The sequence below is a fragment of the Pseudomonas sp. NPDC089734 genome (assembly GCF_044748865.1).
In the GTDB taxonomy this organism is placed as follows: Bacteria; Pseudomonadota; Gammaproteobacteria; order Pseudomonadales; family Pseudomonadaceae; genus Aquipseudomonas.
The window spans coordinates 500599-593765 of the sequence record NZ_JBIVGV010000001.1 but is presented as its reverse complement, the minus strand read 5'-3'; the positions used below and the strand labels follow the sequence as shown (position 1 = coordinate 593765).

Genomic DNA, 93167 nt, shown 5'->3' with positions numbered 1-93167 from the left:
GCCCTGAAAAACAAAACGCCCGATGCGGTGCATCGGGCGTTTTGAGGTCTGTCGGTCTACCTGAACAGGTGTAAACCTATTTCAGGACTAGACAGTCCTCTGGATCAAAAGCGCGCCCAGCCCACCTCTCACCCTTGCGTCCCCTCCCCGATCGCCACTGCCGCCGCTAATGAAACTGGTACTGGTGTGATCTCGAGATATCCCCCCCATTACGACGGCAGCTCTGGACGCCCTCCTGCGCTGTGCCTGTCCCCCTTTGTAGCCACGTGGACAATCTGAAAGCGCTGAGCAGCACACCTCAGGTTTACAAAAGATCGGCTGGTTTTGTGGAGGGTTATAATTGCTTAAGCCACGGGTCGTCGGTCCACATCCCGCCTGGACGACTTCCGCGCATACTGGCTAGATGACCAGGCTTTGTCGGAGTTCGCCATGGCTCGCACCGGAATAAACAAAGCATTAGTACAGCAAGCTCGCGATGCCCTCCTTGCCCGCCAGGAGCGGCCCAGCATTGAAGCGGTCCGTGCAGAGCTCGGGCACACCGGCTCGAAAAGTACGATCCAGCGCTACCTAAAGGAATTGGCTGAACAACAACCGATCCCGCCAGCGATCAATATCAGCGACGAGCTACAAGCGTACATCGCCAGTCTTGCACAGAGGCTCACGCTCGAAGCCCAGCAAAGCGTGGCGTCGGACCGCGCGCGGCTTCAGCGGCAACAGGCCGGTTATGAGCATCAGCGTGAGGTCGAAGCGGCACGTCAGGACGAACTGACCAAAAATCACAAAAGGCTTTTAGAGCAGCATCAGAGCGCCCAGGAACACAACCGGCATCTCGCCGAGCGGTTACAGACCATCGATGGCGAACGGCAGCGTTTGCTGGCCAGCACGAGCCATCAAGAGGCCTTGCTGAACGAGCGTGCCCAGCAAATTGGGTCGCTTGAGGAAAAACACCAGCATGCGCGAGAGGCTCTGCGCCATTATCGCGAGCATGCACAACAGCAGCGCATGGAAGAAACGCAACGGTTTGAAACGCAGCTGCAAAGTCTGCAGCATGAACTGCGTGAATGCAGGCAGCAGCTGTTGTCGAAGCAGGAACAGTTGGGCCAGCTCTATCGAGACCTGGAAAGACTTACGCTTGATCAGCAAAATTGTGGCAAGGACCGCCGCAGGCAAGCTCACGAGATTGAACAATGGTCCCGCCGTTATCAAAACCTGCAAAGCGACCTGCAGCAGGCCCAAGCGCACTCTGCCAACCAGGACCAGCTACTGTCCACGCTGCATGAACGCGCTCGGCACTATTTGCTGGACCGTCGTCAGGACCAGCGCAACCTGCGACAGATGATGCGTCAAATCGGCCAGCTACAGTCGCTTCTTTCAGGTCCTTCGCGGAACCAAACGTCTTCTACTGGATCGGTTGGCGAAACTACCTCGACATGAGACAGCGCGGGGGCTAATGGGGGGTTATCCCCAATAACAGCTCCAGGGAGGCGGCATTCCTTGCCGTTCAGACTCACTGGATTATCGACCCAGAAAGTCCGTACGCACCGCCAGTGTTTTTCAGCAGCCTTCGGCATCGGGAGGAGCTGTGCCTCCATGCTTTGATCCAAACAAGATTCAAAACAAGCATGTTCTTTGATCGGCAAATTCCACAAGAGCAACGCCCCGGCACCTCCATCGCCATTGAGCCAACCCAATCTATCAACCTCCTCCAGTTGATCGAAATATAAATCTCGGAATAGATGCCAACTGCTCCAGTTTTGAGGCAGAGGCTTCCCGACGCCATGCATATACAGCTGGATCTGTGAATACAACGGCCTGCTCGCATAGCAAAAAGGAAACTGCGCGCTATACCAGGCATACATGCAGGCAAAATTTTTCCGTAGGAGGGCGCGATAAAGCCCATAGCTTGAATGACCGCTGAACATAAGAGCCAAATTTATTGGTAGACAGGCCAAGTCAACACGGTCTACCAGCAATTTGCTGAATTTTCCGATGTCACTGTCCAGCCGTTTGCTTCCGACCTTGACGGTATCGAGAAGCTCATCGCAAGCCCGCGCCGATGGAAGCTGAGCCACGGCAGTCCACAACTGACTCTCATAGAGGTCTGCCAGCTCGGGACTCAGGCTGCAAAGGTCTGCAAGGACCGCCTTATCAATCGTCGCACCCGCCCTCAGACGCTCCAGTTGCGAGCGTTTATTCCAAGGGCAGCGCGGATGGTGATGTTGCCACCACTTAGCAATGCCACCGGGCGAATGGCAACATCCGATGCATTCGGCTACAGCATGAGTGAATGTCAAGCCGCGAAGCCTGCGGGCGAATGCATCGAGCGATTTGCTGAACATACTGGTTGCCTTCCTATTCAAAGCCCCAGCTGCGCGAATGATATAGCGGGTACATCCAACGAAACCAGCATCCTAGAGCCTTGCGCGGTATGTAGTAAAACTCCAAACGCGGCTGATAATCGCACAAAGACTTTTACAGCAGGAGAAAGAATAATAGGAGCACACCCACCACATAGGGCACATAATCTTTTACAGCACAAAAAAATCTATGCAGGTAAGCCCTAACAACAAGCAGCTATATCAGCGTCAGAGTCGCTGTTTGCAGCAGAAGCCACTGATACCCGCTCAAGCACTAAATGATGACAGCTGTACTACGTAACAGCGGGATGACGCTTCAACAGTGCGCAACTATCGAGTTTCGTCCTTGGATTGAAGGTAAAAAACCCATGAAAAATACGACCCTTGTTTGGAAAGTGGGTGTTAACAGAGACCAAATCGACATAGATTTAGACTGCGGCCAAATGGACGCACTGCTGGTGAGAGAAAACATCTCCAAGGCTGCATATACGGTTGATAGACGACCTTATCTGGTGGCAATGGCATTTCGGCAATCAAGAACAGTTTTCTGCTTTGCCATCACCATTGAGCCTCCCACCATCCGCAACCCGATTAAAGAACTAGTGTTTCTGAAGCCTATTTTCTTTCGAGGGCTCGATCTGATTATTCATGCTGAGCGTGGCCTGTTTAGCCAAGACCTTGTCGATAGGTACTTTAGTAGGGCTACGTTCGCGCCAAAATATCCGCCATCTCTGCAGAGCATTTACCTAGAGCGAACCTTGTCAAAAGTCATCGACGCTACGAGCGGCCACTCGCATTACGACGCCCCCTACACGAATGCTTTTCACCATGCAGAGCGTCCTGCTAAGACTACTCTGAATGATCTGACGTCCCGGAGCAGGGAATTAATTCGTGGGTTGAACGCTGAAAATCGTTGAACCGCATGGATGCGTCATCGAAGCGAAGACGCTCGAGACTACGGTGGTTAAATCATGACGCCCAGTGCAAGTAGAATGATCGATCAACTTCAAGAGGCTGCCGCTGCGACCGAGAACGCCACTCCAAGGCATGGTCGCATGGGCAGCCTGGTCACCATGTTTTCCTCCCGTAAAAACGCTTCAGTAATCGTCTGTGAATCTTTGCTGGAAGCGGCCTTTTGTTTGGAACTGGAACGGCGCATTGACGTGATACATTACGAGACGCACCCGTGCACCCTCAATTTTTTAGGCACTAATTATCGCTACACACCTGACTTTCTGATCTGTTTTTCTGATGGTTCGCAACGGTTTGTGGAAGTCAAGAACGATCAAAGCTATAACGACAAAGCAACCAGCGCCCGCATTACGCGTTATTCTGAGATATTAGCCGAACATGGATGTATGCTCGAGTACTTAGCCGCGTCACAGTTTTTTCGTAGAACTCGCAGCCACAACCTGGCCTTTCTTTATCAGCAGGCCTTTCCATGCAACGGAGAAAGCACTGAAAAAATTCGAGCATTAGTAGCCACTCGGCAACTTCCCACTAGCATTGGTCAACTACTGGATTTAAATTTTTTGCCCAGCCATATCGCCCACACGATATTCTACGGTACGCTCGACGTTGATCTGTTGCAAAAAATCACCTGCGCCACCCGAGTACAGATAACCCAACCAAAGCATAGGAGCGGCAGAGCTCAGAAGCTTTAGACAAATAGAAAACTTTCATCACATCATCGCATTACTGCAATATATTTGGTGACCGACATCATGGTTACTTTTCCGACCTTGATAATGCAAGTAGGTGAGCACTGGCGACTTCGTACCGAAATTTATCAGGTGACCTCGGTGCATCCTGATCGTGTCCAATTACGCAGCCTTAGTAGAACAGGACACATTCTAATCCATCATAAGGAACAGCTCCACCAGGCCCAGCGCAAAGGCAACCTTGTAAAAGTTCAGGAAGCCCCATTCCCTGACGGATCACAGCGTATCATTAGCGGCCTGGACGAGGCGACTGCGTACGAGTTGGAAAAGCGCTTGTTTTACGTCAGGAACATCGAGAAAGAATTGTGTGGACAGCTCCCACGTTTATTGACAGATGCATTGATTAAACGTCTGTCAATTGAAATCCATGACTCATCACCTCCATGTTATACCACACTATACGAATGGTCCCGATCTTATCGCCTGGCCGGCGGCAACCCTATTGCATTAATCCCGGCGAGACGGCGAACTCGACAATTGCGTGTGCTGCGTCAGCCCGCAGCCATTCAAGAGCTAATCGATTATTGGGCCGAAAATTTATTTCAACAAGACACACCCATTACAATTACTGAACTGACCGACGTTATTATATCCAGCATTGAGGACCTGAATGACCGCCGCCCGATTACTGACCAACTGCATGTTCCGGGCAAAACAACCTTATGGCGAATCATTCGAGAAATGGATGCTTATGAAGTTCAACTTCACCAGAAAGGTAAACGCCGCGCTTTAAAGAATCAACATTGGAGCCAGAAAACCATCTGTCCACATCGACTTCTTGAGCGTGTAGAAGGAGATACTCAGGTTATGGATGTATTCTTGCGATCAGAATCCGGAGACATATTAGGCCGCCCCTATTTGACTATCCTTTTGGACGTCCGTTCTCGATGCATTATCGGATACGACATTTCGCTGAATCCACCCTGCATGGAGAAAACATTGCGCGCGCTGAAAAACTCGTTGATCTCTGGAGGGCTGTATGGAGGATTGGCTCAGTACTACATTCTCGACAACGGTAACGAATTCGCGGGTAAAAAGATTTCCGAAGTAATGGACCTATTAGGCGCTCACATCATTTTTTGTGAACCTTACACACCGAATCAAAAACCGCATGTCGAACGATGGTTCAAAACGTTGAACGTCCAATTCAGTCATCATTTGAGTGGGACTACGTTCTCCAACCTTGGCGAACGGGGAGATTATAATCCGGCTGAACATACGATTTACACCTTGGACGAGATCATTGAAAGATTTGAGGATTTCCTTCAGGTCTATCACAATAATTTTCACAGGTCGCTCAATGACTCGCCTCATAACACTTGGATGCAAAACCTCGACCGATTTTCGCCCCCTAGGTTATTTGATGTGAGCGACATCCGACGCATGATGATGAGCAAACGCTACTCAGCGACTATTGGCGATAGCATCGGGTTTGAAAAACTCCGCTGGACGGCCCCTGGCATTCCCAGCCTTGCCCAGCGCTCCGTTAAAAGGAAGAAGCTGTGCATTTACTACGACATAAGCGATCTTGGTAATGTATCTGTTTGTCATCCTGACTGGCCCGATGATCTCATCTCAGCTCAAGCAGTAGATGTGCAGTACCAGTCTAATCTCACGCTAGAAATGCATCACCTGATCCAACAAGAAATCAGACAACAGGCCGCTAACTTCGATTTTACCACCGCACGCCAGGCACGTGTTCAACTCATCCTGAAACTGCAGGCAGACAAGAGTAAAAGAGGGCGTCGCCGCGAAGCGCGATTGGCAGAAAATCGATCGCTTTCACAACCTGCTCCGAAGGTGTCCATCCCGTCAAAGTCGCCAAGTTCGCAACCAAACTTCTCCACTGAGGTGACGCTGACCGACTTCAATCCACCCAAACCTGCAACCACATTACAGGTGCGCCATGAGTAACTCCGACTCGTTGCTTTTAAAAGAATTCTCATCCCAGATTGTGTTATTCCCTGCCTACCATCATGCTTATATGCTACTACAAAAAAGCGCAGAAACTACCCGACAGCGCAACGTGCCAAGTTCAGCGATGGTAGTTGGACCATCAGGCTCAGGAAAGTCGACACTCTGTGAAATTTTCAGGGATTCTTTCGGAGATACTCATGAGGAAAGCCGTCCCGATGGCGAGTACACCATCCGTCCTGCGTTCTTATGTAGGACCCCTTCACCTGTAACCGTCAAATCCTTCGCCAAGACAGTGGTAAAAAAGCTCTCACCCATTGGGAAGGAGGCTGACCTTCGCGGAGACACGACAGAATTGACCTTCCGAATGTTGGAGCTATTCAAGACGTGCCGTATTGAAGTTTGTGAGTTTGATGAATTTCACTTCTTGGTCAAGCCCCAAGCTGCAAAGGTCAAGGAAACGGTAATTGACTGGCTGATATCGGTTATCAACGAAAGTGTTCGAACTTTTGTTCTGGCTGGGACTGATAGTTGTTTATCACTTCTAGAAGGGTCTACAGCGCTTGCCCGGCGCTTCCCCTACGTTATTAACTTACAATATCTTTCATACAGCGAGGACAAGTCATCAGATTATATGATTTTGTTATCTAAACTTGACGATCATATTGAAAGCATTACGCATATTTCCGGAGGTTCACGACTCACGGACCCAGATATAGCAGCGCGCCTATACATCGCCTCATCTGGAAACCTCGAATATATCCGTCTGATAATCCATGGCGCACTGCAAAACGCACTTCCTCATCGAAGCCTAGGGCTTAGCATTAACGATTTCAAAAGATCCTGTGCGCTCATTGATCTTAAATTCAGCAAAGTCTCTGACCCCTTTGATAAAACGCTTGTAACCTGCTACCAAAAAATATGGGGGGCTCAGCATGAAAACGCTTAATTTCATCCCCACACCTTTACCCAACGAAAGTCCGACGAGCGTGATCAAGCGGCTCTGCCTCCGCAACGGCTATTCTAAGGTCAGCAAGTTCGAGGCATTTCATTTCGTTTCTGACCAAGCTAAGGTTTGCCCACTTCTTCAAGGAAGTCGGTTCGAGCGCTTTCTTGTCGCGAACTCAACTGACCTTCTGCAAGAACAGGTGAGGAAAGGTTTCTACAACACAGTTGGAAGCTCTTGGGGAGACATCAGTATTGGGAAATTAACCTTGAGCCGCAGGCTTTTGCGACCTCTCGATGCCGCGTTGTGCACGGAATGTTTGACCGATGGCTGGGAACATATACTGAAAGACAACTACCTGACCTCGCATTGCCCGATCCATAATCGCCATTATTTGTTCAGTTGTCCAAAGTGTAAAAGGTATCTGTCTTGGAAGAATCAAATAATCAGTTATTGCGACTGCGGAGAGCTCCTCGTCTCTCCTCCATGCTCTTGGACGGAGGCCCTTCCAGAAGCACGGCTAATGGAACTATTCGAAACTGGGGATCAGACTCGATTCGATCAAGTTATTTCCATTATTCGCCACCTGGGCATCGATCTTAAAACCGTCAGCACGGTTCCAGTTTACGATGTCTTTGCTGCGGCTATAGCGCTGGTTTTCGATGATGTCGAGCACGCAGCCATTTCTCTTTATAACGTTTATAACATCCCGGAACCGTTGGAAACTGAAGTACTACTCACTATGCTACAACCGGTTATTCCGCGCTCCACTCTCGAACATCTTCACCAGCAATTCAGCAAGCTGCCGGCCCGGGAACTTCCCAGCACCTCAAAGATACTGATTCCACCAAGAGTTATGCCACAACTACTTCACCTCAGCATCGACCAATGGCACAGATTGAAATATTATAGCAACATAAAAAAACTTCGCTCGACTCGGGACGGTCGTGGCAGATATACGGTAGAAGAGTTCGAGCAAATCGCCTGTGAAATACGCTCCTCGAATAGCCCTGTTGATCAGAGGAAAAGTTTAGAAACAGCTATCCGTGGCGGCTTTTACTATGAACTTCAGGAAGCCAGGGACAAACTCTCAGTCTGCGAACGGCATCTCTCCTACCTCATACAGCAAAACGCCCTTGGAAAAAAACAGGTACTAAATTCTAAAGTTTATCTACCCAAACATGTTGTTGACGACTTTACCAATAACCACATTCGCTCCATGATCCTAGCTCGCAAATTCAAAGTATCGACATCTACAATTCACCATGCACTTCAAAAGCTTACGATTAATTACTCAATTTTCGCTAATTGGTACGGCCCACCCTTTTTTGTCCGTCGCGAAGACATACCAGCTATTGAGGAGACAATACGAACTACTTCTAAGACTAAATACGGCCTAGCTTGTGCATCACGCCGCGTTTCCCCATCTCCATCAATATCAGTAATCACGTTAACCAAAGCTGCCTCCATTCTTCACGTGTCGACCCAGACGATTCAGTATTACCGTGATATTGGAACCCTCTCACATCACCCCGAGAGCCTGAGCCTAATAAGCCACGAAGATGTGCTGAAATTCCATCAAAACTTTGCGACACCTTCCGACCTGGGGCAAGAACTCAACATCAGTTCCAAGGTAGTAACTCGTGTGCTGCAACGACTAGGAATATCACCGGTGGCAGGACCATCTATAACAGGGACAAGAAGCCAAATATTTGCTCGATCAACATTGCCAGCAGATCTTAAGTATCGAGTCAACCCTTATAACGATGACTTTGGTATATATTGGTTAAGAAATGAGATATCAACTATTGCGCAGACAGCCAAAGAGCTAGGGCTTAGCCTACCAGACACATCACGCCTAATTAAGCTTTTCATAAAACCTACACGTGCGCCTTGCTACCGACATTATCCCGGCATTTCACCTAAAGACAAAGCTAAATTGCAGGCCTTATTGGGCACACTAGTACCACTGACAGAGATCTTGTCAACGCACAGTATGTCCCATCATAATTTTTCACGCCGCTTCACGAACCCTAGATTTGTTAGAAAGGTTAAAGTTCGGAAAGTAGAATACCTTACTCAAGATGACGCAGAAAAGATCACATCACTATTGGCCGAGTATTGCACCACAATGGAAGCGGACAAGATCCTAGGAACTCCGAAAGGCGGAGGGATAAAGCTGATCAAGAGGCATAAAATCCCCCAACACTTTCTGCCTCACTACAACTACAAACACCCCTTATACAAAATTAACGAAATTCTAGCATTTAAAAAGCAGTGAATAACTGAAACAAAGACCGATCTCAGAACTTTCGTTCCTACCCAAGTAAAAATCATGGGTAGCACGCCCCAATTAATTTATGATTTTTATCTTGCGCCCACTTTACCCTCCAACTAAATACCACAGTGAATTTCGCTGGTTCTCTTCTCATGGTTAGGAGCTCTCACCGATTTCGTCAAAACTGAAAAACTCCTGAGAAAATTCGGACTTCATGAAATCTAAATTCATTATTTGTGAAATCCCGAATGGGCGAGTCTCCCGTACCAAGGCAATGCGTTTCAGATTGTGGTGAAAACCTACGGGGGCTATGTAGCTCTGATTTGAAATGAGAAAGCCAGGGGGCGAAAGCTTCCTGGCTTTTTTGTGGGTGCGAACTGGGCAGTCACCTTGGAATGGTCATACGCTCAATGCTTGATCTACATAAGCATTCATGAACCAATCCGGAATTTCATCGTGGCGGAACTCCAGAGTTGTTCCTTCGGTAACTTCTGCCATAAAAATCGACTGCTCGCCGGAGTTGTCGAAAATAAAGGCACGACTTGATGCAGCTATAGCCTCAGGTAAGAGCTCAAGCGAACGATAGTAACGTTCGATGATCTTTTTCTGCGGCACATTATGCCCGCCATCGCCAACACGGTTAGCAACCCGGTTGATGTTGATATCTGGAGACTCCGTGGCCACAAAATACAAATAGGTTCGGTAACCTTCAGCCTGAGCACGCCGAAGAAACTCCACCTTGTCGCTTGATGACATGACAGTTTCAAATGTGAAACTGGTTTTGTTTGTCAGCAGCTTGTGCCTTATGAAGTCAGCAATGACCGAGGCGTAGTAGGAGTTCATCTCGATAGCGCGAAAATCGACGCATTGACCATCCAACGCAATACTGCATGCTTGCTCCTGAAGATCGAATTTCAGAAGCAGAGAATGGCTGGCGAAAAAAGCATGTAATTCGTCAGATGTTGCGTAAATGCCAAACGAGCTCAAATCCAGAAAACCGGCAGCTTTTGCCGCTTTCTCAATCTCATCGGCATTTACATAAATGCCAATCAAATTAGGCGGTATCTGCTCTTTGATCGTGCTTTTCCCGGAGCCATTGGGACCGCCAAACATCCTCAACCTGGGCCTAGGCACTCGGGCTGGCATCCATACGACGGACTTTCAAGCTGGCACCAACCGTTACCTTACGGCGTGGTTTTGCATCACCTACTACGCGAGTTGAGCCATCGGCTTGCGAAGCCACGATGTAGGTTCCTTCGACCTTGAGCACTGTATGGCCAGCCGCAAGGGCTCGAACATAAGCGGCTCGAGTAGCGCCCTCCGCGACACTAGGGATCTGATCCTCCAGACGGATGATCGCTTTTTCAGAAAGTGGGGCTTTGACAGATGCAGTCATGATTGCCTCCCGTACCTGATTGTGTACGTACATTGCTGACGATTCTAGCTGCCGGCTGGGCCTTTCAAAAGAACAAATTTAAGTAAATCTCACCCTAGCAATCCCTGGCAGTAATACGAGCTTGCGATTCTCAAGTCACTACTCAGGGGGTTATCCAAAACGAGAAAAACTCAAATAAGTTGTAACAAGCACCACCACTACCTCATCATCCTTTTCCTACACGAAAAATGGAAAAGGATGATCTGGTGAGCAAAAAAGTATCACAGCAAGCGCTCACGGGGGCACTGGCATCCCAGCAGTTGAAAACAGGCAACATCTACACCCGTGCTGACCTGCGTGATCTGTTTCACATCACAGCTTCCAGCATCAAAAACGGTATTTTCAAACCCGCAACCTTTGACTCTGTGTGGATTTTCGTTACGGAGCACAAAACGGCAGACCGAACGCAATACAACGATATCCTCACTGAAGATGTGCTTCACATGGAAGGCCAGCTCAAAGGCGGTACCGACTACCTCCTCAAAGAGCACACCGAACGTGGTCTGGAATTGCTGCTGTTCTACCGAAAAAAGAAATACGAGCACCCCGGCGCAGGCTTCACCTACGAGGGTCGTTTCCTCTACCAAAACCACGAAGGTTCACGCCCTACAAAATTCACGCTTCACCGAGAAACCGGCACTACGCTGGCAATCGCTGAAATCGAATCGGAGCTAGAGACACAAGGGGCATTTGATCCTACCGACGTAATCGATGCCCGTAAGCGCACGCTTTCCAGCATCGTGCGTCGCCAAGGGCAAAAGTCTTTTCGTAAGAGGCTGCTCAAAGCGTACGAAGGTCAATGCGCAGTAACCGGCTGTAGCATCGAAGCCTTGCTGGAGGCCGCTCATATCGTGCCGTATCAGGGTGCAGAGACGAATGTGGTGAGCAACGGTTTGTTGCTTCGTGCCGACATTCATACCCTGTTTGACTTGGGTCTGCTGTGGGTCAACCCCGATAGCCTGTTGGTAGAGCTAGCTGACGGACTAAAGCAAAGTGAATACAGCGCACTGGATCAAAAGCCTTTATCGCTTCCTTTGGCCTCGTCAGACAGGCCTAGCGCTAAAGCTCTCCAGTCGCATCTCGATTCATTGCTATAGACAGACCTGGACTCACAAGCCGGGCATTCAGCCCGGCGCCCTCTGAACTTTCAGAATCGCCCTACAGCCTTGCACCTTGCTGGCCCAGTCGTCGCCCCCTACCCTTGCTGCGCGCCTAAGAAACGCACAGAAATCTACAGCAGCGGCCTGACCGCCCCGATAAAATGCGGCTTTTTGTACCTGCGGCCTTCCGCTGCGCGTCCTAAAATTTCTGCTATGTCGGGAGTGGACTAATACAAGACCCGTAAGGGAAATACGTCCGGCCTTTCTGCTGTGGGTTTCTTAACTCCCGACGCCTTTAACAGCAGAGATCACATAAATGCCTATGCCCAGCTATCAGTCCTCAGACAGGGACAGTAAAAGTACCGCTTTCCACCCCACCACCTTCCTCCGCCACAACCGCCAACTCCGCGCCCTGCTCCTCGAAACCCAACCCTGGTTCTCAGCCCGTGACCTGAGCAAGCTCATTGCCTGGCCGCTCAACGAGCGCACCACCAGCAAGCTCGATCCGGATCAGCGCCGTACGCTCTGGCTGGAAAGCCATGGGCGGACTGAGGAGGCGCTGATGATCAGTGAATCGGGGGTATATGCGTTGCTGGTGCATCATTACCATCCCGAGCATCGCAGTTTGCGGCACTGGATTACCAATGAGGTGGTCGCGGCGTTGAGGGATGCGCAGGAGCCGCCGGTGGAGAGCATGCCGAGTCTGAGCCTGCTGCAATGGCCGGGCCTGTCGTTGAGCATGTTGCATTGGCAGAGCGAGCCGTGGATTCGGTTACGGGATGTGCCGCAGGTGTTGCCGGTGTCCGGGCAGGGTTTTGAGGGGCGGACGGATCGCTCGGATGGGTCGTGGTGGCAGGGGGCGGCGAGGTTTTTTCAGGTTGGTTGAGGGATTGTGTTGGGTGGCAGTTCAGACGGTAGGAGCGAATTTATTCGCGAATGAATTCGCTCCTACCGATGTGCTGTTAACGGTTGAAACGCTCCGCAAGGCTGTGCAGGTATTCGGCCATGTCTTCCAGTTCCTTGCTGATGGTCGAGCCTTGTTCGGCCTGGTCGGCGCTCTGGTCGCAGAGTTGGGCGATACGGGTGATTTGTTGGCTGATGCTTTCCGCGACGTGGGTCTGTTCTTCCGAGGCGGAGGCCATTTGCTGGCTCATGCCGGTGATGCGGGTCACGGACTGGCTGATGCCGTCGAGGGCCTTTTGGACGGCTTCGACGCTGGCGACGCTTTCCTGGGAGATCTGTTCGCCCTTGCTGGCGGTCAGTACGGCGCGGTCTGCGCCGTCCCGCAGGGAGGTGATGATTTGCTGGATCTGTTCGGTCGAGGACTGGGTGCGCGAGGCCAGTGAGCGGACTTCGTCGGCAACCACAGCAAAGCCACGCCCCTGTTCGCCCGCCCGGGCCGCTTCGATGGCGGCGTTGAGGGCCAGCAGATTGGTTTGTTGCGCGATGGAGGTGATCACGTCCACGACACTGCCGATCGACTGGGTGGCCGTGGCCAGTTCACCCACCGCGGTGCCGATTTCGGTGACCGAGTTGGCCATGTGACGAATCGCCAGCAGGCTGTCATCGGCCAGGTTACGGCCTTGCTGGGCGAGCTTGTCAGCTTCTTCGGCAGCATGGGCGGTGCTCTGGACGTTGTGGGTGACTTCCTGAATGGTCGCAGTCATCTGGTTGATCGCGGTGGCCGACTGGTCGGTTTCGCTGCGCTGCTGATCGAGGGAGCGTGCTTGCTGGTGCGACAACTGTGCCGACTGCCCGGCGTGTTTCCTGACGCTTTCGCCGGTATCGACCAGACGGGTCAGCGCGGTTTGCAGGCGCGCCTCTTCGCTGAGCAAGGCCAGGTCCAGTTGTGCCTGCGGCCCTCGGTTGTCGCTGTAGGTCAGGGCCACCAGTGCGCTGGTGAACGCCTTGGGATGATCGTCCAGGGTTTTCTGGATCGTGCGCCGCTGGCGTATTTCCAGGTAAGCCCCCAACGCGACCAGCACCGCCAGGATCAAGGCGAAGGAACCCAGATCGCCCAGCAGGTGCACGCCCATCATCATGACGATTGCACTGACGATCATGGGGAGTTGGCGCATCAGGTGATACACCGCTGCCCCTGTCTTGGAAACCGCCGACTTGCCTTCACGCAGCCGGGCATAGAGCGCTTCGGCGCGGCGAACCTGTTCGCGGGTAGGAACCGAACGCACCGATTCATAGCCGACAATGCGGCCGTTTTCGTACACGGCGGTGACGTAGGCGCTGACCCAGTAGAAATCACCCTGCTTGGAGCGGTTCTTGACCACGCCCATCCAGGGTTTGCCCTGCTTGATGGTTTCCCACATGTGGGCAAAGACCGAAGGCGGCATGTCGGGGTGACGGACCAGATTGTGTGGCTGGCCAATCAGCTCTTCGCGGGTAAAGCCGCTGAGCGACACGAAGGCGTCGTTGCAGTAGGTGATGTGGCTGTTCAGGTCCGTGGTAGAGATCAAACGCTCAGACGCGGGAAAGGTTCTCTCGTTCTGAGTCACAGGCATGTTCACACGCATCTAAAAGACCTCTCCCTGAAACCTACGAATATCCCGGGGGTACGCTTTGAAGGTGTAGCACAGTCTTTCAAAGTGACAACCGGAATCGCAATGGCACCTATATCGACCCGTTTAAAAAGGTCTTTAACGTGTCCTACAATCCATTTGTTTGGCCTGGAACGACATTGTTTCTACTCTATTGTCGTTCTTGAAAAGGGTAGAAGCCCGACGGCTTCAAAGAGTCACTAGTTGTTCTGTTTCCACGACAAATCCTTTGCTTCACGGCCTCGACATCTGCACCATGAGCGCCCGTCAACAGCACACCCAAGCGCTCTAACACAGGCATCGGCCATGTCACGTAAACACTCTTCAACCCTGCATATTCTCATTCAGGCAGCCAGTAAATTGCCTTGGTGGTTGAGCGTTGTCCTGGCCATTTTCATCGGCGGTTACCTGCATTCGGTCGCCACGGCTGAATTACCGATCCATACAGATGCGCGTCAATTTGACACGCTGCTCATTCGCTCCGCCTTCAGAGGTTTTGCAACGCTGGGGCAGTACCTCCTGCCCATCGTCCTGCTGGGCGGTGCTCTGGCTTCATTTCTCGCCAAACGCAGGCGTCACAAGGCTTTCAAACCTGTGGCGATGCCTCGGCCCGAACCTCGACCTCAGCCGGTTGCCCCGGTGGTGAAGAAACCGGCGGTTCCCGGCATCAAGACGCCGAAAGCCCCCAAAGCGCCCCCGCCAGAACCGGCCAGACACTCCGAAGCCCCGTCTTGCCCGCACTGTAAAAAGAGCATGGTAATGAAAGTGGCACGAACAGGACGTAATGCAGGAGGAAACTTCTGGGGGTGTTCGGCATACCCCAAATGTCGAGGTATCCGGGGCATCTTTTGATCGTGACGTGTAATAACTTAACGCCTGCTTTTAAACAGTCGATAAACCTGCCGTTGAACGTATTGAGGCTCGATAAAGTCAGCAATACATCAAGACACTCTCTGGCAGTCTTTGATCAATAAGGAAGTTCAATGCAAATCTTCAGTTTCAAGGCAATGGTGATGTGTGTCGCATTGTTCGGATGCCAGGGCCTCATAAGTGCTCAGGCAGCGTCCAAGGCTGACACCGAAAAAAAGGCCGTTGCCATTCAAAAAGCATCCCTGCTCGATGGCAAGCTGGCGTTTACCCTGCCCGCCGGCTACGTCCGCAGCGAAATGCCTGAAATTGATGAAAAGGCGATCGCTCAGGGTGTCAGCGGCGCGCTGTACAGCAATCAGGCCGAAAAGCGGGTGCTGATTGTCACTGAAATGCCGATCCCGATGGATGTGCAGGCCAGTGACAACGATGCGCTGGTCCTGGATGGGCTGGTCACCGGAACGTTGGCCCAGCAGCGCCCCCATGCGGTGGACTTCAAGGAGCTGGGCGAGAAGAAGATCGTCAAGAAAAACGGCCTGGGCCTCCGTCAGGTCGATACGTCGTCCACCCTGAGCGGCACGCCGGTATTGAGTACGACCCTTGTGGCCGCCTCGGGCACACGCTCGGCGGTTCTGAATGTAGTGTCCAGCGCCAAGGACCCGGCCGGACATGCCGAGCTGGTGAAGGCCATCATTGGTCAGTAACCGTTGACCCGCCTTCTCGCCCTGTTCATTCGTGAAGAGAAGGCAGGCGCAAGGCTTCGGAGAGCCGTTCGATCAGCACCTGCACCTTGGGCAGTGATTCCCGGCTGCGTGACCAGGCCAGGTGCAACGCCAGGCCATCGGTACTCAGGTGAGGAAGGATTTCCACCAGTTCGCCACGTTGCAGTTGGTCCCTGATCAGCCAGGTGGCCAGTTGTGCAATCCCGCAAGCCGAGGTCACAGCGGCCACCACAGCTTCAGCATTGCCGACGACGATCCGGCCGTCCATGGCGCGGGTTTCGCGCTGGCCCTGGGCATCGGTAAACAGCCATGGGCTGATGCTGCCATCGCCCCTGCCGAACAGAATGCAGTCATGGTCGGTCAGCTCTTCGGCGGTGACGGGCACGCCGCGCCGTTTCAGGTAGGCCGGTGCCGCACAAAAGGTGACCCGCTCGGTGCCCAGATAACGATGCCCAATGCCCGCCGGCCAGACCTGCGGGCCACCAATGCGCACCGCCAGATCAATGCCTTCTTCCAGCAGGTCGACAAAGCGGTCCGTAAAGGTGATCCGGGGGCGCAGCCCGGGATATTGCTCCGTCAATGCCAGGATCAAGGGCAGTACGTTCAGACGCCCAAAAGTGGCAGGCAGGTCGATTCGCAGTTGCCCCGCCGGTTCGGAGCGCTGATCCACCAATGCGGTTTCAGCCTCTTCCAGCTCTGCGAGAAGGCGCACGCACACGCCATGGTACGCCGCCCCCTCCTCCGTCAGGGACAGCCTGCGCGTAGTGCGCTCGAAAAGCCGCATGCCCAGGCGGCTCTCCAGACGCGCCACGCTTTTGCTGACTGCGGAGTTGGTGAGGTTCAGGCGTTCAGCCGCGGCGACAAAGCTACCCGCATTGGCCACGGCAACAAAGGTTGTGATGCCTTTAAGACGATCGGAGGAAAACACAACTTCAAATCCGATTAGTGAAATTATTTCCTTAGTGTGCCGAAAAACCGCCAAAGATAAGAAAGCTTTTCTGCAATAGGCTGACGGCCTTCTTTTAATCCGGGTTGTTGTGTCATGCCGTCTCTAGAAAATATCTCCTCCACCACCGCCAGCGGTGAACGCTCGACAGGGGCTAGTCTGCCCATCGCGATCCTCGCGCTGGCGGGCTTTCTGATTGTCACGACCGAGTTCCTGATTATCGGCCTGCTGCCTGCGCTGGCACGAGATCTGGGAATGTCGATCTCCGATGCCGGTTTGCTGGTCACGCTGTTTGCCTTCACGGTGATGCTGTTCGGCCCGCCCCTGACAGCCCTGTTTTCGCACCTGGACCGCAAACGTACGTTCATCGTTATCCTGCTGATCTTTGCTGCCTCCAATGCCCTGGCGGCGCTATCGACCTCTGTCTGGGTCCTGGCAATCGCCCGCTTCATCCCGGCCCTGGCGTTGCCGGTGTTCTGGGGCACGGCCAGTGAAACCGCGAGTCTGCTGGCAGGTCCCAGACACGCTGGTAAAGCGGTGGCGCAGGTTTACCTGGGCATTTCGGCCGCCATGCTACTCGGTATCCCGCTGGGCACGGTGTTTGCCGATGCGGTGGGCTGGCGCGGCGCTTTCTGGGCGCTGGCGGCACTGTCTGCGTGCATGGCCGCATTGCTGGCCCTGTCGATGCCACGCCTGGCACCGACCCCGAAAGTCGCTCTCGCTCAGCAAGCCCGGATATTGCGCGATCCGTTGTTCATCATGAACCTGCTGCTGTCGATCCTGCTGTTCACGGCGATGTTCGCAGCCTATACCTACCTGGCCGACATGCTTGAGCGTATCGCTCACATCGAGTCGGCCCGAGTGGGATGGTGGCTGATGGGCTTTGGTGCGGTCGGCCTGATCGGTAATGCCCTGGGGGGCCGCTATGTTGACCGCAGCCCGCTGGGCTCGACCCTGATCTTTACCGCGCTGCTGGCGCTGGGCATGAGTGCCTGCGTTCCTCTGGCCGGCTCATTGTCCGGCCTGATCGCGATGCTGGCCGTGTGGGGCATCGCGCATACGGCGCTGTTCCCCATTTGCCAGATTCGTGTGATGAAAGCCGCCCCGCAGGCCCAGGCGCTGGCAGGCACCTTGAATGTGTCGGCGGCCAACGCCGGCATAGGCCTGGGCTCGATTATCGGCGGTGCCACCATTGAGCATCTGGGTCTGGAAGCGATCGGGTATGTCGCGGCGGCACTGGCAGCCGTCGCTATTGTTATCGCATGGCAGTTATGGAGAGGTCATTTAAAAACCTGATTTGACCCTGATGGTTTCTGGCTTTATAAAACGGCCGAACAGTGTGGTCACACTGTTCGGCCGTTCATATCAATTGATCCGCCATGTTTTTGAACCGTTCAGGCATCATGGAATGACGTTATTTTGACCATGGACAATGTATATAGCGCGAAATTTTTATATTTTATGATTGTTGTCAAAAGGCTCTTCCCATTGACACGAGCTACAGGCGAAACTGCCGCCTTTCGGTCAAGCGTAAGGGTTTTCTGGCCGGCTAGTACAATCGTCCGGTAAGCACCATGAATACACCACGCGGCAAAGGTCTTTCATTTGCCAGAAGAATTTATGCTCCCCGTACTCTCGGCGTGAGCATGGGTTTTTTCACTGTCGCCGTGTCGTTGTATCAGGTGAATGCTCCACTCTGGTTATGGCCGCTGGTGCTCTTCAATGCGATTGCCTGGCCTCATCTGGCCTATCAACTCGCCAAACGCTCCGCTTATCCCTACAAGGCCGAATGGCGCAATCTGCTCACGGACTCCCTTTCGGGTGGTTTCTGGGTGGGTGCGATGGGTTTCAGCATGCTCCCCAGCGTGACCGTGCTGGCGATGATGGCCATGCACAACATCGCGGCCGGTGGCACGCGGCTGATGCTTCAGGGCTTCGTGGCCCAGGCAGCAGGAGCTGCGATCTCGATTCTGGCCCTGTCGCCGGTCATCAACCTCGACAATAACGCCATCCAGATCTATGCCTGCCTGCCCGTGCTGGTGGTCTATCCCATCTTCATTGGCTGGATGAGCCATCAACTGGCCCTCAAACTGTGGGAACACCGGAATATCCTGAGCGAGCTCAGCCGCACCGACAGCCTGACAGGCCTTATCAATCATGGCTCGTGGAAGGATCTGCTCGAAGCCGAGTTCGTGAAGAGCCAGGAACAGCAGCACCATTGCACCATCGCGTTGATCGACATCGATCACTTCAAGTCCATCAACGACACCCATGGCCACATCATGGGCGACACGGTGCTCAAGAATATGAGCGAAGCCCTGTCCGAAAACCTGCGCGATACCGATCTGGCGGGCCGCTACGGGGGCGATGAGTTCTGCATCATCCTGCCCAATACGTCCGCCGGGCAGGCCAGCGAAATACTCGAGCGCCTGCGTCTGAGGGTCAAGGAAAACACTGATGCCTTGCTGCCGGACCTCAATGTCAGCCTGAGCATCGGCATTGCCCCCTACCAGCCACATATCACCGATTCGGCCATGTGGCTGAACGAGGCGGACAAGGCGCTCTATATCGCCAAAACCAGTGGCCGCAATCAGGTAGTCAGCATTGAGGACCATTCGCCAGAGCGCCTGCGCCTCTCGGTCCAGAACTGAGGTCGGCACTTCAGCGAGTGCTCTGTGCCAGCGTCGAAAGGTTTTTCAGCAGCCACTCCGGCGTGTGGCTTTCCAGAATCACACTCACCGGCTGTGGCAGTTTCAGCTTGCCGTACATGGCTTCTTCACGGTCGAGATGAGCTTGCTGAACGGCCCGGTAGTTGAGCGGGTAGATACTCTGCTCGACCGGCAGCAAGACGTCGAAATGCTCCAGCAGGCCATGAAACACGATACGGCGCTCGACGGTGTCACGGGTCGTCGCAATCAGCTTGATGAAGTATTCACTGTCTCGCCTGCGCAACGCTTCACCGGCAGCATAACGTTCAGCCAGGGTATAAGGCGCGACCTCGTCGTAGACGACGCAGCACAGAAACTCCCGTGACATCTCCGTGAACGGGTTTTCGCATGCCTCCCGCCGGTTGTACCGTCCCAGGATGAACCGGACCGCTTTCTCGGCCCGCAGTTGATGCTCCCGGTCCTGAACCTCGTAGAGGTCCTCGAAGACCGATGCCTGTCGTCCCTGCTGCGGGACCTCCTGGGAGAACCTGACGAATAACCCACGGGGCCCCAGCATGCTGGCCTGCAGTTCACACAACTGGGCCATGGACAGCGCAGACTGCCTGGCAGCCAGATGACGAAAGTTCATCATGGCATTGACGTCTGGCGCGCAAGAGCCCGGTTGCATGGATTGACAGGGCTGATCCTCGCTCTGTGTTAAACAGACAGCCATGAAATAACTCCTTTTATTGTTTGTTGTTTCGTTGTGCAGATATGTTCACGTCCAGCCGCGTCCCCCTCCCCACAAAGCAAGTAACGCGGCATTCATCCGGACACTCGTGCCGACTTCAGGGCCACCCGTTACCGGCTCGACTTATAACCTCCACCCGAACGTCATTTTTATCGAGCCTGCACAAAGTAGCCGGCGGCCCGTTAATGCACTAATGAACCCCACTCTGAATAAAGGGCATTATGTTTGGTTTGTCTCGACACACAACCCGACAGATGTAGGGGGTTGCATGTTCTTTCTGGACACCAGTCGAGTGACGTAACGGGCGATAAGTTCGGTACGCGTCTTCACCTGACACTTTCTGAGCAACGAGGACACATGATCGCGTACGGTATAGCCACTGATGCACAGCCGCTGTGCTATTTCCTTGTTCGTGAAGCCTTGCAGCAGCAGGCACAAGACTTCCTGCTCCCTGATTGTCACCCACATGTTGTCTCTCCTTGTGATGAGCATGCCCACAGACAAGCGTGTAGGATGCTTCTTACATTTGCCGTCCTTGACTTGAATAATAAATCGGCACACCTGTACCTTTATTTAGCGTTGTTTTTATATCGACCGATAAAGAGCACAGTCATACATCACAAACACCACTGCTCGCCCAACCAACAAGGAAAACTCCTACACTACTACCGGAACATCCCTAACTTAATGATTTAAAGCCCTCATAAAAGCGTCATCCCCTGCTAAAAAGCGGACAGGCTTATTGAGAAACATGGGAGGGCGTCGCATATAAGAAGACGCAAGATAAACTTGCCCAATGAGAATTACAATCAGTTGTTACAATTGGATCCCGACACTGACATATATTCAAACACGTGTCACAACAATGTATGTCATTGTCCGTCAACCCGCCTGTCATGACAGACGGGTTGATGTGTTGACAGGGCTTCGGGGTCAGGGCTGAAGGTCGAACAAGGCCTTGCCGCTGCCCATGTCGAAGGGAGCCGAAAAATGCTCATGCACGGCTTTCCATCCTTCAGCGGTCAGACGATAGCCCGCACTGGCCCGCATCCATGAGCCTTTGCTTTCCCCTGTCTCATCGACCATGCCGCAATGGTTCAGCCAATGGGCAAAAGCCACATCGCCATCCACCTGGATGACCAGATCACGCTGCTCGAACAGCATGCCTCCTTCGCACAGGCCCAGGCAGTATTGCCAGTGCTTGCGATAGGCCTCAAGGCCCTTGAACTGCAACTGGATGATCGCATCGAAGGCGATCACGTCAGGGTGGTAATAAGCGGTGATGGCCTCCAGATCCTTGTTGCGGACAGCCACGCTCCATCTTTCCAGTGAGGCCTGGATCTGCTCTCTGGCGCTGGTGTTGTCGGTGGTGGTGCTCATGAAAAGCTCCTGGCCGTTGTCGGCTCGGTTGCATGGACTGCGGCATGAGCGGGCTGTTACGAGGCAGGAACGTTCACCACAGCGACGCATGCGGCAGGAACAGAAGGCGCGACCTGCAAGGCATTGTTCAAATGCCGGTTGGCTTCAGGTAACGCCCACGCCAGTTGCCCGCCGGGCGACGGGCTCGGGAGCAACTAGTGAGCAAGAGTAGCTCCCTGGCGTTGAAATGTATGCTCACGCCCGACAGGACAAACCGTCATCGAGCCGCATCCCCTTGTGCAGCCCGAAGACTGCAGCGGTCAGCAGGCCGACGCTGCCCATGACCACGCCATAGACAACGCACACCCAGGGGCTCCAGGGCATCAGGGCGATCAGCATCAACGGCGTGGTGCTGGCCCAGAGGGCATAGGCAATGTTGTACGTGAAGGAAATGCCCGAGACCCGGATGCCGGGCGGGAACAAGCCCACCATCACGGACGGCACAACGCCAACAATGCCGCAGGCCAGCCCGGCAATGGCATAGGCAGCAGCCGGTGACAGCCATTGCAGGATCAGACTGGCATACAGCACGCCAATACCCAGCGGCAGCAACAGGCTGTAGACAATGACGCCACGCCACGCGCCGATACGGTCGACCAGCATGCCAGCCAGTACACAACCGATGTTGAGAAAGACAATGCCCACGGCACTCAAGGCAAAGGTGTCGCTTGCACTGATGCCGAAACGTTTTTGCATGACCGTGGGCGTGATCACGACCAGCACCACCACCGCAGAAGTCAGCACACAGGTGAGCAAGGCCGCGGGCAGCAATGACTGGCGATGCTCACGCAGGACCTGCCCCAGCGGCAGGCCCTGCATGTTCTCGCGCTGCTTCTGCAAGGCAACGAAGACGGGCGTCTCACTCAACCAGCGACGCAACCAGACCCCGACCACACCAAATACCCCGCCCAGCAGGAATGGAATGCGCCATGCGTAATCAAGGATTTCAGCCGGGCTGAATACCCGGGCCAGCCAGGTGGCGGTCAACGCACCCAGCAGGTAACCGAAAGTCAGACCGGCCTGCAGGACGCCCAAGGCATAGCCGCGATGCCCCTTGGGTGCATGCTCGGCCACGAACACCCAGGCGCTCGGGACTTCACCGCCCACGGCAGCCCCTTGCAGAACGCGAAGAGCCAGCAGAACCAGCGGTGCCCAGTAACCGATCTGGGCATAGGTGGGCATGATGCCGATCAGCAGGCAGGGCAACGCCATCATCAGAATGCTCAGGCTGAACATCCGTTTGCGCCCCAGCCGGTCGGCAAAATGCGCCATCAGAATCCCGCCCAGCGGACGCGCCAGATAGCCGGTGACGAAGATGCCGAAACTTTGCAGCAAACGCAGCCATTCGGGCATTTCCGGCGGGAAGAACAACTGGCTGAGGGTCAGGGCGAAAAAGACGAAGATGATGAAATCGTAGATTTCCAGAGCGCCGCCCAGGGCTGCAAGGCTCAAGGTCTTGTAGTCGGCCCTGGTGAATGGCTGAGGGCGAGGTTTAACAATGGCTGTCATGAAGCCCCCGTAAACATGGCTGAAGGAAACGTCTGCGCTCGCAGGGCGCGAAGGATAGCAAAGCTGGTGGTTTTATGGGATTTGCCCCACGGTAGGAGCGAATTCATTCGCGAAGGGGCGGTACATCCGACACGGATCTGTCGTTTGAAATACCGTCTTCGCGAATGAATTCGCTCCTACTGGTGCTGCGCTAGAAGTTGACCGAGGCCGACAGGGTTGCGGTTCTTGGCGCGCCCATGAACAGGTAGTCATCGCCCATGTATTCCCCGGCATCGCGCCAGTAGCGCTTGTCGAACAGGTTGTCCACGGTCAGACGGAAAACTGTGTCGTAATCCCCCAAACGCGTGCTGTATCGACTGCCGATATTGAACAGCGTGTAGTCGTTGACCTTCACGGTGCCTTCGCGGTTGGCGTATTTGCTCGCGCTGTATTGCATGCCCCCCAGCAGCGCCAGGCCACGGATCGGCAGGCTGTAGTCGGCCTGAAGGCTGCCGCGATACTTGGGCACATTCAGCGCCTGATGGTCTTCATAGGCCTGCGTACCACTGCCATCGACCTGGGCACGAATCGCGGCAGCACTGGCGGAGATTTGCAGGCGCTCCGTCACCCAGCCATTGGCACCCAGCTCCAGGCCTGTGTTCTTTTGTTCGCCCTGCTGCACGTAGGTGAAAGAGCCGTCATCGTTGGGCCTGGAATACTGATAGGCCTGACGGGTCTGGAACAGCGCCGCCGTGAAGCTCATGCGCTGCCAGTCGTACTTGATGCCGGTTTCCAGTTGACGCGAGACAGTCGGGGCCAGAATCTCAGACGCATTGTTGGTAAACCAGGGTGCCGTGCCGCCCAGCGACAGGCCTTTGCTGTAACTGGTGTAGAGGGAGATATTCTCCAGCGGCTTGTAGATCAGGGCCGCCTGGGGCAGGAAGATCGAACGCTGGGTATGACGTTGGTCGCTGCCGGTTTCCGTATAGGCCTGCTCGTCGAGACGCACCTGACGTCCGCCCAATACAGTCTGCCAGTGTTCGTTGAAGCTGATCCGGTCGGTCATGAACAGCCCGTATTGGCGGCTGTCCAGTCGGCGCTCGGTGTGCGGGAGCGGCAGGTCCGACTGCGATACGGATTCAGGGTCTGTATTGATGTTGCTCGACCCCACCATCTCGTTGAAGGTGCCACGGGTGTCCACGGTGCGCCGGAAGGCGCTGGTGCCGAAGGTCAGCTCGTGCTTGAGCGAACCGGTGTCGAAGTTACCGGTCATGGCCGCTTCGACCTCGTCATTGCGACGGGTGTCGTCAGGGCTGCGGAAGTCATAGATGTCGTAACCGCCTTCGGCACTGAAGTGATTGGGCACAGACTCGGCGGCGCAACTGGCCGAACCGTAGCAGCCCCAGGCAAAGGCGCTGTAGTCGTCGATCACCACGCGGCTGCGAGAGGCGCTGAGGCTGCCCTTCCAGGTGTCGTTGAAGCGATACTCGAAACGTCCACTCATGTTCAGCGAGTCGATACCCACCGGGTTCGACCAGCTCTGATAACCCAGCAACTTGCGTGGCGAGGCGTTATGGGGCAAGGCCGTGCCGCCCAGCAATTGATAGCCCGGCACCGAACGTTGCTCCTTGGTCTGGTATTCGACGTCCAGTTGCAGCAAGGCGCGCTCGCTGATGTTCCAGTCGAAGGCCAGGGACGCGAAATCGCGCTGCCCGTCGGCATGCTCGACGTAGGAACGGATGTCTTCATGGGCCAGGTTGGCGCGCAGGCCGAATTGATTGTCGCTGCCGAACCAGCCGCCGACGTCCGTCGCCAGATAGCGCCCGCCATGCTCGGTGGTCGAGACAGTGACCGAGCGGACATCCTGAGCGCGCTTGGTTTCATAGTTGATCAGGCCGCCCGGCGCAGAGGCTCCGTTCTGCAACCCCGACAGCCCCTTGAGCAGTTCCACCTGCTGCTTGTTTTCCAGCGCCACGTTCTGCTCGCCGGTGATCGTGCGCCCGTTGATGCGGTAGCTGCTGGCGGCATTGAGCGAAAACCCGCGGACCACGAAATTCTCGTAATAGCCCACCGGCGCATAGGCGTCCCCCACCGAGGCATCATTGCGCAGGACATCACTGAGCAGCCGGGCCTGGCGGTCCTTGATCAGAGCCTCGGTGAAGACCGACACCGACGCCGGCGTGTCGATCAGCTCCGTTTCGCCAAAGCCGCCGACCGATGCCTGACGGGCCTGATAATCGGGCGTGGACTCCTCGGCGGTTCCCGTCACTTTCACGGCGTCCAGGTTCACCGGCTCGGCAGCCAGCAAGGGTGAAGTGACAGCCATGCCAAAAGGCAACAGACACGAAGCCAGACGCGCAGCAGGTCGGCGTGACGAACTCATCGATGGGACTCCTGGGGAAACGGGGCAAGCACAAGGGCAAAGCAGCATTCGGCTGGGGGCCACCTTTTACGTTCCCCGCCGTTTTTTTACAACCTTTGCATGCTCAACGAAAAGCAGTCGGAAACTTTACCGGCGGGATGAAAAAAAACAGACCACGGTACCCAAACAGCCTCCGTCGAATATTTAAGGATGAATTAAGTAAGGCGCTTTAATCTGGCTTCAACCAAACAGTTGAACGAATCAACTGGTAAAGCCTCCCTTAATGCAGTCCCATCAGAAGGAATACCCCATGAAACTTATGCCTGCTCTTTTCGCCGCGCTTGCCCTGACCACCGCTGCCGGTGTTGTACACGCCGATGTCGGCCCGGACGAAGCCATCCGTTTGCAGAAGTCCGGTGCCGTCGGTGACTTTGAACAGTTCAACAAACAGGCGCTGGCCAAACACCCTGGCTTCCAGATTCACGATACCGAACTTGAACGACAGGCTGGCCGTTACGTCTACCAGATCGAGCTGAAGGACGCCAAGGGCGTGGAGTGGGACTACGAAGTCGATGCCAAGACCGGTGAAGTCCTGCGTGATGCACAGGATCGTTGATCCCGCCTTGTCCATCATTCCCGCATGATTCGCTCATGCGGGAATAATCACAATAAAAGGCCGTTATTATTCCAGGCCTACTTTCAATACTTTCCCTTTTTCGTCATCGGTCAATACATAGAGATAACCATCCGGCCCTTGGCGAACATCACGAATACGCTGTTTCATATCGCCCAACAGGCGTTCTTCATGAACAATGCGGTCGCCCTCGAATTGCAACCGAATCAACTCTTCGCTGGCCAGTGCGCCAATAAACAAGTTGTGGTCCCACGCCTTGAAACGGCCGTCGCTATAAAATGCCATTCCGCTGATGCCCGGTGACTTTTCCCATACATGGAAAGGGGCTTTCGTGCCGTCGACAAACTTGCCCTTGGCTTCCGGAATCGGTTGGCCGGAATAGTTGATGCCGTGGGTTGCCAACGGCCAGCCATAGTTCTGACCACGTTCGATGATATTGATCTCGTCACCGCCACGAGGGCCATGCTCGTTGGTCCAGAGGGTTCCGCTCCAGGGGCTCAGGGCCGCACCTTGCTGGTTACGATGGCCATAGGACCAGATTTCGGGGCGCACATTGTTCTGCCCGACAAAGGGGTTGTCTTTCGGAACACTGCCATCCGGGTAGATGCGCACGATCTTGCCTTGCAGCTTGTCCAGGTCCTGGGACGTCGGGCGATCGTTGTTTTCCCCCAGGGCAATGAACAGGTAGCCGTCACGGTCGAAGACCATGCGTGAACCGAAGTGGTTGCCCACTGACAACTTCGGTTGCTGGCGGAAGATCACGGTGAAGTTTTCCAGCCGGGTCATGTCGGCCGACAACCGGCCGCGCCCGGCGGCCGTCCCGGCGTTATCGCCTTCCGCAGCACTGGCCCCGCTGCCTTCGGAATAGGTCAGGTAGACCATGCGGTCCTTGGCAAAGTCAGGGGACAGCACCACGTCCAGCAAGCCGCCCTGCCCTCTGGCCCAGACTTGCGGCACACCGGAAATCGGACCGGACATTTCACCCTCCGGCGAAATGAAGCGCAGGTCGCCGGAGCGCTCGGTGACCAGCATGCCTTTCTTGTCTGGCAGGAAAGCCAGCCCCCACGGATGATTCAACCCGCCCACCACTTCACTGACACTGACGCTGCCCAGCTCGCTTTTATAGTGCTCGGCAGCCGCTGTGGCGGCGCTTGCCGTCAAGGGTGACAGGCTCAGAAAGGCCGTGGCACAGAGTGTCGCGATCAGGGATTTTCTAAACATGAGCGATTCCTTATGCATTGATTAGAGCGGGAAACGAGTCAGGGGCGCTTGGGGTCCGTCACCTGGCTCGAGGGAGTTTGGGGTGTCTGGCGGACAGGATAGCCATTGCCGATCCCGCCGTTTTCCAGCGTGGGCTGACGAGGGGTTGGTGTGGGCATCGTCCCGGGCGCTGGTGGTGTACTGGGTTGAGTGCCCTGGCGGCTGTTGGGGTTGGCGCGGTGGATCGGGCTGTTGTAAGGGTTACTGCTGGCAGCGTTGCTACCCGGCAGGTCCTGCGCATGGGCAGCGCCCAGACCTGACAGGGTACCGAGCATCATCATGGAAAGGTGTCGCGCAAAACTGTTCATCACTTACCCTCAAGGGAAATGGCAAAGACCAGACTTTGATGACGATCAGGCTGTCAGGTTCGCCGTTGAAGGGCAGATGAGCAAACTTATAACGTTTGACTTTGTAACAAGGATGGTCGACCGGGGCGCCCGATCGATTCCAGGCGTTTGAATTCAAAGGCATTTATATGAATGCCCCCGAGCCCATGCCGTCTCGGTCACGGGATCGGCGAGGTTTGCGGAATCGTCGCCGTAAAGGTCGTGCCTTGTTCTGGCGTGGAAACAACGCTTACGTCCCCCAGATGCGCACGCACAATCTCACGGACAATGAACAACCCCAGCCCGACGCTGCGATTGTCGTCGGTGTCGCTGACACCCCGGACAACAGGCTCGAACAGGCTTTCAATCATCTCGGGCGGCACAGGCTCTCCGAAGTTATGCACGGACAGGACAATCCGGTTCGGCTCGATCCTTGAAAGCACACTGATTTCACCGTCTGCCGCCCCGTAGTGGATGGCATTGGCCACCAGATTGCTGATGATCTGCCCCAGTCGATCGGAATCGGCCAGGCAATTACCCTGGCCTTCACAGCGATGCGTGATGAGATGCCCCACGAATGCCTGGCGCAATTCATCGACACAACGATCAATCACGGCATGCAGGTCGATGCTTTGGGGAGACACCGAAATCCCGTGCCCGACCCGTGCGTGGGTGAAATCCAGCAGGTCGACGATCATGCGCTGGGCACGGTCGGTCGCATTGTTGATATGACCCAGCATGCGTTCCTGCCGGGAATCCAGCGCACTGCGCCCCAGCAGGCCCGCGGCCATCTTGATCGCCGCCAATGGATTACGCAGGTCATGGCTGACAATCCCGATCATCTGTTCGGCAAAGATCGCACGAATCTCGGCCTCGACGTGGGCCAGACGCAAGCGGTTGCGAGCCGATGTCAGTTCTGTCTGGACACTCATCTGTTGCAGCAGAAGCTCTTCGGCCAGTTTCTGCGCCGACAGCAGCTCACGCTCGTACTTGTTGCGCTCTTCAGCGACAAACACGGCCAGCTCATGGAAAAAGCCATGGGCGTGCTCACGGCGAACCGCATTCAGCATCATGGGCACGAGACGGCCATCGACATGCCGCAATTCAAGCTTGACCTCCGACACCGATCCTCTCGCCTGCAACAGGGGAGCCCAATGGGTCTGGTGAAAGATCTTGCCGGCCATGTTCAGCAGGTCTTGAAAGCGCGTTCCCGGCAACGCTTCGTGCTCCAGCCCCAGCCACAGGCAGAAGGTGCGGTTGGCCCGCTCGATGGTGCCATCCTCCCGGGTCACCAACAGACCACAGGCCGCGCCATCAAAAAGGTTATCCGCATCTGGCGCACCGTGTGAATCAAGCGACATGGGCGACACACCCGAAAGGTTGCAGGAACTCGCTCATCGCGTTGACACAGTCATTGGGGGCACTCATGTGCGGGTAGTGCCCGACATTTTCGATCATGCGCAAGGTGCTGTCGGCAATGATGCGATTCAGGTAGTGGCCGACCTGGACCGGAACGACCATGTCATCGCTGCATTGCAGAATCAGGGTTTTAGCCGAAAAGTTCGCGACCTCCCGGCGGTGGTCCGACATGAAGGTCACGCGGGCAAACTGCTTGGCAATCTCGGCATTGGTGCGGCAGAAACTGTTGGCCAGTTCCTCACCCAGTTCAGGCCGGTCGGCGGCCCCCATGAGCGTGGGAGCCATGGTGCTGGACCAGCCCAGGTAATTGCTTTCCAGGGTGTGGAGTAACGAATCGATATCCGTCTGGCTGAAGCCGCCAACGTAGTCGTCATCGTTGATGTAACGGGGCGAAGGACCCACCATGACATGCGCAGCAAAGCGGCCGGGCTGCTGAAGCTCGGCCAGCACCGCGATCATGGCGCTGACCGAGTGCCCGATATGGATGACCGGGCCGCTACCGGCGAACTCTTCGACGATCTCCAGCAGATCGTCGGCATAACCACGCAAGGACGCGTATTTATGCGGGATGTAGGCCGAGAGCTCGGATTGTCCACTGCCCACCAGGTCAAACAGCACAACCTTGAAGGAACTGGCGAAGACCGGCGCGATGAAGCGCCACATCTGTTGGTTGCAGCCAAAACCATGAGCAAAAATCAACGTGGCCGGTCCATCGCCCATCACGTTCACATTGTTACGCAGTTGAACCGGCATTGCTGACCCCGTGCGCCATGAAGAGACTGAGCCTAGGCTTTGTACGAAAAGTGCCTGCGCGACGATCATGCTGCGTTGAAAGCAGGCTCGGAATGCTCATTTACACCCCGTAAACTCCGCTTCCTCGCCTGCTTTCGCCTTGCCTGATCGCCGCTCGGCAACTTTTCGTACAAACCCTAGCACCGTTCAGAAAGCACGGTAGCCCGAAAAACCCCAACAGAGGCCATCAATTTAACTCTATCCGGGGCTTTAGGGGAGAGGCCTGTCCGTGACCGGTTTCACTCTCCGATATCTTCATTCCACAGCTCGGGGTGGCTGTCGATGAAACCCTGCATCATGTGCTGGCATGTCGCGTCATGCAGCACGTCGACCTGCACCCCTCGCGAGCGCAGCAGTTCCTCTTCGCCCATGAATGTCCCGTTTTCGCCCACGATGACCTTGCCGATCCCGTAGAGCAGAATCGCACCGCTGCACATCGCACAGGGTGACAAGGTGGTATAGAGCACGGCCTCGCGATAGACGCTGGCGGGCTGGCGGCCGGCATTCTCCAGAGCATCCATTTCGCCATGCTTGATCGCACTGCCCTCCTGCACGCGACGATTGTGTCCACGCCCGATGATCTTGCCGTCATGAACGATGACCGAGCCGATGGGGATACCGCCCTCGGCCAGTCCCTGCCGGGCTTCATCGATGGCGGCCTGCATGAATGGGTCCATGGTGCTGTCCTCGTTTTCGTGGAGATGAGCCTCAGTGGGCGAGCGATGTCTGGGCATTGCCCAGAGCCTGGGCAACAAAGGTTTTCAGGAGCTCGGACGATCGTGCCTTCATTTCTGCGCCGACCTCGTTGTTCCTGGCCCTGAACTTGTTCATCAGCGACGATGAACCACGCCCTTCATTGAGTGACTGCAATTCTTGCGCCGTAAAGGCATGGGCATAGGCCGCCGCCAGGTTGCGGTCCCATTGCACCTGAAAGGCAGGCTGTAGACGCTGCAACTCTTTCTGCACCAGATCCTGAGCCTGTGTCTTGCCGATCGCCTCGACAAGGCTGGCAAAAGTGACGGTCCGGGAAGCGACCTGATACCCGAGCCAGCCCAGACTGTCGCCCAGATGGCGCTCCTGGACGAATGCCAGCGCCGTGTCCTCCACCTCGTCGGCCCGCACATCCTGTGCCAGCTCGAACAACAGGCAACACCCCACCAGCGTCAGGCTTTTCCTGAGCGCCGCGGGCAGCCCCTTGTAGGCCTTCATGATCTCCTCCTGAGAACGAATGCAACCCCATGAACTTACCAGCTGACAGGCGCTTTACCACACATCAGGTCGCATCCCGGCGACATATGCCGTTATCAGGAACATCCGGCCAGCCATTGTTCCAGTTTCATGCGATAAATCCGTACACCCAGGCGGTGGTACTGGCTATGAATGAAGCCACTGAATCCGGCCTTGCGCAGAACATTCACCGAGGCCACGTTCTCGGGCTGAACAATCGCAATGATCGAGGGCAGGCGTAACGTGCCGAACCCGTGCTGCAATATGGCTTGCACGGCTTCGCTGGCCAGTCCCTGCCCCCAGAACGAGGTGCCCAGCCGATAACCGATCTCGACCTCCCTCGCACCGTCCACCCGTTCGGCATTGAGCCCGCAAAAACCGACAAGCCGCGAGGAAGCCTTTTCGATGACGGCCATCGGGCCAAAGCCATCGGTGTCATAGCAATGAATGCTGCCTTGCACGAACTCGCCCGTGGACTGTTCGCTGAGCACGCCCCTGACCGAGTAACGCATGACCTGCTCATCACCGAGGATTGCAGCCAGGGCAGAGGTATCGGCGGCGCTCAGCTCACGGATCAGCAACCGGGCCGTGTGTAACTCAACAGATTTTCGGTTCATGGATAGATTCTGATCACGGTTTACATGCCCTAATCGTATGATTGTCCGCCCCCGAGCATTAGAGCCCGACCATGACTGACATCCGGTTCAGCCTCCTGTCCGATACCTGCCGCCCGTTGCTGGACAAATTCTATCGAGAGCACAGGTCGCCCATGCGCGCGGTCAGCCAGGGGCAACGCTGGGTGGCGAAGCAGTCACAGATCGTCGGCGCGCTTTGCCTGACGCCCGTTGCCCACGGGCATTGGTTGACCGGGTTGTTCGTGGCACCGCCCATGCGAGGCCAGGCCATTGCCCGGCGTCTGATAAGTCATGCCCTGGAGCCCTTGGCCGGACCGGTCTGGCTGTTCTGTCATCCGGACCTGCTGACGTTCTATCAACAGAGCGGATTTGAGCCTGCCACAGACCTGCCCTCCCCGCTGGCCGACAAATTCATGCGCTATAGCCGCAGCAAACCGCTGATTGCGCTTATCAAACTGTAGGAGCGAATAACTACCTGTCAGGCGATACATTTCGGCCTTCGCGAATGAATTCGCTCCTACAGGCAGCTCAGTCGTCGGCGTTGGGGTCCATGTCCGGAAACATGACTTCGATAAAGCCGAACTTGCTGAAATCGGTAATCCGCGACGGGTACAGACGGCCGATCAGGTGATCGCATTCATGCTGCACGACACGCGCATGAAACCCATGGGCGATACGCTGGATCGGCTGGCCGTCCGGGTCGAAGCCTTCGTAGCGAATGCCTTCGTAACGATCGACCATGCCCCGAAGCCCCGGTACTGAAAGGCAGCCTTCCCAGCCGGACTCAAGGGTCGGGGCCAGTGGGGTGATCAGCGGGTTGAGCAGAATGGTCTGCGGCACCGCTTCGGCATGCGGATAACGTTCGCTGCGCTCGAAACCGAAGATCACCAGTTGCAGATCGACACCGATCTGCGGAGCGGCCAGACCGACGCCACCGACACTTTTCATGGTTTCGAACATGTCATCGATGAGTGTCTTGAGTTCGGAACTGCCGAACATCTCACGGGGAACAGGCGGCGCAATACGCAGCAGTCGCTCGTCGCCCATTTTCAGAATGGTGCGGATCATGATGAGGCCGGTCTCTTGAACGAAAAGGCGATTCTGGCACCCTCTCTCAGGGCTCGTCAGCTTTTAATGCATGTACCGAATGGTCGCGCCCCAGCCCCGACACATGCTGCTTGCCCGTTGACTCCACGCCCTGGTCGCCCGGCTCCTTCTCGCCGGCCTCCTTGCCTTCGCGGGACATGTGCTCGATCACGGCATTCATCTCCGCGCCCAGCAACAGGACCGCCGCCGAAATGTAGAAATACAGCAACAGCACAATGATCGCACCGATGCTGCCGTACATGGCGTTGTAGTCGGCGAACGTCTTGACGTAGAAGCCAAAGCCCAGCGAAGCGATGATCCACACCACCACGGCCAGCACAGAACCCGGGGTAATGAAACGAAACTCCTGTTTGACGTCCGGCATGACGTAATAGATCAAGGCCACGGCAACCATCAGCAGGATGATGATCATCGGCCAGCGCAGCACGGTCCAGAGCGTGACGATGAACTCTTCCATCCCGATCTGCGAAGCGAACCAGCTCATGACCTGCGGGCCGACCACCATGAACGCCGCAGCCGCCAGCAGCATGCCGGCAATGCCCACCGTGTAGAGAATCGACAGCGGGAGACGCTTCCAGATCGGCCGCCCCTCAACCACGTCGTAGGCGGCGTTCATGGCGCTCATCATCAGGCGCACACCCGCCGAAGCAGTCCATAACGCGACAACGATACCGATCGACAGCAAGCCGCCCTTGGATTGCTGCAACTGGTCGATCACCGGGTTGACCTGCTCCAGCGCCTGCGGCGGCAGGACCAGCTCCGACTGCAGGCGCAGCCAGGAGAAGAAATCCGGCAGGTGCAGGAAACCGATCAGGGCAATCAGAAACAGCAGAAACGGAAACAGCGAAAACAGCATCTGGTAAGCCAGTGCCGATGCGTAGGTAGACATCTCGTCATCGAGAAACTCGCTGACGGTACGAACCATCACTTTGCCCAGTGGCAACTGACGCATGTGAGGAAAGATCATGGCGTCTCCTTGCGCTAAAAACCCGATTACATGGCATCGCCCGACCGACAAACGTTGCGATTATGCGGTTGCCCATATGCCAGCAGTGCAGGGCCGGCGTCAAATGGACTGGGCGAGTTGTAAAAGGTTTCAGGGCCATGATGGATAAAGGCCATCTCTACGATGACCTTTATCCGCTTTCCCTGACGGACTAAGCCTTGTCCGCACCCTTTTTCAGGGTTTCCTTGGTTTTACCCTTGATCTGCTGGGCCTCGCCCTTGATTTCCTGGGCCTTGCCTTCGGCTTTCAACCGGGTGTTGCCCGTTGCCTTGCCAATGCCTTGTTTGACGTTACCAGCAGCCTCATTGGCCATGCCTTTGACTTTATCGCTAGTACTGCTCATGGAATATCTCCCAGGTCCTCAAGACCGTTCTGGAATCGAATGTCGTAACCTCGACACAAGGATGGACCCGGGGCCGTTGCACAGAGTTTCAATTATTTGCCCGGCGGAGATTTCCGTTCGTCAGCTCATGGACCAGCCTGTCTGCCCGGAGTTTGTGCGAGAATGCGCGTCGCAGTCAGTCTGTGCCCGGCACGCTGATCAAACCGATTCACAGGAACATTATGAAACTCGATAAAAAGCAGGCCATCGCACGCAGGAACCAGGATCTGGGCGGTGCAGTGCTGGGCGTCAACAACACCCATTTCGCCATTCTGGACACCAAACGCAACATCTGGTGGTTCGATCTGCCCGTGACACGCCTGCAAGTGGGCCAGTACGAGTGGCTGCACCTGCTGATGCACACGCCTGCGACCGATGAACTGCTGCACCTGAAGGTGACCACCGCCTTCATGCGTGACCACATCGAAGGTCTGGAAGTGCGCAACGCCGGCAAACGCAAATCCACCGTGAGCCTGGAGCTGAGCGCCGACAAGGACGCGTTCCTCAAGGACATGCGTCCAAAAGGCAGCAACCTGAGCTTTGCGGGTTTTCTACAGAAGTAAGCCATCAGCCGGAGCGACGGGGCAGTGGCTACTCCGTCGCTTCAGCCGGCCTGGCAATCAGGTCAATTCGATACGGTCAGGGTGAATCACGATCTGACCTTGCTTGTACAAGGCCCCGATAGCCTTCTTGAAATTCCCCTTGCTGACCCCGAACAAGCCGCTGATGACCTGCGGGTCGCTCTTGTCGCACACCGGAAGCACACCATTGTTTTCGCGCAGTCTGGCCAGGATCTTGGCGTTAAGGCTGCCCGCCGCCTCGGCACCCACCGGTTGCAGGCTCAGGCTGATGTTGCCATCGGCGCGGATTTCCTTGATGAAACCCTTTTCCTGTTTGCCGGGGCGCAGGAACTTGAACACTTCGTTCTTGTGGATCAGGCCCCAGTGCTTGTTGTTGATGATCGCCTTGAAGCCCATGTCGGTGGCTTCGGCCACCAGCAGGTCGACTTCCTGACCGACGCTGTAATTGGCCGGTGTCTTGTCCAGATAGCGATCCAGGCGCGCCGTGGCGGTGATGCGGCGGGAGTGCTTGTCCAGATAGACATGCACCACGCAATAATCCCCGGCCTGCAAGGTGCGTTTCTCTTCGGAGTACGGCAGCAGCAGATCCTTGGGCAGCCCCCAGTCCAGGAACACACCGATGCTGTTGACCTCGACCACCTTCAGGCTGGCGAACTCACCGACCTGAACCTTGGGTTTTTCAGTGGTGGCGATCAGCTTGTCTTCGCTGTCCAGATAGACGAAAACGTTGATCCAGTCTTCGTCTTCGGTAGGAATATCCTTGGGGATATAACGGTTGGGCAACAGGATTTCGCCGTCCTGAGCACCGTCCAGATACAGACCGAAATTGGTGTGCTTGACCACTTGCAAGCTGTTGTAACGCCCGATTAACGCCATGTGCGGATACCCTCATTAATGGGCGGCATTCTACCCGACTTTCCATCCGGTTTTATGCCGGCTTTCACCTTGCCGCCGAAGCGACGAAGGCCCCGTTCGTCAGTTGTCCGGGCCGTAGCCACGCGGTGATGAAAACGATGACTTCCCATTCAAAACAGTCGGTTACGGCCTGATCGGCAATGGGCAGAACGCTTGAAAACCGAACCGTCATGGACATCTCTGCCCTGTTAACCGGGCAGAGACCCGCCATTTCCTGTACGATGGCTGGCCGTATACAGTTTTATGAAGGTTCATGGCAGTCATGCGTATCAAGGCATCCCACACCAAAGCAAAACCCGCTCCAGCCGTAGAAACGAGCGAGTCGATCAATGCCCAGATCGCGGCATTCCTCAAGTCCGGCGGTGAAATCCAGCAGATCGACAAAGGCGTAAGCGGCCAGTCCTTTACCCCATCCAAGCACATCAACCTCGGCAAGAAGTAATTTCTCCGATTGAGCACCGATCTCTATGCGCCTTGATAAACAGGGCGCCAGGCTCTGTACGAAATGTTTTCGAGCGAAGGTGAGGCAAGGCGAAAACAGGCGAGGAAGCGCAGTTTACTGGTTGTAAATGAGCATTCCGAGCCTGTTTTCAACGCGGCATCACCGAGCGCAGATACATTTCGTACACAGCCTAGAGGTAGCGACTTCTGCTATCACACTGCTACTCTCTCCTCCAGTATCAATCACCACGGGCAGGACAACGCCCTGGCAGCAGGCCCCTTTTGCTTTGCGGAATGCTTGAATGAAGAACTGGATGCTTTTCGGCGCTCTGATGTACTTGGGCGGTTGTGCATCGCAACACTGCGAAAACGGCCCCAATGAAAGCCCCCTCACCGACAGCCCTTGCCGGGCCGGGCACTTGCTGTATCAACACGACATGCTTCAGGCCAAGCTGCTGATCAGCGAAGCCGATCGCGAAAACTATGAACTGGCTGAAGCCATGTTGCGACGCTCCGCCATCGACGACGCTTCCGGCGAAGCCGAGTTCTATCAGGCCGTGCTGCTGATTCGCGAGCAGGCGGATCCCAAGGTCATCATCGATCTGTTGCAGACCGCAGCCAAGTACAGGCACCCTCTGGCCATCGCCCTGCTCTCTCAGCAACTGAGCATCAGCGACCCGGAAAAATCCGAACGCTATCGGGCCGAATATGCCGAGCTGGATGTGGCCAAGAGTGGCTACCCTTCGTTCGAGCAGGCACTGGTCGTCATTCGCGGGCTGATCATTGCGCCCACGCAGACAACCGTCAGCCACTGACATTCCCGCGGGTCGACGAACGGTCTGCTTATTCATTATTTCGCGGGTATGCTTGCGAAGCTCTAGCTCGCGGCTTGTGTCGGGCCTTTCAGCCGTTTTCGATACGCCATTGTGACCACACTCCTCGGGACATAAGGAGTGAGCCATGCTCAGTTTTCGATTACCCACGCTGACACTCAGCGCCCTGTTCATCTGCCAACACGTTTCTGCTCAGGTCATGGAGCGGGATCTGGGCGATTTCGACCTCAAACTGGCCACGACGCCTACGCGCAGCATGGCCCAGGGCCTGGTCACACCCGGCAGCGACTCGGGATCGTTCCACGGCGGCATGGACCTGACTCATGAAAGCGGCTTCTACTTCGGCCAATGGTCGCCGAACATGGGGTTTGCAGAGGACACCAACCTTGAAGTCGACTCCTACATGGGCTTCAAGAAACCTTTCGACAACACCCTGGGTTATGAACTGGGGGTGATTCGCTACAGCTACCCCGACACCAGCCAGATCGACAGCCATGAGTTCTATGCCGGGCTGCGCGTGCGCAACAGCCGGGTCGGAGCCGCCTTCAGCGACGATGTCGGCACTCGCAACAGCACCCTGTTCATCGACCTGGGCGGCATCGAGCAACTGGGGCTGGGTGTGCGCATGCAATACGCCAATCACCAGTTCGACACGCCGCAAACCGGCGGCGACGGTGCCTTGATCAGCGGGTTCAACGATTGGTCACTGAACCTGTCACGCCCTTGGCTGGGCATCGACATGAACCTGATCTACAGCGATTCAAGCCTCAACGGCAGCGATTGCAGCGTCTACAGTGGGCACAACTCTCGCTGCGAAGGCACCTTCACCCTCAAGGCCGTGCGTTCGTTCTTTTAGATAAGTTGAACTGCCAGCCTCTACACTCCTCTACAGTCGGTCAGTGCATCGAGGAGTTGTCATGCATTGCTTCAAAGCCCTCATTACGTTGTTGATGGCCCTGCCGCTGTTGATGTCCTGCAGTCAGGTGGGGCTGGCCTACCGCAATCTGGACGTGATCATTCCCTGGACGCTCGGCGACTACCTGGACATGAACCGGCCACAAAAGAACTGGCTGGACGAACGTCTCAAACAGCATTTGAGCTGGCATTGCAGCACCCAGTTGCCTGATTACCTGAGCTGGCTCGACCGGCTTGAGCAGATGGTGAAAACCGATCAGGTCACTTACGCGGAGCTTGAAGCGCGTACCGAAGAAGCCAAGGACGCCATCGCCAGAATCTCCCGTCAGATAACACCGTCAGCCGTCGAGTTGCTGGCCCGTTTCGATGACAAGCAGGTTCAGGAGATGCAGAACGCCTTCGCCAAGGACCAGCGCAAACAGGAGAAGAAACTCCTCGATGAACCGCTGGACAAGCAGATCGCCGAACGGGCCGAACGCATGGAGCAGCGTCTGACACCCTGGATCGGCAAGCTGAACACCTCTCAGAAGGCTCGGGTACAGGAATGGTCGGTGTCACTGGGCGAGCAGAACCGGGCCTGGATAGACAACCGCACCCGCTGGCAGAACCTGTTCCTGACCACCGTGCAGCAGCGCCAGTCCAGCGACTTCCCGCAACGCATCGCGGCCTTGTTGCAGGATCGGCAAACCTTCTGGACCCCGGAATACCGTCAACGCTACCAAAAGACCGAACAGGCCGCGATCTCGCTCATCGTGGACGTCATCGCCCAAAGCACACCCGAGCAGCGAAAACGCCTGCTGAGCAGGATCGCGGACATGCACGAGGACTTCTCGAACCTGGACTGCCTGAAGGCCTCGCAACAAAAGACATGACGGCTCAGGCCACCTGGGCCTTGGACGCCACCTCATCGAAGGTCGAAGGGTCGAGCGCATCGGCCTGTTCATCCAGCACCTGGCGCGGATGATCATTGCCCGGAATGCTGCTGTCGATCATCGCCAGCAGGCTCGATCCACGGGCCGTCAGGACAAAGTTGGAGCCTGTGCCCCCCTCTTCTTCCGGTCGCGGCTCGATGTAGGCGTGCTTGAGCAGTAGCGCTTCCAGATCGGCGGCCTCGGTCTTCAGGTGATCCAGATCACCCACAGCCTCGCCTTCTGCCGCCTTGGCGACCGCATGATCTTCGGCATACTTGCGCGGGGCAAAGGACTCGCCAGCGCTGTTCTGAACTTCATGGAGCAGACGTTCGATAAGGTCCCAGTTGTAAGCCATTTTGTAAAACCTCCGTCCAGCATGGATGAATGGCCCATGACGTCCCGCCACAGGCTTGCTGTTCAGAGGTTGTGACCTGCCGGGGTGGCAGCCGTTCAGCCTGTGCGCCCGGCGGTAGAGAGAGGGGAGGTAACAAGAGCTTCGCGGATGAATCCGCTCCTACAGGTGGGAGCGGATTCATTTGCGAAAAGGCGTCACTCGGCAACAGGTGGCCGTACTGTGCGCTTTTTCAGCGGCGCCATGCCATCCTGGCTCACCAGCGAATCCGACTTCGGACGGTTGACCGTCTTGCGCTTGGTCGGGCCCTTGGCGGCGACTTTTTTCTTGTCGCCCTTGGTATCGGTCTTTTTCTTCTTGGTGCCCGCAGCCTTGCCGGAAGCCTTGACCTTCTTCGGACCGGCGTAGGTGCCTTTGACTTCCTTGATCGTGCGACGCTCGAAGCTCTGCTTGAGGTAGCGCTCGATGCTGGACATCAGGTTCCAGTCACCGTGGCAGATCAGCGAGATCGCCAGACCTTCGCTGCCCGCACGGCCGGTACGTCCGACACGGTGAACGTAATCGTCGCCGCTGCGTGGCATGTCGAAGTTGACGACCAGATCCAGGCCATCCACATCCAGCCCGCGCGCCGCCACGTCGGTGGCCACCAGCACCTTGGCACCGCCCTGCTTCAGACGCTCGATGGCGGCCTTGCGGTCTTTCTGATCCTTGTCGCCGTGCAGCACGAACGCCTTGTATTCCTGAGCGACCAGACGCCCGTACAGACGGTCGGCCATCGCCTTGGTGTTGGTGAACACAATGGCTTTCTGGTAAGTCTCGTTGGCCAGCAGCCAGTAGAGAATCTGCTCTTTATGGATGTTGTGGTCAGCCGTGATGATCTGCTGACGGGTGCCCGCAGCCAGCTCGCTGACGTTGTTGAGCAGCAGGTGTTGCGGATCTTTCAGCACCTTCTGGATCATGTCACGCAGACCGGCACCGCCGGTGGTGGCCGAGAACAGCATGGTCTGCTGACGCGCCGCACACTCGCCCGCCAGACGCTCGACGTCTTCGGAGAAACCCATGTCCAGCATGCGATCGGCTTCGTCGAGCACCAGCACTTCCACCAGCTTGAGGTCCAGGTTACCGGCGTTGAGGTGTTCCAGCAGACGGCCCGGCGTACCGATCAGGATATCCGGCACCTTGCGCAGCATCGCAGCCTGGACCTTGAAGTCCTCGCCGCCGGTAATCAGGCCAGCCTTGATGAAAGTGAACTGCGAGAAACGCTCGACTTCCTTGAGGGTCTGCTGCGCCAGTTCGCGAGTCGGCAGCAGGATCACGGCACGAATATCGACACGCACCTTGGCCGGGCCGATCAGGCGATTGAGAATCGGTAATACAAAAGCGGCAGTCTTGCCGCTACCGGTCTGTGCCGTCACCCGCAGGTCACGCCCTTGCAATGCCAGCGGAATAGCGGCGGCCTGCACAGGCGTAGGCTCGACAAATTTAAGCTCGGCCACGGCTTTAAGCAGGCGTTCGTGCAGGGCGAATTCGGAAAACACGGGGTACTACCTCGACGAAATACAAAAATACAGCTGCATAGCGTAACGGTTTCGAGCGCCGGGGCCGAGTTTCTTTACCACTATGGGCCGATTTTGTTGCTTGATTTGACCAGGGCTGCCCTGCAGGCAGCAGGAATGCTCTAATCGCGGCCCCCATTTTCTTTACGGGATTGTTCTGTTTTATGGCTATTCAATCGTTCTGGCTGCGTGTTCAGGAACTCTGGAACATGCTCGATCAGCATCCCTGGATCCACACCGGCCTGGCCCTGATCGTATTGCTGACCTCCGCCTGGCTGCTGGGCCGACTGGCCCGCTTCCTGATTCTGCACGGCATGAGAATCCTCGGTCGCCAGCCGGCCCTGCACTGGTTCAATGATCTGCGCCACAACAGGGTTTTTCATCGACTGGCGCAAATAATGCCCTCGCTGGTGATCCAGTTCGGCCTGAACCTGGTGCCGGGGTTGAGTGCCACGGGCAAGACCGTCATCGGCAACATGGCCCTGGCCGTCACCATACTGTTCATGACCCTGGCCGTATCGGCCCTGCTCAATGCCCTGCTGGATATCTACGCCCGCACCGAACATGCCCGCACCCGCTCGATCAAGGGGTACGTGCAACTGGCCAAGATGATTCTGTATATCTTCGCCGCGATCATCATCGTCGCCACCCTCATCGACCGCTCACCGCTGCTACTGCTTTCGGGTCTGGGTGCGATGTCGGCGGTGATCCTGCTGGTCTACAAGGACACCCTCCTGTCGTTCGTCGCCAGCGTGCAACTGACCAGCAACGACATGCTGCGCGTCGGCGACTGGATCGAGATGCCCCAGGTCGGGGCTGACGGGGATGTGGTGGACATCACTCTGCATACGGTCAAGGTGCAGAACTTCGACAAGACCATCGTCTCCATCCCCACCTGGCGGCTGATGTCCGAATCGTTCCGCAACTGGCGCGGCATGCAGCAATCGGGCGGACGGCGGATCAAGCGCAGCCTGTTCATCGACGCCAGCGGCGTGCGTTTCGTGCGTGACGACGAGGAGCATCGACTGGCCCAGGTTCGCCTGCTGACCGACTACATGGGCCGCAAGCAGGCCGAGCTGCTGGCCTGGAACAAGGCTCAGGGCAATGTCGCCGAACTCTCGGCCAACCGCAGGCGCATGACCAACATCGGCACCTTCCGCGCCTACGCATTGGCGTACCTGAAGAGCCATCCCGACATTCACCCGGACATGACCTGCATGGTCCGCCAGATGGAAGCCACCGCCCAGGGCATTCCGCTGGAAATCTACTGCTTTACCCGCACCACCGTCTGGGCCGAGTACGAGCGGATTCAGGGGGATGTGTTCGATTACCTGCTGGCGGTGCTGCCGGAGTTTGGGTTGGGCCTGTATCAACAGCCGAGTGGAACGGACATGCGCACAGGGCTGGCGGCCAGTGTGGCCAACAAGTCTGTGCGAACGCCTGCGTGACTGGCTGCAGATTTATGACCGGGCCAATGCCGGTCTGATGCCCATACGGCTAATCCACAGCGACACCAGAATCAGCGAGCCGCCAATGAACAGGCGGCTTAGCGACTCATGCTGATTCCAGATCAACAGATTGACCAGCAGCCCGACGGGCACATGCAAGACGTTGAATACCGCCAGGGTCGAGCCGGATACAAGGCATGCGCCCTTGTTCCACCAATACATCCCCAATGCCGTCGAACACAGGCCCAGAAACAGCAGCACGCTCCATTGCTGGGTGTCGCTCGGGACATTCTGCGGGTTGCCGAACATCAAGAAAGCGGGCAAGACCACCGCCAGTGCGCCGAGGTAGAAGTAGCCGAAGCGCCGGTAATGCGGCAGGTCGCTGGGGTGGCGTGCCACCAGGTGTTTGTACAGCACTTGCCCGGCGGCGTAGGTGAAGTTGGCCAGTTGCAGCAGCAGGAAACCGCCGAGGAAATCGCCGTCCAGTCCGTCGTAGCGGATCACGCCCGCGCCCAGGACCGCGACCGCCGCTGCCAGCAAGGCCCATGGGTTGAAGCGCCGGTTGAGGGCATCTTCGATCAGGGTCACGTGCAACGGGGTGAGGATGGTGAACAACAGCACTTCCGGCACCGTCAGCACGCGGAAGCTCAGGTACAGGCAGACGTAGGTGATGCCGAATTGAAGTGCGCCAATCAGCAGCATGCCGCGCATGAAACGCGGTTCGACCTGACGCCAGCGTGTCAGCGGGATGAACACCAGCCCGGCCAGCACCACGCGAATCAACACCGCCAGATAGCTGTCGACATGGCCTGCCAGATAGACACCGATCAGGCTGAAGGAAAACGCCTGGATCAGCGTCACGATAAGTAGATAGCCCATGAGCGCCCCTTTTTTGAAGGTCGCGAACATAGCGGGTTGGTGGTTTGGGTGTCTAGCAGCAATCTGTGGGTCAATCATCCTATGGGACCGGATTTATCCGGGAAGAGGCCCGCACATTCACAACATCTTCGTCGGTAGAAAGAATGCCTTCCCGGATAAATCCGGTCCCACAACGTCAATTCAAAGCACAAGAAAAAGCCCGATCCCCTCACGACAAGAGGAATCGGGCCATGCACCCAGGAGCGGGAGGTGCCAAGGGGATATCTACAAGGGGAATCAGGCGACCTGAGCCAGTCTGGCGATGGCCTGGTTCATGCCTTTTTCACTGAAGTCGCTGCCCATGTTCAGGCCTTCAGCGTGAATGAAGCTGACATCGTGAATACCGACAAAGCCCAGCACCTGACGCAGATAGGGTTCCTGATGATCCAGGCTGCTGCCGGCATAGATGCCGCCACGGGCGGTCAGCACAAAGGCACGCTTGTTGAGCAGCAGACCTTGAGGGCCGGTTTCACCGTACTTGAAGGTCACACCGGCACGCAGCACGTGGTCGAACCATGCCTTGAGGGTGCTGGGGATCGCGAAGTTGTACATCGGTGCGGCGAGGACCAGAACGTCGGCGGCCACCAACTCATCGGTCAACAGATTTGAGCGTTCCAGCGCGGCCTGTTCAATGGCGTTGCGCTGTTCGGCAGGTTTCATCCAGCCACCCAGCAGGGTCGAATCCAGATGCGGTACAGGGTCGGTGCCCAGGTCACGAACGGTGATTTCGTCACCGGGGTGCGATGTCTTCCACTGACTGATGAACTGTTGAGTCAGTTGACGTGAAACCGAATCCTGCTGACGAGCGCTGCTTTCGATAATCAGTACGCGGGACATGACCTGTGATCTCCATCCAAGAATGACTTGAGCCGATGGAGCACAGGCTAAACATGAACCTATCGATAAAAAAGCGCAAAAAATGGCTTATATACATCTAATAATTTGTTTTATCGGGCAAGAGGCTCTACGCTCAGGCCTATGAAGGCTCGCAACTGAGCGTAATGCGCAGCTTGATGATGCTCCGGTTGAACTTGGAGGAAACATCGACGCTTTTACCGGCCGCGACCTGGACACGACGGGTCCGTGGCGCTTCGGGGCCATTGCGAAACACCACGGAACACTTGGCATCGACACGGCCATAGTTGTTCACGGTGATCGAACCGGTGTCGTGGTAAGTGTCGTGGCTGTTGTAATCGATCTGCACACCCTCGTAGTGCTTTTCCACCTCGATGGGATAGGCCAGGGCGCTCACGGGCAACATGGCCAGCAACACACAGCACAATCTGTTCATCCGACAGTCTCCAGAGAAAGGACTGTCAGAGTAGGACAATCGAGATGAAAAGAGGAATAACCGAATGAAAGCCCCCCGCGTGACGCTCGACCAATGGCGCACCTTGCAGGCCGTTGTCGATCACGGTGGTTTTGCTCAGGCCGCCGAGGCCCTGCACCGTTCGCAGTCTTCGGTGAGTTACACCGTGGCGCGAATGCAGGATCAGCTCGGCGTACCGCTGTTGCGGATCGACGGGCGCAAGGCTGTACTGACCGAGGCAGGCAGTGTTTTGTTGCGCCGCTCACGGCAACTGGTCAAGCAGGCCAGCCAGCTGGAAGACCTGGCGCATCACATGGAGCAAGGCTGGGAGGCCGAGGTACGTCTGGTGGTCGACGCGGCCTACCCCACAGCCCGTCTGGTCCGGGCCCTGGCGGCCTTCATGCCGCAAAGCCGTGGCTGCCGGGTGCGGTTGCGGGAAGAGGTATTGTCCGGTGTCGAAGAGGTGCTGCTCGAAGGTGTGGCCGACCTTGCCATCAGCGGCTTCAACATTCCCGGCTACCTGGGCACGGAAATGAGCACCGTGGAGTTCATCGCCGTGGCTCACCCCGAGCATCCTTTGCACCAGGCCAACCGCGAGCTGACCTTTCAGGACCTGGAAAGCCAGTTGCAAGTGGTGATTCGCGACTCCGGCAGGCAGCAGCCGCGGGATGTGGGCTGGCTCGGCGCGGAGCAGCGCTGGACTGTCGGCAGCCTTGGCACCGCGACCACTTTTGTCAGCAGTGGTCTGGGCTTCGCGTGGCTGCCCCGGCACATCATCGAACGTGAACTCAGAGAAGGCGTGCTCAAGATTCTGCCGCTGGACAAGGGTGGCAGTCGCAATCCGTCGTTCTATCTTTACTCCAGCAAAGACAAACCGCTCGGGCCGGCGACCCAGATCCTGATCGAACTGATCCGCACGTTCGATACGGCTCCGCTGACAGCCGCCTTCGCAGCGCCTCAACAAGCCTGACGGAGAAAACCTTCATGCCTTTTTTCGAGCATGACGACTGTTCGCTGCACTATGAGGAATACGGTCAGGGCGAACCGGTATTGCTGCTGCATGGCCTGGGTTCCAGTTGCCTGGACTGGGAATACCAGATCCCGATACTGGCCGAACGGTATCGGGTCATCGTCATGGATGCCCGTGGGCATGGCCGCTCGGACAAGCCCCGTGAACGCTACAGCATCAAGGGGTTCAGCGCCGATGTCGAAGCCCTGATCGAGCATCTGCACCTGGGGCCGGTGCATGTGGTCGGGCTGTCCATGGGCGGCATGATCGGCTTTCAACTGGCAGTCGATCAGCCTCATCTGCTCAAGAGCCTGTGTGTCGTCAACAGTGCGCCTGAGGTCAAGGTCAGAAGCCTCGGGGATGCCATGCAATTACTCCGGCGCTGGACCCTGTCGCGGCTGGTGAGCATGGAAACCCTGGGCAAGGCGCTGGGCAAACTGCTCCTCCCCAAACCGGAACAGGCCGAGCTGCGCCAGAGAATAGCAGACCGCTGGAGCCGCAACGACAAGCGGGCCTATCTGGCCAGTTTCGATGCGATTGTCGGCTGGGGCGTTCAGGAAAAGCTGTCGCGCATCACCTGCCCGACCCTGATCATCAGCGCCGACCACGACTACACGCCGGTCTCCCTCAAGGAGGCTTACGTCAAACGGCTCCCCAATGCCCGGCTGGTGGTCATCAAGGACTCACGCCACGCCACACCACTGGATCAACCCGAGACATTCAATCGGACCGTACTGGAATTCATGGCCTCGAGCGGGGTCTGAAAACCGCAGGCTGTTCACATTCGGTTTCAAGCCATGATCACGCTGGGCAAAAAAAGCCAAACGTGGTTACCTTGCCAGCCATCACCCTTGAAGGACTCTCTGCCCCATGCTGAAAAAAATCGCCCTCGCCGCCTGCTCCGTGCTGTTCGCCGCCAATCTGATGGCTGCCCAGCCTCCCGCCAAGGCCACTCATGTGCTGCTCAACACCAGCTTCGGCGAGATTGAAATCGAGCTAGCGGACGACAAGGCTCCGATCAGCACCCAGAACTTTCTGGGCTATGTCGACAGCGGTTTCTACAACAACACCATTTTTCACCGCGTGATTCCGGGCTTCATGGTTCAGGGCGGTGGCTTCACCCAGTACCTGGTGCAGAAAAACACCAAGGACCCGATCAAGAACGAAGCCCAGAACGGCCTGCACAACGTGCGCGGCACCATCGCCATGGCCCGGACGTCCAGTGTGAACTCGGCCACCAGCCAGTTCTTCATCAACACCAATGACAATGCCATGCTCGACAACGGCGTCCGTGACTACGGTTACGCGGTGTTCGGCAAGGTGGTCAAGGGGATGGACGTGGTGGACCAGATCGTCAATGCGCAGACCACGACCCAGAAAGGCATGCAGAACGTGCCTGTCGACCCGATCCTGATCAAGTCGGCCAAGCGCGTCGAGTAACGGGAACCCAGGCGTATGCAGCCCTGTATTCAGGCAGGGCTCATACGTTCTGTACGGGAGCGCTTCCAATCATCGAGGAGAACCCACCTCGCGTGGGTGTCATAGCCAATGCTTTATCGTCGTTTTGAAAAGCTGATCGATACCTTCCGAGACGCCCCCACCGCCTCCCCGCCCAATACCGTCCTGGCGTTCTACATCTACTACCTGCGTCAGGTATGGCCCGTTTTCACTGCACTGCTGGTGATCGGATTAATTGGTGCACTGATCGAAGTCGCCCTGTTCAGTTACCTGAGCCGTATCATCGACCTGGCACAGAACACTCCCGCCAAGGACTTCTTCACGGTCCATGGCAGCGAGCTGGTCTGGATGGTGATCGTGACCCTGCTGCTGCGCCCGGTGTTCGTCGGCCTGCATGATCTGCTGGTGCATCAGACCATCAGCCCCGGCATGACCAACATGATCCGCTGGCAGAACCACAGTTACGTGCTCAAGCAGAGCCTCAATTTCTTCCAGAACGATTTCGCCGGACGCATCGCCCAGCGCATCATGCAGACCGGCAACTCCCTGCGTGACTCGGCCGTGCAGGCCGTGGATGCCCTGTGGCATGTGCTGATCTACGCCATCAGTTCGCTGGTGCTGTTCGCCGAAGCGGACTGGCGCCTGATGATTCCACTGGTGCTCTGGATCGCGGCGTACATCCTGTCTCTGATGTACTTCGTGCCCAGGGTCAAGGAGCGCTCGGTGATTTCCTCCGATGCACGTTCCAAACTCATGGGACGCATCGTCGATGGCTACACCAACATCACCACCCTCAAGCTGTTCGCCCACACCAACTTCGAGCAACAGTACGCCCGCGAAGCCATCAGTGAGCACACCCACAAGACCCAGATGGCCGCCCGGATGGTCACTGCCATGGACACGGTCATCACGTCCATGAACGGCCTGCTGATCGTGTCCACCACCGGTCTGGCCCTGTGGCTCTGGAGCCAGTCGCTGATCTCGGTGGGTGCCATCGCCCTGGCGACTGGCCTGGTGATCCGTATCGTCAACATGTCCGGCTGGATCATGTGGGTGGTCAACGGCATTTTCGAGAACATCGGCACCGTGCAGGACGGCCTGGAAAGCATTTCGCAACCCGTGACAGTCACCGACAAGCCGGATGCACAGCCGCTGAGAATCGGCCAGGGCGGGGTGAAATTCGACGGTGTCGATTTCCACTACGGCAATGGCAACGGCATCATTCACAACCTCAATCTGGATATCCGGCCGGGCGAGAAAATCGGCCTGATCGGCCCTTCCGGTGCGGGCAAGTCGACTCTGGTCAACCTGCTGCTACGCATGTACGACGTACAGGGCGGGAAGATTCTGATCGATGATCAGGACATCTCCGAAGTCACTCAGGAAAGCCTACGGGCGCAGATCGGCATGATCACTCAGGACACGTCGTTGCTGCACCGCTCGATCCGCGACAATCTGCTGTACGGCAACCCTGGCGCAACGGATGAACAGCTCTGGGAAGCTGTGCGCAAGGCCCGCGCCGATGAGTTCATTCCCCTGCTGTCCGACGCCGAAGGCCGTACCGGTTTCGAGGCCCATGTAGGGGAGCGCGGCGTCAAGCTGTCCGGTGGACAGCGCCAGCGTATCGCGATTACCCGAGTCCTGCTCAAGGACGCGCCGATTCTGATCATGGACGAAGCCACTTCGGCCCTGGACTCGGAGGTCGAGGCCGCGATTCAGGAAAGTCTGGAAACCCTGATGCAGGGCAAGACCGTCATCGCCATCGCCCACCGCCTCTCCACCATTGCCCGGATGGACCGTCTGGTGGTACTGGAAAAAGGCCAGATCGCGGAAACCGGCACCCACGCCGAACTACTGGCCCATGGCGGTCTGTATGCACGGCTATGGCAGCACCAGACCGGCGGGTTCGTTGGCGTGGACTAACCCGTAGGAGCGAATTCATTCGCGAAGGCAGCATTCCAGGCAATGCATGCCGACTTGTTCGCGGATGAATCCGCTCCTACGGGGTGGTGTTGCGGTAGGGCAAGGCGCTGCGGGCATCTTCGGCATACGCCAGAATGCCCGTTCGTTCCTGATCGAGAAAATCACTCACGGCATCCTTCAATCCCGGATGCAGCAAGTAGTGCCATGAACGGGTGACCTGTGGCTCGAAACCACGAATCAGCTTGTGCTCGCCCTGGGCGCCCGCATCGAAACGTTGCAGCCCTTTTTCGATGGCGTAATCCATGCCCTGATAGAAACAGGTCTCGAAGTGCAGGCGGTCGAACTCGGCCAGGCAGCCCCAGTAACGGCCATAGAAACTGTCGCCTCCCGTCAGGCTGAATGCCATGGCCACCGGACGATGGCCCTGGCGCGCCAGCACTACACGGATCGCTTCGGGCATGCGTTCGGCCAACAGGCTGAAGAATTCACGCGTCAGGTAAGGTGCCTGCCCACGCACCTCATAGGTATTGGAATAGCAGGCGTAAACGAAGTCCCACAGCACTTCGCTCATCTGCCGGCCTTCAAGCCACTCGAACTCGATCCCCTGCCCCGCGACCTGCTCACGCTCCTTGCGCATCTGCTTGCGTTTGCGCGAACTCAAGGCGTCGAGAAAATCCTGAAAATCCCGATAGCCGCGATTGTGCCAATGGAACTGGCAGCCATAGCGCTGCAACCAGCCCGGCTGCCCGGCCAGCAAGGCATCGGCTGCCGGATCAGTGAAGTTCACATGTGCACTGGACAAGCCTTCGCCTTGTAAATATTCAGGTAAGCCAGCCAGCAATTGCATGCCGGCCTCTGGCGTTTTCGCCAGAACACGCGCACCGCTGACCGGGCTGAAAGGCACTGCCACCAAAAGCTTGGGGTAGTAGGCGATACCGGCTCGACGGCAGGCGTCGGCCCAGCCGTGATCGAACACGTATTCGCCATAGGAATGCCATTTACGGTAGGCGGGCAATGCCGCCTGCAGCTCTCCGCCTTCGTAATTCAGCAGGTGCCCGGCCTGCCAGCCGGAACGCGGACCAAGACTGCCACTGTCTTCCAGTGCACTGAGAAAGGCGTGACGAACGAAAGGCTGCCCATCGGGAATCAAAGCATCCCACTGCGCGGGCAAAACATCGCTCAGGCTGGCGATCATGACGGACATGCGGGCTTTTCCAGAGAAATCGGAAGACGCAGCAGTATTACTCATCGCCGCCCAATGTTCACGGCCTGTTAGAGCGGGAGGCTCTAGACCGCGCCTTACAGGAAAAGTTGCATTGTCATCGACACGCCATCGTATTGCCACCTTTCTGAAATAACCAGCCGTAATACTGGCGCCTGTTTTTAGAACAGGGGGTGCTAGGTTCTGTACGAAAAGTCGGCGAACGAAGGCCAGGCAAGGCAAAAAACGGCGAAGAAGCGGAGTTGACGGGTTGTCAATGAGCATTCTGAGCCGGTTTTTAACGCCGCATGACCGAGTGCAGCCACTTTGCGTGCACAACCTGAAGCCCTCACCGCGCCCTGCCTGTGGGGTCGTATTCAAGGATGACGTCCGTCATCCGCTATTCAGTTATGGAGATTGACATGCGTCTTGTTTCTACACGTACTGCAGCCGCCCTTTCCGGCAGCCTGGCACTGGCCTTGAGTGTTTCCGCCAATGCCGCAGTCGACGCTAAACTGCTGGACATGCTCCGGGCCAATGGCTCGATCAACCAGGCTCAATACGCTGAGTTGCAGACCGAACTGGCAAAAGACCAGCAGGCTCAGAAACAAGCCCTGGCCGACATCCAGCAAAGCAAATCGGCTTCACAGGCCGAGTTCGAGAAAAAGATCGCCTGGGCCACCAAGACCCAGTTCAAGGGTGACGTGCGCGTCCGTCAGGAAACCGTCAACATCGACGGCCAGACCAACGCTCAGGACAAGGACCGCCAGCGTATCCGTGCCCGCCTGGGTGCCTACACTGAAATCAACCCGCAAGTAAGCACGGGCATCCGTATCGCCAGCGGCGGTACCACCGGTGATGCACGCTCCACCAACGTGGATCTGGACGGCTACTTCGCCAAGAAAGACCTGTGGCTGGACCTGGGCTACATCGACTACGCGCCAACCGCCGTCAAGAACCTGCACATCATCGGCGGCAAGATGCTGCAGCCATGGGTCAGCATGGGCGACGTCATCTGGGACGGCGATATCAACCCGGAAGGTCTGGCAGCCACCTACAGCCTTCCGCTGGGCGGCAAGACCGAGCTGTTCGGTAGCCTCGGTAACTACACGCTCAAGGACAACATCGACGGCGACGGTACCCAGTTCCGTCATGACCTGAGCATGTACGCTGGCCAGTTGGGCGCACGCTTCGCACCGACCGAAGACCTGAAAGTCACTCTCGGCGGTAGTATCTACGGCTTCCGTAACGACAAGGACAGTGCTGCCCTGCGCGTCAACGGCAACACCACCGACCAGTTCCGTCTGTATGAAGGTTTCGGCCAGGTGGATATCGGCGGTCTGGGCCTGCCTCTGGCCCTGTACGGTCAGTACATCGTCAACAATGACAGCACTGACGACCAGGACACTGCCTGGCTGACCGGTGTGAAAACCAAGGTGTTCGGCTTCAACCTGGACTACAACTACCGCGACACTCAGCGTAACGCTGTCGTGGGTGCCTTCACCGACTCGGACTTCGCCAACGGCACCACCGGTTCGCGCGGTCACAAGCTCAAAGTTGGTTACGAAATCGACAAGAACTTTTCTGTCGGCGCCACTTACTTCCTGACCAAAGCCGACTACGCTACTTCCACCAGCCCGCTTGATGCAGACGTGAAAACCCTGCAACTGGACATGGAAGCCAAGTTCTAAGCTACTCGCTATACGCTCTCGTTTTTTACAGGCTGTCATTGGCATACCGATCCCCATCATCCTCGGAATGCCAATGTTCAGCCTGTATTTCTTTTTCTACCCCGATACCGCCGTGATCAGCGCTTGCGCAGAATCACGCTACCGATCGAATACCCCGCCCCGAACGAACTGAGCACACCCAGCGCGCCCTTGGGCAAATCGTCCTGATAGGTGTGAAAGGCAATCACCGAACCGGCCGAACTGGTATTGGCGTAGGTGTCGAGAATCACCGGAGCCTCTTCGACCGTGGCTTCACGCCCCAGCAGTTTCCTGACGATCAAATGGTTCATGCTCAGGTTGGCCTGATGCAGCCAGAAGCGCTGTACATCGCTGGCATTCAACCCGTTTTCATACAAGTGGTTGCCCACCAGCTCTGCCACCATCGGGCAGACATCGCGGAATACCTTGCGGCCTTCCTGAACGAACAGCTTGTCCGGCGCGCCCTCGCCCACATCCGAGGTGCGGTTGAGAAAACCGAAGTTGTTACGGATGTTGTTGGAGAAGGAGGTCAACAATCGGGTGCTGACGATATCGAACTGATACGGGGAAGTGGCCAGATCGGCACGCTCCACCACCACGGCCGTGGCGCCATCACCGAAGATGAAATGGCTGTCGCGATCACGGAAATTCAAATGGGCGGTGCAGATTTCCGGGCTGATGACCAGCAATGCACGGGCCTGTCCCAACTGCACACTGTTGCAGGCCGCCTGAATACCGAAGGTGGCCGACGAGCACGCGACGTTCATGTCGAAGCCATAACCCTGGATACCGAGCGCCGACTGGATTTCAATGGAGATCGCCGGGTAGGCACGCTGCAGGTTGGAGCAGGCGACAATGACGCCATCGATATCGGCAGCCGTCTTGCCTGCGCGCTGCAAGGCCTGTTCGGCAGCTGCGACACCCATCTGGCACAGAATCGACCACTCATCGTTGGAGCGTTCCGGCAGGTTCGGCTTCATGCGCTGCGGATCGAGAATGCCCTCCTTGTCCATCACGAAACGGCTTTTGATACCTGAGGCCTTTTCAATGAATGCTGCGCTGGATTCACTCAACGCTTGTACTTCACCACGCTCGATGGCGGCAGCGTTCTCGCCATTGAACCGGGCGACATAGGTATTGAAAGACTGCACCAGCTCTTCGTTTGAGATGCTGTTGGCCGGGGTGTACAGGCCTGTGCCGCTGATGACGACGTTATGCACGGTCGTTCCTCTCTTATTGAACGTTGCTGGTAGTGATCTGCTCAAGCAAGGTACGTGGCGACCCACACGTTATTGGAACCAACGTACCAAAAAGCATGTGAAAGCAGCCCGTCAAGGCAAGAAAAACCCTGTGACAGACTTCAAGGCAAGAGTTGGAGTGTGCCATAACGGCTGGCATTTGGCGCTATCAAGGCGACCGGGAACGCCATTGAATGATCAGGACGGGTCGCTCAATCGTCTACGCCACGACCGCTCAACAAACGACCGATCATGTCCAGTGGATACCCTCGATAGCTCAGGAAACGGCCCTGTTGGGCACGCTCACGTGCATCGGCAGGCAGTCTGCCGGCAAACTTGCGCTGCCAGACTTCTTCCAGGCGGGCTTGCCAATCGACATCGCACTCCCGGAGTGCTTCCTCGATATCACCTCTTTGCAAACCACGCTGGCCCAGCTCTTCACGAATACGTAAAGGACCGTAGCCTGAACGCGCTCGAGAAGAGACAAAGCTTTCAAGGTATCGGGATTCGGAAAGCAGCCCTTCTTCGACCAGACGATCAAGGGCGGATTCGATCAGTTCGGGGGAGGCGCCGCGCTGACGCAGCTTACGCGTCAGCTCGACTCGACCATGCTCGCGTCGCGCGAGCAGGTCCATTGCAGTTCGCCGTACGGCGACAGGGGTATCGAGCACGGCAGACATGGGGGCTATCAGATATCTGCGTCAACTTCAGCCATGTCATCGGCATCGGCTGGCTCACGGGAACCGGCAGCCTTAGTGTCGCCACCGGCGGCCAACAGCTTGTCGCGAATCTGCTTCTCGAGCGCTGCGCCGATTTCCGGATTATCTGCCAGGAACTTGGCCGAGTTGGCTTTACCCTGACCGATCTTGCTGCCCTGATAGCTGTACCAGGCACCGGACTTCTCGACAAAACCGTGCAGCACAGCGAGGTCGATGATTTCACCGTTGAGGTAGATACCCTTGCCGTAAAGAATCTGGAACTCGGCCTGACGGAACGGCGGAGCCACCTTGTTCTTCACGATCTTGACGCGGGTTTCGCTGCCCACCACTTCGTCGCCTTCCTTCACCGCGCCGGTACGGCGGATGTCCAGACGCACCGAGGCGTAGAACTTCAGAGCGTTACCACCAGTCGTGGTTTCAGGGCTGCCGAACATCACACCGATCTTCATGCGGATCTGGTTGATGAAGATGACGAGGCAGTTGGCGTTCTTGATGTTACCGGTGATCTTGCGCAGCGCCTGGGACATCAGGCGAGCCTGCAGGCCCACGTGCATGTCACCCATCTCGCCTTCGATCTCGGCCTTGGGCACCAGGGCCGCCACGGAGTCGACGACGATGACGTCGATGGCATTGGAACGCACCAGCATGTCGGTGATTTCCAGCGCCTGCTCACCGGTATCCGGCTGCGAGACCAGCAGGTCGTCGACATTGACGCCCAGCTTGCCGGCGTACTCAGGATCCAGCGCATGCTCGGCATCGACGAACGCACAGGTTGCACCCATTTTCTGAGCCTGGGCGATGACCGACAGTGTCAGCGTCGTTTTACCGGAAGACTCCGGGCCGTAGATTTCAACGATCCGGCCCTTTGGCAGACCGCCGATACCCAGTGCGATGTCCAGGCCCAGCGAACCGGTGGAGATGGAAGGAATAGCCTGGCGATCATGGTCGCCCATGCGCATGACGGCGCCTTTACCGAATTGACGCTCGATCTGACCCAAGGCCGCAGCCAAGGCTTTTTTCTTGTTGTCGTCCATTGAAGTCCTCACGTAATCAAATTCAATTTGGGGCCTGGCTGGCCACAACACCTGTATAAGTAGACAGTATTATTCCACAGGGATGAGCGCTCGCCTACCCCTGTTTTGGCATTTCTCCGTCGGCAAGCCGTATCAGCCCCTCTAATGCGGCCTTCACCGTTTGTCGGCGCACCTCGTCGCGATCGCCGTCGAATTGCCGACGCTGCGCAATGAGCTGCTCGTCCGCCCCCCAGCACAGCCATACCGTACCCACCGGCTTTTCGGGCGAACCACCGCCCGGCCCGGCCACACCGCTGACCGCCACGGCGAAGCGAGCACCACTTTTGTTCCGGGCACCACGAACCATGGCCTCCACGACAGGCTGGCTGACGGCACCGACCGTCGCGAACAACTCGGCCGGCACATCGAGTTGCCGGGTCTTCTGATCATTGGAATAGGTCACATAGCCGGCTTCGAACCAGGCAGAGCTGCCGCCGATGCGGGTAATCGCCTCAGCAATCCCACCACCGGTGCAGGACTCGGCGGTGCTGACCTGAGCATCGATGGCTTGCAGGCACCTGCCGAGCGAAGCGGCAAGCCGGGTAATTTCATCCACGGTCTTTTCCTGTCGAACTGTAAAAAGGCTACAGAAGCATCAAAGCGGCCGCCTGGGCAACCGCTCGCCAAAAGGCAACTATGACTCTTTTTTCTTCGGACAGGGTTTTCTGATCGTCTCAATGGTTGTCTCTTTGGGGCGACGCCTGGCTTCTTCCACAGGAATGAAGCGTCCGCTGCCCGAATCCCTTGCTCGTTTGTTTGCCATATAAAAGTCCTTTTTTATAGCCACCGCCCGTGATTGAGCGGCAACGCTGGAAGTCTATATGGCAAATTCCCGCTCAGGCCCTTCTGGAAATCTTCGCTCATGAAACAGTCAATGGCAGCCATGCCTGCGTTGTCGGGGATGCCCGTGTTAACCTTGCGCCCATCGCAAAAACACGGCGCCCGCCCTCACACCACGAGGGCGAAAGGCCATATGCCGAATCTTGCCCACTCTTTCCACGAATTCAACGAACTTGCCCAGCCGACTGATGAATAAAGCAATTTCCGATCTCTCCTCGCACACCCCGATGATGCAGCAATACTGGAAGCTGAAGAACCAGCACCTCGACCAGTTGATGTTCTATCGCATGGGCGACTTCTATGAAATCTTCTACGAGGACGCCAAGAAAGCCGCCAAGCTGCTGGATATCACCCTGACAGCACGCGGTCAGTCGGCAGGGCAAAGCATTCCCATGTGCGGCATTCCCTACCACGCCGCCGAAGGGTATCTGGCCAAGCTGGTCAAGCTGGGGGAATCCGTCGTGATCTGCGAACAGATCGGCGACCCGGCCACCAGTAAAGGGCCTGTCGAACGTCAGGTCGTGCGCATCATCACCCCGGGCACCATCAGCGACGAAGCCTTGCTCGATGAGCGTCGGGACAACCTGATCGCGGCCGTTCTGGGCGACGAACGGTTGTTTGGCCTTGCGGTGCTGGACATCACCAGCGGCAACTTCAGCGTGCTCGAGATCAAGGGCTGGGAAAACCTGCTGGCCGAGCTTGAGCGCATCAACCCTGTGGAACTGCTGATTCCCGATGACTGGCCACAGGGTCTGCCGGCCGAGAAGCGCCGTGGTTCTCGCCGCCGTGCGCCCTGGGATTTCGAGCGTGACTCTGCGCATAAGAGCCTGTGCCAGCAGTTCGCGACCCAGGACCTCAAGGGCTTTGGCTGTGAAAACCTGACACTGGCCATCGGTGCCGCAGGCTGCCTGCTGGGCTACGCCAAGGAAACCCAGCGTACAGCGTTGCCGCACTTGCGCAGCCTGCGTCATGAACGTCTCGACGACACCGTGGTGCTGGACGGCGCAAGCCGCCGCAACCTGGAACTGGACACCAACCTGGCCGGCGGTCGCGACAACACCCTGCAATCGGTCATGGACCGTTGCCAGACTGCCATGGGGACACGCCTGCTGACCCGCTGGCTCAATCGCCCCCTGCGTGATCTGACGATCCTGCAAGCCCGTCAGACTTCCATCGGATGCTTTCTGGAACGCTACCGCTTCGAGAACCTGCAGCCACAGCTCAAGGAAATCGGCGACATCGAGCGCATCCTGGCGCGGATCGGCTTGCGCAATGCCCGCCCACGCGACCTTGCACGCCTGCGTGACGCGCTGAGCGCCCTGCCGGAGCTGCAACGCGCCATGGCAGATCTGGAAGCCCCTCATATTCAGCAACTGGCTCAGACCACCAGCACTTACCCTGAGCTGGCCGACCTGCTGCAAAGGGCAATCATCGATAACCCGCCTGCTGTGATTCGCGACGGCGGCGTACTGAAGACCGGTTACGATGCCGAGCTCGACGAGTTGCAGTCACTCAGTGAAAACGCCGGCCAGTTCCTCATCGATCTGGAAGCCCGCGAAAAGGCCCGTACCGGACTGGCCAACCTGAAAGTCGGTTACAACCGTGTTCACGGCTATTTCATCGAGCTGCCCAGCAAACAGGCCGAACAGGCACCTGCCGACTACATCCGTCGCCAGACCCTCAAGGGGGCCGAGCGCTTCATTACGCCCGAGCTCAAAGAGTTCGAGGACAAGGCGCTGTCAGCCAAGAGCCGCGCCCTGGCCCGGGAAAAGATGCTCTACGAAGCCTTGCTCGAAGACCTGATTGGTCATCTGGCACCGCTGCAGGACACCGCTGCCGCTCTGGCCGAACTGGACGTCCTGAGCAACCTGGCCGAACGGGCATTGAATCTGGACCTGAACTGCCCACGCTTCGTCAGCGAACCGTGCATGCGCATCGATCAGGGCCGCCACCCCGTGGTCGAGCAGGTTCTCTCGACGCCCTTCGTGGCCAACGACCTGTCGCTGGATGACAGCACCCGCATGCTGGTCATTACCGGCCCGAACATGGGCGGTAAATCGACCTATATGCGCCAGACAGCGTTGATCGTGTTGCTGGCCCATATTGGCAGCTTCGTGCCGGCTGCCAGTTGCGAGCTTTCTCTGGTCGACAGGATCTTCACCCGTATCGGTTCCAGCGACGATCTGGCGGGCGGACGCTCGACCTTCATGGTGGAAATGAGCGAAACCGCGAACATCCTGCACAACGCCACCGATCGCAGCCTCGTGCTGATGGACGAAGTCGGACGCGGCACCAGTACATTCGATGGCCTGTCGCTGGCCTGGGCTGCGGCAGAATGCCTCGCCCAGTTGCGCGCCTATACCTTGTTCGCCACGCACTATTTCGAGCTGACGGTATTGCCCGAGAGCGAACCGCTGGTCACCAACGTGCACCTGAACGCCACCGAGCACAATGAGCGAATCGTGTTCCTGCACCGGGTCCTTCCCGGCCCGGCAAGCCAGAGCTATGGACTGGCGGTTGCCCAGCTGGCGGGGGTTCCAGGCAAAGTGATCACTCGCGCCAAGGAGCATCTGCTGCGCCTGGAAACCACCAGCCTGCCCCATGAGCAACCTCGTCCCAAGCCAGGAAAACCGGCTGCGCCCATGCAGAGCGACCTGTTTGCAAGCCTGCCTCACCCGGTACTTGAAGAGCTGTCGAAGGCAAAAATCGACGATATGACCCCTCGACAGGCTCTGGAATTGTTGTACTCATTGCAAACTCGGATCTGACGCGAAGCGCTACAAGCTGTTAGAATCCCGCGCGGTTTGGGATGCTCTCAGCTTTTAGCCTGGTTGGGCAGCTAGTCGAGCCGCGTGAAAACGCAGCGAACCAAGGGTCGGGCTGCAGAGACACACCGTAAGGTTGCCTCGGGAACGCCCACCACAAGCACGTGTTTTCATAAGGCCGGGAAACTCCCCGAATCTGGCAACCCTGTCTGGAAGGGCTCTGCTGCAGCCGCCTGAGGAGAAAATTAGAAATGACCTTCGTCGTCACCGACAACTGCATCAAGTGCAAGTACACCGACTGCGTAGAAGTCTGTCCGGTGGACTGCTTCTACGAAGGGCCGAACTTCCTGGTGATTCACCCGGATGAGTGCATCGATTGCGCACTGTGTGAGCCTGAATGCCCTGCGCAAGCCATCTTCTCCGAAGATGAGGTTCCCAGCGGCATGGAAAACTTTATCGAGCTTAACGCCGAACTCGCCGAAATATGGCCCAGCATCACTGAAAGAAAAGATGCCCTGCCCGACGCAGAAGAATGGGACGGCAAGACAGGCAAGATCGCAGATCTGGAACGCTGAGTTCCCGGATCGTCAAAAAGGCCCTACCGGGCCTTTTTTGTGCCTGCAAGACCCGTTTCGACAGGCAAAAAAAAGGGGCGGTATGACCCGCCCACATTTTTTCCCTAATCCCTTTGATCCCTTTCATCATCCTGATGAATCGCTTCTTGCGATGTCCCTGACGGTCTTCCTTGACTGCCTGTGCCTGTCCGTTTGCACAGTTTTGATATTAGTGATTTTCAGGCCGGGGGCAACTCCCGAGAATGCAGCCGGATATTTCTTACCTGGCCGGGTGAAAAATAAAACTTCCCTTAATTCAATCAATTAAAACCTGGCCAATACGAAAAAATCTTTTATCCCGCTCATCAAGCCTTCGATCACTTACGAAACAGGTAAGTAAAGGCTTACGCATCGCGCGCATGTTTCTGCGAAAACCATTGCTTCCCTTTCGCCCGAAAGCTTCGGACAAGGTTTATAGGATAAGGATCATGTAAAAGGCCGATGTAAACATTTGCTGTTTACATCGGCCTTTATCACGCAGGGGAGGTTTTTATTGGAAAAGGGACTCGCTCGAAAGACCATTCTTTTCGAGGATTTCACGCAGACGCTTCAGACCTTCAACCTGTATCTGCCGGACACGCTCACGGGTAAGGCCAATTTCAAGCCCTACATCCTCAAGCGTACTGCTTTCATGCCCACGCAGGCCGAAGCGGCGAATCACCACCTCACGCTGCTTGTCAGTCAGCTCCGACAGCCACTGGTCGATACTCTGGGAAAGATCATCATCCTGCAGAAGCTCGCAAGGATCCGTGGGACGATCATCCGTCAGGGTATCAAGCAGAGTCTTGTCCGAATCAGGCCCCAGAGAGACATCCACGGAAGACACACGTTCGTTGAGCCCGAGCATGCGCTTGACCTCCCCGACCGGTTTTTCCAGCAGGCTGGCAATCTCTTCGGGAGACGGTTCGTGATCGAGCTTTTGCGTCAGTTCGCGAGCGGCACGCAGGTAGACGTTCAACTCCTTGACGACATGAATCGGCAACCGGATGGTCCGGGTCTGATTCATGATGGCCCGCTCGATGGTCTGACGAATCCACCATGTCGCGTAGGTCGAGAAACGAAAACCACGTTCCGGATCGAACTTTTCGACAGCCCGGATCAACCCCAGATTGCCCTCTTCGATCAAGTCAAGCAATGACAACCCACGATTGACATAGCGCCTGGCAATTTTGACCACCAGCCGCAGATTGCTTTCAATCATGCGCTTGCGTCCAGCCGGATCGCCACTTTGCGACAATCTCGCAAAATGGACCTCCTCTTCCGGGGACAGCAGGGGAGAGAACCCTATTTCATTGAGATACAACTGGGTAGCATCAAGCGCCCGGGTGTAATCAATATATTTGTGCTGTTTGAGCGATGAGGCGTGCTTGGCCTTGCTTCGATCCGAGGCGGCAGTAGACGGCTGCTTCTCGGTCGAGATGTCCTCCAGGACAATGCCGGTTTCCATGAGGAGCACTTCATCATCGATGTCAAACTCCGGCGCTTCGCTGCTAAGAGCCATTGTTATAGTCCTTTGGTGAGTTCGACCTCAAGCTCTGCGTCGCCATATCCCTGGCAACACTCGAGCCCATTCCCTCTGCGTCAGGAACAGGCTGACAACCGTCAACGACGTGGTAGAAATTGCAGCGGATCTACAGGTTTTCCTTGTCGGCGAATCTCAAAATGCAGCTTCACCCGGTCAGTTCCTGTTGACCCCATTTCGGCAATTGTCTGCCCGGCCTTGACCTGTTGCCCCTCCCGAACCAAAAGCCTGCGGTTGTGACCGTAGGCACTGACGTAGGTATCGCTGTGTTTGATGATGATCAATTCGCCGTAGCCCCGTAATCCACTTCCGGCGTAAACGACTGATCCATCAGACGCGGCTAAAACAGGCTGTCCCAAATCCCCAGCGATATCAATTCCTTTATTCAAACTACCGTTTGAGGAAAATTTTCCTATCAAAGTGCCATTTGCGGGCCACGCCCAGCCTGTCGGGGATTTACCTGCAGCCCCCGCAGAAGTATCCCCGGAAGGCGGTATTACCACCGGTGCAACTGCAACAGGCCGGGAAATAACCGTTGTCTTGACCGAGCCCGACGGACTCGTCCGGGTGGATGTGCTCGACGTGGCCGGAACCGGACGCACAACAGCCGACGAGGTAGCCACGGCTTCGGATGTTGAATTTGAACGCCCGTCAAAACGAATCGTCTGACCGGGTTTAATCGTGTAGGGCTCTGGAATCTGGTTACGGGCAGCCAGGGCTTTCCAGTCCCAGCCGTAACGAAATGCAATGGAAAACAGGGTATCGCCACGTCGTACGACATATTGGCCGGTGGTAACAGCCTGTCTTTGCGACTCAAGGTTACCGTTGCGATCGACGACACGAACACCACCCGAAGGAGAACTCGCGCAACCGACCAGGAGGACACTGAGTGCAATGCCAATCGCCAGACGCTGATAACTTGCCGAAGACCTGAGCTGTCGAATGACTGTGTGACTCACCCGCCACTCCCTTTACTGGTGACTGAATTCAAAAGATGCCTATTGTGCCGCAAGAACGGTGGCAACCCATGATTAACTGTATAAAGCAGTTGCCTTGTATGAATCATGTATGCGAAATGATGCCATGCTGCCATACCCCACCCTGCTCGACAGGGTGAATAGACCGACGAGCGCGGCCAGAATTCACTCGGGCTGCGTTTCAGGCCAGAGGCCCGTTGAGCAAGGGCACAAATCGCACAGCACCCAGCACATGCCGGGAAAATCCGTTTTCCTCTCGAACGATCAGCATCAACTGCTGCACTTCACCGGAACCGACCGGAATGACCAGTCGCCCACCCGGAGCCAACTGATCAAGCAAGGCTTGCGGCACGTCCGTGGCAACCGCCGTCACAATGATGCCGTTATAGGGCGCCAGGGCAGGCCACCCTTCCCAGCCGTCACCCCAGCGGAAGACCACATTGCGCAGGTTCAGCTCGACCAGACGCTCCTTGGCACGGTCCTGCAGAACCTTGATGCGCTCTACGGAGAACACTCGCTCGACGAGCTGGGCCAGCACAGCCGTCTGATAACCCGAACCCGTACCGATCTCCAGCACCTTGTCCAGCGGACCGGCCGCCAGCAGCAGTTCGCTCATGCGAGCAACCATGTAAGGCTGGGAAATGGTCTGGTTATGCCCGATCGGCAGAGCCGTGTCTTCATAGGCTCGATGTGCAAGGGCTTCATCCACGAACAGATGCCGTGGCGTCTTGCGAATGACATCCAGAACGCGGGTATTGGACAGGCCTTCTTCGTACAGGCGCTGAATCAGGCGCTCGCGGGTACGCTGCGAGGTCATCCCGATCCCGCGGCGTACCAGATCATCTTGCTCGCGTGACATCAGCGCAGCCCCTCCAGCCAGGTGTTCAGGCTACTGAAGCCGTCCTGATAGGTTCGATCCAGTTGCAACGGTGTAATCGATACGTACCCCTGCATGACCGCATGGAAATCCGTACCGGCCCCGCCGTCTTCCGCATCACCGGCAGCCGCGATCCAGTATCCGGCACGACCGCGAGGGTCGACAACCTTCACAGGCGCTGCGGCACGGGCACGATGCCCCAGGCGGGTCAACTGAATGCCGCGCACATGTTCAAGCGGCAGATTCGGGATATTGACGTTCAGCACCGTACGCGGCGGCAGGTCCAGTAGCTCATGGGCCTCGACCAGCACGCGAGCATAGTGGGCGGCCGTGGCCAGGTTGTCCGGCTGACGCGACAGAAACGAAAAGGCAAACGAAGGCCGCTGCAGAAACCGCCCTTCGAGCGCGGCGGCAACCGTGCCGGAGTACAGGACATCATCCCCGAGGTTGGCCCCCAGGTTGATGCCCGACACCACCATGTCCGGTTCCTGCTCCAGAAGCCCGTTGAGCCCCAGGTGAACGCAGTCTGTCGGCGTGCCGTTCAGGCCGATGAAACCATTGGGCAGCGTGTGCGGGTGCAACGGCCGGTCGAGCGTCAACGAGCTGCTGGCGCCGCTTTTATCTTGATCGGGAGCGATAACCACGCACTCGGCATAGTCTTCCAGCGCCGCATACAGCGCCGCGAGACCGGGTGCTGTTACCCCATCATCGTTTGAAATCAGAATACGCATGGGCTGTCCGTCTGCCCAACCGACACCAGATCAACAAGCTCACGCACCAATACAGTGGCAAAGCATCCGGGTGGAAGGACGAATTCCAGTTGCAAAATGTCAGACTCGGGATAATGCCACGTCAAACGCCCAATGGGCAGCCGCAGTATGCGACGTTCATGCTCCATTCCCGCCTTTATCAGCCATTCGCACAGCGCCGCTTCATCACGGGCAATGCCGTTTTCCAGCTCGGCGGTCGCACCGGACGCTGGCGAAGGGCCTTCGCCCCATTGAGGCCCGGTCGGGTGCAGATCGAGAATATCCAGCCGGGGATCGCTGCACTCGGCAATACCCGCCGGGAAAAAGCTGCGACTGTCGGTAAAGGCCAGCAGATCACCGACCTGCGCACATTGCCAGCTTCCGTCGGCAACACGTGCAGCCAGCACCCGGTTGAACAGATAGCTGCGTACCGTCGACAACAGCCGGGAACGCACATTGCGCTGCTCCGGCAACGCCTGACGCCCGGCGTAATCGCGAGCTTCGCCCAGGTTGCCGCCTTGATGGCCGAAACGCTGGGCACCGAAATAATTGGGAATCCCTTTACGGGCAATGGACTCCAGACGCTGATTCAAGGCGTCCTTGTCCGCATTCAACCCGGTCAGTCGCAACGTGAAGCCGTTGGCCGAATGGGCACCGCGCTGGAGTTTGCGCCTGTGGCGGCTGGTCTTGAGGATGTGCAGCGTATCGTCCTGGGCTGCCGAAAGATCCGGATCGGCCTTGCCCGGCAACTGGATGCTGAACCACTGACGCGTCAGGGCCTGGCGGTCCTTGAGCCCTGCATAGCTGACCGTCCGCAACGGAACACCGGCAGCGCGGGCCAGGCGACGGGCAGCCTCTTCGGTGTTGAGACCTCGCTTCTCGACCCAGAGCCAGAGATGTTCACCATCCCCGGACAAGGGAATGTCCAGCACTTCATCGACCTGGAAGTCTTCGGCCGTAGCCTTGAGAACAGCACTTCCCAGCGCATCGCCGTAGGCCCGCGGGCCCAGAAGGTCCAGTTCGGTCATGCGCGCAACAACAGCGCGACGGCATGCACCGCGATGCCTTCTTCACGGCCAACGAAGCCGAGTTTTTCAGTAGTAGTGGCTTTTACGTTCACTTGATCCAACTCAACCTGGAGATCAGCGGCAATCAAAGCCCGCATGGAATCGATATGGGGAGCCATCTTGGGGGCCTGAGCCACGATGGTGGCGTCGACATTGCCGACTTTCCAGCCTTTGCCCTGAACCTGCTTGAGCACATGACGCAGCAGCACGCGGCTGTCCGCCCCCTTGAACTGCGGGTCTGTGTCAGGAAAGTGTTTACCGATATCGCCCAGCGCAGCAGCGCCCAGCAAGGCATCGCTCAGCGCATGCAGCAGGACGTCACCATCGGAATGAGCCAGCAGGCCGAAACCGTGTGCAATCCGCACGCCGCCCAAGGTAATGAAATCGCCCTCAGCGAAACGGTGCACATCATAGCCATGGCCAATACGCATAGAAAAACGCCCTGAAAAAAGTCAGGGCGTGATTCTACCTGCTTTGAGGCAAGTTAGGGCCTGTCAGGCATCAGCTCAAGGCCGCTGCGTGATGGCGAAGATGATCCTCGATGAAGCTGGCAATGAAAAAGTAGCTGTGATCATAGCCAGGTTGCATCCTCAGGGTCAGCGGATGCTGTGCAGCCTTGGCCGCCTGAACCAGCGCCTCGGGCTTGAGCTGATTGACCAGAAAATCATCCCGGTCACCCTGATCCACAAGGATCGGCAACTTTTCAGAGGCTTCGGCAATCAACACGGTGGCGTCCCACTCGCGCCAGCGTGAACGGTCTTCTCCCAGATAGCGGGAGAACGCCTTCTGGCCCCACGGGCAATCCATGGGATTGCTGATGGGCGAGAACGCCGACACCGACCGGTAGCGCCCCGGGTTGCGCAAGGCACAAACCAGCGCCCCGTGACCGCCCATCGAGTGACCACTGATACCGCGAGCTGGTGAAGCAGGAAAATGCTCTTCGACCAGGGCAGGCAGTTCGTTGACCACGTAATCGTGCATCCGATAATGCTTGGCCCAGGGTTGCGCCGTGGCGTTCAGGTAAAACCCTGCCCCAAGGCCGAAGTCCCAGGCGCCGTCCGGATCATCGGGCACATCGGCACCACGCGGACTGGTATCGGGTGCAACCAGGATCAACCCCAGTTCGGCAGCGACCCGTTGGGCTGCGGCCTTCTGCATGAAGTTTTCGTCGTTGCAGGTCAGGCCGGACAACCAGTAGAGCACCGGCAGCTTGCCGCCCTGCTCTGCCTGAGGCGGCAGGTATACGGCAAACACCATGTCACAGCCCAACTCTGCAGAGTGATGCTTGTAACGTTTAAGCCAGCCGCCGAAGCTTTTCTGGCAGGAAAGATTTTCCAGGGACATGGGTTTTAGCTCCAAGCTCCAAGCTCCAAGCTCCAAGCCTCAAGCCTCAAGCCGCAAGAAAGCCGTACGCCCTCTTGCCGCTTATAGCTTGCAGCTTGTAGCTACGCTCAAAAATGAATGACAGAACGAATGCTTTTGCCTTCGTGCATCAGGTCGAATGCCTTGTTGATGTCTTCCAGACCCATGGTGTGGGTGATGAAGGTATCCAGCGGGATTTCGCCGGTTTGCGACATGTCGACATAGCTTGGCAACTCGGTACGACCACGTACCCCACCGAAAGCAGAACCACGCCAGACGCGACCGGTTACCAACTGGAACGGACGGGTAGCGATTTCCTGACCGGCACCGGCCACACCGATGATTACCGACTCACCCCAGCCCTTGTGGCAGCACTCAAGCGCTGCGCGCATCAGTTGCACATTGCCGATGCACTCGAAGGAGAAGTCCACGCCACCATCGGTCATGTCGACGATCACTTCCTGGATCGGACGATCGTAGTCTTTCGGGTTCACGCAGTCGGTTGCACCCAATTGCCTGGCGATCTCGAACTTGGCCGGGTTGATGTCGATGGCGATGATGCGCGCTGCCTTGGCCTTGACCGCACCGATGACAGCCGACAGACCAATGCCGCCCAGACCAAAGATTGCAACGGTGTCACCCGGTTTTACCTTGGCAGTATTGAGAACCGCACCGATACCGGTGGTGACGCCGCAACCCAGCAGACAGACTTTTTCCAGCGGGGCTTCTTTCTGGATCTTGGCCACCGAGATTTCTGGCAGCACTGTGTATTCGGAGAAGGTCGAGGTTCCCATGTAGTGGAAAATCGGCTGACCTTTGTAGGAAAAGCGCGCAGTCCCATCAGGCATCAGGCCTTTACCCTGAGTCGCACGAATCGACTGGCAGAGGTTGGTCTTACCCGACAGGCAGAATTTGCACTGACGACATTCCGGTGTGTACAGCGGGATGACATGGTCACCGACGGCTACCGATGTCACGCCCTCGCCGATGGCCTCGACGATGGCACCACCTTCGTGACCCAGAATCGCCGGGAAGATGCCTTCCGGATCGGCACCGGACAGGGTGTAGGCGTCCGTATGGCAGACGCCCGAAGCCACGACGCGCAGCAACACTTCACCGGCCTTGGGCATGGCGACGTCGACTTCAACGATTTCCAATGGTTTCTTGGCTTCAAAGGCCACTGCAGCACGTGACTTGATCATGGATCTTCTCCAGCGAGATAAAAACAGGCTCGCAGTGTAGTACAGTGCCTTTCGGTGAATAATCCGGGCAAAAGCAAAACATTATTGCTGTACAGGGATAATCGATGTACACAAATCGCTGGGAAGGACTGGACGAGTTCGTCGCTGTCGCTGAATGCGGGCAGTTCACCGCGGCCGCTCAACGCCTGGGCGTTTCGTCCTCGCACATCAGTCGACAGATCGTTCGTCTGGAAGAGCGCCTGCAAACCCGTCTGCTTTACCGCAGTACCCGACGCGTGGCCCTGACCGAAGCCGGCCAGACATTTCTGCATCATTGCCAGCGTCTGCAGGATGGACGCGAAGAAGCCCTGCGCGCCATTGGCGACCTCACCAGCGAACCGAAGGGGTTGCTGCGCATGACCTGCGCCGTGGCTTATGGCGAGCGCTTCATCACGCCGCTGGTCACACGCTTCATGGACCTCTACCCGCACCTGCGCGTGGATATCGAACTGAGCAACGACACACTGGATCTGGTTCATGAAGGGATGGATCTGGCCATTCGCCTGGGCCGCTTACAGGATTCGCGACTGGTCGCGACACGACTGGCACCGCGACGCATGTACCTGTGCGCCTCCCCGTCCTATCTGGAGCGTTATGGTCGGCCTCATAGCCTGTCGGAATTAAGTCGTCACAATTGCCTGATCGGAGGCAATGACACCTGGCTGCTGCGCCAGGACGGCAAGGAGTTTTCACAGCGGGTTCAGGGCAACTGGCGCTGCAACAGCGGACAGGCCGTGCTGGACGCTGCGCTACAGGGCGTCGGCCTGTGTCAGTTGCCGGATTACTACGTGCAGGAACACCTGAAAAGCGGAGCTCTGGTTTCCCTGCTTGAAGCGCATCAACCACCTAACACAGCTGTATGGGCGCTCTACCCGCAGCAGCGGCACCTGTCACCCAAGGTGCGCAAGCTGGTCGATTACTTGAAAGAGGGATTGGCGATGCGTCAGGAATACAGCGCTTAATTGCCCGCTGATCGGCGCTGACGCAACCACTCAAGGTCTTCGGGACGCGTGACCTTGATGTTGTCGGAGCGCCCTTCGATCAAACGGGGCGACTGCCCCGCCCATTCGATGGCCGAAGCTTCATCGGTAATATTCACATTCGATACCAGACTGTCAGCCAGTGCCCGGTGCAAGGCACCCAGCCGGAACATTTGCGGCGTATAGGCTTGCCAGATCAGGCTGCGGTCCACTGTTTCAGTGACCCGGCCATTGCTGTCGGCACGCTTGAGCGTATCCCGGGCAGGCACGGCCAGCAGGCCACCCACGGGATCATTCGCCAGTTCACCCAACAGGTTATCCAGATCGCTGCGCGCCAGATTAGGTCGCGCCGCATCGTGGACCAGCACCCAGTCGTCATCGCTGGCACCTTGCGCATGCAGATGCAACAAGGCATTGAGCACGGAGTCCGAACGCTCCTTGCCGCCATTCACACGCTGGATTCGGGAATCCTGGGCGCAGGGCAAGGTTGGCCAGTAGGGATCATCCACAGCCAGACTGATCACCATGCCCTTGAGCCGGGGGTGATCGAGAAAGCAGAGCAGGCTGTGTTCAAGAATAGTGAGGCCGCCCAGTTGCAGGTATTGCTTGGGACGGTCTGCTGCCATGCGAGCACCGATGCCCGCGGCAGGAATCACTGCCCAGAAGGCAGGAAGGGAGTCGTTCATTGCACCAACGTCATTGCGCCAACTGATAGAGGGTTTCGCCATCCTTGACCATGCCAAGCTCATGGCGGGCACGTTCTTCTACGGTTTCAAGGCCCTTTTTCAGTTCCATGACCTCAGCGTCCAGAACACGATTGCGCTCAAGCAGGCTTTCGTTTTCGGCGTGCTGTTCTGCAATCTGTTCGGTCAGACTGGCCACTTGCGCCAGGCTTCCATTACCCACCCACAAGCGATACTGAAGACCGCCGAGCAGCAGGATCAGGATCAGGAACAACCAGTTAGGACTGCGCATGAAATATCAGGTACCCAGTAAAAAAGACTGCAGAGCCAACAATATGAACAATCGACTGAGGGCATTGAGCCTGACATAAGCCAGGCTCAATCACTCCCGATTACAGCGGAGCGTCCGCATCAGGGCTGCAGGATATGTCGGCAAGGCCGGTTTTTTCTACAGCACCCGATGTCTTTTACCATCTACGACTCAGCCGCGAAACTCTGCACGGCCACGGTATACGGCCTTGGCACCCAGTTGCTCTTCGATACGCAGCAATTGGTTGTACTTGGAAACGCGGTCGGAGCGGCACAGCGAACCCGTCTTGATCTGACCGGCCGAGGTACCGACTGCCAGATCGGCAATGGTCGAATCTTCGGTTTCACCGGAGCGGTGGGAGATCACGGCGGTGTAACCGGCAGCCTTGGCCATCTGGATGGCTTCCAGCGTCTCGGTCAGGGAGCCGATCTGGTTGAACTTGATCAGGATCGAGTTGGCGATCTTCTTGTCGATGCCTTCTTTCAGGATCTTGGTGTTGGTCACGAACAGGTCGTCACCGACCAGTTGCACCTTCTCGCCGATCTTGTCGGTGAGGACCTTCCAGCCAGCCCAGTCGGACTCGTCCAGACCGTCTTCGATCGAAATGATCGGGTAGCGCTGGGTCAGACCGGCCAGGTAATCGGCAAAACCGGCAGCGTCGAAGGAATGACCTTCGCCGGACAGGTTGTATTTACCGTCTTCGTAGAACTCGCTGGCTGCGCAGTCCAGAGCCAGGGTCACGTCGGTGCCCAGCTTGTAACCGGCATTGGCCACGGCTTCGGCGATGGCGCCCAGAGCGTCTTCGTTGGAAGCCAGGTTAGGTGCGAAACCACCCTCGTCACCCACGGCAGTGTTCAGGCCGCGAGCCTTCAGAACAGCCTTGAGGTGGTGGAAAATCTCGGTGCCCATGCGCAGCGCATCGGAGAAGGTCTTGGCGCCGACCGGCTGAACCATGAACTCCTGGATATCGATGTTGTTATCGGCATGCTCGCCACCGTTGATGATGTTCATCATCGGAACCGGCATCGAGTAGACGCCCGGAGTGCCATTGAGGTTGGCGATGTGTGCGTACAGCGGCAGATCCTGATCCTGCGCGGCAGCCTTGGCTGCGGCCAGGGAGACGGCCAGGATGGCGTTGGCGCCCAGGTTGGCCTTGTTCTCGGTACCGTCCAGCGCGATCATCGCCTGATCCAGTGCCTTCTGATCAACCGGATCCTTGCCCAGCAACAGGTTGCGGATAGGACCGTTGATGTTGGCTACAGCCTTGAGAACACCCTTGCCCAGGTAACGGCTCTTGTCGCCATCACGCAGCTCGAGCGCTTCGCGCGAGCCGGTAGAAGCACCGGACGGCGCACATGCTGTGCCGATGATGCCGTTATCGAGGAGCACATCTGCTTCCACGGTGGGATTGCCACGGGAGTCGAGAACTTCACGACCTTTGATGTCGACGATTTTTGCCATTGTTGTAAACACTCCAAGATTGACGAAAACGACGCAGCTGGGAAAAAACGATTATCGCTGTCAGGCTAGAAACAGGGCAGGCCTGAATGAGACAGCCCCCGACGCAAGGACGGGGGACGGCACTTTACCGGAGAACCGGGCTCAAGCGGTCTCGACTGTCGGAAAACTTTTGACAAGTTCATCCAAAGCCTTGAGCTGGGCCAGGAACGGCTCCAGCTTGTCCAGACGCAAGGCACAGGGGCCATCGCATTTGGCGTTGTCTGGATCGGGGTGCGCCTCGAGGAACAGACCCGCCAGATTCTGGCTGATGCCAGCCTTGGCCAGTTCCAGGACCTGGGCACGACGACCACCGGCGGAATCGGCGCGACCACCCGGCATTTGCAGGGAATGGGTCACGTCGAAGAAGACCGGGTAGTCGAACTGCTTCATGATGCCGAAGCCGAGCATGTCCACGACCAGGTTGTTATAACCGAAGCTGGAACCGCGCTCGCACAGGATCAACTGCTCGTTACCAGCTTCTTCGCACTTGTTCAGGATGTGTTTCATTTCCTGAGGTGCAAGGAACTGGGCCTTCTTGATGTTGATCACTGCACCGGTACGGGCCATGGCAACGACAAGGTCCGTCTGGCGCGACAGGAAAGCCGGCAGCTGGATGATGTCGCAGACTTCGGCAACGACCGCCGCCTGCTCAGGCTCGTGGACATCGGTGATCAGCGGAACATTGAAGGTTTTCTTGATCTCTTCGAAGATCCGCATGCCCGCTTCCAGGCCTGGGCCACGGTAGGAGTGCATGGACGAGCGGTTGGCCTTGTCGAAGCTGGCCTTGAACACATACGGGATACCGAGCTTTTCGGTCACCCGCACATATTCTTCACAGACCTGCATGGCCATGTCCCGGGACTCGAGCACGTTCATGCCGCCGAACAAGACCATGGGCTTGTCGTTGGCAATCTCGATCGAGCCTACACGGATGATTTTCTGAGCCATGTTCTGTATCCCTGTCAGGCGTTCTTCTGATGTTGAGCCAGCGCGGCCTTGACGAAACCACTGAACAGCGGATGGCCGTCACGAGGCGTCGAGGTGAACTCAGGGTGGAACTGGCAGGCCACGAACCATGGATGATCCGGAGCCTCGACCACTTCGACCAGCGCACCGTCACCGGAGCGACCGGAAACCTTCAGGCCGGCTTCGATCAATTGCGGCAGCAGGTTGTTGTTCACTTCATAGCGATGGCGGTGACGCTCGACGATCACGTCGTTGGCATAGCAGGCGTGAACCAGGGAACCGGCCTCAAGCTGGCACTCCTGCGCACCCAGGCGCATGGTGCCGCCCAGGTCGGAACTTTCGGTACGGGTTTCCACGGCACCGGTGGCGTCTGCCCACTCGGTGATCAGACCCACGACAGCGTGAGCGCTGCCACGGTCGAACTCGGTGGAGTTGGCGTCTTTCCAGCCCAGCACGTTACGGGCGAACTCGATGACGGCCACTTGCATGCCCAGGCAGATACCCAGGTAAGGAACCTTGTTCTCGCGGGCGAACTGAACGGCAGTGATCTTGCCTTCGACACCACGCAGACCGAAACCGCCCGGAACCAGAATGGCATCCACGCCTTCGAGCAGGCTGGTGCCCTTGTTCTCGATGTCTTCGGAATCGATGTAACGCAGGTTCACCTTGGTGCGGTTGGTGATACCGGCGTGGCTCATGGCCTCGATCAACGACTTGTAGGCGTCGAGCAGTTCCATGTACTTGCCGACCATCGCGATGGTGACTTCGTGCTCCGGGTTCAGCTTGGCGTCGACGACCTTGTCCCACTCGGAGAGGTCGGCGCTGTTGCATTGCAGGCCGAAACGCTCGACGACGAAATCATCCAGGCCCTGGGCGTGCAGCATGCCCGGGATCTTGTAGATGGTATCGGCGTCTTCCAGGGAAATCACCGCACGCTCTTCAACGTTGGTGAACAGCGCGATCTTGCGACGCGAGGACACATCGACGTGGTGGTCGGAGCGGCAGATCAGGACGTCAGGCTGCAGGCCGATGGAGCGCAGCTCCTTGACCGAGTGCTGAGTCGGTTTGGTCTTGGTCTCGCCAGCAGTGGCGATGTACGGAACCAGCGTCAGGTGCATCAGCATGGCGCGCTTGGCACCGATCTCGACGCGCAGCTGGCGGATGGCTTCCAGGAACGGTTGCGACTCGATGTCACCGACCGTACCGCCGATCTCGACCAGAGCAACGTCGGCATCACCGGCACCCTTGATGATGCGGCGCTTGATTTCGTCGGTGATGTGCGGAATGACCTGAATGGTCGCGCCCAGATAATCACCACGGCGCTCTTTGCGCAGGACGTGTTCGTACACACGGCCGGTGGTGAAGTTGTTGTTCTGGGTCATGGTGGTGCGGATGAACCGCTCATAGTGACCAAGGTCCAGGTCGGTTTCGGCGCCGTCATGGGTGACGAACACTTCACCGTGCTGGAAGGGACTCATCGTGCCCGGGTCCACGTTGATGTAGGGGTCCAGCTTGAGCATGGTGACCTTAAGTCCCCTCGCCTCCAGGATGGCCGCCAATGAAGCCGAGGCAATGCCTTTCCCCAATGAAGAAACAACACCGCCCGTGACGAAGATGTAGCGCGTCATGAAAAACCCTAGAAGTCTGCGTTAAAGCGGTCAGAGCCGCCGGGGAAAGCGAAGGAAGGCCGAAGCCCCCGATTACCGACAAAATTCACGGTGCACTCCCGAAACTGCTGCGTTTGAACCGACTGGCACTAAGCCTGCCCATTGGCGCCACATTTTAAGAAATCGCCCAGTAAACACTGGTTGGTAACCGGCAACTTCAATTGATTCAAAAGAGCCAACAGAAGCTGTATCAAGAAGGGAGCGTAGTCTACCTGAAAGGGCCTTTCAGCTCAAACATTGGTCGCTCGTCGGTGCAACCCAGCTCAAGCGCCAGTTTCCATGGCACGCACCGTCCAGTCCGGCGAGGTTGGCGACCGCCAGCAATTCATTGTCACGGTAAAGCAGCGGCAATCTGCCGCGCACGAACAACGGCACATCGCGTTCATTGAGCAAGCGCTTGAGATCGCGATGCCCACGCCCCTGTAGATTCATGACTTCCCCCCCCTGGCGATAGCGCACCTGCAACGGACCGTCCGGGCTATCGCCTTCAAGCCTGAGCAGGCCATTGCCGGGCAACAGCAGAGGTGTGCCGGTGTCCAGCCAGTCCAGTGTCACATCCGGCAGTTGCAGCCAGCTCCCCGACAGCCACCACACATGCCCTCCGGCACGGTGCAATTCCCCATCGGCCAGTCGCCATAGCGGTCGCCCTCCTTCGCCCGCATGACACAAGGCCTGCCAGCCAGCCCAGTGATCGGTGTCCGGCAAGCGGGTCAACGGCGCCAGCCAATGGCGCAGTGCATTGCGTTGCCGGGCAGCAGACAGACTGGCCAGCGGCTCCAGCGCCAAAACCGGCAGACCGAGCCATGCAAAAGGTGTCACGGGACGGGCATTGGTCAGATCCTGTTCGGCCAGCTCGCTCAGCAACTGCTGCGCTTCGCCCATATGCTCGGCGGTCCGTGCCAGACTGAACGTTACCTGAGGCCAGCGAGAAGCCAGCAGAGGCAATACCTGCTGACGCAGAAAGTTGCGCGAGAACCGGTGATCGTCATTGCTGGGATCTTCGATCCAGCTCAAGCCATGCCGGTGCGCATAATGCTCCAGCTCGGTACGGGAAAACGCCAGCAACGGCCTCACCAGATGCCCGCGCCCCAACACCCGCTGTCTTGGGATGGCGGCAAGCCCACGCACCCCTGCCCCTCGCAAAAGGCGGAACAGCAATGTCTCGGCCTGATCGTCACAGTGCTGCGCGGTCAGCAACAGCTCTCCGCCCCCCAGCAATCCGGTAAAGGCTTCATAGCGAGCCTCACGGGCAGCCTGCTCGATACTGGGGGCAGCCTTTACCTGTACGGCAACGACCTGCAGGGGAACACCCAGTTTCAGGCAGACCTGTCGACAATGGTCCGGCCAGCCATCGGCAGCTTTCTGCAGACCGTGGTGGACATGAATGGCATGGAGAGGCGGCAGCTTTTCGCGAGTCGCGAGTTCTGCCAGAAGGTGCAGCAATACGGTGGAGTCTAGGCCGCCGGAGAAACCGACATGCCAGACAGGCGCGTTACGCCAGGGTGCCAAGGCCTGAAGCAGCCTGGCGGGGAGATCATGTCTGTACACAGAAGAGCCCTGCAGGAGCGGATTCATCCGCGAAAGAAGTCGTTAAACCGCCTTCGCGAATGAATTCGCTCCCACAGAGATCATCCGCTTTTACCAAGACTCAGACGCCGTAACTCATCAGGCGCTCATAACGACGCGCCAGCAGTGCATCGGTGTCCAGCTTCTTGAGCATGGCCAACTGGCTGCTCAGCTCGGCACGGATAGTGGCGGAAGCCGCTGCCGGATCACGGTGCGCACCGCCCAGAGGCTCGGAGATCACCTTGTCGACGATGCCCAGGCCCTTGAGGCGCTCGGCGGTGATGCCCATGGCTTCCGCTGCATCCGGAGCCTTTTCGGCCGTCTTCCAGAGGATCGACGCACACCCTTCCGGCGAGATAACCGCATAGGTCGAGTATTGCAACATGTTCAACTGGTCGCAGACACCAATGGCCAGTGCGCCGCCGGAGCCGCCTTCACCGATGACGGTTGCGATGATCGGCGTCTTCAGACGCGCCATGACACGCAGGTTCCAGGCAATCGCCTCGCTCTGGTTGCGCTCTTCGGCGTCGATACCCGGGTAGGCACCCGGCGTGTCGATGAAGGTCAGGATCGGCATCTTGAAACGTTCGGCCATTTCCATCAGACGGCAGGCCTTGCGGTAGCCTTCAGGACGCGGCATACCGAAGTTGCGACGAACCTTTTCACGCACTTCACGGCCTTTCTGGTGACCGATCACCATCACTGGCTGGTCGTCCAGGCGTGCAATACCGCCGACAATTGCCGCGTCATCGGAGAAATGACGGTCACCGTGCAGCTCATCGAACTCGGTGAAGATGTGCTCGATGTAGTCCAGGGTGTAAGGGCGGCGTGGGTGACGCGCCATACGGGCGATCTGCCAGCTGGTCAGGTTGCCGAAAATGCTTTCGGTGAGCGTATTGCTCTTGTCTTGCAGCCGGGAGATTTCATCGCTGATGTTCAGCGAGTTGTCGTTACCGACCAAACGCAGTTCTTCGATCTTGGCTTGCAAGTCAGCGATAGGCTGTTCGAAATCAAGAAAATTCGGGTTCATAGGCATCCGTCTTGGGTCGACGGCCAAGAGGCCGGCCGGTTGATCCGTCAGCGCCCCATCCAGAGGAAGGGCGTCTTCCGGTCGAAATTAAAGGTTCAGGCTGAGCCTAGTCGTTCAGCGATACTGCAGGAAGACGTTCTCACGTCCGAACTGGTCACGCAGAGCTTGAATCAAGCTGTCCGCCGGATCAATTCTCCACGCCTCGCCAAACTGCAATAACGCTCTGGCATCAGACCCCGTGTAATCCAGTGTGATGGGGCATGCCCCTCGATGACGCTTGCACAGATCACCCAGCCAGCGCAGGCGATCACCCTTGAGCGCATCGGAATGCACCGTCAGGCGCAGGCTTTCTGCCAGATTGGTACGCGCATCCTCGATACTCATGACGCGCTTGGCGCGCAACCGCAGGCCACCGGAAAAATCGTCGTTACTGATTTCCCCTTCAACCACCACCATAGCATCGGTCTGCAGAAGGGATTGTGCCGAATGGAACGCGTCAGCAAACAGCGACGCTTCGATTCGGGCAGAGCGGTCGTCCAGGGTAATGAACCCCATCTTGTCGCCCTTCTTGTTCTTCATGACCCGCAGGGCAATGATCAGCCCCGCCACCGTCTGGGTATCGCGGGCAGGCTTGAGATCGACGATTCGCTGGCGAGCGAAACGCCGGACTTCGCCTTCATACTCATCGATCGGGTGCCCGGTCAGGTACAGGCCCAGGGTTTCCTTCTCGCCCCGCAAGCGATCCTTGAGGCTCAGCTCACGGGTCTTGCGGTGGTTGGCATAGACATCGGCATCTTCTTCGACGAACAAGCCACCAAACAGGTCCGAGTGCCCGCTGTCGCGGCTGCGGGCCGTTTGCTCGGCCGCCTGGATCGCCTCCTCCAGCGCAGCCAGCAGGACCGAACGATTACGGTCGATATTGGCCTGGTATGCCTTGGGCTCATGCGAGAAGTAAGGCCCGAGGCGGTCCAGCGCACCGCTGCGGATCAGGCCATCCAGCGTCCGCTTGTTGACGCGCTTGAGGTCGACGCGGGCGCAGAAATCGAAGAGGTCCTTGAACGGGCCAGCGGCACGCGCTTCGGTAATGGCCTCCACCGGCCCCTCACCCACGCCCTTGATCGCACCCAGGCCGTACAGGATTCGTCCATCGTCGCTGACCGTGAACTTGAACTCTGAAATGTTCACGTCCGGCGCATCGAGGCGCAGCTTCATGGTCCGCACTTCTTCGATCAGGGTCACGACCTTGTCGGTGTTGTGCATGTCCGCGGACAGTACCGCCGCCATGAACGGCGCCGGATAGTGAGTTTTCAGCCATGCAGTCTGATACGACACCAGGCCATAGGCAGCGGAGTGGGATTTGTTGAAACCGTAACCGGCGAATTTTTCCACCAGGTCGAAAATGTTACCGGCGAGGTCCGGATCGATGTTGTTGGTCTTGCAACCTTCAATGAAACCGCCACGCTGCTTGGCCATTTCCTCGGGCTTTTTCTTACCCATCGCCCGGCGCAGCATGTCAGCACCGCCAAGGGTGTAACCGGCCATGACCTGGGCAATCTGCATCACCTGTTCCTGATACAGGATGATGCCGTAGGTCGGAGCCAGTACCGGTTGCAACCCTTCGTACTGGTAGTCGACGTGCGGGTAGGCCAGTTCGGCGCGACCGTGCTTGCGGTTGATGAAGTCATCCACCATGCCCGATTGCAAAGGCCCCGGACGGAACAGGGCAACCAGTGCGATGAGGTCTTCCAGGCAGTCGGGCTTGAGCTTCTTGATCAGCTCTTTCATGCCGCGCGATTCAAGCTGGAACACCGCCGTGGTTTCGGCGCGCTGCAGCAACTGGTAAGTCGGCGCATCGTCCAGAGGAATGAACGCGATATCCAGAGGCTCTTCACCGTCTCTGGCCCGGTCACGGTTGATGGTCTTGAGTGCCCAGTCGATGATGGTCAGCGTCCGCAGCCCCAGGAAGTCGAACTTCACCAGACCGGCGGCCTCGACATCGTCCTTGTCGAACTGGGTCACCAGACCGTCACCCGCCTCGTCGCAATAGATCGGCGAGAAATCCGTCAGTTTGGTCGGCGCGATAACCACACCACCGGCGTGCTTGCCGACGTTACGTACAACGCCTTCGAGCTTGAGGGCCATCTCCCAGATTTCCGCCGCTTCCTCATCGACCTTGAGGAAGTCACGCAGGATTTCTTCCTGCTCGAAGGCTTTCTCCAGGGTCATGCCGACTTCAAACGGAATCATCTTGGACAGGCGGTCAGCCAGGCCGTAGGACTTGCCTTGCACCCGCGCCACGTCGCGCACCACAGCCTTGGCGGCCATGGAACCGAAGGTAATGATCTGGCTGACCGCGTTGCGACCGTACTTCTCGGCCACGTAGTCGATCACCCGGTCGCGACCGTCCATGCAGAAGTCGACGTCGAAGTCGGGCATCGAGACCCGTTCCGGGTTCAGGAAACGTTCGAACAGCAGGTCATATTCCAGCGGATCAAGGTCCGTGATCTTCTGCACATAGGCCACCAGCGACCCGGCACCCGACCCACGACCCGGACCTACCGGCACGCCGTTGTTCTTGGCCCACTGGATGAAGTCCATCACGATCAGGAAGTAACCGGGGAACCCCATCTGGATGATGATATCCAGCTCGAAATTCAGCCGGTCGACATAGACCTGTCGCTTGGTTTCGTAATCTTCAGTGGTATCGCGGGGCAGCAGGACCGCCAGACGCTCTTCCAGACCGTCGAACGACACCTTGCGGAAATACTCGTCGATGGTCATCCCGTCCGGGATGGGGAAGTTGGGCAGGAAGTGGGTACCCAGCTTGACGTCGATGTTGCAGCGCTTGGCAATCTCGACCGTGTTTTCCAGCGCCTCGGGCAGGTCGCTGAACAGTTCGGCCATTTCCTCGGGGCTTTTGAGGTACTGCTGATCGCTGTAATTGTGTGAGCGGCGCGGATCGTCCAGCGCGCGACCTTCACCGATGCACACCCGCGTTTCGTGCGCCTCGAAATCCGTCTGTTTGATAAAACGTACATCGTTGGTGGCCACCAGCGGTGCGCCGAGGCGGTCCGCCAGGGCAACGGCGGCGTGCAGGTGCTCTTCGTCATTGACCCGGTTGGTACGTTGCACTTCGACGTAGAAACGATCGGGGAAGATCGCCATCCACTCACGCAGCAGTTCATCGGCCTCACCCGGATTGCTCCCCAGCAAGGCCATGCCGATTTCGCCCTCTTTGGCAGCCGACAGGGCAATCAGGCCCTCGCTGGCCTGGGCCACCCACTCGCGTTCGATGATGATCTGCCCGTTGCGCTGCCCTTCGATGAAGCCTCGGGAAATCAGCTCGGTCAGGTTGCGGTAGCCCAGCGGGTTCATCACCAGCAAACTGATACGACTGAGCGGAGCGTCTTCATCCTTGCCGGACAACCACAGGTCTGCGCCACAGATCGGCTTGATGCCCGTTCCCTGTGCCGTCTTGTAGAACTTGACCAGCGAACACATGTTGTTCTGGTCGGTCACCGCCACGGCAGGCATGTTCATGCTCGCCAATGCCTTGACCAGTGGCTTGACCCGGACCAGACCATCGACCAGAGAGTATTCGGTGTGCAGGCGTAGATGAACGAAAGAAGCCGGCATGGTGATCCTATAGCGCGAAAACACAAAAAACGAAGGTCGGGATTGTAGCGACCCTTGGTGGAAACGTCAGTCCCGCAACAAGCCGGTCGGCATGGACGCATGCACCTCAAGCGCCGCGCGCACCGGCGCGAAAGAACGCCGATGAATCGGCGTCGGCCCCAGACGGGCCAGCGCTTCAAGATGGACCGGCGTCGGATACCCCTTGTGCCCGCCCATGCCATAGCCGGGATAGATCAACTCGAACTCCGCCATCTCGCGATCGCGGGTAACCTTGGCCAGAATCGAGGCGGCCGCAATGGCGGGCACCTTCGCATCGCCCTGCACCACCGGCGCACAGGGAACGGACAGTTTCGGACAGCGATTACCGTCGATCAACGCCAGTTTGGGGGTAATGCTCAGACCTTCCACGGCCCGCTTCATGGCCAGCATCGTGGCATGAAGGATGTTCAATTCGTCGATTTCATGGACTTCAGCCCGGGCAATACAAAAGCACAGGGCCTTTTCGCGAATCTCGTCGAACAGCTTCTCGCGCCGGGCTTCGGTCAGTTTCTTGGAATCGTTGAGACCCGCTATCGGCCTGGCAGGATCAAGAATCACTGCAGCGGTAACCACGTCACCACACAGCGGGCCACGACCCACCTCATCGACACCCGCCACCAGATCCTCGACCAGATTGAAATCCAAACCTATTTGCATTGATCAGGCACTCATAGTGAAGAGGGATGGCCCATCAGGCTCAGCACCGCATCGGCCGCCTGATTGGAGGCATCCCGACGCAGGGTCCGGTGAATGTCGTCGAACCCGGCTGTCTGAGCGCTCCCGTCATCCAGCAGCGGCAACAGCGTCCGGGACAGCGTCTCAGGGGTTGCAGCATCCTGAAGCAATTCCGGCACCAGCAAACGCTGGGCGAGCAGGTTCGGCAGGGAAACATAAGGGCTTTTGACCAGCCGCTTGAGTATCCAGAAAGTCAGTGGGGCCAGACGGTAGGCGACCACCATCGGACGCTTGTACAGCAAGGCTTCCAGGGTCGCGGTGCCGGAGGCAATCAGTACTGCATCGCAAGCGGCCAGCGCGACATGGGACTGCCCATCGAGCAAGGTGATCGGCAAATCACGGCCTTGCAGCAGTTGTTCGACCTGCGCCCGCCGCTGAGGGCTGGCGCACGGCAGGACGAAACGCAGGTCAGGGCGCTCGGTCAGAAGCCGTTCGGCGGTATCGAAGAACAGGCTTCCCAGACGGCCGACTTCACCACCGCGACTTCCGGGCATCAGTGCAACCACCGGGCCATCTCCCAGGCCAAGTTCGGCACGGGCGGCAGGACGGTCGGACTCAAGCGGAATCGTATCGGCCAGTGGATGCCCGACGAAACGCACCGGAACGCCCTTTTCTTCATAGAAACGGGCTTCAAACGGCAGGAGCGTCAGCATCAGGTCGCAGCCTTCACGGATCTTCAGGACACGCTTCTGCCGCCACGCCCACACCGAAGGACTGACGTAATGCACGGTCTTGATACCGGCACGACGCAGTTGAAGCTCGATATTGAGGGTGAAATCAGGCGCATCGATGCCGATGAAGACATCCGGCTTTTCTTCGATGAGCTGCTGGACCAGCAACTTGCGTCGGGCCAGCAATTCACGCAGACGCCCCAGGACCTCAACCAGCCCCATGACCGACAGACGCTCCATAGGGAAACTGGAGCGCATGCCTTCGGCCTCCATCAGAGGACCGCCGACACCGATGAATTCGACATCGGGATGGCGCGCCTTGATGGCACGCATCAATCCCGAACCGAGAATATCGCCGGATGCTTCCCCAGCGACCAGAGCGATACGCAGTGAACTCGCCATGGTCAGCGGGTAATGCCGCGGGTCGAAGTCTGGATGGACTGGAGAAAAACGGCCACTTCAGGAAACCGAGAGGCAGGCTCGGCCAGTTCGGCCAGCGCCTGATCTATCGTCAGCCCCTGGCGGTAGACCGTCTTGTAGGCCTTGCGCAGTGCATGGATGGCTTCTTCGGAGAAACCACGACGACGCATGCCCTCGAAATTCATGCTGCGTGCTTCGGCAGGGTTGCCAAACACCGTGACAAAGGCCGGGACATCCTTGCCAATGGCAGTGCCCATGCCTGAAAAGCTGTGGGCACCGATATGGCAGAACTGGTGGACCAGCGTGAACCCGGAAAGAATTGCCCAGTCATCCACATGCACATGCCCGGCAAGCGCCGTGTTGTTGACCAGAATGCAATGATTGCCGATGACACTGTCATGCCCGATGTGGGCATAGGCCATGATCAGGTTGTGATCGCCCAGGGTCGTTTCTGCGCGGTCCTGGATGGTTCCGCGGTGAATCGTCACCCCTTCGCGAATCACGTTGTGATCACCGATCACAAGACGGGTATCTTCGCCCTTGTACTTGAGATCGGGCGTGTCCTCACCTACCGAGGAAAACTGGTAGATGCGGTTGTGCTTACCAATCCGTGTCGGCCCTTTGAGGATGACATGAGGACCGATAACCGTACCCTCGCCAATTTCCACACCAGCTCCGATGATCGACCAGGGGCCGACCTCAACGTCATCAGCCAGAATGGCCGTCGGATCGATGATTGCGCGAGGGTCAATCAAACTCATAGCTTGCGTTCCGCACAAATGATTTCTGCGGAGCATACAGCTTTACCGTCAACCGAGGCCTGACATTCGAATTTCCAGATCTGGCGCTTGCAGCTCAGGAACTTCGCATCGAGGATCAACTGATCGCCCGGCAATACGGGCTGACGGAAGCGCAGCTTGTCCGAACCCACGAAATAATAGAGGGTACCGTCGGCAGGTTTTGTGTCGAGCAGTTTGAAAGCAAGAATGCCTGCCGCCTGAGCCATGGCTTCGATGATCAGGACGCCCGGCATGATGGGATGATCAGGGAAGTGACCATTGAAAAAAGGCTCGTTGACGCTGACATTCTTGTAGGCGCGAATGCTTTTGTTCTCGATATCCAGCTCTGTCACCCGGTCCACCAGCAGGAACGGATAGCGATGAGGCAGGTATTCGCGAATTTCTTTAATGTCCATCATTTCGTGGGGAAGCCTGTAGTAAAGATTGGGAGTGCATCGCGATTGCGCAGCACTCCTCTGCATCAAGGATGGCAGTTTATCGACTGTGCACGCTTGATATGAAAAAGGTATCAGCCATCAGATGAAACATTACCGTTACAGGTCACTGTCTCTACGATCTTTTCCAGCTTCTGCAGTCGGCGCGCCATGTCATCGAGCTTGCGAATGCGGGCTGCGCTCTTGCGCCACTCGGCAGCAGGCTGCATTGCCGTGCCAGAGGAATAGGAACCTGGTTCGGTGATCGAGTGCGTGACCATGGTCATGCCGGTGATGAAAACGCCATCACAGATCTCGATATGCCCGACCAGCCCGACGCCGCCCGCCAGCATGCAATGCTTGCCGATCTTCGTGCTGCCCGAGATCCCCACGCAGGCGGCCATGGCCGTGTGATCGCCGACCTGAACGTTGTGGGCAATCTGGATCTGGTTATCGAGCTTCACGCCATTGCCGATCCGGGTATCCGCCAGAGCGCCACGATCAATGGCGGTATTGACGCCGATTTCCACGTCATCGCCAATGGAGACGCCGCCGATCTGGGCAATCTTCTGCCAGACGCCCTTTTCATTGGCAAAGCCAAAGCCTTCACCGCCAAGGACTGCGCCCGACTGGATGACAACCCGCTTGCCGATGCGGACATCGTGATACAGCGTGACGCGGGGAGCCAGCCAGCCACCCTCACCGATCTCGCAACGGGCACCGATGAAGCAATGGGCGCCAATGGTCACGTTCGCGCCAATGCGCGCACCGCTTTCGATGACCGCGTAGGCACCGATACTCGCCGCCGGGTCGACCTGGGCATCATCAGCGATGATGGCCGTCGCATGCACGCCAGCAATGGCCTTGGGCTTGGGGTCGAACAGGTGGGAGATTCGGGCATAGGCCAGATACGGGTCCGGCACCAACAGGGCATCGCCAGCGTAGCCTTCGGCATCGGCGGGCTTCAGCAAGACAGCAGCCGCTCGGGCATCCACCAGGAACTTACGGTACTGAGGATTTGCCAGGAAACTGATCTGATCAGGGCCGGCCTCTTGTAAAGTGGCCAGCCCCGTAATGTGCTTGTCCTTGTCGCCACGTAGCGTGGCGCCAAGGAACTCGGCCAACTGACCGAGTTTAATGATTGTGCTCATGGATTACTTCAGCTGATTCATGCGCTCGATGACCTGGCGAGTGACGTCATACTGAGGTTTGACATCAATCACAGCTCCACGCTCGAATACCAGGTCAAAGCCGCCTTTCTTGATGACTTCTTCCACGGCCTGATCCAGCTTTGGCTTGAGTTGCTTGAGCATTTCACGGTCGGCAACGGCCTTGGCTTCGTTCAGTTCCTTGGACTGGAACTGGAAGTCACGAGCCTTTTGCTTGAATTCAAGCTCCAGACGCTCACGCTCAGGCTGAGCCATCTTGTCGCCACCACTTACCAGACGATCCTGGATGCCCTTGGCGCTGCTTTCCAGAGTCTTGAGCTTGGTCAATTGCGGGCCGAACTTCTTCTCGGCATCCACGGCGTATTTCTTCGCGGCATCGGATTCCAGCAGCGCCATCTGATAGTTCAGAACGGCGATTTTCATGTCAGCCAAGGCAGGACCCGCGACAAGAACAGTTGCCAGCATTACCCATTGAGTCAACTTACGCACAATACACTCCTACAGCATTCGTTTCGTTATCAAGGATCAGACGCTTAGAACGTCTGGCCCAGGGAGAATTGGAAAACCTGTGTTTCTGCTTCGTCGTCCGGCTTCTTGATCGGCATCGCCAAGGCGAAGCTCAGAGGGCCCAGAGCAGTGATCCAGGTAACGCCTACACCAACAGAGCTAGCCATGCCGGAGAAGTCTACGTTATTACACTCGACGCGTTCGCCATTCGAGGTTCTTTTGTTGGAACTGCAGTTACTGTCGAAAACGTTACCCACGTCCCAGAACAGAGAGGTACGCAAGGAGCGCTGATCCTTGATGAACGGCAGAGGGAACATGACCTCTACACCACCCTGTACCAGAACGTTGCCACCGAACGGAAGCGGGTCCTGATCCGGGTCGGCTGCCGTGCCCGGGTTCTTACCGGTACTTGGCGTACTGCGTGGGCCCAGGGTGCTGTCCTTGAAGCCACGAACCGAGTTGAAACCACCGGCGTAGTAGTTTTCATAGAACGGCAGACCGGAGGTCGAACCGTAGCCGTCACCATAACCCAGCTCGGTGTGCAGACGCAGGGTGTAGTTATCGGTGATCGGGTGGAAATACTGTGCGCGGTAGTCCAGCTTGTAGAACGACAGGTCGCTGCCCGGCAGAGTGGTTTCCAGCACGAGGCTCTGGGAATGACCACGAGTCGCCAGAACACCTTTGTTCAGAGTCGACTCGGACCAGCCGATGGAGCCCTTGAAGTTCAGGAAGCTGTCACCCTCTTGATTGATGAAGTCAAAGATTTCATCAACGGTATAGGTACCGGTCTTGATCTTGTCCTGCTGAACCGACAGACCGTAAGTCAGACGAGAAGTCTCGCTGATCGGGTAGCCCAGGTTGATACCGGCACCCAGGCTGTCTACCGCATAGCTCGCCACGTCGACGTCGAGGTCGTCATAGTCGGTGGTGCGATAGAAGGCGCTGTAACCCAGGCTCACACCGTCAGCCGTCCAGTACGGATCGACATAGCTGAAGTTGTAACGGCTCTGGTATTCGCTGCGGGTCAGGCCGATGCTGACCTTGTTACCCGTACCCAGGAAGTTGTTCTGGCTGATGGAACCACCCAGGATCAGACCGGCGCTCTGTGCAAAACCGACGCTGGCGGTAATGGAACCGGAGGCCTGCTCTTCCACTGCGTAGTTCACGTCTACCTGATCGTCAGTACCCGGAACAGCCGGGGTCTCGACGTTGACTTCCTTGAAGAAGCCCAGACGATCCAGACGGGTTTTCGACTGGTCAATCAGATAGGTCGAAGCCCAGCCGCCTTCCATCTGACGCATTTCGCGACGCAGCACTTCGTCCGCAGACTTGGTGTTACCACGGAAGTTGATACGGTTGACGTAGGCACGCTTGCCCGGATCGACCACGAAGGTGATATCGACGGTGTGATCTTCGTCGTTCGGAGTCGGTACACCGTTGACGTTGGCGAAGGTATAGCCTTCGTTACCCAGACGGCGGGTGATCAACTCGGAAGTGGTGGTCATGACCTTGCGCGAGAACACCTGGCCCGGCTGGACCAGCAGCAGGGACTTGACCTGATCTTCAGGTACTTTCAGGTCGCCACTCAGCTTGACCGACTTGACGCTGTACTTCTCGCCTTCGTTGACGTTGACAGTGATGTAAACGCTTTTCTTGTCAGGCGTGATCGAAACCTGGGTCGAGGCGATATCCATGTTGATATAGCCACGGTCGAGGTAGTAGGAACGCAGACGTTCCAGGTCGCCGGAAAGTTTTTCCCGCGCGTACTTGTCGTCGTTCTTGAAGAAGGAGAGCCAGTTGGTGGTCTTGAGCTCGAACAGGTCGATCAGGTCTTCATCGGGGAAGACGGTATTGCCCACCACGTTGATGTGCTGAATGGCCGCAACAGTACCTTCGTTGATGTTGATCTTCAGACCGACACGGTTACGCGGCTGAGGCACGACTTCGGCCGCAACCTCGGCCGAGTAACGACCCTGGGCAACGTACTGGCGTTGCAGTTCGTTACGCACACCTTCGAGGGTTGCACGCTGGAAGATCTCACCTTCGGCCAGACCGGACTGCTTCAGCCCTTTCATCAGGTCTTCGGTAGAAATCGCCTTGTTGCCTTCGATTTCAATGCTCGCGACGGAAGGACGCTCGACGACGGTAATGACAAGAACATTGCCATCACGTCCCAGCTGGATATCTTGAAAGAAACCGGTTTTGAACAACGCACGAGTCGCGTCAACCAGACGACCATCATCCGCCTGCTCGCCCACGTTGAGCGGCAATGCACCAAAGACGCTGCCGGCGGACACCCGCTGCAGGCCGTTGACACGGATATCGGAGATGGTGAAGGACTCGGCGTGAACTTCGGCGATCATCAGTACGGCAAGAACCGCAGTTAGCAGCAGACGTTTCATGAAGTCCTTTCTTATTCCAACTGGCAATAAACAAACTGCCGCAAAATGCGGCAGATTCAAAACACAGCAAGGCCTTACAGTCGACCCAGATCGTTGACCAGCGCGAGCAGCATGACGCCCACAACCAGACTGATACCGATCTGAACTCCCCAACCTTGTACCTTTTCCGAAAGGGGGCGACCACGAGCCCACTCGATCAGATAAAACAGCAAATGCCCGCCATCCAGTACCGGTATTGGCAGCAGATTCAGAACCCCCAGGCTTATGCTCAGATAAGCGAGGAAGTTCAGGAAATCCCCAATGCCTGACTGGGCTGAAGCGCCCGCCACTTTAGCAATGGTTATCGGTCCACTCAAGTTTTTTACCGAGAGCTCGCCGAACAACATTTTCCTGAGCGAATCGAGCGTCAGCACACTCATGTTCCAGGTACGGCTGAGCCCCTCGCCCACAGCGGCCAAAGGACCGTAGCTGACTTCACGCAACATGTCCGCAGGCCACTCGACACCCTTGACGCCCGCCCCCAGATATCCGGTTGCCGCCTTGCCCTCGCCACGCGCCGCCAGCGTCAGCGGAATATCCAGCCGTGCACCGTCACGCTCGATGCGTATCGTGATTCTTGCATCCGGGCGCTCGCGCACCCAGTCGACAACCTGTTGCCACTCATTCAGTGGTTTGTCATCGATGGCCAGCAACAGATCGCCGGTTTTCAGGCCTGCAGCCTGTGCCGGGCCTTGCGGGTCCAGCTCGGCCAGCACCGGCAACAGGGCCGGGCGCCACGGGCGAATACCCAGAGAGCGGATAGGATCAGGCTCTTCGGCCCCCTTGAGCCAGTTATCCAGGGCCAGCGTGTGGGCCGTGTCGACCGACGAACCCTGATCGCGGACCTTCAGGGCAATGCTGCCACTCTCACCCAGACGGCGGACCAGTTGCAGATTGACTGCGGACCAGCCCGTAGTGGCCTCACCGTCTACCGAAACGATTTCCTGACCGGCGGTCAGACCGGCCTGCTGCGCAATGCTCCCTGCCTCTACCGCACCGATGACCGGTCGAACCTGCTGGCTGCCCAGCATGGCCAGAGCCCAGAAAAACACGATAGCCAGCAGGAAGTTGGCCACCGGGCCGGCAATGACGATTGCAATACGCTGATAGACCGTCTTGCGATTGAATGACTGATCAGCCAATTCAGGTGGTACATCGCCTTCGCGCTCATCGAGCATCTTGACGTAACCGCCCAGAGGAATCGCGGCGACTACAAACTCGGTGCCATGCCGGTCATGCCAGCGAACCAGGGGCGTACCAAAGCCCACCGAGAAGCGCAGCACCTTGACGCCACAACGCCGGGCGACCCAAAAGTGACCGAACTCATGAAAGGTAACCAGCACGCCCAGAGCAATCAGGGTGCCGATGATCATATATAGCGCACTCATCAACCTTCTCCGGGTGCCGACATGTCGGCCACTGTGTTTATCATCGCAGCCCCAATAGCCTGCCCTCGATGCATCACATCACCCCTGTCATCCATGCCTGGTTATCGTCCGTTTCGTTCCAGCCAAAGCCCTGCCAGAACACGCGCCCTTGCATCTGCAGCAAAAACCGTATCGAGCTCTTCGACCGCGATGGCCGGCTCAAGATTCAGCACCTCGTCGATGATACTCGCGATTTCAAGGTAGCGAATACGCCGATCGAGAAACGCTGCCACGGCCACTTCATTGGCCGCATTGAGCATGGCCGGCGCGCTGCCTCCGGTCTCGGCAGCCTGACGGGCCAGACGAAGGCACGGAAAGCGCTCTTCATCGGGCTGCTCGAAATCCAGCTGGCCAATCCGGAACAGGTCCAGCGGCGAAACCCCCGAGTCCACACGCGCAGGCCAGGCCAGCGCATTGGCGATCGGCGTACGCATGTCCGGATTTCCAAGCTGCGCCAGCACCGAACCATCCACGTAATCCACCATCGAGTGAATCACGCTTTGCGGATGAATGACGACCTCGACCTGTGCCGGACGCGCATCAAAAAGCCAGCACGCCTCGATCAGCTCAAGCCCCTTGTTCATCATGGTGGCCGAGTCCACGGAAATCTTGCGCCCCATCGACCACACCGGATGAGCACACGCCTGCTCCGGCGTCACCTCATGCAGTTGCGCCAACGGGGTCTTGCGGAACGGACCACCGGAGGCCGTCAGCAGAATGCGCCGGACACCGACCGCCCCCAGACCACGGGAAAAGTCGGTCGGCAGGCATTGAAAGATCGCGTTGTGCTCGCTGTCGATCGGCAACAGCACGGCACCGCTCTGTCGCACAGCCTGCATGAACAATGCGCCGGACATGACCAGCGCTTCCTTGTTGGCCAGCAGCACCCGCTTGCCCGCTTCGACAGCAGCCAGTGTCGGCCGCAGACCGGCAGCCCCCACGATAGCCGCCATGACGGTATCGACCTGAGGGTGCGACGCCACTTCACAGAGACCGCCCTCCCCCACCAGTACACGGGTGTCGAGACCGGCAGCAGCGAGGTCATCCTGCAACTTGCGGGCAACGTCCTGCGTGGGCACTACAGCAAAGCGCGGCATGTGCCGGACACAGAGGGCCAGCAATTCATTCAGGCGACTGAAACCGCTCAGCGCGAAAACCTGATAAAGAGCCGGATGACGGGCAATCACATCGAGCGTACTGAGACCAATCGATCCGGTAGCGCCCAGGACGGTAATCTGTTGGGGTTTCACAGCACACCCCAGTCAGCCGCCCAGAGCAGCACGGCAAAGACAGGAATGGCTGCTGTCAGGCTGTCGATGCGATCCAGCACTCCGCCATGACCGGGCAACAGGTTACTGCTGTCCTTGATACCGGCCTGACGCTTGAACATGCTTTCGGTCAGATCGCCAACCACGGAAATCAGCACGATGACGGCAGCCCCCAGAAGACCGAGTATCAGCTGCGAAACCGACCAGTGACGGGAAAACCCTACAGCTGCCGCAATGGCCAGACTGACCACCAGACCGCCATAAACCCCTTCCCAGCTTTTACCCGGACTGACTTTCGGAGCCAGCTTGCGCTTGCCGAAAGCCTTGCCGGAAAAGTAGGCACCGATGTCGGCAGCCCATACCAGCACCATGACCGACAGGATCAGCCAGTTACCCAAAGGCCACTGCTTGATGAGGACAAGCCCTTGCCAGGCGGGCAACAGGATCAGCAGGCCAATGACCAGCTTGCAGATTGCGCTTGCCCAGTATTCGCTGGAGCCGGGAAAGGTCAGGACCAGAAAGGTCGCCACGCCCCACCAGATCACGGCGGCAACGAGAATCCAGGGAGCCAGCCCTGGCAACAGGTACATGAGAAAAAGCAACAGGCCGACCGCAACGGCATAAGCCACTCGCATGCCTTGGGCGACAAGCCCCGCCATGCGCGCCCATTCCCAGGCACCCAGTACCACAACCAGCCCGATGAACAGGGCAAATTCGGCTCCCTTGAGCAGGAAGAACCCGCAAAGAGCGATCGGCAACAGAATGAGTGCCGTGATGATCCGTTGTTTCAGCATTAAGCCCGGGCTCCAGCTTCGACCTGTTCGCTGGTTTTACCGAAGCGACGTTGGCGCGAAGCGAAATCGGCCAGCGCAGCGCGCATGGCATCGTGTTTGAAGTCCGGCCAGAACAGGTCGGAAAAATACAGCTCGGCATAAGCCAGCTGCCAGAGGAGGAAATTACTGATCCGGTGCTCGCCCCCCGTGCGAATGCACAGGTCCGGCAACGGCAGATCGCCGGTTGCCAGGCAGGTCTGCAGCAGTTCGGGCGTGATGTCCTCGGGCTGCAGATGCCCGGCCTGTACCTCACGGGACAAACGCTGGGCAGCCTGGGCGATATCCCATTGCCCCCCGTAATTGGCCGCGATCTGCAGAACGAAGCGATCGTTGCCGGCCGTCTGCATTTCCGCCTCACGCATGGCTGCCTGAAGCTCCGGATGGAAACGCGAACGGTCGCCAATGATGCGCAGGCTGATGTCGTTCTCGTTCAGACGCCGTGTTTCACGGCGCAAGGCCGTGAAGAACAGCTCCATCAGGGCACCGACCTCTTCGGCCGGGCGCTGCCAGTTTTCACTGGAAAACGCGAACAATGTCAGCACCTCGACCTTGGCCTCGGCACACACCTCAATGACCGCTCGCACAGCATCAACGCCAGCCTTGTGGCCCGCGACGCCCGGCAGCAGGCGCTTTTTGGCCCAGCGATTATTGCCATCCATAATAATCGCGACATGACGCGGCACCGAAGACGATGCGGCCAGTTTTGTCTTTTCCATGAAAGCGCCCCGAACCTTATACGGCCATCAGGTCTGCTTCTTTCTGCTTCACGGCCACTTCGATTTCCGCCACGAACTTGTCGGTCAGCTTCTGGATATCATCGGCAGCACGACGCTCTTCGTCTTCGCTGATTTCCTTTTCCTTGACCAGGTCCTTGTACTGACCCAGCGCATCGCGACGGATGTTGCGCACGGCAACGCGGGCATCTTCGGCCGCATCACGCGCCTGCTTGGTGAAGCCCTTGCGGGTTTCTTCGGTCAGGGCTGGCATGGTGATCAGCAGCAACTCGCCCAGGTTGGTCGGGTTGAAACCCAGGCCGGAGCTTTGAATCGCCTTGTCGACCGCCGACAGCATGTTGCGCTCGAACGCCACGACCTGCAGGGTACGCGCATCCTTGACGGTCACGTTGGCCACCTGGTTCAGAGGGGTGTCGGCACCGTAGTAAGGCACCATCACACCGCCCAGAATGCTCGGGTGAGCCTGACCGGTACGAATGCGGCTGAATGCATGCGCCAGGGACTCGAGGCTTTTCTGCATGCGAGCCTGAGCGTCTTTCTTGATTTCGTTGATCATTGTTGAACTTCCTCGATCAGGGTTCCTTCAGCGCCGCCATGTACGATATTCAGCAGGGCGCCGGGCTTGTTCATGTTGAAGACGCGCAACGGCATCTTGTGATCGCGACACAGGCAGATAGCCGTCAGATCCATCACGCCCAATTTGCGATCCAGCACTTCATCGTAAGACAGATGATCGAACTTCTCGGCATTCGGGTCCTTGAACGGGTCTGCGGTGTAGACGCCATCGACCTTGGTCGCCTTGAGGACGACATCGGCATCGATTTCGATCGCTCGCAGGCATGCAGCCGAATCGGTAGTGAAAAACGGATTGCCCGTACCGGCCGCGAAAATGACGACCTCCTTGGAGCTGAGGTGGCGCATGGCCTTGCGACGATCATAATGATCGGTCACACCCATCATGGAAATGGCGGACATCACGATGGCCGAGATATTAGCTCGCTCCAGCGCATCGCGCATCGCCAGGGCGTTCATCACAGTGGCCAGCATGCCCATGTGATCGCCTGTTACACGGTCCATGCCCGCAGCACTCAAGGCCGCGCCACGGAACAGGTTGCCACCGCCGATAACCAGACCGACCTGAACACCGATACCAACCAGCTGGCCGACTTCCAGCGCCATGCGGTCCAGCACCTTGGGGTCGATACCGAACTCTTCCGAGCCCATCAGGGCCTCGCCGCTAAGCTTGAGTAGAATGCGTTTATAGCGAGCCTGATAACCACTGCCCTGCTGAGCCATTGCGAATCTCTCCTGCGGCGTTTTCTGAAAAAAAATCTGTGCGGGCCATTTCAGGCCTGCGCTTACTCTAGCTTGACGCTACGAGAGCGTCTGGAGAATGCAGCCTTGCAGGCCAATTCTCAAAGGGAAATTCCCTTTCTTTTTTGACAAAGAGGCCGCGCGCGTAAGCGGGCAGCCTCTTTGGGGCGACAGTTGAAAACCGTCTTACTTCTTGCTTGCAGCTACTTGAGCAGCGACTTCTTCAGCGAAGTTGTCGACTGGCTTCTCGATACCTTCGCCTACTTTGAAGTAGGTGAACGATACGATTTCAGCGCCTGCTTTCTTCGCCAGAGCACCGACGGTGATTTCCGGGTTCTTGACGAAAGCCTGCTCGACCAGGCTGGCTTCGGCCAGGAACTTGGTGATACGACCGCTCACCATTTTCTCGACGATTTCAGCTGGCTTGCCTTTGATCTTGTCTTCGTTCAGTTGCAGGAAGACGCCCTTCTCACGCTCGATCGCTTCGGCAGAAACTTCCGAAGGCAGCAGGAATTCAGGGTTGCTTGCAGCAGCGTGCATGGCGATGTCTTTGGCCAGCTCGGCGTCACCGCCTTTCAGAGCCACGACCACACCGATCTTGTTACCGTGCAGGTAAGCGTTGACCACGTCGCCTTCGATGCGCGCGATACGACGGATGTTGACGTTTTCGCCAGTCTTGGCAACCAGAGCCAGACGCTCAGGCTCTTGAGCTTCGATCAGCGGAGCTGCGTCGGTCAGCTTGTCAGCGAAAGCTTTTTCGATGCTGCTGTTGACGAAGTTCTTGAAGTCGTCCTGCAGGGCCAGGAAGTCGGTCTGCGAGTTGACTTCGATGATGACAGCGGCTTTACCGTCTGCACCGACTTTAACGCCGATGGCGCCTTCAGCAGCGATGTTGCCTGCTTTCTTGGCGGCCTTGATGGCACCCGAAGCGCGCATGTCGTCGATTGCCTTTTCGATGTCGCCGCCAGCCTTGGTCAAGGCCTTTTTGCAGTCCATCATGCCTTCGCCGGTACGCTCGCGCAGTTCTTTGACCAACGCTGCAGTAATCTCTGCCATTTCAAAATCCTCTTGGATAGGTTTTCAACCATTCCACCCGGGTAGACGGGCGTTCAAATTCTTGAAGAATCAGGGTGACACTAGTACATGACAACCAGGCCATGGCCACGCCAACACATCATTCTCGAGGTGGCAAAAAGGGGGCCTAGCCCCCTTTTCGCGTACTGAGTAAACGCTAAGCGTCT

Annotated in this window: 89 protein-coding genes; 28 read left to right on the top strand and 61 right to left on the bottom strand. The window is 57.4% G+C overall.

Annotated features, from left to right (window positions below; all coding sequences use genetic code 11):
- Positions 1 to 429 precede the first annotated feature (429 nt).
- Positions 430 to 1434, top strand: a complete 1005-nt coding sequence (locus tag ACIPY9_RS02810) for a DNA-binding protein (protein ID WP_400696820.1) — start codon at positions 430 to 432, stop codon at positions 1432 to 1434.
- Here the strand turns inward: ACIPY9_RS02810 and ACIPY9_RS02805 are convergent.
- The gene (locus ACIPY9_RS02805; RefSeq protein ID WP_400696819.1) at positions 1344 to 2339 is read right to left on the bottom strand and encodes a hypothetical protein; all 996 of its coding nucleotides are present in this window, start codon (positions 2337 to 2339) and stop codon (positions 1344 to 1346) included. The genes ACIPY9_RS02810 and ACIPY9_RS02805 overlap by 91 nt on opposite strands.
- Positions 2340 to 2725: 386 nt before the next feature.
- On the opposite strand from ACIPY9_RS02805, the gene ACIPY9_RS02800 reads away from it, so the two are divergent.
- From ACIPY9_RS02800 to ACIPY9_RS02780, 5 genes are all read left to right on the top strand, one after another.
- Positions 2726 to 3274 (top strand): hypothetical protein, encoded by a 549-nt coding sequence (locus ACIPY9_RS02800; RefSeq protein ID WP_400696817.1) that lies wholly within the window; start codon positions 2726 to 2728, stop codon positions 3272 to 3274.
- Between the two features lie 75 nt (positions 3275 to 3349).
- The gene (locus ACIPY9_RS02795) at positions 3350 to 4021 is read left to right on the top strand and encodes a TnsA endonuclease N-terminal domain-containing protein (RefSeq protein WP_400696816.1); all 672 of its coding nucleotides are present in this window, start codon (positions 3350 to 3352) and stop codon (positions 4019 to 4021) included.
- A gap of 48 nt (positions 4022 to 4069) precedes the next feature.
- Positions 4070 to 5992 carry a hypothetical protein gene (locus ACIPY9_RS02790; RefSeq protein WP_400696814.1) on the top strand — a complete coding sequence of 641 codons (1923 nt, stop codon included), beginning with the start codon at positions 4070 to 4072 and terminating at the stop codon, positions 5990 to 5992.
- The gene (locus ACIPY9_RS02785; protein ID WP_400696813.1) at positions 5985 to 6941 is read left to right on the top strand and encodes a TniB family NTP-binding protein; all 957 of its coding nucleotides are present in this window, start codon (positions 5985 to 5987) and stop codon (positions 6939 to 6941) included. Before ACIPY9_RS02790 ends, ACIPY9_RS02785 begins: the two co-directional genes overlap by 8 nt.
- Positions 6928 to 9219 (top strand): hypothetical protein, encoded by a 2292-nt coding sequence (locus ACIPY9_RS02780; RefSeq protein WP_400696811.1) that lies wholly within the window; start codon positions 6928 to 6930, stop codon positions 9217 to 9219. Before ACIPY9_RS02785 ends, ACIPY9_RS02780 begins: the two co-directional genes overlap by 14 nt.
- A 396-nt stretch (positions 9220 to 9615) precedes the next feature.
- On the opposite strand, the gene ACIPY9_RS02775 is transcribed toward ACIPY9_RS02780, so the two are convergent.
- Together ACIPY9_RS02775 and ACIPY9_RS02770 are read right to left on the bottom strand one after the other, a co-directional pair.
- Positions 9616 to 10350, bottom strand: a complete 735-nt coding sequence (locus ACIPY9_RS02775) for a zeta toxin family protein (protein WP_400696810.1) — start codon at positions 10348 to 10350, stop codon at positions 9616 to 9618.
- A complete protein-coding gene (locus ACIPY9_RS02770) occupies positions 10343 to 10612 on the bottom strand; it encodes a hypothetical protein (RefSeq protein ID WP_400696809.1) in 270 nt (89 codons plus the stop codon). Before ACIPY9_RS02770 ends, ACIPY9_RS02775 begins: the two co-directional genes overlap by 8 nt.
- Positions 10613 to 10857: 245 nt before the next feature.
- Between ACIPY9_RS02770 and ACIPY9_RS02765 the strand changes: the two genes are divergently transcribed.
- Both ACIPY9_RS02765 and ACIPY9_RS02760 read left to right on the top strand, forming a co-directional pair.
- Positions 10858 to 11748, top strand: coding sequence for an HNH endonuclease (locus ACIPY9_RS02765; RefSeq protein WP_400696808.1), 891 nt, complete (start codon positions 10858 to 10860; stop codon positions 11746 to 11748).
- Positions 11749 to 12073: 325 nt separating this feature from the next.
- Positions 12074 to 12637 (top strand): Bro-N domain-containing protein, encoded by a 564-nt coding sequence (locus ACIPY9_RS02760; RefSeq protein WP_400696850.1) that lies wholly within the window; start codon positions 12074 to 12076, stop codon positions 12635 to 12637.
- 76 nt (positions 12638 to 12713) lie between these two features.
- Here ACIPY9_RS02760 and ACIPY9_RS02755 read toward each other — a convergent pair whose 3' ends face one another.
- Complete coding sequence (locus ACIPY9_RS02755) at positions 12714 to 14279, bottom strand: methyl-accepting chemotaxis protein (protein ID WP_400696806.1); 1566 nt, start codon at positions 14277 to 14279, stop codon at positions 12714 to 12716.
- A 555-nt stretch (positions 14280 to 14834) separates the two neighbouring features.
- Here ACIPY9_RS02755 and ACIPY9_RS02750 point away from each other — a divergent pair.
- Positions 14835 to 15155, top strand: coding sequence for a topoisomerase DNA-binding C4 zinc finger domain-containing protein (locus tag ACIPY9_RS02750; RefSeq protein WP_400696848.1), 321 nt, complete (start codon positions 14835 to 14837; stop codon positions 15153 to 15155).
- A gap of 131 nt (positions 15156 to 15286) precedes the next feature.
- The gene (locus tag ACIPY9_RS02745; protein ID WP_400696805.1) at positions 15287 to 15874 is read left to right on the top strand and encodes a polyribonucleotide nucleotidyltransferase; all 588 of its coding nucleotides are present in this window, start codon (positions 15287 to 15289) and stop codon (positions 15872 to 15874) included.
- 25 nt (positions 15875 to 15899) lie between these two features.
- Here ACIPY9_RS02745 and ACIPY9_RS02740 read toward each other — a convergent pair whose 3' ends face one another.
- Positions 15900 to 16820: a LysR family transcriptional regulator gene (locus tag ACIPY9_RS02740; RefSeq protein ID WP_400696804.1), complete on the bottom strand. Its 921-nt coding sequence runs from the start codon at positions 16818 to 16820 to the stop codon at positions 15900 to 15902.
- 114 nt (positions 16821 to 16934) lie between these two features.
- On the opposite strand from ACIPY9_RS02740, the gene ACIPY9_RS02735 reads away from it, so the two are divergent.
- Entirely contained in the window at positions 16935 to 18134 is a 1200-nt protein-coding gene (locus tag ACIPY9_RS02735; RefSeq protein WP_400696802.1) for an MFS transporter, read from the top strand.
- 278 nt (positions 18135 to 18412) lie between these two features.
- Complete coding sequence (locus ACIPY9_RS02730; protein ID WP_400696800.1) at positions 18413 to 19489, top strand: diguanylate cyclase; 1077 nt, start codon at positions 18413 to 18415, stop codon at positions 19487 to 19489.
- A gap of 10 nt (positions 19490 to 19499) precedes the next feature.
- Here the strand turns inward: ACIPY9_RS02730 and ACIPY9_RS02725 are convergent, their stop codons facing one another.
- From ACIPY9_RS02725 to ACIPY9_RS02705, 5 genes are all read right to left on the bottom strand, one after another.
- A complete protein-coding gene (locus tag ACIPY9_RS02725) occupies positions 19500 to 20219 on the bottom strand; it encodes a hypothetical protein (protein ID WP_400696799.1) in 720 nt (239 codons plus the stop codon).
- Between the two features lie 237 nt (positions 20220 to 20456).
- A complete protein-coding gene (locus tag ACIPY9_RS02720; protein ID WP_400696798.1) occupies positions 20457 to 20705 on the bottom strand; it encodes a response regulator transcription factor in 249 nt (82 codons plus the stop codon).
- A 465-nt stretch (positions 20706 to 21170) separates the two neighbouring features.
- On the bottom strand, positions 21171 to 21617 hold the full coding sequence (locus ACIPY9_RS02715; protein ID WP_400696797.1) for a YybH family protein: 447 nt from the start codon (positions 21615 to 21617) through the stop codon (positions 21171 to 21173).
- 234 nt (positions 21618 to 21851) lie between these two features.
- Positions 21852 to 23165 (bottom strand): MFS transporter, encoded by a 1314-nt coding sequence (locus ACIPY9_RS02710; RefSeq protein ID WP_400696795.1) that lies wholly within the window; start codon positions 23163 to 23165, stop codon positions 21852 to 21854.
- 190 nt (positions 23166 to 23355) lie between these two features.
- On the bottom strand, positions 23356 to 25527 hold the full coding sequence (locus ACIPY9_RS02705) for a TonB-dependent siderophore receptor (RefSeq protein WP_400696793.1): 2172 nt from the start codon (positions 25525 to 25527) through the stop codon (positions 23356 to 23358).
- A 289-nt stretch (positions 25528 to 25816) separates the two neighbouring features.
- Between ACIPY9_RS02705 and ACIPY9_RS02700 the strand changes: the two genes are divergently transcribed.
- Entirely contained in the window at positions 25817 to 26122 is a 306-nt protein-coding gene (locus tag ACIPY9_RS02700) for a PepSY domain-containing protein (RefSeq protein ID WP_400696792.1), read from the top strand.
- Between the two features lie 66 nt (positions 26123 to 26188).
- On the opposite strand, the gene ACIPY9_RS02695 is transcribed toward ACIPY9_RS02700, so the two are convergent.
- From ACIPY9_RS02695 to ACIPY9_RS02665, 7 genes are all read right to left on the bottom strand, one after another.
- Positions 26189 to 27361: a PQQ-dependent sugar dehydrogenase gene (locus ACIPY9_RS02695; protein WP_400696791.1), complete on the bottom strand. Its 1173-nt coding sequence runs from the start codon at positions 27359 to 27361 to the stop codon at positions 26189 to 26191.
- 38 nt (positions 27362 to 27399) lie between these two features.
- Positions 27400 to 27708, bottom strand: coding sequence for a hypothetical protein (locus ACIPY9_RS02690; protein WP_400696790.1), 309 nt, complete (start codon positions 27706 to 27708; stop codon positions 27400 to 27402).
- A gap of 197 nt (positions 27709 to 27905) precedes the next feature.
- Positions 27906 to 29087: an ATP-binding protein gene (locus ACIPY9_RS02685; protein WP_400696789.1), complete on the bottom strand. Its 1182-nt coding sequence runs from the start codon at positions 29085 to 29087 to the stop codon at positions 27906 to 27908.
- Positions 29077 to 29898: an alpha/beta fold hydrolase gene (locus ACIPY9_RS02680; RefSeq protein ID WP_400696787.1), complete on the bottom strand. Its 822-nt coding sequence runs from the start codon at positions 29896 to 29898 to the stop codon at positions 29077 to 29079. Before ACIPY9_RS02680 ends, ACIPY9_RS02685 begins: the two co-directional genes overlap by 11 nt.
- Before the next feature lie 278 nt (positions 29899 to 30176).
- Entirely contained in the window at positions 30177 to 30614 is a 438-nt protein-coding gene (locus tag ACIPY9_RS02675) for a nucleoside deaminase (RefSeq protein ID WP_400696786.1), read from the bottom strand.
- Positions 30615 to 30645: 31 nt separating this feature from the next.
- Positions 30646 to 31146, bottom strand: coding sequence for a hypothetical protein (locus tag ACIPY9_RS02670; protein ID WP_400696784.1), 501 nt, complete (start codon positions 31144 to 31146; stop codon positions 30646 to 30648).
- A 95-nt stretch (positions 31147 to 31241) separates the two neighbouring features.
- Entirely contained in the window at positions 31242 to 31781 is a 540-nt protein-coding gene (locus ACIPY9_RS02665) for a GNAT family N-acetyltransferase (RefSeq protein WP_400696783.1), read from the bottom strand.
- A 71-nt stretch (positions 31782 to 31852) separates the two neighbouring features.
- On the opposite strand from ACIPY9_RS02665, the gene ACIPY9_RS02660 reads away from it, so the two are divergent.
- Complete coding sequence (locus ACIPY9_RS02660; protein ID WP_400696781.1) at positions 31853 to 32260, top strand: GNAT family N-acetyltransferase; 408 nt, start codon at positions 31853 to 31855, stop codon at positions 32258 to 32260.
- Between the two features lie 67 nt (positions 32261 to 32327).
- Here ACIPY9_RS02660 and def read toward each other — a convergent pair whose 3' ends face one another.
- The 3 genes from def to ACIPY9_RS02645 form a co-directional block, all read right to left on the bottom strand.
- Positions 32328 to 32867, bottom strand: a complete 540-nt coding sequence (def, locus tag ACIPY9_RS02655; RefSeq protein ID WP_400696780.1) for a peptide deformylase — start codon at positions 32865 to 32867, stop codon at positions 32328 to 32330.
- A 46-nt stretch (positions 32868 to 32913) separates the two neighbouring features.
- Positions 32914 to 33873 (bottom strand): YihY/virulence factor BrkB family protein, encoded by a 960-nt coding sequence (locus tag ACIPY9_RS02650; RefSeq protein WP_400696778.1) that lies wholly within the window; start codon positions 33871 to 33873, stop codon positions 32914 to 32916.
- A 190-nt stretch (positions 33874 to 34063) separates the two neighbouring features.
- Positions 34064 to 34255, bottom strand: coding sequence for a CsbD family protein (locus tag ACIPY9_RS02645; protein ID WP_400696776.1), 192 nt, complete (start codon positions 34253 to 34255; stop codon positions 34064 to 34066).
- Positions 34256 to 34476: 221 nt separating this feature from the next.
- Here ACIPY9_RS02645 and ACIPY9_RS02640 point away from each other — a divergent pair, with 221 nt between their 5' ends.
- On the top strand, positions 34477 to 34857 hold the full coding sequence (locus tag ACIPY9_RS02640) for a hypothetical protein (protein ID WP_400696775.1): 381 nt from the start codon (positions 34477 to 34479) through the stop codon (positions 34855 to 34857).
- 57 nt (positions 34858 to 34914) lie between these two features.
- Here ACIPY9_RS02640 and ACIPY9_RS02635 read toward each other — a convergent pair whose 3' ends face one another.
- Positions 34915 to 35751, bottom strand: coding sequence for a S1 RNA-binding domain-containing protein (locus tag ACIPY9_RS02635; protein ID WP_400696773.1), 837 nt, complete (start codon positions 35749 to 35751; stop codon positions 34915 to 34917).
- 292 nt (positions 35752 to 36043) lie between these two features.
- Here ACIPY9_RS02635 and ACIPY9_RS02630 point away from each other — a divergent pair, with 292 nt between their 5' ends.
- The 4 genes from ACIPY9_RS02630 (at position 36044) to ACIPY9_RS02615 (ending at position 38851) form a co-directional block, all read left to right on the top strand.
- The gene (locus ACIPY9_RS02630) at positions 36044 to 36232 is read left to right on the top strand and encodes a hypothetical protein (protein WP_400696772.1); all 189 of its coding nucleotides are present in this window, start codon (positions 36044 to 36046) and stop codon (positions 36230 to 36232) included.
- A 301-nt stretch (positions 36233 to 36533) separates the two neighbouring features.
- Entirely contained in the window at positions 36534 to 37046 is a 513-nt protein-coding gene (locus ACIPY9_RS02625; protein ID WP_400696770.1) for a hypothetical protein, read from the top strand.
- Between the two features lie 145 nt (positions 37047 to 37191).
- Positions 37192 to 37920 (top strand): TorF family putative porin, encoded by a 729-nt coding sequence (locus ACIPY9_RS02620; protein WP_400696769.1) that lies wholly within the window; start codon positions 37192 to 37194, stop codon positions 37918 to 37920.
- A gap of 61 nt (positions 37921 to 37981) precedes the next feature.
- The gene (locus ACIPY9_RS02615; protein WP_400696768.1) at positions 37982 to 38851 is read left to right on the top strand and encodes a DUF6279 family lipoprotein; all 870 of its coding nucleotides are present in this window, start codon (positions 37982 to 37984) and stop codon (positions 38849 to 38851) included.
- Between the two features lie 4 nt (positions 38852 to 38855).
- Here the strand turns inward: ACIPY9_RS02615 and ACIPY9_RS02610 are convergent, their stop codons facing one another.
- Entirely contained in the window at positions 38856 to 39245 is a 390-nt protein-coding gene (locus ACIPY9_RS02610) for a transcriptional regulator (RefSeq protein ID WP_400696766.1), read from the bottom strand.
- 194 nt (positions 39246 to 39439) lie between these two features.
- The gene (locus ACIPY9_RS02605) at positions 39440 to 40780 is read right to left on the bottom strand and encodes a DEAD/DEAH box helicase (RefSeq protein WP_400696764.1); all 1341 of its coding nucleotides are present in this window, start codon (positions 40778 to 40780) and stop codon (positions 39440 to 39442) included.
- Positions 40781 to 40962: 182 nt separating this feature from the next.
- Between ACIPY9_RS02605 and ACIPY9_RS02600 the strand changes: the two genes are divergently transcribed.
- Positions 40963 to 42246: a mechanosensitive ion channel family protein gene (locus ACIPY9_RS02600; RefSeq protein WP_400696762.1), complete on the top strand. Its 1284-nt coding sequence runs from the start codon at positions 40963 to 40965 to the stop codon at positions 42244 to 42246.
- A gap of 12 nt (positions 42247 to 42258) precedes the next feature.
- Here the strand turns inward: ACIPY9_RS02600 and ACIPY9_RS02595 are convergent, their stop codons facing one another.
- From ACIPY9_RS02595 to ACIPY9_RS02585, 3 genes are all read right to left on the bottom strand, one after another.
- Positions 42259 to 43125, bottom strand: coding sequence for a carboxylate/amino acid/amine transporter (locus ACIPY9_RS02595; RefSeq protein ID WP_400696761.1), 867 nt, complete (start codon positions 43123 to 43125; stop codon positions 42259 to 42261).
- A 276-nt stretch (positions 43126 to 43401) separates the two neighbouring features.
- On the bottom strand, positions 43402 to 44001 hold the full coding sequence (locus tag ACIPY9_RS02590) for an FMN-dependent NADH-azoreductase (protein ID WP_400696759.1): 600 nt from the start codon (positions 43999 to 44001) through the stop codon (positions 43402 to 43404).
- 139 nt (positions 44002 to 44140) lie between these two features.
- Positions 44141 to 44455, bottom strand: a complete 315-nt coding sequence (locus ACIPY9_RS02585) for a 3-phosphoglycerate kinase (RefSeq protein WP_400696758.1) — start codon at positions 44453 to 44455, stop codon at positions 44141 to 44143.
- Between the two features lie 64 nt (positions 44456 to 44519).
- Here ACIPY9_RS02585 and ACIPY9_RS02580 point away from each other — a divergent pair, with 64 nt between their 5' ends.
- The 4 genes from ACIPY9_RS02580 to ACIPY9_RS02565 all read left to right on the top strand — a co-directional run bounded on the left by ACIPY9_RS02580 (position 44520) and on the right by ACIPY9_RS02565 (position 48863).
- The gene (locus tag ACIPY9_RS02580; protein ID WP_400696756.1) at positions 44520 to 45443 is read left to right on the top strand and encodes a LysR family transcriptional regulator; all 924 of its coding nucleotides are present in this window, start codon (positions 44520 to 44522) and stop codon (positions 45441 to 45443) included.
- Positions 45444 to 45457: 14 nt separating this feature from the next.
- Positions 45458 to 46246 carry an alpha/beta fold hydrolase gene (locus ACIPY9_RS02575; protein ID WP_400696755.1) on the top strand — a complete coding sequence of 263 codons (789 nt, stop codon included), beginning with the start codon at positions 45458 to 45460 and terminating at the stop codon, positions 46244 to 46246.
- Positions 46247 to 46352: 106 nt separating this feature from the next.
- Positions 46353 to 46922, top strand: a complete 570-nt coding sequence (locus tag ACIPY9_RS02570) for a peptidylprolyl isomerase (protein WP_400696754.1) — start codon at positions 46353 to 46355, stop codon at positions 46920 to 46922.
- 108 nt (positions 46923 to 47030) lie between these two features.
- The gene (locus ACIPY9_RS02565) at positions 47031 to 48863 is read left to right on the top strand and encodes an ABC transporter ATP-binding protein (RefSeq protein WP_400696752.1); all 1833 of its coding nucleotides are present in this window, start codon (positions 47031 to 47033) and stop codon (positions 48861 to 48863) included.
- Between the two features lie 76 nt (positions 48864 to 48939).
- Here ACIPY9_RS02565 and ACIPY9_RS02560 read toward each other — a convergent pair whose 3' ends face one another.
- Positions 48940 to 50067: a GNAT family N-acetyltransferase gene (locus tag ACIPY9_RS02560; protein WP_400696751.1), complete on the bottom strand. Its 1128-nt coding sequence runs from the start codon at positions 50065 to 50067 to the stop codon at positions 48940 to 48942.
- A gap of 419 nt (positions 50068 to 50486) precedes the next feature.
- Between ACIPY9_RS02560 and ACIPY9_RS02555 the strand changes: the two genes are divergently transcribed.
- Entirely contained in the window at positions 50487 to 51755 is a 1269-nt protein-coding gene (locus ACIPY9_RS02555) for a putative porin (RefSeq protein WP_400696749.1), read from the top strand.
- 116 nt (positions 51756 to 51871) lie between these two features.
- Here the strand turns inward: ACIPY9_RS02555 and ACIPY9_RS02550 are convergent, their stop codons facing one another.
- From ACIPY9_RS02550 to ACIPY9_RS02535, 4 genes are all read right to left on the bottom strand, one after another.
- A complete protein-coding gene (locus ACIPY9_RS02550; RefSeq protein ID WP_400696747.1) occupies positions 51872 to 52993 on the bottom strand; it encodes a beta-ketoacyl-ACP synthase III in 1122 nt (373 codons plus the stop codon).
- 230 nt (positions 52994 to 53223) lie between these two features.
- Entirely contained in the window at positions 53224 to 53691 is a 468-nt protein-coding gene (gene recX / locus ACIPY9_RS02545; RefSeq protein ID WP_400696745.1) for a recombination regulator RecX, read from the bottom strand.
- Positions 53692 to 53699: 8 nt separating this feature from the next.
- Positions 53700 to 54764, bottom strand: a complete 1065-nt coding sequence (recA, locus tag ACIPY9_RS02540; RefSeq protein WP_400696743.1) for a recombinase RecA — start codon at positions 54762 to 54764, stop codon at positions 53700 to 53702.
- A 94-nt stretch (positions 54765 to 54858) separates the two neighbouring features.
- Positions 54859 to 55359, bottom strand: coding sequence for a CinA family protein (locus tag ACIPY9_RS02535; protein ID WP_400696741.1), 501 nt, complete (start codon positions 55357 to 55359; stop codon positions 54859 to 54861).
- Between the two features lie 484 nt (positions 55360 to 55843).
- Here ACIPY9_RS02535 and mutS point away from each other — a divergent pair, with 484 nt between their 5' ends.
- Together mutS and fdxA are read left to right on the top strand one after the other, a co-directional pair.
- Complete coding sequence (gene mutS / locus ACIPY9_RS02530; protein WP_400696846.1) at positions 55844 to 58411, top strand: DNA mismatch repair protein MutS; 2568 nt, start codon at positions 55844 to 55846, stop codon at positions 58409 to 58411.
- Between the two features lie 248 nt (positions 58412 to 58659).
- Positions 58660 to 58983 carry a ferredoxin FdxA gene (gene fdxA, locus ACIPY9_RS02525; protein WP_400696739.1) on the top strand — a complete coding sequence of 108 codons (324 nt, stop codon included), beginning with the start codon at positions 58660 to 58662 and terminating at the stop codon, positions 58981 to 58983.
- 529 nt (positions 58984 to 59512) lie between these two features.
- Here fdxA and rpoS read toward each other — a convergent pair.
- The 8 genes from rpoS to ACIPY9_RS02485 all read right to left on the bottom strand — a co-directional run bounded on the left by rpoS (position 59513) and on the right by ACIPY9_RS02485 (position 66778).
- On the bottom strand, positions 59513 to 60523 hold the full coding sequence (gene rpoS, locus ACIPY9_RS02520; protein WP_400696737.1) for an RNA polymerase sigma factor RpoS: 1011 nt from the start codon (positions 60521 to 60523) through the stop codon (positions 59513 to 59515).
- Between the two features lie 101 nt (positions 60524 to 60624).
- Entirely contained in the window at positions 60625 to 61503 is an 879-nt protein-coding gene (locus ACIPY9_RS02515) for a peptidoglycan DD-metalloendopeptidase family protein (RefSeq protein ID WP_400696735.1), read from the bottom strand.
- A 199-nt stretch (positions 61504 to 61702) separates the two neighbouring features.
- Entirely contained in the window at positions 61703 to 62338 is a 636-nt protein-coding gene (locus tag ACIPY9_RS02510) for a protein-L-isoaspartate(D-aspartate) O-methyltransferase (protein ID WP_176767549.1), read from the bottom strand.
- Positions 62339 to 62379: 41 nt separating this feature from the next.
- Complete coding sequence (gene surE / locus ACIPY9_RS02505) at positions 62380 to 63129, bottom strand: 5'/3'-nucleotidase SurE (RefSeq protein WP_400696734.1); 750 nt, start codon at positions 63127 to 63129, stop codon at positions 62380 to 62382.
- Entirely contained in the window at positions 63117 to 64175 is a 1059-nt protein-coding gene (truD, locus tag ACIPY9_RS02500; protein ID WP_400696732.1) for a tRNA pseudouridine(13) synthase TruD, read from the bottom strand. The genes surE and truD overlap by 13 nt, the downstream gene beginning before the upstream one ends.
- A complete protein-coding gene (gene ispF, locus ACIPY9_RS02495) occupies positions 64172 to 64645 on the bottom strand; it encodes a 2-C-methyl-D-erythritol 2,4-cyclodiphosphate synthase (protein ID WP_122318738.1) in 474 nt (157 codons plus the stop codon). Before ispF ends, truD begins: the two co-directional genes overlap by 4 nt.
- Before the next feature lie 70 nt (positions 64646 to 64715).
- Positions 64716 to 65558 (bottom strand): S-formylglutathione hydrolase, encoded by an 843-nt coding sequence (gene fghA, locus ACIPY9_RS02490; protein ID WP_400696730.1) that lies wholly within the window; start codon positions 65556 to 65558, stop codon positions 64716 to 64718.
- Positions 65559 to 65665: 107 nt separating this feature from the next.
- The gene (locus ACIPY9_RS02485; RefSeq protein WP_400696728.1) at positions 65666 to 66778 is read right to left on the bottom strand and encodes an S-(hydroxymethyl)glutathione dehydrogenase/class III alcohol dehydrogenase; all 1113 of its coding nucleotides are present in this window, start codon (positions 66776 to 66778) and stop codon (positions 65666 to 65668) included.
- Between the two features lie 104 nt (positions 66779 to 66882).
- Here ACIPY9_RS02485 and ACIPY9_RS02480 point away from each other — a divergent pair, with 104 nt between their 5' ends.
- Positions 66883 to 67779 carry a LysR substrate-binding domain-containing protein gene (locus ACIPY9_RS02480; RefSeq protein WP_400696726.1) on the top strand — a complete coding sequence of 299 codons (897 nt, stop codon included), beginning with the start codon at positions 66883 to 66885 and terminating at the stop codon, positions 67777 to 67779.
- Here ACIPY9_RS02480 and ispD read toward each other — a convergent pair.
- The 22 genes from ispD to tsf form a co-directional block, all read right to left on the bottom strand.
- Entirely contained in the window at positions 67776 to 68483 is a 708-nt protein-coding gene (gene ispD, locus ACIPY9_RS02475; protein WP_400696724.1) for a 2-C-methyl-D-erythritol 4-phosphate cytidylyltransferase, read from the bottom strand. The genes ACIPY9_RS02480 and ispD overlap by 4 nt on opposite strands.
- 10 nt (positions 68484 to 68493) lie before the next feature.
- Positions 68494 to 68772, bottom strand: coding sequence for a cell division protein FtsB (ftsB, locus tag ACIPY9_RS02470; RefSeq protein ID WP_400696723.1), 279 nt, complete (start codon positions 68770 to 68772; stop codon positions 68494 to 68496).
- 189 nt (positions 68773 to 68961) lie between these two features.
- Positions 68962 to 70251, bottom strand: a complete 1290-nt coding sequence (gene eno / locus ACIPY9_RS02465; protein ID WP_400696722.1) for a phosphopyruvate hydratase — start codon at positions 70249 to 70251, stop codon at positions 68962 to 68964.
- Positions 70252 to 70392: 141 nt separating this feature from the next.
- Positions 70393 to 71238 carry a 3-deoxy-8-phosphooctulonate synthase gene (kdsA, locus tag ACIPY9_RS02460; protein ID WP_400696720.1) on the bottom strand — a complete coding sequence of 282 codons (846 nt, stop codon included), beginning with the start codon at positions 71236 to 71238 and terminating at the stop codon, positions 70393 to 70395.
- Between the two features lie 14 nt (positions 71239 to 71252).
- Positions 71253 to 72884: a CTP synthase gene (locus tag ACIPY9_RS02455; protein WP_400696719.1), complete on the bottom strand. Its 1632-nt coding sequence runs from the start codon at positions 72882 to 72884 to the stop codon at positions 71253 to 71255.
- A 264-nt stretch (positions 72885 to 73148) separates the two neighbouring features.
- Positions 73149 to 74471, bottom strand: a complete 1323-nt coding sequence (gene tilS / locus ACIPY9_RS02450; protein ID WP_400696717.1) for a tRNA lysidine(34) synthetase TilS — start codon at positions 74469 to 74471, stop codon at positions 73149 to 73151.
- A 100-nt stretch (positions 74472 to 74571) separates the two neighbouring features.
- Entirely contained in the window at positions 74572 to 75519 is a 948-nt protein-coding gene (locus ACIPY9_RS02445; protein ID WP_400696715.1) for an acetyl-CoA carboxylase carboxyltransferase subunit alpha, read from the bottom strand.
- A 114-nt stretch (positions 75520 to 75633) separates the two neighbouring features.
- Positions 75634 to 79155, bottom strand: coding sequence for a DNA polymerase III subunit alpha (dnaE, locus tag ACIPY9_RS02440; RefSeq protein ID WP_400696713.1), 3522 nt, complete (start codon positions 79153 to 79155; stop codon positions 75634 to 75636).
- Positions 79156 to 79221: 66 nt separating this feature from the next.
- A complete protein-coding gene (gene rnhB, locus ACIPY9_RS02435) occupies positions 79222 to 79851 on the bottom strand; it encodes a ribonuclease HII (protein ID WP_400696712.1) in 630 nt (209 codons plus the stop codon).
- Positions 79852 to 79862: 11 nt separating this feature from the next.
- On the bottom strand, positions 79863 to 81002 hold the full coding sequence (lpxB, locus tag ACIPY9_RS02430; protein ID WP_400696711.1) for a lipid-A-disaccharide synthase: 1140 nt from the start codon (positions 81000 to 81002) through the stop codon (positions 79863 to 79865).
- A gap of 2 nt (positions 81003 to 81004) precedes the next feature.
- Entirely contained in the window at positions 81005 to 81781 is a 777-nt protein-coding gene (gene lpxA, locus ACIPY9_RS02425) for an acyl-ACP--UDP-N-acetylglucosamine O-acyltransferase (protein ID WP_400696709.1), read from the bottom strand.
- On the bottom strand, positions 81778 to 82218 hold the full coding sequence (gene fabZ / locus ACIPY9_RS02420) for a 3-hydroxyacyl-ACP dehydratase FabZ (protein ID WP_400696708.1): 441 nt from the start codon (positions 82216 to 82218) through the stop codon (positions 81778 to 81780). Before fabZ ends, lpxA begins: the two co-directional genes overlap by 4 nt.
- A gap of 110 nt (positions 82219 to 82328) precedes the next feature.
- A complete protein-coding gene (lpxD, locus tag ACIPY9_RS02415) occupies positions 82329 to 83384 on the bottom strand; it encodes a UDP-3-O-(3-hydroxymyristoyl)glucosamine N-acyltransferase (protein WP_400696707.1) in 1056 nt (351 codons plus the stop codon).
- 3 nt (positions 83385 to 83387) lie between these two features.
- Positions 83388 to 83891, bottom strand: a complete 504-nt coding sequence (locus ACIPY9_RS02410) for an OmpH family outer membrane protein (RefSeq protein WP_400696706.1) — start codon at positions 83889 to 83891, stop codon at positions 83388 to 83390.
- Positions 83892 to 83935: 44 nt separating this feature from the next.
- Positions 83936 to 86311 (bottom strand): outer membrane protein assembly factor BamA, encoded by a 2376-nt coding sequence (gene bamA / locus ACIPY9_RS02405; protein ID WP_400696705.1) that lies wholly within the window; start codon positions 86309 to 86311, stop codon positions 83936 to 83938.
- A 74-nt stretch (positions 86312 to 86385) separates the two neighbouring features.
- Positions 86386 to 87738, bottom strand: coding sequence for a sigma E protease regulator RseP (gene rseP / locus ACIPY9_RS02400; RefSeq protein WP_400696704.1), 1353 nt, complete (start codon positions 87736 to 87738; stop codon positions 86386 to 86388).
- Between the two features lie 101 nt (positions 87739 to 87839).
- Entirely contained in the window at positions 87840 to 89027 is a 1188-nt protein-coding gene (gene ispC, locus ACIPY9_RS02395) for a 1-deoxy-D-xylulose-5-phosphate reductoisomerase (RefSeq protein ID WP_400696703.1), read from the bottom strand.
- The gene (locus tag ACIPY9_RS02390; RefSeq protein WP_400696702.1) at positions 89024 to 89839 is read right to left on the bottom strand and encodes a phosphatidate cytidylyltransferase; all 816 of its coding nucleotides are present in this window, start codon (positions 89837 to 89839) and stop codon (positions 89024 to 89026) included. Before ACIPY9_RS02390 ends, ispC begins: the two co-directional genes overlap by 4 nt.
- Positions 89839 to 90594, bottom strand: coding sequence for a polyprenyl diphosphate synthase (gene uppS, locus ACIPY9_RS02385; protein ID WP_400696700.1), 756 nt, complete (start codon positions 90592 to 90594; stop codon positions 89839 to 89841). Before uppS ends, ACIPY9_RS02390 begins: the two co-directional genes overlap by 1 nt.
- A 16-nt stretch (positions 90595 to 90610) precedes the next feature.
- Positions 90611 to 91168 (bottom strand): ribosome recycling factor, encoded by a 558-nt coding sequence (frr, locus tag ACIPY9_RS02380; protein ID WP_400696699.1) that lies wholly within the window; start codon positions 91166 to 91168, stop codon positions 90611 to 90613.
- Positions 91165 to 91908 (bottom strand): UMP kinase, encoded by a 744-nt coding sequence (pyrH, locus tag ACIPY9_RS02375; protein WP_400696697.1) that lies wholly within the window; start codon positions 91906 to 91908, stop codon positions 91165 to 91167. Before pyrH ends, frr begins: the two co-directional genes overlap by 4 nt.
- Before the next feature lie 204 nt (positions 91909 to 92112).
- Positions 92113 to 92982: a translation elongation factor Ts gene (gene tsf / locus ACIPY9_RS02370; RefSeq protein WP_400696696.1), complete on the bottom strand. Its 870-nt coding sequence runs from the start codon at positions 92980 to 92982 to the stop codon at positions 92113 to 92115.
- Positions 92983 to 93167 lie beyond the last annotated feature (185 nt).

What these genes read in the sequence shown, in the direction of transcription:
- ACIPY9_RS02810 (WP_400696820.1), top strand. Translation starts at nt 430, where the DNA reads ATGGCTCGCACCGGAATAAACAAAGCATTAGTACAGCAAGCTCGCGAT.
- ACIPY9_RS02805 (WP_400696819.1), bottom strand. Translation starts at nt 2,339, where the DNA reads ATGTTCAGCAAATCGCTCGATGCATTCGCCCGCAGGCTTCGCGGCTTG.
- ACIPY9_RS02800 (WP_400696817.1), top strand. Translation starts at nt 2,726, where the DNA reads ATGAAAAATACGACCCTTGTTTGGAAAGTGGGTGTTAACAGAGACCAA.
- ACIPY9_RS02795 (WP_400696816.1), top strand. Translation starts at nt 3,350, where the DNA reads ATGATCGATCAACTTCAAGAGGCTGCCGCTGCGACCGAGAACGCCACT.
- ACIPY9_RS02785 (WP_400696813.1), top strand. Translation starts at nt 5,985, where the DNA reads ATGAGTAACTCCGACTCGTTGCTTTTAAAAGAATTCTCATCCCAGATT.
- ACIPY9_RS02780 (WP_400696811.1), top strand. Translation starts at nt 6,928, where the DNA reads ATGAAAACGCTTAATTTCATCCCCACACCTTTACCCAACGAAAGTCCG.
- ACIPY9_RS02770 (WP_400696809.1), bottom strand. Translation starts at nt 10,612, where the DNA reads ATGACTGCATCTGTCAAAGCCCCACTTTCTGAAAAAGCGATCATCCGT.
- ACIPY9_RS02760 (WP_400696850.1), top strand. Translation starts at nt 12,074, where the DNA reads ATGCCCAGCTATCAGTCCTCAGACAGGGACAGTAAAAGTACCGCTTTC.
- ACIPY9_RS02755 (WP_400696806.1), bottom strand. Translation starts at nt 14,279, where the DNA reads ATGCGTGTGAACATGCCTGTGACTCAGAACGAGAGAACCTTTCCCGCG.
- ACIPY9_RS02745 (WP_400696805.1), top strand. Translation starts at nt 15,287, where the DNA reads ATGCAAATCTTCAGTTTCAAGGCAATGGTGATGTGTGTCGCATTGTTC.
- ACIPY9_RS02735 (WP_400696802.1), top strand. Translation starts at nt 16,935, where the DNA reads ATGCCGTCTCTAGAAAATATCTCCTCCACCACCGCCAGCGGTGAACGC.
- ACIPY9_RS02730 (WP_400696800.1), top strand. Translation starts at nt 18,413, where the DNA reads ATGAATACACCACGCGGCAAAGGTCTTTCATTTGCCAGAAGAATTTAT.
- ACIPY9_RS02725 (WP_400696799.1), bottom strand. Translation starts at nt 20,219, where the DNA reads ATGGCTGTCTGTTTAACACAGAGCGAGGATCAGCCCTGTCAATCCATG.
- ACIPY9_RS02720 (WP_400696798.1), bottom strand. Translation starts at nt 20,705, where the DNA reads ATGTGGGTGACAATCAGGGAGCAGGAAGTCTTGTGCCTGCTGCTGCAA.
- ACIPY9_RS02715 (WP_400696797.1), bottom strand. Translation starts at nt 21,617, where the DNA reads ATGAGCACCACCACCGACAACACCAGCGCCAGAGAGCAGATCCAGGCC.
- ACIPY9_RS02710 (WP_400696795.1), bottom strand. Translation starts at nt 23,165, where the DNA reads ATGACAGCCATTGTTAAACCTCGCCCTCAGCCATTCACCAGGGCCGAC.
- ACIPY9_RS02705 (WP_400696793.1), bottom strand. Translation starts at nt 25,527, where the DNA reads ATGAGTTCGTCACGCCGACCTGCTGCGCGTCTGGCTTCGTGTCTGTTG.
- ACIPY9_RS02700 (WP_400696792.1), top strand. Translation starts at nt 25,817, where the DNA reads ATGAAACTTATGCCTGCTCTTTTCGCCGCGCTTGCCCTGACCACCGCT.
- ACIPY9_RS02695 (WP_400696791.1), bottom strand. Translation starts at nt 27,361, where the DNA reads ATGTTTAGAAAATCCCTGATCGCGACACTCTGTGCCACGGCCTTTCTG.
- ACIPY9_RS02690 (WP_400696790.1), bottom strand. Translation starts at nt 27,708, where the DNA reads ATGAACAGTTTTGCGCGACACCTTTCCATGATGATGCTCGGTACCCTG.
- ACIPY9_RS02685 (WP_400696789.1), bottom strand. Translation starts at nt 29,087, where the DNA reads ATGTCGCTTGATTCACACGGTGCGCCAGATGCGGATAACCTTTTTGAT.
- ACIPY9_RS02680 (WP_400696787.1), bottom strand. Translation starts at nt 29,898, where the DNA reads ATGCCGGTTCAACTGCGTAACAATGTGAACGTGATGGGCGATGGACCG.
- ACIPY9_RS02675 (WP_400696786.1), bottom strand. Translation starts at nt 30,614, where the DNA reads ATGGACCCATTCATGCAGGCCGCCATCGATGAAGCCCGGCAGGGACTG.
- ACIPY9_RS02670 (WP_400696784.1), bottom strand. Translation starts at nt 31,146, where the DNA reads ATGAAGGCCTACAAGGGGCTGCCCGCGGCGCTCAGGAAAAGCCTGACG.
- ACIPY9_RS02665 (WP_400696783.1), bottom strand. Translation starts at nt 31,781, where the DNA reads ATGAACCGAAAATCTGTTGAGTTACACACGGCCCGGTTGCTGATCCGT.
- ACIPY9_RS02660 (WP_400696781.1), top strand. Translation starts at nt 31,853, where the DNA reads ATGACTGACATCCGGTTCAGCCTCCTGTCCGATACCTGCCGCCCGTTG.
- def (WP_400696780.1), bottom strand. Translation starts at nt 32,867, where the DNA reads ATGATCCGCACCATTCTGAAAATGGGCGACGAGCGACTGCTGCGTATT.
- ACIPY9_RS02650 (WP_400696778.1), bottom strand. Translation starts at nt 33,873, where the DNA reads ATGATCTTTCCTCACATGCGTCAGTTGCCACTGGGCAAAGTGATGGTT.
- ACIPY9_RS02645 (WP_400696776.1), bottom strand. Translation starts at nt 34,255, where the DNA reads ATGAGCAGTACTAGCGATAAAGTCAAAGGCATGGCCAATGAGGCTGCT.
- ACIPY9_RS02640 (WP_400696775.1), top strand. Translation starts at nt 34,477, where the DNA reads ATGAAACTCGATAAAAAGCAGGCCATCGCACGCAGGAACCAGGATCTG.
- ACIPY9_RS02635 (WP_400696773.1), bottom strand. Translation starts at nt 35,751, where the DNA reads ATGGCGTTAATCGGGCGTTACAACAGCTTGCAAGTGGTCAAGCACACC.
- ACIPY9_RS02630 (WP_400696772.1), top strand. Translation starts at nt 36,044, where the DNA reads ATGGCAGTCATGCGTATCAAGGCATCCCACACCAAAGCAAAACCCGCT.
- ACIPY9_RS02625 (WP_400696770.1), top strand. Translation starts at nt 36,534, where the DNA reads ATGAAGAACTGGATGCTTTTCGGCGCTCTGATGTACTTGGGCGGTTGT.
- ACIPY9_RS02620 (WP_400696769.1), top strand. Translation starts at nt 37,192, where the DNA reads ATGCTCAGTTTTCGATTACCCACGCTGACACTCAGCGCCCTGTTCATC.
- ACIPY9_RS02615 (WP_400696768.1), top strand. Translation starts at nt 37,982, where the DNA reads ATGCATTGCTTCAAAGCCCTCATTACGTTGTTGATGGCCCTGCCGCTG.
- ACIPY9_RS02610 (WP_400696766.1), bottom strand. Translation starts at nt 39,245, where the DNA reads ATGGCTTACAACTGGGACCTTATCGAACGTCTGCTCCATGAAGTTCAG.
- ACIPY9_RS02600 (WP_400696762.1), top strand. Translation starts at nt 40,963, where the DNA reads ATGGCTATTCAATCGTTCTGGCTGCGTGTTCAGGAACTCTGGAACATG.
- ACIPY9_RS02595 (WP_400696761.1), bottom strand. Translation starts at nt 43,125, where the DNA reads ATGGGCTATCTACTTATCGTGACGCTGATCCAGGCGTTTTCCTTCAGC.
- ACIPY9_RS02590 (WP_400696759.1), bottom strand. Translation starts at nt 44,001, where the DNA reads ATGTCCCGCGTACTGATTATCGAAAGCAGCGCTCGTCAGCAGGATTCG.
- ACIPY9_RS02585 (WP_400696758.1), bottom strand. Translation starts at nt 44,455, where the DNA reads ATGAACAGATTGTGCTGTGTGTTGCTGGCCATGTTGCCCGTGAGCGCC.
- ACIPY9_RS02580 (WP_400696756.1), top strand. Translation starts at nt 44,520, where the DNA reads ATGAAAGCCCCCCGCGTGACGCTCGACCAATGGCGCACCTTGCAGGCC.
- ACIPY9_RS02575 (WP_400696755.1), top strand. Translation starts at nt 45,458, where the DNA reads ATGCCTTTTTTCGAGCATGACGACTGTTCGCTGCACTATGAGGAATAC.
- ACIPY9_RS02570 (WP_400696754.1), top strand. Translation starts at nt 46,353, where the DNA reads ATGCTGAAAAAAATCGCCCTCGCCGCCTGCTCCGTGCTGTTCGCCGCC.
- ACIPY9_RS02565 (WP_400696752.1), top strand. Translation starts at nt 47,031, where the DNA reads ATGCTTTATCGTCGTTTTGAAAAGCTGATCGATACCTTCCGAGACGCC.
- ACIPY9_RS02560 (WP_400696751.1), bottom strand. Translation starts at nt 50,067, where the DNA reads ATGTCCGTCATGATCGCCAGCCTGAGCGATGTTTTGCCCGCGCAGTGG.
- ACIPY9_RS02555 (WP_400696749.1), top strand. Translation starts at nt 50,487, where the DNA reads ATGCGTCTTGTTTCTACACGTACTGCAGCCGCCCTTTCCGGCAGCCTG.
- recX (WP_400696745.1), bottom strand. Translation starts at nt 53,691, where the DNA reads ATGTCTGCCGTGCTCGATACCCCTGTCGCCGTACGGCGAACTGCAATG.
- recA (WP_400696743.1), bottom strand. Translation starts at nt 54,764, where the DNA reads ATGGACGACAACAAGAAAAAAGCCTTGGCTGCGGCCTTGGGTCAGATC.
- fdxA (WP_400696739.1), top strand. Translation starts at nt 58,660, where the DNA reads ATGACCTTCGTCGTCACCGACAACTGCATCAAGTGCAAGTACACCGAC.
- rpoS (WP_400696737.1), bottom strand. Translation starts at nt 60,523, where the DNA reads ATGGCTCTTAGCAGCGAAGCGCCGGAGTTTGACATCGATGATGAAGTG.
- ACIPY9_RS02510 (WP_176767549.1), bottom strand. Translation starts at nt 62,338, where the DNA reads ATGACCTCGCAGCGTACCCGCGAGCGCCTGATTCAGCGCCTGTACGAA.
- surE (WP_400696734.1), bottom strand. Translation starts at nt 63,129, where the DNA reads ATGCGTATTCTGATTTCAAACGATGATGGGGTAACAGCACCCGGTCTC.
- truD (WP_400696732.1), bottom strand. Translation starts at nt 64,175, where the DNA reads ATGACCGAACTGGACCTTCTGGGCCCGCGGGCCTACGGCGATGCGCTG.
- ispF (WP_122318738.1), bottom strand. Translation starts at nt 64,645, where the DNA reads ATGCGTATTGGCCATGGCTATGATGTGCACCGTTTCGCTGAGGGCGAT.
- fghA (WP_400696730.1), bottom strand. Translation starts at nt 65,558, where the DNA reads ATGTCCCTGGAAAATCTTTCCTGCCAGAAAAGCTTCGGCGGCTGGCTT.
- ACIPY9_RS02485 (WP_400696728.1), bottom strand. Translation starts at nt 66,778, where the DNA reads ATGATCAAGTCACGTGCTGCAGTGGCCTTTGAAGCCAAGAAACCATTG.
- ACIPY9_RS02480 (WP_400696726.1), top strand. Translation starts at nt 66,883, where the DNA reads ATGTACACAAATCGCTGGGAAGGACTGGACGAGTTCGTCGCTGTCGCT.
- ispD (WP_400696724.1), bottom strand. Translation starts at nt 68,483, where the DNA reads ATGAACGACTCCCTTCCTGCCTTCTGGGCAGTGATTCCTGCCGCGGGC.
- ftsB (WP_400696723.1), bottom strand. Translation starts at nt 68,772, where the DNA reads ATGCGCAGTCCTAACTGGTTGTTCCTGATCCTGATCCTGCTGCTCGGC.
- eno (WP_400696722.1), bottom strand. Translation starts at nt 70,251, where the DNA reads ATGGCAAAAATCGTCGACATCAAAGGTCGTGAAGTTCTCGACTCCCGT.
- kdsA (WP_400696720.1), bottom strand. Translation starts at nt 71,238, where the DNA reads ATGGCTCAGAAAATCATCCGTGTAGGCTCGATCGAGATTGCCAACGAC.
- ACIPY9_RS02455 (WP_400696719.1), bottom strand. Translation starts at nt 72,884, where the DNA reads ATGACGCGCTACATCTTCGTCACGGGCGGTGTTGTTTCTTCATTGGGG.
- ACIPY9_RS02445 (WP_400696715.1), bottom strand. Translation starts at nt 75,519, where the DNA reads ATGAACCCGAATTTTCTTGATTTCGAACAGCCTATCGCTGACTTGCAA.
- dnaE (WP_400696713.1), bottom strand. Translation starts at nt 79,155, where the DNA reads ATGCCGGCTTCTTTCGTTCATCTACGCCTGCACACCGAATACTCTCTG.
- rnhB (WP_400696712.1), bottom strand. Translation starts at nt 79,851, where the DNA reads ATGCAAATAGGTTTGGATTTCAATCTGGTCGAGGATCTGGTGGCGGGT.
- lpxB (WP_400696711.1), bottom strand. Translation starts at nt 81,002, where the DNA reads ATGGCGAGTTCACTGCGTATCGCTCTGGTCGCTGGGGAAGCATCCGGC.
- lpxA (WP_400696709.1), bottom strand. Translation starts at nt 81,781, where the DNA reads ATGAGTTTGATTGACCCTCGCGCAATCATCGATCCGACGGCCATTCTG.
- fabZ (WP_400696708.1), bottom strand. Translation starts at nt 82,218, where the DNA reads ATGATGGACATTAAAGAAATTCGCGAATACCTGCCTCATCGCTATCCG.
- lpxD (WP_400696707.1), bottom strand. Translation starts at nt 83,384, where the DNA reads ATGAGCACAATCATTAAACTCGGTCAGTTGGCCGAGTTCCTTGGCGCC.
- bamA (WP_400696705.1), bottom strand. Translation starts at nt 86,311, where the DNA reads ATGAAACGTCTGCTGCTAACTGCGGTTCTTGCCGTACTGATGATCGCC.
- rseP (WP_400696704.1), bottom strand. Translation starts at nt 87,738, where the DNA reads ATGAGTGCGCTATATATGATCATCGGCACCCTGATTGCTCTGGGCGTG.
- ACIPY9_RS02390 (WP_400696702.1), bottom strand. Translation starts at nt 89,839, where the DNA reads ATGCTGAAACAACGGATCATCACGGCACTCATTCTGTTGCCGATCGCT.
- uppS (WP_400696700.1), bottom strand. Translation starts at nt 90,594, where the DNA reads ATGGAAAAGACAAAACTGGCCGCATCGTCTTCGGTGCCGCGTCATGTC.
- frr (WP_400696699.1), bottom strand. Translation starts at nt 91,168, where the DNA reads ATGATCAACGAAATCAAGAAAGACGCTCAGGCTCGCATGCAGAAAAGC.
- pyrH (WP_400696697.1), bottom strand. Translation starts at nt 91,908, where the DNA reads ATGGCTCAGCAGGGCAGTGGTTATCAGGCTCGCTATAAACGCATTCTA.
- tsf (WP_400696696.1), bottom strand. Translation starts at nt 92,982, where the DNA reads ATGGCAGAGATTACTGCAGCGTTGGTCAAAGAACTGCGCGAGCGTACC.